Source organism: Bacteroides helcogenes P 36-108, from assembly GCF_000186225.1.
Taxonomy (GTDB): Bacteria; Bacteroidota; Bacteroidia; order Bacteroidales; family Bacteroidaceae; genus Bacteroides; species Bacteroides helcogenes.
In genome coordinates this window covers 2422199-2537541 of the sequence record NC_014933.1, presented here as the reverse complement: position 1 = coordinate 2537541, position 115343 = coordinate 2422199, and the positions used below count along the sequence as shown (strand labels likewise).

General features: G+C 46.8%; 99 protein-coding genes, 2 tRNA genes, 3 rRNA genes, 4 pseudogenes and 1 riboswitch (2 of these 109 running past the window's edge). Of the genes and pseudogenes, 45 read left to right on the top strand and 63 right to left on the bottom strand.

Annotated elements, in window-relative coordinates:
- The 5 genes from BACHE_RS10300 to BACHE_RS10280 form a co-directional block, all read left to right on the top strand.
- Positions 1–1011, top strand: partial view of an LL-diaminopimelate aminotransferase gene (locus tag BACHE_RS10300; protein ID WP_013547638.1) — the 3' portion only. It extends 225 nt beyond the left edge of the window; 1011 of the gene's 1236 nt are visible here — the last part of the coding sequence; the start codon falls outside the window, past its left edge; its stop codon occupies positions 1009–1011.
- Between the two features lie 33 nt (positions 1012–1044).
- A complete protein-coding gene (locus tag BACHE_RS10295) occupies positions 1045–1770 on the top strand; it encodes a TorF family putative porin (RefSeq protein ID WP_013547637.1) in 726 nt (241 codons plus the stop codon).
- A 42-nt stretch (positions 1771–1812) separates the two neighbouring features.
- Complete coding sequence (locus BACHE_RS10290) at positions 1813–2169, top strand: P-II family nitrogen regulator (RefSeq protein WP_013547636.1); 357 nt, start codon at positions 1813–1815, stop codon at positions 2167–2169.
- 24 nt (positions 2170–2193) lie between these two features.
- Positions 2194–3615 (top strand): ammonium transporter, encoded by a 1422-nt coding sequence (locus tag BACHE_RS10285; RefSeq protein ID WP_013547635.1) that lies wholly within the window; start codon positions 2194–2196, stop codon positions 3613–3615.
- Between the two features lie 107 nt (positions 3616–3722).
- Positions 3723–5912: a glutamine synthetase III family protein gene (locus tag BACHE_RS10280; protein WP_013547634.1), complete on the top strand. Its 2190-nt coding sequence runs from the start codon at positions 3723–3725 to the stop codon at positions 5910–5912.
- 129 nt (positions 5913–6041) lie between these two features.
- Here the strand turns inward: BACHE_RS10280 and BACHE_RS10275 are convergent, their stop codons facing one another.
- From BACHE_RS10275 to BACHE_RS10265, 3 genes are all read right to left on the bottom strand, one after another.
- Positions 6042–6578 (bottom strand): hypothetical protein, encoded by a 537-nt coding sequence (locus BACHE_RS10275; protein WP_148229836.1) that lies wholly within the window; start codon positions 6576–6578, stop codon positions 6042–6044.
- Positions 6579–6688: 110 nt separating this feature from the next.
- Positions 6689–7312, bottom strand: coding sequence for a flavodoxin family protein (locus tag BACHE_RS10270; protein WP_013547632.1), 624 nt, complete (start codon positions 7310–7312; stop codon positions 6689–6691).
- Positions 7313–7368: 56 nt separating this feature from the next.
- Entirely contained in the window at positions 7369–8565 is a 1197-nt protein-coding gene (locus BACHE_RS10265) for an MFS transporter (RefSeq protein ID WP_013547631.1), read from the bottom strand.
- A 111-nt stretch (positions 8566–8676) separates the two neighbouring features.
- Here BACHE_RS10265 and BACHE_RS10260 point away from each other — a divergent pair, with 111 nt between their 5' ends.
- Positions 8677–9978 carry a S28 family serine protease gene (locus tag BACHE_RS10260; RefSeq protein ID WP_013547630.1) on the top strand — a complete coding sequence of 434 codons (1302 nt, stop codon included), beginning with the start codon at positions 8677–8679 and terminating at the stop codon, positions 9976–9978.
- A 4-nt stretch (positions 9979–9982) separates the two neighbouring features.
- Here BACHE_RS10260 and BACHE_RS10255 read toward each other — a convergent pair whose 3' ends face one another.
- A complete protein-coding gene (locus tag BACHE_RS10255) occupies positions 9983–10594 on the bottom strand; it encodes an HdeD family acid-resistance protein (RefSeq protein ID WP_013547629.1) in 612 nt (203 codons plus the stop codon).
- A 373-nt stretch (positions 10595–10967) separates the two neighbouring features.
- Here BACHE_RS10255 and trpB point away from each other — a divergent pair, with 373 nt between their 5' ends.
- The 19 genes from trpB (at position 10968) to BACHE_RS10160 (ending at position 33339) form a co-directional block, all read left to right on the top strand.
- Positions 10968–12149: a tryptophan synthase subunit beta gene (trpB, locus tag BACHE_RS10250; protein ID WP_013547628.1), complete on the top strand. Its 1182-nt coding sequence runs from the start codon at positions 10968–10970 to the stop codon at positions 12147–12149.
- Between the two features lie 16 nt (positions 12150–12165).
- The gene (locus tag BACHE_RS10245; protein WP_013547627.1) at positions 12166–13566 is read left to right on the top strand and encodes an anthranilate synthase component I family protein; all 1401 of its coding nucleotides are present in this window, start codon (positions 12166–12168) and stop codon (positions 13564–13566) included.
- Between the two features lie 58 nt (positions 13567–13624).
- Positions 13625–14191, top strand: coding sequence for an anthranilate synthase component II (locus tag BACHE_RS10240; RefSeq protein WP_041579800.1), 567 nt, complete (start codon positions 13625–13627; stop codon positions 14189–14191).
- A 168-nt stretch (positions 14192–14359) separates the two neighbouring features.
- Entirely contained in the window at positions 14360–15355 is a 996-nt protein-coding gene (gene trpD, locus BACHE_RS10235) for an anthranilate phosphoribosyltransferase (protein ID WP_013547625.1), read from the top strand.
- A 52-nt stretch (positions 15356–15407) separates the two neighbouring features.
- Positions 15408–16250: an indole-3-glycerol phosphate synthase TrpC gene (trpC, locus tag BACHE_RS10230; RefSeq protein WP_013547624.1), complete on the top strand. Its 843-nt coding sequence runs from the start codon at positions 15408–15410 to the stop codon at positions 16248–16250.
- Positions 16247–16888, top strand: coding sequence for a phosphoribosylanthranilate isomerase (locus BACHE_RS10225; protein WP_013547623.1), 642 nt, complete (start codon positions 16247–16249; stop codon positions 16886–16888). Before trpC ends, BACHE_RS10225 begins: the two co-directional genes overlap by 4 nt.
- Positions 16875–17651 carry a tryptophan synthase subunit alpha gene (gene trpA, locus BACHE_RS10220; RefSeq protein ID WP_013547622.1) on the top strand — a complete coding sequence of 259 codons (777 nt, stop codon included), beginning with the start codon at positions 16875–16877 and terminating at the stop codon, positions 17649–17651. The genes BACHE_RS10225 and trpA overlap by 14 nt, the downstream gene beginning before the upstream one ends.
- A 269-nt stretch (positions 17652–17920) precedes the next feature.
- The gene (locus tag BACHE_RS10215; protein WP_013547620.1) at positions 17921–18961 is read left to right on the top strand and encodes an asparaginase; all 1041 of its coding nucleotides are present in this window, start codon (positions 17921–17923) and stop codon (positions 18959–18961) included.
- 201 nt (positions 18962–19162) lie between these two features.
- Complete coding sequence (locus BACHE_RS10210) at positions 19163–21781, top strand: LruC domain-containing protein (RefSeq protein ID WP_041579336.1); 2619 nt, start codon at positions 19163–19165, stop codon at positions 21779–21781.
- A 194-nt stretch (positions 21782–21975) separates the two neighbouring features.
- A complete protein-coding gene (locus tag BACHE_RS10205) occupies positions 21976–22335 on the top strand; it encodes a response regulator (RefSeq protein WP_013547618.1) in 360 nt (119 codons plus the stop codon).
- A gap of 20 nt (positions 22336–22355) precedes the next feature.
- Positions 22356–23522 (top strand): sugar transferase, encoded by a 1167-nt coding sequence (locus BACHE_RS10200; RefSeq protein ID WP_013547617.1) that lies wholly within the window; start codon positions 22356–22358, stop codon positions 23520–23522.
- Positions 23523–23558: 36 nt separating this feature from the next.
- On the top strand, positions 23559–24398 hold the full coding sequence (locus BACHE_RS10195; protein ID WP_013547616.1) for a TolC family protein: 840 nt from the start codon (positions 23559–23561) through the stop codon (positions 24396–24398).
- A gap of 7 nt (positions 24399–24405) precedes the next feature.
- Positions 24406–26565, top strand: a complete 2160-nt coding sequence (locus tag BACHE_RS10190) for a GumC domain-containing protein (protein WP_013547615.1) — start codon at positions 24406–24408, stop codon at positions 26563–26565.
- Entirely contained in the window at positions 26562–28040 is a 1479-nt protein-coding gene (locus BACHE_RS10185) for an O-antigen ligase family protein (protein ID WP_013547614.1), read from the top strand. The genes BACHE_RS10190 and BACHE_RS10185 overlap by 4 nt, the downstream gene beginning before the upstream one ends.
- On the top strand, positions 28037–29227 hold the full coding sequence (locus BACHE_RS10180) for a glycosyltransferase family 2 protein (RefSeq protein WP_013547613.1): 1191 nt from the start codon (positions 28037–28039) through the stop codon (positions 29225–29227). Before BACHE_RS10185 ends, BACHE_RS10180 begins: the two co-directional genes overlap by 4 nt.
- Positions 29228–29239: 12 nt before the next feature.
- Positions 29240–30367, top strand: a complete 1128-nt coding sequence (locus tag BACHE_RS10175) for a glycosyltransferase family 4 protein (RefSeq protein WP_013547612.1) — start codon at positions 29240–29242, stop codon at positions 30365–30367.
- A 10-nt stretch (positions 30368–30377) separates the two neighbouring features.
- Positions 30378–31499 carry a glycosyltransferase family protein gene (locus BACHE_RS10170; RefSeq protein WP_013547611.1) on the top strand — a complete coding sequence of 374 codons (1122 nt, stop codon included), beginning with the start codon at positions 30378–30380 and terminating at the stop codon, positions 31497–31499.
- A gap of 11 nt (positions 31500–31510) precedes the next feature.
- Positions 31511–32428, top strand: a complete 918-nt coding sequence (locus BACHE_RS10165; RefSeq protein WP_013547610.1) for a glycosyltransferase family 2 protein — start codon at positions 31511–31513, stop codon at positions 32426–32428.
- A gap of 8 nt (positions 32429–32436) precedes the next feature.
- On the top strand, positions 32437–33339 hold the full coding sequence (locus tag BACHE_RS10160; protein ID WP_013547609.1) for a glycosyltransferase family 2 protein: 903 nt from the start codon (positions 32437–32439) through the stop codon (positions 33337–33339).
- Here the strand turns inward: BACHE_RS10160 and BACHE_RS17045 are convergent.
- From BACHE_RS17045 to BACHE_RS10120, 8 genes and pseudogenes are all read right to left on the bottom strand, one after another.
- Positions 33317–33514, bottom strand: a pseudogene (locus tag BACHE_RS17045) (PD-(D/E)XK nuclease domain-containing protein); the annotation flags it as partial. The gene BACHE_RS10160 and the pseudogene BACHE_RS17045 sit on opposite strands and share 23 nt — an antisense overlap.
- A 152-nt stretch (positions 33515–33666) precedes the next feature.
- Entirely contained in the window at positions 33667–35196 is a 1530-nt protein-coding gene (locus BACHE_RS10155) for a lipopolysaccharide biosynthesis protein (protein ID WP_013547608.1), read from the bottom strand.
- Between the two features lie 143 nt (positions 35197–35339).
- Positions 35340–36242 carry a glycosyltransferase family 2 protein gene (locus BACHE_RS10150; RefSeq protein WP_013547607.1) on the bottom strand — a complete coding sequence of 301 codons (903 nt, stop codon included), beginning with the start codon at positions 36240–36242 and terminating at the stop codon, positions 35340–35342.
- A 31-nt stretch (positions 36243–36273) separates the two neighbouring features.
- Positions 36274–36492, bottom strand: coding sequence for a hypothetical protein (locus tag BACHE_RS10145; RefSeq protein ID WP_187289268.1), 219 nt, complete (start codon positions 36490–36492; stop codon positions 36274–36276).
- Between the two features lie 1087 nt (positions 36493–37579).
- Entirely contained in the window at positions 37580–38623 is a 1044-nt protein-coding gene (locus BACHE_RS10135; protein WP_013547604.1) for a glycosyltransferase family 2 protein, read from the bottom strand.
- A gap of 11 nt (positions 38624–38634) precedes the next feature.
- On the bottom strand, positions 38635–39804 hold the full coding sequence (locus tag BACHE_RS10130; protein WP_013547603.1) for a glycosyltransferase family 2 protein: 1170 nt from the start codon (positions 39802–39804) through the stop codon (positions 38635–38637).
- Between the two features lie 552 nt (positions 39805–40356).
- Positions 40357–41025, bottom strand: coding sequence for a bifunctional 4-hydroxy-2-oxoglutarate aldolase/2-dehydro-3-deoxy-phosphogluconate aldolase (locus BACHE_RS10125; protein ID WP_013547601.1), 669 nt, complete (start codon positions 41023–41025; stop codon positions 40357–40359).
- A 143-nt stretch (positions 41026–41168) separates the two neighbouring features.
- Positions 41169–42194 carry a sugar kinase gene (locus BACHE_RS10120; RefSeq protein ID WP_013547600.1) on the bottom strand — a complete coding sequence of 342 codons (1026 nt, stop codon included), beginning with the start codon at positions 42192–42194 and terminating at the stop codon, positions 41169–41171.
- A 253-nt stretch (positions 42195–42447) separates the two neighbouring features.
- Between BACHE_RS10120 and BACHE_RS10115 the strand changes: the two genes are divergently transcribed.
- The 4 genes from BACHE_RS10115 to BACHE_RS10100 all read left to right on the top strand — a co-directional run bounded on the left by BACHE_RS10115 (position 42448) and on the right by BACHE_RS10100 (position 46916).
- Positions 42448–43506, top strand: coding sequence for a LacI family DNA-binding transcriptional regulator (locus BACHE_RS10115; protein ID WP_041579798.1), 1059 nt, complete (start codon positions 42448–42450; stop codon positions 43504–43506).
- A 132-nt stretch (positions 43507–43638) separates the two neighbouring features.
- Positions 43639–44991 carry a Na+/H+ antiporter NhaC family protein gene (locus BACHE_RS10110; protein ID WP_041579797.1) on the top strand — a complete coding sequence of 451 codons (1353 nt, stop codon included), beginning with the start codon at positions 43639–43641 and terminating at the stop codon, positions 44989–44991.
- A gap of 143 nt (positions 44992–45134) precedes the next feature.
- Positions 45135–45692, top strand: coding sequence for a 30S ribosomal protein S16 (locus tag BACHE_RS10105; RefSeq protein ID WP_013547597.1), 558 nt, complete (start codon positions 45135–45137; stop codon positions 45690–45692).
- A gap of 123 nt (positions 45693–45815) precedes the next feature.
- Positions 45816–46916: a TlpA disulfide reductase family protein gene (locus BACHE_RS10100; protein ID WP_013547596.1), complete on the top strand. Its 1101-nt coding sequence runs from the start codon at positions 45816–45818 to the stop codon at positions 46914–46916.
- Positions 46917–47048: 132 nt separating this feature from the next.
- Here BACHE_RS10100 and BACHE_RS10095 read toward each other — a convergent pair whose 3' ends face one another.
- The gene (locus tag BACHE_RS10095; RefSeq protein WP_013547595.1) at positions 47049–48014 is read right to left on the bottom strand and encodes a uroporphyrinogen decarboxylase/cobalamine-independent methonine synthase family protein; all 966 of its coding nucleotides are present in this window, start codon (positions 48012–48014) and stop codon (positions 47049–47051) included.
- Between the two features lie 62 nt (positions 48015–48076).
- Positions 48077–48293: riboswitch (cobalamin riboswitch) on the bottom strand.
- A 288-nt stretch (positions 48294–48581) separates the two neighbouring features.
- On the opposite strand from BACHE_RS10095, the gene BACHE_RS10090 reads away from it, so the two are divergent.
- A complete protein-coding gene (locus BACHE_RS10090; RefSeq protein WP_013547594.1) occupies positions 48582–50789 on the top strand; it encodes an anaerobic ribonucleoside triphosphate reductase in 2208 nt (735 codons plus the stop codon).
- A gap of 5 nt (positions 50790–50794) precedes the next feature.
- On the top strand, positions 50795–51295 hold the full coding sequence (gene nrdG / locus BACHE_RS10085) for an anaerobic ribonucleoside-triphosphate reductase activating protein (protein ID WP_013547593.1): 501 nt from the start codon (positions 50795–50797) through the stop codon (positions 51293–51295).
- A 31-nt stretch (positions 51296–51326) separates the two neighbouring features.
- Here nrdG and BACHE_RS10080 read toward each other — a convergent pair whose 3' ends face one another.
- Positions 51327–52670, bottom strand: coding sequence for a threonine/serine exporter family protein (locus BACHE_RS10080; RefSeq protein WP_013547592.1), 1344 nt, complete (start codon positions 52668–52670; stop codon positions 51327–51329).
- Between the two features lie 128 nt (positions 52671–52798).
- Between BACHE_RS10080 and BACHE_RS10075 the strand changes: the two genes are divergently transcribed.
- Genes BACHE_RS10075 through BACHE_RS10065 form a run of 3 tightly spaced genes read left to right on the top strand, consistent with a single transcriptional unit; the run spans position 52799 to position 54878 of the window.
- Complete coding sequence (locus BACHE_RS10075) at positions 52799–53566, top strand: threonine/serine exporter family protein (protein WP_013547591.1); 768 nt, start codon at positions 52799–52801, stop codon at positions 53564–53566.
- A gap of 19 nt (positions 53567–53585) precedes the next feature.
- Positions 53586–54110: a threonine/serine exporter family protein gene (locus tag BACHE_RS10070; RefSeq protein ID WP_013547590.1), complete on the top strand. Its 525-nt coding sequence runs from the start codon at positions 53586–53588 to the stop codon at positions 54108–54110.
- A 45-nt stretch (positions 54111–54155) separates the two neighbouring features.
- A complete protein-coding gene (locus BACHE_RS10065; protein ID WP_013547589.1) occupies positions 54156–54878 on the top strand; it encodes a DUF6064 family protein in 723 nt (240 codons plus the stop codon).
- Between the two features lie 204 nt (positions 54879–55082).
- Here the strand turns inward: BACHE_RS10065 and gpmA are convergent, their stop codons facing one another.
- Positions 55083–55829, bottom strand: coding sequence for a 2,3-diphosphoglycerate-dependent phosphoglycerate mutase (gpmA, locus tag BACHE_RS10060; protein ID WP_013547588.1), 747 nt, complete (start codon positions 55827–55829; stop codon positions 55083–55085).
- Positions 55830–55869: 40 nt separating this feature from the next.
- Positions 55870–56166 carry a hypothetical protein gene (locus tag BACHE_RS10055; RefSeq protein ID WP_013547587.1) on the bottom strand — a complete coding sequence of 99 codons (297 nt, stop codon included), beginning with the start codon at positions 56164–56166 and terminating at the stop codon, positions 55870–55872.
- 242 nt (positions 56167–56408) lie between these two features.
- Between BACHE_RS10055 and fldA the strand changes: the two genes are divergently transcribed.
- Both fldA and BACHE_RS10045 read left to right on the top strand, forming a co-directional pair.
- Entirely contained in the window at positions 56409–56915 is a 507-nt protein-coding gene (fldA, locus tag BACHE_RS10050) for a flavodoxin FldA (RefSeq protein ID WP_013547586.1), read from the top strand.
- 29 nt (positions 56916–56944) lie between these two features.
- Complete coding sequence (locus tag BACHE_RS10045; protein WP_041579329.1) at positions 56945–57313, top strand: DUF2023 family protein; 369 nt, start codon at positions 56945–56947, stop codon at positions 57311–57313.
- Positions 57314–57453: 140 nt separating this feature from the next.
- Here the strand turns inward: BACHE_RS10045 and BACHE_RS10040 are convergent, their stop codons facing one another.
- Positions 57454–60018 (bottom strand): glycosyltransferase family 1 protein, encoded by a 2565-nt coding sequence (locus tag BACHE_RS10040; RefSeq protein WP_013547584.1) that lies wholly within the window; start codon positions 60016–60018, stop codon positions 57454–57456.
- A 30-nt stretch (positions 60019–60048) separates the two neighbouring features.
- Positions 60049–61710: a glycogen/starch synthase gene (locus BACHE_RS10035; RefSeq protein WP_013547583.1), complete on the bottom strand. Its 1662-nt coding sequence runs from the start codon at positions 61708–61710 to the stop codon at positions 60049–60051.
- 139 nt (positions 61711–61849) lie between these two features.
- On the opposite strand from BACHE_RS10035, the gene BACHE_RS17345 reads away from it, so the two are divergent.
- Positions 61850–62038 carry a hypothetical protein gene (locus BACHE_RS17345; RefSeq protein ID WP_148229835.1) on the top strand — a complete coding sequence of 63 codons (189 nt, stop codon included), beginning with the start codon at positions 61850–61852 and terminating at the stop codon, positions 62036–62038.
- Here BACHE_RS17345 and BACHE_RS10030 read toward each other — a convergent pair.
- The 13 genes from BACHE_RS10030 to BACHE_RS09965 form a co-directional block, all read right to left on the bottom strand.
- Positions 61999–62418 carry an ATPase gene (locus BACHE_RS10030; RefSeq protein ID WP_013547582.1) on the bottom strand — a complete coding sequence of 140 codons (420 nt, stop codon included), beginning with the start codon at positions 62416–62418 and terminating at the stop codon, positions 61999–62001. The genes BACHE_RS17345 and BACHE_RS10030 overlap by 40 nt on opposite strands.
- A 27-nt stretch (positions 62419–62445) precedes the next feature.
- Positions 62446–64275, bottom strand: coding sequence for a V-type ATP synthase subunit I (locus tag BACHE_RS10025; RefSeq protein WP_013547581.1), 1830 nt, complete (start codon positions 64273–64275; stop codon positions 62446–62448).
- Positions 64272–64877, bottom strand: a complete 606-nt coding sequence (locus BACHE_RS10020) for a V-type ATP synthase subunit D (RefSeq protein WP_013547580.1) — start codon at positions 64875–64877, stop codon at positions 64272–64274. Before BACHE_RS10020 ends, BACHE_RS10025 begins: the two co-directional genes overlap by 4 nt.
- Before the next feature lie 16 nt (positions 64878–64893).
- Positions 64894–66231, bottom strand: a complete 1338-nt coding sequence (locus BACHE_RS10015) for a V-type ATP synthase subunit B (protein ID WP_013547579.1) — start codon at positions 66229–66231, stop codon at positions 64894–64896.
- A gap of 7 nt (positions 66232–66238) precedes the next feature.
- The gene (locus tag BACHE_RS10010) at positions 66239–67993 is read right to left on the bottom strand and encodes a V-type ATP synthase subunit A (RefSeq protein ID WP_013547578.1); all 1755 of its coding nucleotides are present in this window, start codon (positions 67991–67993) and stop codon (positions 66239–66241) included.
- Between the two features lie 19 nt (positions 67994–68012).
- The gene (locus tag BACHE_RS10005; protein WP_013547577.1) at positions 68013–68852 is read right to left on the bottom strand and encodes a DUF2764 family protein; all 840 of its coding nucleotides are present in this window, start codon (positions 68850–68852) and stop codon (positions 68013–68015) included.
- Between the two features lie 14 nt (positions 68853–68866).
- The gene (locus tag BACHE_RS10000) at positions 68867–69457 is read right to left on the bottom strand and encodes a hypothetical protein (protein ID WP_013547576.1); all 591 of its coding nucleotides are present in this window, start codon (positions 69455–69457) and stop codon (positions 68867–68869) included.
- A gap of 330 nt (positions 69458–69787) precedes the next feature.
- Positions 69788–69898, bottom strand: a 5S ribosomal RNA gene (rrf, locus tag BACHE_RS09995).
- A gap of 86 nt (positions 69899–69984) precedes the next feature.
- Positions 69985–72864, bottom strand: a 23S ribosomal RNA gene (locus tag BACHE_RS09990).
- A 96-nt stretch (positions 72865–72960) separates the two neighbouring features.
- Positions 72961–73034, bottom strand: a tRNA-Ala gene (locus BACHE_RS09985).
- A gap of 83 nt (positions 73035–73117) precedes the next feature.
- Positions 73118–73191, bottom strand: a tRNA-Ile gene (locus BACHE_RS09980).
- A 164-nt stretch (positions 73192–73355) separates the two neighbouring features.
- Positions 73356–74878, bottom strand: a 16S ribosomal RNA gene (locus tag BACHE_RS09975).
- Together the 16S, 23S and 5S rRNA genes with 2 tRNA genes alongside form the textbook arrangement of a ribosomal RNA operon.
- A gap of 602 nt (positions 74879–75480) precedes the next feature.
- Positions 75481–76407: a glucosaminidase domain-containing protein gene (locus BACHE_RS09965; RefSeq protein ID WP_013547574.1), complete on the bottom strand. Its 927-nt coding sequence runs from the start codon at positions 76405–76407 to the stop codon at positions 75481–75483.
- Positions 76408–76509: 102 nt separating this feature from the next.
- On the opposite strand from BACHE_RS09965, the gene BACHE_RS09960 reads away from it, so the two are divergent.
- Together BACHE_RS09960 and BACHE_RS17035 are read left to right on the top strand one after the other, a co-directional pair.
- Positions 76510–76992: a cytidine deaminase gene (locus BACHE_RS09960; RefSeq protein WP_013547573.1), complete on the top strand. Its 483-nt coding sequence runs from the start codon at positions 76510–76512 to the stop codon at positions 76990–76992.
- 239 nt (positions 76993–77231) lie between these two features.
- A pseudogene (locus BACHE_RS17035) lies at positions 77232–77796 on the top strand (TonB-dependent receptor domain-containing protein); the annotation flags it as partial.
- Position 77797: 1 nt separating this feature from the next.
- Here BACHE_RS17035 and BACHE_RS09955 read toward each other — a convergent pair.
- The gene (locus tag BACHE_RS09955) at positions 77798–79249 is read right to left on the bottom strand and encodes a vWA domain-containing protein (RefSeq protein WP_041579327.1); all 1452 of its coding nucleotides are present in this window, start codon (positions 79247–79249) and stop codon (positions 77798–77800) included.
- Positions 79236–80785 (bottom strand): annotated as a pseudogene (locus BACHE_RS09950) (AAA family ATPase). The gene BACHE_RS09955 and the pseudogene BACHE_RS09950 overlap by 14 nt, the downstream one beginning before the upstream one ends.
- 552 nt (positions 80786–81337) lie before the next feature.
- On the opposite strand from BACHE_RS09950, the gene BACHE_RS09945 reads away from it, so the two are divergent.
- Entirely contained in the window at positions 81338–82660 is a 1323-nt protein-coding gene (locus tag BACHE_RS09945; protein ID WP_013547570.1) for a zinc-dependent metalloproteinase lipoprotein, read from the top strand.
- Between the two features lie 21 nt (positions 82661–82681).
- Positions 82682–84403, top strand: coding sequence for a sialidase family protein (locus tag BACHE_RS09940; RefSeq protein ID WP_148229834.1), 1722 nt, complete (start codon positions 82682–82684; stop codon positions 84401–84403).
- Between the two features lie 108 nt (positions 84404–84511).
- On the opposite strand, the gene BACHE_RS17585 is transcribed toward BACHE_RS09940, so the two are convergent.
- The 4 genes from BACHE_RS17585 to BACHE_RS17580 all read right to left on the bottom strand — a co-directional run bounded on the left by BACHE_RS17585 (position 84512) and on the right by BACHE_RS17580 (position 85785).
- A complete protein-coding gene (locus BACHE_RS17585) occupies positions 84512–84670 on the bottom strand; it encodes a hypothetical protein (protein WP_187289267.1) in 159 nt (52 codons plus the stop codon).
- Between the two features lie 102 nt (positions 84671–84772).
- Positions 84773–85339: a BRO-N domain-containing protein gene (locus BACHE_RS09935; protein ID WP_245530870.1), complete on the bottom strand. Its 567-nt coding sequence runs from the start codon at positions 85337–85339 to the stop codon at positions 84773–84775.
- A complete protein-coding gene (locus BACHE_RS17030; RefSeq protein WP_245530869.1) occupies positions 85332–85607 on the bottom strand; it encodes a hypothetical protein in 276 nt (91 codons plus the stop codon). The genes BACHE_RS09935 and BACHE_RS17030 overlap by 8 nt, the downstream gene beginning before the upstream one ends.
- 1 nt (position 85608) lies before the next feature.
- Positions 85609–85785, bottom strand: coding sequence for a hypothetical protein (locus BACHE_RS17580; RefSeq protein ID WP_187289266.1), 177 nt, complete (start codon positions 85783–85785; stop codon positions 85609–85611).
- A 458-nt stretch (positions 85786–86243) separates the two neighbouring features.
- On the opposite strand from BACHE_RS17580, the gene BACHE_RS09925 reads away from it, so the two are divergent.
- Positions 86244–86894: an HU family DNA-binding protein gene (locus BACHE_RS09925; protein WP_013547567.1), complete on the top strand. Its 651-nt coding sequence runs from the start codon at positions 86244–86246 to the stop codon at positions 86892–86894.
- A 19-nt stretch (positions 86895–86913) separates the two neighbouring features.
- Positions 86914–87723, top strand: coding sequence for an NAD(+) diphosphatase (gene nudC / locus BACHE_RS09920; RefSeq protein WP_013547566.1), 810 nt, complete (start codon positions 86914–86916; stop codon positions 87721–87723).
- 240 nt (positions 87724–87963) lie between these two features.
- Here the strand turns inward: nudC and BACHE_RS09915 are convergent, their stop codons facing one another.
- From BACHE_RS09915 to BACHE_RS09905, 3 genes are all read right to left on the bottom strand, one after another.
- Complete coding sequence (locus BACHE_RS09915; RefSeq protein WP_013547565.1) at positions 87964–89709, bottom strand: phospho-sugar mutase; 1746 nt, start codon at positions 89707–89709, stop codon at positions 87964–87966.
- 108 nt (positions 89710–89817) lie between these two features.
- On the bottom strand, positions 89818–91461 hold the full coding sequence (locus BACHE_RS09910) for a C69 family dipeptidase (protein WP_013547564.1): 1644 nt from the start codon (positions 91459–91461) through the stop codon (positions 89818–89820).
- A 64-nt stretch (positions 91462–91525) separates the two neighbouring features.
- Positions 91526–93196 (bottom strand): M23 family metallopeptidase, encoded by a 1671-nt coding sequence (locus BACHE_RS09905; RefSeq protein WP_013547563.1) that lies wholly within the window; start codon positions 93194–93196, stop codon positions 91526–91528.
- 169 nt (positions 93197–93365) lie between these two features.
- Between BACHE_RS09905 and ald the strand changes: the two genes are divergently transcribed.
- On the top strand, positions 93366–94472 hold the full coding sequence (gene ald / locus BACHE_RS09900) for an alanine dehydrogenase (RefSeq protein ID WP_013547562.1): 1107 nt from the start codon (positions 93366–93368) through the stop codon (positions 94470–94472).
- Between the two features lie 90 nt (positions 94473–94562).
- On the opposite strand, the gene BACHE_RS09895 is transcribed toward ald, so the two are convergent.
- The 8 genes from BACHE_RS09895 to BACHE_RS09860 form a co-directional block, all read right to left on the bottom strand.
- On the bottom strand, positions 94563–95519 hold the full coding sequence (locus tag BACHE_RS09895) for an NAD(P)H-dependent flavin oxidoreductase (RefSeq protein ID WP_013547561.1): 957 nt from the start codon (positions 95517–95519) through the stop codon (positions 94563–94565).
- Between the two features lie 54 nt (positions 95520–95573).
- Positions 95574–96275 carry a DUF4858 domain-containing protein gene (locus tag BACHE_RS09890; RefSeq protein ID WP_013547560.1) on the bottom strand — a complete coding sequence of 234 codons (702 nt, stop codon included), beginning with the start codon at positions 96273–96275 and terminating at the stop codon, positions 95574–95576.
- 23 nt (positions 96276–96298) lie between these two features.
- Positions 96299–96853 carry a DUF4943 family protein gene (locus tag BACHE_RS09885; RefSeq protein WP_013547559.1) on the bottom strand — a complete coding sequence of 185 codons (555 nt, stop codon included), beginning with the start codon at positions 96851–96853 and terminating at the stop codon, positions 96299–96301.
- A gap of 13 nt (positions 96854–96866) precedes the next feature.
- Positions 96867–97961, bottom strand: coding sequence for a porin family protein (locus BACHE_RS09880; RefSeq protein ID WP_013547558.1), 1095 nt, complete (start codon positions 97959–97961; stop codon positions 96867–96869).
- Positions 97945–98556, bottom strand: coding sequence for an RNA polymerase sigma factor (locus BACHE_RS09875; RefSeq protein ID WP_013547557.1), 612 nt, complete (start codon positions 98554–98556; stop codon positions 97945–97947). The genes BACHE_RS09880 and BACHE_RS09875 overlap by 17 nt, the downstream gene beginning before the upstream one ends.
- Before the next feature lie 55 nt (positions 98557–98611).
- Complete coding sequence (locus BACHE_RS09870; protein ID WP_013547556.1) at positions 98612–99325, bottom strand: hypothetical protein; 714 nt, start codon at positions 99323–99325, stop codon at positions 98612–98614.
- A 204-nt stretch (positions 99326–99529) separates the two neighbouring features.
- A complete protein-coding gene (gene nadC / locus BACHE_RS09865; RefSeq protein ID WP_013547555.1) occupies positions 99530–100378 on the bottom strand; it encodes a carboxylating nicotinate-nucleotide diphosphorylase in 849 nt (282 codons plus the stop codon).
- Complete coding sequence (locus tag BACHE_RS09860; protein ID WP_013547554.1) at positions 100371–100763, bottom strand: DUF4783 domain-containing protein; 393 nt, start codon at positions 100761–100763, stop codon at positions 100371–100373. The genes nadC and BACHE_RS09860 overlap by 8 nt, the downstream gene beginning before the upstream one ends.
- Before the next feature lie 94 nt (positions 100764–100857).
- Here BACHE_RS09860 and rlmH point away from each other — a divergent pair, with 94 nt between their 5' ends.
- A complete protein-coding gene (gene rlmH, locus BACHE_RS09855) occupies positions 100858–101331 on the top strand; it encodes a 23S rRNA (pseudouridine(1915)-N(3))-methyltransferase RlmH (RefSeq protein ID WP_041579322.1) in 474 nt (157 codons plus the stop codon).
- A 68-nt stretch (positions 101332–101399) separates the two neighbouring features.
- Here rlmH and BACHE_RS09850 read toward each other — a convergent pair whose 3' ends face one another.
- The 15 genes and pseudogenes from BACHE_RS09850 to BACHE_RS09780 all read right to left on the bottom strand — a co-directional run.
- The gene (locus BACHE_RS09850) at positions 101400–104255 is read right to left on the bottom strand and encodes a bifunctional fucokinase/fucose-1-phosphate guanylyltransferase (protein WP_013547552.1); all 2856 of its coding nucleotides are present in this window, start codon (positions 104253–104255) and stop codon (positions 101400–101402) included.
- A 116-nt stretch (positions 104256–104371) separates the two neighbouring features.
- Positions 104372–105322 carry an MraY family glycosyltransferase gene (locus BACHE_RS09845; protein ID WP_013547551.1) on the bottom strand — a complete coding sequence of 317 codons (951 nt, stop codon included), beginning with the start codon at positions 105320–105322 and terminating at the stop codon, positions 104372–104374.
- Positions 105323–105419: 97 nt separating this feature from the next.
- Complete coding sequence (locus BACHE_RS09840; RefSeq protein ID WP_013547550.1) at positions 105420–106316, bottom strand: NAD-dependent epimerase/dehydratase family protein; 897 nt, start codon at positions 106314–106316, stop codon at positions 105420–105422.
- Positions 106317–106401: 85 nt separating this feature from the next.
- On the bottom strand, positions 106402–106722 hold the full coding sequence (locus BACHE_RS09835) for a type II toxin-antitoxin system RelE/ParE family toxin (protein WP_013547549.1): 321 nt from the start codon (positions 106720–106722) through the stop codon (positions 106402–106404).
- A complete protein-coding gene (locus tag BACHE_RS09830) occupies positions 106713–106931 on the bottom strand; it encodes a hypothetical protein (protein ID WP_013547548.1) in 219 nt (72 codons plus the stop codon). Before BACHE_RS09830 ends, BACHE_RS09835 begins: the two co-directional genes overlap by 10 nt.
- Positions 106932–106982: 51 nt before the next feature.
- Positions 106983–107135, bottom strand: a pseudogene (locus BACHE_RS17340) (GDP-mannose 4,6-dehydratase); the annotation flags it as partial.
- Between the two features lie 138 nt (positions 107136–107273).
- Complete coding sequence (locus tag BACHE_RS09820; protein ID WP_245530868.1) at positions 107274–107708, bottom strand: IS66 family insertion sequence element accessory protein TnpB; 435 nt, start codon at positions 107706–107708, stop codon at positions 107274–107276.
- A gap of 367 nt (positions 107709–108075) precedes the next feature.
- The gene (locus BACHE_RS09815; RefSeq protein ID WP_013547546.1) at positions 108076–109197 is read right to left on the bottom strand and encodes a glycosyltransferase; all 1122 of its coding nucleotides are present in this window, start codon (positions 109195–109197) and stop codon (positions 108076–108078) included.
- Positions 109185–109793 (bottom strand): glycosyltransferase family 4 protein, encoded by a 609-nt coding sequence (locus BACHE_RS17575; RefSeq protein ID WP_187289265.1) that lies wholly within the window; start codon positions 109791–109793, stop codon positions 109185–109187. Before BACHE_RS17575 ends, BACHE_RS09815 begins: the two co-directional genes overlap by 13 nt.
- Before the next feature lie 479 nt (positions 109794–110272).
- A complete protein-coding gene (locus BACHE_RS09805; protein WP_148229833.1) occupies positions 110273–111433 on the bottom strand; it encodes a hypothetical protein in 1161 nt (386 codons plus the stop codon).
- Between the two features lie 17 nt (positions 111434–111450).
- Complete coding sequence (locus tag BACHE_RS09800) at positions 111451–112323, bottom strand: acyltransferase family protein (RefSeq protein WP_013547543.1); 873 nt, start codon at positions 112321–112323, stop codon at positions 111451–111453.
- Positions 112324–112470: 147 nt separating this feature from the next.
- Positions 112471–113373, bottom strand: coding sequence for an acyltransferase family protein (locus BACHE_RS09795; RefSeq protein WP_013547541.1), 903 nt, complete (start codon positions 113371–113373; stop codon positions 112471–112473).
- Positions 113374–113457: 84 nt separating this feature from the next.
- Positions 113458–114330 (bottom strand): glycosyltransferase family 2 protein, encoded by an 873-nt coding sequence (locus tag BACHE_RS09790; protein WP_049778931.1) that lies wholly within the window; start codon positions 114328–114330, stop codon positions 113458–113460.
- Positions 114331–114335: 5 nt separating this feature from the next.
- A complete protein-coding gene (locus BACHE_RS09785; protein ID WP_013547539.1) occupies positions 114336–115241 on the bottom strand; it encodes an NAD-dependent epimerase/dehydratase family protein in 906 nt (301 codons plus the stop codon).
- A gap of 3 nt (positions 115242–115244) precedes the next feature.
- Positions 115245–115343, bottom strand: partial view of a cupin domain-containing protein gene (locus BACHE_RS09780; RefSeq protein ID WP_013547538.1) — the 3' portion only. Its footprint extends 333 nt past the window's final position; only the last 99 of its 432 coding nucleotides appear in the window; its start codon lies beyond the right edge, outside the window; the stop codon is at positions 115245–115247.

Below are 115343 nucleotides of genomic sequence, written 5' to 3'. Positions count from 1 at the left end.
CAAGGCTATGATTTTTTGATAGAAGCCATCATCAAACATGACTATGCACCGCGTGGCATTCACTTCAGCCCATCGGAAATCTTCATCAGCGATGGAGCGAAGAGTGACACGGGAAACATCGGTGACATCCTCCGCCACGATAACAGCGTAGGGGTGACCGATCCCATTTATCCGGTTTACATAGACAGCAACGTGATGTGCGGACGCGCCGGAGTGCTGGAAGAAGGCAGCAAATGGAGCAACGTGACATACATGCCCTGTACTTCCGAAAACAATTTCATCCCCGAAATACCGGACAAGCGCATAGACATCATTTACCTCTGCTATCCCAACAATCCCACGGGAACGACACTGACCAAGCCCGAACTGAAGAAATGGGTGGACTATGCACTGGCCAACGACACACTCATCCTGTTTGACGCAGCATACGAAGCCTTCATCCGGGAAGAGGACGTACCCCACTCCATCTACGAAATAAAAGGAGCAAAGAAATGTGCCATCGAATTCCACAGTTTCTCCAAGACCGCCGGGTTCACAGGAGTGCGCTGCGGCTACACCGTAGTGCCGAAAGAACTTACAGCCGCTACATTGGAAGGTGAGCGCATCCCTCTGAACAAACTCTGGAACCGCCGGCAGTGCACCAAATTCAATGGTACAAGCTATATCACCCAACGGGCTGCGGAAGCCATCTACACCCCCGAAGGCCAACGGCAGGTAAAGGAAACGATAGACTACTATATGGACAACGCACGCACCATGAAGGAAGGTCTCGAAGCTGCCGGGCTGAAAGTGTATGGCGGAGTAAACGCCCCTTATATCTGGCTGAAAACTCCGGACGGCACAAGTTCATGGAAGTTCTTCGAGCAAATGTTGTATGAAGCAAACGTAGTCGCCACTCCGGGTGTGGGATTCGGCCCCAACGGAGAAGGCTACATACGGCTCACCGCATTCGGAAAGCATGAGGACTGCACGGAAGCCATGAAGCGCATCCGAAGCTGGCTGAAAAGATAAAGCGATATTTTAAAACTTAAAAAGCAAGAAGGTATGAAAACAAGAAACGCAAAATTAGGGACAATAGCCATAGCGCTGTTATCGGCAGCAATGACTTTCACTGCCAATGCACAGAACAAGATGGAAGCGTCTGTCGGAACTGGCCTTGTCAGCAACTACGTATGGCGCGGCATGGACTGCGGCGGTGTAAGCATCCAGCCCGACGCATCCGTTTCATACCGGGGGATCAAGCTGGAAGCCTGGGGGTCTGTGGGCTTAGACAAAAACGATGCCAAAGAACTTGACTTCAGTCTGAGTTACAACACGGGAGGATTCAGCGCAACCATCACCGACTATTGGTTTGATCCGGCAGAAAATAACAAGACAGGCGAAACGGTGACTCACTACTTCAAGTATGGCGCAAACCGGACAGGGCATGTGTTCGAGGCTACTTTGGGCTATGACTTCGGGCCCGTGGCAGTGGCGTGGAACACGAACTTTGCCGGAAACGATGCACGCAAGGCCGACGGTGACCGTGCCTATTCCACCTACATCGGCATCAGCGCACCTTTCAGCCTGGGCGGACTGGACTGGTCGGCAGAAGCAGGCCTTACACCGTGGGAAGGCGCATACTCTGACAAGTGCAATGTGACCAACATCAGCCTGACGGCAAGCAAGGAGATAAAGATCACAGATTCTTTCGCTTTACCCGCCTTTGCCCAAGTGACGTTCAATCCTTATGAGGACAAGGCGTACTTCACTTTCGGGCTGACTTTCTGAAAGATAGAACACACAGGTATAAACCATAAATTGTTTTAAGGTATGAAAAAGATTGAAGCTATTATCCGCAAGACCAAGTTCGAGGAGGTGAAAGACGCACTGCTCGAAGCGGACATCGAATGGTTCTCTTACTACGAAGTGAGAGGCATCGGGAAGTCCAGGCAAGCCCGCATCTACCGTGGTGTGATGTACGACACCAGCACCATCGAACGCATTCTGATCTCCATCGTGGTGCGCGACAAGAATACAGAAAAAACTGTACAAGCCATCCTCAAGTCAGCCCGGACAGGCGAGATAGGAGACGGGCGCATCTTTGTCATCCCCATCGAGGATGCCATTCGCATCCGTACTGCCGAGCGCGGCGACATTGCACTGTATAATGCCGAACAAGAAAGATAGGTACAACTAAAATAAAAAAAACTTATGGACACATATATGAAACGCAGCCTCACGAAGCTGTGTACAGCCATTGCTATATTCATAGCTTGCTGCCTCACAACAGATATTTACGCACAGATCCCCACCGCCGTGACGGACAGCGTGACGGCGGCCGACACGACACTGTCGTCAGCCGAAGGAACGGACGGAGACACCGTATCGCAACTGGTATCGGGCGTTAACACCGTATGGATGCTGCTCGCTGCCATGCTGGTATTCTTCATGCAGCCGGGCTTCGCCTTGGTAGAGGCAGGCTTCACACGCACCAAAAACACCGCCAACATACTGATGAAAAACTTCGTGGACTTCATGTTCGGCTCACTGCTCTATTGGTTCATCGGTTTCGGGCTGATGTTCGGGATAGGCGATTTTGTGGGTATGCCCCACTTCATGGACCTTGCCTTCCATGACGGCGGCGGACTGCCAAACGAAGGTTTTCTCGTATTCCAGACCGTATTCTGCGCTACGGCCGCCACCATTGTGTCCGGCGCCATGGCCGAACGCACCAAGTTCTCCATGTATCTGGTCTATACCATCTTCATCAGTGTACTGATCTATCCCATTTCCGGCCACTGGACCTGGGGAGGAGGCTGGCTGATGAACGGTGATGAAGGCTCGTTCATGATGAGCGCTTTCGGCACTACATTTCACGACTTCGCTGGCTCCACCATCGTGCACTCCGTAGGCGGCTGGATAGCACTGGTAGGCGCTGCCATCCTGGGTCCGCGCATCGGAAAGTATGGCAAGGACGGAAGTTCCAAGGCCATTCCCGGACATAACCTCACCATTGCGGCACTCGGCGTATTCATCCTTTGGTTCGGGTGGTTCGGCTTCAATCCCGGCTCACAATTGGCAGCAGCCACTACGACAGACCAGGAAGCCATCTCACACGTGTTTCTCACCACAAACCTGGCAGCCTGCGCAGGCGGATTCTTCGCCCTTTGCATCAGTTGGCTGAAGTACGGCAAGCCCTCCCTGTCACTGACCCTGAACGGCATCCTTGCCGGATTGGTAGGTATCACGGCAGGATGTGACGTTGTATCGGCAACAGGTGCAGTGATTATCGGAACCATCTGCGGCATCGTAATGATATACTCCGTAGAATTCATCGACAGGATACTGAAGATAGACGATCCCGTGGGCGCAAGTTCCGTACACGGCGTATGCGGTTGCCTCGGCACTATCCTCACGGGGCTATTCTCCACCAGTGAAGGCCTTCTCTATGGTGCAGGCTGGAGTTTCCTCGGCGCACAGATATTCGGTGCGCTGGTGGTAGGATGCTGGGCGGCAGGCATGGGCTATCTCATCTTCAAAGCGCTGGACAAAATTCATGGCTTGCGCGTTCCGAAGCGTATTGAGGAAGAAGGACTCGACATCTACGAACACGGAGAGTCGGCCTACAACTAAAACACTTATCCCGGACGGGCCTGACCGCCTTTCCGGGAACAATAAAAGAGATTTTTTTACTCTAACAATATAATTTTTATAAACCAACAATTTACACTCAAGGTATTATGTCAAAATTAAGATTCAGAGTAGTAGAGACGGCGTTCAAGAAGAAACCCGTTGAAGTGGCAGTTCCGGCGGAACGTCCGTCAGAGTACTTCGCCAAGTATGTATTCAACAAAGAAAAGATGTTCCGCTATCTGCCCAGCAAAGTATATGCCAAGCTGACCGACGTGATAGACAACGGCGCGCCGCTGGACCGCAGCATCGCCGATGAGGTAGCCGCAGGCATGAAGAAATGGGCCACAGAAATGGGCGTAACCCACTATACGCATTGGTTTCATCCTCTCACCGAAGGTACTGCCGAAAAGCATGATGCCTTTGTAGAGCACGACGGCAAAGGCGGAATGATGGAGGAATTCACAGGCAAACTGCTTGTACAGCAGGAGCCGGACGCATCCAGCTTCCCCAACGGAGGCATCCGCAACACTTTCGAAGCCAGAGGCTACTCCGCTTGGGACCCCTCGTCTCCCGCATTCATCGTGGATGACACACTCTGCATCCCCACCATCTTCATCGCATATACCGGCGAGTCACTGGACTACAAGGCTCCGTTGCTCAAAGCACTGCGGGCCGTGGACAAAGCTGCCGTGGACGTATGCCGCTACTTCAACCCCGAAGTAAAGAAGGTGGTTGCCTACCTGGGCTGGGAACAGGAATACTTCCTCGTTGACGAAGGCCTCTATGCCGCACGTCCCGACTTGCTGATGACCGGCCGCACCCTGACCGGACACGACAGTGCCAAGAACCAGCAACTCGAAGACCACTACTTCGGAGCCATCCCCCCGCGTGTAGCCGCCTTCATGAAGGAGCTCGAAATCGAAGCCCTGAAACTCGGCATCCCCGTCAAAACCCGCCACAACGAAGTAGCACCCAACCAGTTTGAACTGGCTCCCATCTTCGAGGAATGCAATCTGGCCGTGGATCACAATATGCTCATCATGTCACTGATGCGCAAGATTGCCCGTAATCACGGATTTCGCGTATTGCTGCACGAAAAGCCCTTCAAAGGCATCAACGGAAGCGGCAAGCACAACAACTGGTCGTTGGGAACCGACACTGGCGTGCTGCTCCATGCTCCCGGCAAGCTGCCTGAAGAAAACCTGCGTTTCATTACTTTCATCGTAAACACCCTGATGGCCGTTTACCGCCACAACGGACTGCTGAAAGCAAGCATCTCCAGCGCCACAAACGCTCACCGCCTGGGAGCCAATGAAGCACCTCCCGCAATCATATCTTCCTTCTTGGGCAAGCAATTAAGCCAGGTTCTGGAGCATATCGAGGAAAGCACAAAGGACGACCTCATTAGCCTCAGCGGCAAGCAGGGCATGAAGCTGGACATCCCACAGATTCCGGAACTGATGATAGACAACACCGACCGCAACCGCACCAGCCCGTTCGCCTTTACCGGTAACCGCTTCGAATTCCGCGCCGTGGGCAGCGAGGCCAACTGCGCCAGTGCCATGATTGCCTTGAACTCCGCCCTTGCCGAGCAGTTGACGGAATTCAAGCAAGACGTGGATGCACTTATTGAGAAAGGTGAACCGAAAATTTCCGCCATACTCGACGTCATCCGCCAATACATCAAGATATGCAAGCCCATCCACTTCGATGGCAACGGTTACAGCGATGAATGGAAGGCAGAAGCAGCGCGCCGTGGTCTGGATTGCGAAACCAGTGTGCCTGTCATCTTCGACAACTATCTGAAACCGGAAAGCATCGAGATGTTTGAAACCACAGGCGTAATGACACAGAAGGAGCTGGAAGCCCGCAACGAAGTGAAATGGGAGACTTATACAAAGAAAATCCAAATCGAAGCCCGCGTACTGGGCGACCTGGTGATGAACCACATCATCCCCGTGGCCACGCAGTATCAGACCGACCTGATAGACAACGTATATAAAATGAAGTCCCTCTTCCCCGCCGAAAAGGCCGAGAAGCTATCCGCCAAGAATCTGGAACTCATCGAGGAGATTGCAGACCGAACGGCTTTTGTCAAGGAGCATGTAGATGCCATGATTGAAGCCCGCAAGGTGGCCAACAAAATAGAATGTGAACGTACCAAAGCCATCGCCTACCACGACAACATCGTGCCGATGATGGAAGAAATCCGTTACCACATAGACAAGTTGGAACTCATCGTTGACAACCAGATGTGGACGTTGCCCAAGTACAGAGAACTCTTGTTCATCAGATAAGAGTAACTCTTAAATTCTAAAATCATAGATAGATAGAAATTATCTATTTCTTTTGTTGGTTGTTTTAAGTTTGCAGGGAGGCTTTGTTGAGAAACAAGGTCTCTCTATTTGTTTATCAGATATTATTTGTCAAAAGTCCAAATCTATCACGTAACAATCATCAACATAGAGAGTAGTGCCAAAGTAACTGCGTATCTCAAAAACAAAATTGTAGGCAATAGCAGGGACTTGAATTGTGTAGTCAAAGGTCTTCCACACTCCTGTCTCTTTTGGAAATGTAGATAAACCATAGCCACCACCCCGTATAATCTTTAACGTTTCACTATCATAAAAAGTGTTCAGCACATCAATGGGAATATTACTACTTGCAGTTTCACCGAAGTAACAATAAGTACGTGCATTGTTCTCTGAGCCTTCCTCCAAATAATAGCGAAAAAACAATCTCAAGCGATGCCCCGGATGGACATAAATACTCTGCCCGATAAAAGCTGTTATACCAGACTTCGGAGTACACAATTTTGCCGCATACTGACCTTCATATACAACCCCTTTCTCACGGAATACGCTCTCCTTATTATCCTTTAAAGACCAACCGTCAAGATAATACTTATTCCCTGACAGTAAAGTGGACCATCTTTCGCAATTGCCATTCTTAAGCAAATTCATTACTTGCGTAGGCTCTTCCGGCTCTTTATCAAGTACACTTTCTGTGTTGCAAGAAAAAAACAAAAGCAAACAAAGGCATAGTATTATAGCGTTTTTCATAGCAAGGCATATCACCGTATAAAGCTCGTAAATACTCTCTCCTCACTTTCCGGTATCGGCTGTCCGCCCTGCCCTATATTCTTCAAAAGCCACGCCATATTCCGGCCCAGTACACGCATGGTCTGCAAGCCTTCGGCATCCTGCGAGGCCTCGCCCGGAGTGCGGCCGTGCACACTGTTCCAGTATTGAGAAGAGACGACGGGCATGTTGCTGATAGTGAAATATTTGTTCAGACGATCGAACACCGCACTGGCTCCACCACGGCGACATACGGCAACGGCGGCGGCAGGCTTGTAGCGCAACATGCAGCCACAAGAGTAGAACACACGGTCAAGCAAGGCACAGAGCGAACCGTTGGGGCCGGCATAATAAGTGGGCGAACCCACAATCAACCCGTCTATGCCCGCTTCAAGCTTCGCGCGGACAGTATTGTACAGTTCGTCCTTGAACACACATCGACCCAGTTCCGCACACTTGCCGCAAGCTATGCAACCCTGCACGGCTTTCACACCGATAGACACGATTTCCGTTTCCACTCCCTCGGCCTCCAGTGCCGAAGCCACTTCGGACAAGGCGATATGGGTATTCCCGTGCTTCCGCAGACTACCATTAATCAATAAAACTTTTTTTTTCATAATTACGTATGCTTCCTTATTTATTATGCAAATGTACTCAGTTGCGTATTGTTCCCTTATCTCTTTTTCAAATCCGGCAAGAAGTATGTCACCAACCCCAGCAATGGCATGTAGGCGCACACATTATAGACAGTCTCTATCCCATACGTGTCGGCAAAACCACCCAAAATGGCCGAAGCAATGCCTGCCACCCCAAAGGCAAAGCCGAAAAAAAGGCCTGAAATAAGCCCTAACTTATTGGGCAACAGTTCTTGTGCATAGAGCAGAATAGATGGAAACGCGGACGAAAGCATGAATCCCACACAGAAACTGAACACCACTGTCCAGGCGAGTCCCACGTGCGGCATAAGCATACTGAACGGGGCAGTGCCAAGAATAGATACCCAAATGACAAATTTCCGTCCCTTGCGGTCGCCTACCGGTCCGCCAATCAGCGTACCCACAGCCGTAGCCACCAGAAATACGAAAAGGTAAATCTGCGAAGCCTGCACCGTGACACCGAACTTATGAATCAGATAAAATGTGTAATAGCTGCTCAGGCTTGCCATGTAGATGTATTTCGAGAAAATCAGGATCATCAGGATGCAGATGGCGAATACCGTCGGCCCAAGCGAAAGCGGACGGGGAATGTGGGGTGTGAACGTAGAGTGTTCTTCTTTCAGCGCATGCAGATACTTGCCGTACCAGCGGCAGACAGGACGCATCACCACAAATGCCAGCAGGGATATGACACCGAAAACCACAATACTATTTCTCCCGTAGGGCGCCACCAGCAATGCCACCAGCAAGGGGCCCACTGAACCTCCGAAGTTGCCTCCCACCTGAAAGAGCGACTGTGCAAGTCCGCGCCTTCCGCCACTGGCCAGCGACGTGATGCGCGAAGCTTCGGGATGGAGCACCGACGAGCCGATACCTACCAGAAAGACAGCAAGCAATATCCAATGCAACTGCGTGGCATAGGCCAGGGACATCAGCCCCACCGTAGTGAAACACATGCCGAAAGGCAGGCTCCAGGCCAGCGGACGCTTATCGAAGACAAGCCCCACAACAGGCTGGAAAACAGATGCAGCCAACTGATAGACCAGCGTGATAAGACCTATTTGTGTAAAATTCAGCGACAGGTCTTCCTTTATCATTGGATACACGGCCGTGATTACGGATTGCAGCAAATCATTCAGACAATGTGAAAGGCTCAGGGCTATAAGTATGGGAAACGCCACGCCGGTGGTGACGTGCTTCAGTTGAGGTGTCATTCTTTCTATTCCTTATAATTGGGGACAAAGATACAACATGTTTTGGATTCCTCACAAGGAGTCGCTATCTTTGTCTCTCCATTTAATTCATCACCAAAAAAGCAGAATACAATGACAAAAAATCACAAGCTCCGCACAACACTTTTCTTGGCGGCATTGTTTCTACTGTCTACCGCCCTCCATGCGCAACAGGGCAATTTGACGGAGAAGCTGAAAGAAATCCCGGCCATCACGGAAACCCGGCCGTTGGAATCCACCGAATTTTCTGAAAAGTACGTCACCTATTTCACTCAGCCGTTGGATCACCGCCATCCCGGACAAGGCAGTTTCCGCCAACGGGTCATCGTCTCCCATGTAGGTTTCGACCGTCCTACGGTAATCGTAACCGAAGGTTATGGCGCCTCCTACGCCCTCCATCCAAGGTATCGCGAGGAACTTTCGAGGCTACTGAATGCCAACATGATTTTTGTGGAACACCGTTACTTCCTTGAGTCCACCCCCGAACCCAGGGACTGGCAATATCTGACGGCTGAAAATTCTGCAGACGACCTGCATGCTGTCCGTAATGCTTTCAAAAGCATCTATCCCGGAAAATGGATTGCAACGGGCATCAGCAAGGGAGGACAAACCGCCTTGCTGTACCGCACTTTCTATCCGGACGATGTGGATATATCGGTTCCTTACGTCGCTCCGCTTTGCCATGCTGTGGAGGACGGACGCCACGAACCTTTTCTCAGAAAAGTATCTACCGCCGAAAATCGCAAAAAGATTGAAGACTTCCAGTTGGAGGTTTTGAAACGAAAAGCGACGCTTCTTCCACACTTTGAACAATATTGCCGGAAACACGAGTTGAAGTTCCACGCTCCCGTTGAAGAAATTTACGACTACTCGGTACTGGAATACTCCTTCGCTTTCTGGCAATGGGGTACTCCAGCAAGAAGCATTCCTGCCGTGACCGCCTCGGACAGCGAGCTGCTTGAGCATCTGCTCACCATCAGCAGTCCCGATTATTTCATTGCAGACAGCCCCACGACTTCATTCTTTGTGCAAGCCGCCCGCGAACTGGGATATTACGGCTATGGTGTGAAACCTTTCAAGAAATACCTCTCCATCAAGTCGAGCAAAGAATATCTGCGCCGCCTGATGCTGCCCGAAGAACTGAAAGACATGCCTTTCGACAAAACGCTAAGCAGGAAGATTACAAAATTCCTGAAAGAGAATGACCCGAAAATGATATTCATTTATGGAGAAAACGACCCTTGGACTGCGGCAGGCGTCACATGGCTGAAAGGGAAAAAGAATATCCACGTATTCATGGAACCCGGAGGCAGTCACAAGGCACGTATCAACACATTGCCGGAAAGCGACAAGAAAAAGGTTATGGAACTGATTGATGAATGGCTGAAGCAGTAAGCCATCAGTTCTCTTCCACAATCTCCACATCCTCTATATCCCCCACCGCCTTCACCGAAGCCGCTTGTGCCGAGGGACGGCGGCGGGTGAATTTGAACCAGTTCAGCAACTCCGAAGCCGCATATACCAGACTGCTGACTCCGATAATGATGAATGCCGTAGAACGCACTCCCGTAGGATTGAACAGCGCAAACAGTCCGGCAGCCAGAATCAACACCGGAACCACATAAAATCCTCCCGGTACAGGCATCCAGCGACGTGCCGCCGACAGCGAGGCTATCTGCTGCACACCTCCCATCAGCAGGATGAAACCCAGCACAAACGTCAGCAGATCGGCAAAGAAACCGGGCATGACGATAAGCCACAGCCCGAACAGCAAACTGCCCACTCCTTCGATCGGAAAACGGCGGCGGGTTTTAAGCTCCTCTTCCGCAGCAGACATTTCCCGTATATCCCGCGCAAAATAACCAATGATGCTGACAAGTGAAGGAACCAGGAAAACGACTCCTATCGTAATCACAAAATAATCACTCGCCCGGTCGGGAAACATAACCAGCACCAGACCTATCACAAGCGCACATATCGCACGCAAAAATGAATAACTTATTCCTTTCATGAATCTGTGTTTTTTTGCGAAGATACTATTTTATCCGGACAATCATGCATGGAAACGCCGAAAAAAAGTAAGATTTATTTTGGTGTTTCAAACATAGTGCTTATATTTGCCCACGTTAAAACAAAAAAAGACAATGAAAACAGCATTCATAAATACATATTGGTGGTGGCGCCCGTTACAACTCCGACAGTCGTAAGGGAGCAGTGCTCGTATGTATATATGTATAGCATATAACAGAATAAGAAAAAGAGCCCTGTCGCACCAAGCGACGGGGCTCTTTCTTATTTACCCCGAAAGGAATATTAAAAACAACAAGCCCCTCCTCCCCGCTTTCAGAGAGAGGCAAGGACGGTGGACTTAAAAAAATACAAATATGAGTTTCTTAGTTGACAAAGATGGCTATTACGGAGAATTCGGCGGAGCATACGTTCCCGAAATACTCCACAGATGTGTAGAAGAATTGCAGAACACCTATCTCGGCGTGCTGCAAAGTGAGGATTTCAAGCGTGAATACGACCAATTGCTGCGCGACTACGTAGGGCGTCCCTCACCACTCTACCTTGCACACCGCCTGTCCCAAAAATACGGCTGCAAGATTTACCTCAAACGCGAAGACCTGAACCACACCGGCGCGCACAAAATCAACAACAGCATCGGTCAGGTTCTTCTGGCGCGCCGCATGGGCAAACGCCGCATCATCGCCGAGACCGGAGCCGGACAACACGGGGTTGCCACAGCCACCGTCTGCGCCCTGATGGATATGGAGTGCATCGTTTACATGGGAAAGACCGATGTAGAACGCCAGCACGTCAATGTGGAAAAGATGAAGATGTTGGGCGCAACCGTTGTTCCCGTCACCAGCGGCAACATGACACTGAAAGACGCCACCAACGAAGCCATCCGTGACTGGTGCTGCCATCCGTCGGACACATATTATGTGATAGGTTCCACCGTAGGGCCTCATCCCTATCCCGACATGGTAGCACGTCTGCAATCCGTCATCAGCGAGGAAATCAAGAAGCAGCTTCTGGAGCATGAAGGACGCGACTGCCCCGACTACCTCATCGCCTGCGTAGGCGGGGGAAGCAATGCCGCCGGAACCATCTACCATTACATTGACGACTCGCGCGTACAGATTGTCCTTGCCGAAGCAGGCGGAAAAGGTGTGGAGACAGGCATGACCGCCGCCACCATCGCCCTCGGCAAATTGGGGATCATACACGGATCGCGCACCTACGTCATTCAGGATGAAGACGGACAGATCGAAGAACCTTATTCCATTTCCGCCGGACTGGACTATCCGGGCATAGGACCCATGCACGCCAACCTGGCCCGGCAGAAACGTGCCCTTGTTCTTTCCATCAATGACGACGAGGCCGTACGTGCTGCCTACGAACTGACGAAACTCGAAGGCATCATCCCCGCCCTGGAAAGCGCCCACGCACTCGGCGCACTGGAGAAAATGAAATTCAAGCCCGAAGACGTGGTCGTACTCACCGTGTCGGGACGGGGAGACAAGGATATAGAAACCTATTTAAGCCATGACGGCAAATGATAATACAATGGAAACAATGAAACAATACCATTACCAAACCGTGAGTCGCACCATCCTCGGTGACCTCCACACACCTGTCAGCACCTACTTGAAAGTACGTGACATCTTTCCACAAAGCGCCCTCATGGAGAGCTCCGACTATCACGGCAGCGAAAACAACCGTTCCTTCATAGGCCTCTGTCCGGTGGCAAGCGTCAGCATCGACCACGGCACAGCCATCTTCCGCCTGCCCGACGGAACCCGTGAGGAACGTCCCGTGACAGGAGAATATCGTGTGGAAAACGCTCTGGACAATTTCCTGAACCGCTTCCGCGTGGAGGGCGAATACAGCGATTACTGCGGGCTCTACGGCTACACCTCCTTCAATGCGGTACGCTACTTCGAGAATATCCCCGTTAAGGACAGCCACGAGACTACCAACGACGCACCGGACATGCTCTACATATTGTACAAATATCTCATCGTCTTCAACGACTTCAAGAACGAGATGATGCTTCTTGAGATGCTGGCCCCCGGCGAAACCAGCGGACTGGACACCGTGCAGAAGGCCATCCACAACCGCAACTATACCACATACGATTTTCGCGCCACGGGTTCTACCACCTCTCCACTCACCGATGAAGAGCACAAAGCAAACATCCGCCGCGGCATAGCGCACTGCCTGCGCGGCGACGTTTTCCAAATCGTCCTCTCCCGCCGTTTCGAGCAGCGCTTCACGGGCGACGACTTCAAGTTGTACCGCGCCCTGCGCAGCATCAATCCGTCTCCCTACCTATTCTATTTTGACTTCGGAGGTTTCCGCATCTTCGGTTCCTCGCCCGAAACACACTGCCGCATCGAAGGCCGACATGCCTATATCGACCCCATAGCCGGAACCACCAGACGCACCGGAAACGCCGAACAGGACGCCGTCAATGCCCGATACCTGCACGATGACCCCAAGGAGAACGCCGAGCACGTCATGCTGGTGGATCTTGCCCGCAACGACCTCTCACGCAATTGCCGGGACGTGAAAGTGGACTTCTACAAAGATATGCAGTATTACAGCCATGTGATCCACCTCGTCAGCCGGGTCAGCGGCACGCTGAACGAAGGCGCCGATCCGGTAAAGACCTTCATCGACACCTTTCCGGCCGGAACCCTGAGTGGCGCACCGAAAGTACGCGCCATGCAGCTCATCAGCGAACTCGAACCGCACAACCGGGGCGCATACGGCGGATGCATCGGCTTCATCGGACTGAACGGCTCGCTGAACCAAGCTATCACCATCCGCACGTTCGTCAGCCGCAACGGTGTGCTGTGGTTCCAGGCAGGCGGCGGCATCGTGGCCAAGAGCAACGACGAATACGAACTGCAAGAAGTGAACAACAAACTCGGCGCACTGAAGAAGGCGATTGTGATGGCCGAGAAAATGTAGCCCGAAATACGAAAAAATATAATCCGAAACATAAATCCTGTAAACCATAAACGAAATGTTGAAAACAGTCATTATAGACAATTACGACTCCTTCACCTACAACCTCTCTCATCTGGTGAAGGAACTCGGCGCGGCGGTCGATGTACTGCGCAACGACCGGTTCAGCCTGGAAGAACTGGAACAATACGATAAAATCATCCTCTCTCCCGGTCCGGGCATCCCCGAAGAAGCGGGACTACTGCTGGACGTCATCCGCACATATGCCCCAAGGAAACCTATACTCGGCGTCTGCCTGGGCGAGCAAGCCATCGGACAGGCATTCGGCGGAAAGCTCGTCAATCTGAGCGAGGTATTCCACGGTGTACAGACGGAAATCAATATCTGCACTCCGCCCGACTACATCTTCCGAGGGCTTCCTCCAAAGATTCCCGTGGGACGCTACCACTCCTGGGTGGTGGATACGGCAGGCTTGCCTCCGGAACTGCTTGTGACGGCCATCAGCCCAGAAGGGCAAATCATGGCGCTGAGGCACAGGGAGCACGACGTGCAAGGCATCCAGTTCCACCCGGAATCCGTACTGACTCCGGACGGAAAAACCATCCTGAAAAACTGGCTCTCCGAATAAGGCACTTCAGTGCACCAGACGCCACACTTCGGCCTACACAACACCACACTTCGCACCCTGCAAAGTGAGGCATTACAGCCGCTGAAGTGTGGCAACGCATAGTCACTGAAGTAAGGCAACGGAAACGTCCCGGACATCGTAAATATCAATGAATCGTAAAACAGAAAGATGAAAGCTATATTATCCAGACTCTTCAACCACGAAGAACTTACATCGGAGGAAACCAAGCAAATCCTCCTCAACATCACCCAAGAGATGTATCCCGAAGCACAGATAGCCGCCCTGCTCACGGCCTTCCAGATGCGTGGCATCACCGTCGATGAACTGATCGGCTTCCACGAGGCGCTGATGGAAACCCGCATTCCGATAGACTTCGCCCCCTACCGCCCCATAGACATCGTGGGTACGGGTGGTGACGGCAAGAACACGTTCAACATCTCTACCTGCGCCTGCTTCGTAGTGGCCGGAGCCGGCTACAAAGTTGCCAAGCACGGCAACTACGGGGCCACCTCCGTCAGCGGCGCCAGCAATGTCATCGAGCAGCACGGCGTGCGCTTCACCAACAACGCCGACACTCTGAAACGCTCGATGGAGGAATGCAACATCGCCTACCTGCATGCCCAACTGTTCAACCCGGCCATGAAGTTTGTGGGCCCCGTCCGCAAGGCATTGGGCGTGCGCACCCTGTTCAACCTGCTGGGGCCGCTGGTGAATCCCTGCAAACCGGCCTTCCAGTTGCTCGGCGTGGCCGACCTCTCGCAAATGCGCCTTTATACCAACGTGTTCTACAAACTCGGCATCGACTTTGCCGTGGTCAATAGCCTCGACAGCTATGACGAGATCTCACTGACCGACGAATTCAAAGTTATGACGCGCAATTACGAACGCATCTACCGCCCGCAGGCGCTCGGCTTCAAGGAAGCCCGTCCCGAAGAACTGTTCGGCGGCGTATGCAAGGAAGATGCCGCCCGCATCTTCGACAATATCCTGACCAACCGCGCCACTGCCGCCCAGGCGCAATGTGTCATCGTCAACGCCGCATTCGCTATCCAGATAATGGAACCGCAAAAAGATATCGAAGAGTGCGTAGCCATTGCCCGCGAATCACTGGAAAGCGGAAAGGCGCTGGAGAAACTGAAGAAATTCGTTGAAATAAACAGTTAAGCAGATTCGAGGATTAAGCAGACTCTAAAAACAATAAAAAATAAGAGGAAGAATGAAAGATATTTTATCCGAAATAATAGAATACAAAAAAGCAGAGATAGCGCAGCAGAAGCAAGTCGTCTCCATGCAGCACTTATGTCGGCAGGCAGAGTCCGTCATGCCGGAAAATGCCACCACCCGCCGAAGCATGAAGCGATCGCTTGCCGCCTCGCCCACAGGCATCATCTCCGAGTTCAAGCGCCGGTCTCCGTCCAAAGGCTGGATCTGCGAAAACGCCCGAGCAGAAGAGATTCCTGCGGAATACGAAGCCGCCGGAGCCGCCGCCCTTTCTATACTCACGGACGAGAAATTTTTCGGCGGGTCACTCCGCGACATCCGTGCGGCGCGCCCACTGGTCAACATCCCCATCCTGCGCAAAGATTTCATCATAGACGAATACCAGCTTCTGCAAGCCCGCATCATCGGCGCCGACGCCGTGCTGCTCATCGCCGCCTGCCTTGCCCCCGAAGAGTGCGCCCGCCTCACCGCACAGGCCCATCGGATGGGATTGGAGGTGCTGCTCGAAATCCATTCGCCTGCCGAACTCTGCTATATAAATAAGGAGGTGGACATGGTGGGTGTGAACAACCGCAACCTCGGCACGTTTGTCACTGATGTGGAAAATTCATTCCGCATAGCGGAACAGCTCCGCCAAGCCGTCAAGGGAAGCGACAGCAATTCAGACGGAGGTACGGACGGACTGCCACTGCTTGTCTCCGAAAGCGGAATATCACACCCCGAAACCATTGCCGGTCTGCGCAACGCCGGCTTCCGCGGCTTCCTCGTGGGAGAAACTTTCATGAAAACCGGAAAGCCGGGAGACGCACTGAAAGAAATGATAGGGCAATTATCATGAACAATATCATCAAGGTATGCGGAATGACCAACGCTGACAACATCCGCAATGTGGAACGGCTGGGCATAGACATGATCGGCTTCATTTTCTATCCCAAATCTCCACGCTGCCTGTGCGAGATACCCGATTACCTGCCCGTACACGCCAAGCGCGTGGGAGTCTTTGTGAACGAAAGCAAGGACAACGTACTGATGTATGCCGACCGCTTCGGCCTGGACTGCGTGCAGTTGCACGGCTCCGAGTCGCCCGAATACTGCCGTTCGCTGCGCAACGACGGAATGCGTCTCATCAAGGCGTTTCCCATCTCCCATCCCAAAGACCTGCTTGCCGTTTCGGCCTACAACGGGCTGTGCGATTATTACCTTTTCGACACCAAAACACCGCAATACGGCGGTTCGGGAAGCCAGTTCGACTGGAATTTACTGAACCGCTACAACGGAACCACTCCTTTCCTGCTCAGTGGAGGCATCAATCCATACAGCGCAAAAGCCATCAGGGAGTTCCACCACTTCCGCTTTGCCGGCATAGACCTCAACAGCCGCTTTGAAACCGCACCGGGAATAAAAGACGTGGAACGCATCAGGCAATTCCTGGAAGAATACAAAAAAATAAATTATAAATCTTATGAACCGTATTAACCAACTTTTTCAGGACAGCCCCAAAAATCTGCTGTCCATCTATTTCTGCGCAGGCTGCCCCACCCTCAAAGGCACTGCCGACGTAATCCGTACCCTCGAAAAAAACGGGGTAAACATGATAGAGATCGGCATCCCGTTCAGCGACCCGATGGCCGACGGCATTGTCATCCAAAACGCCGCCACCCGCGCCCTCCGGAACGGCATGTCCCTCCGCCTCCTTTTCGAACAACTGCAAGACATCCGCCATGACGTCTGCATTCCACTTATCCTCATGGGCTACCTCAACCCCATCATGCAGTTTGGATTCGAAGCCTTCTGCCGGAAGTGCACGGAATGCGGCATCGACGGCGTCATCATTCCCGACCTCCCCTTCAAGGATTACGAGGCAAGCTATAAAGCTATTGCCCGGAAGCATGACATCCGCGTCATCATGCTCATCACTCCCGAAACCAGCGAGGCGCGCGTACGCGAGATCGACGCACATACGGACGGATTCGTCTATATGGTTTCCAGTGCTGCTACCACCGGCGCCCAGACCGATTTCGACGTCCGCAAGCAAGCCTACTTCAAAAAAATAGAAGACATGCGCCTGCGCAATCCCCGCATGGTGGGGTTCGGCATCAGCAACAGGCAGACCTTTGAAGCGGCCTGCGCCCATGCCTCCGGCGCCATCATAGGCAGCCGCTTCGTCACTCTGCTGAACGAAACCGACGGAGACGCGGAGAAGGCCATCGGAATACTGAAAGAAGATCTCAAGAAGTAGGGACAAATATCCCCGCAATGCAAATGTCCCTCAAAAACTGCTCCATGCAGGCTTTTGAGGGATATTCGCATTGATGCGGCCGCATGCCGCTTAATCACAGCACGTATATCAGCTCATCGCCGGCTTCACAGGATCCAAAAGCAGATCCATTCTCTTTATATGCAGTGTCATACTCAGTGCGCTACGCATAAACAAATCATCAATCATTGGTCTCCGGTCAGTTTTTTTCGCTATCTTTGTGCCCAAAGCCAACCCCAAATACTAAAATTATGAAAGTCGATTACCCCTCCGTACTTTTGATTTACACAGGCGGAACTATCGGAATGATAGAAAATCCGGAAACCGGTGCTCTTGAAAACTTCAACTTCGACCACCTGCTCAAGCATGTCCCCGAACTGAAGCGCTTCAACTACCGCATTTCTTCCTATCAATTCAATCCTCCCATCGACTCCTCGGACATGGAACCTTCCCTGTGGGCAAAAATCGTCAAAATCATCAATTACAACTATGACTATTTTGACGGCTTTGTCATTCTGCACGGCACGGACACAATGGCCTACACCGCCTCTGCCCTGAGTTTCATGCTCGAAAACCTTTCAAAGCCCGTCATCCTCACCGGCTCACAACTTCCCATCGGAACCTTGCGCACCGATGGCAAGGAGAATCTCATCACTGCCATCGAAATTGCCGCCGCCAAAAATTCCGACGGCACTCCGGCAGTGCCCGAAGTGTGCATCTTCTTTGAAAACGAACTGATGCGGGGCAACCGCACCACAAAGATCAATGCAGAAAACTTCAACGCTTTCCGTTCGTTCAATTATCCCGCGCTGGCAAAAGCCGGCATACACATACGCTATAACCATCCGTTCATCCGCCGCCCCGATCCATCGCGCCCCATGAAGCCGCACTACCTCTTCGACACCAACGTCGTGGTGCTCACCCTCTTTCCAGGCATTCAGGAAAGCATCATCAATTCCGTGCTACACGTTCCCGGACTGAAAGCCGTGGTTCTCCGCACATTCGGCTCAGGCAACGCTCCCCAGAAAGCGTGGTTCATCCGCCAACTGAAGGACGCTACCGACCGTGGCATCGTGATCATCAACATCACCCAGTGCCAAAGCGGAGCCGTGGAGATGGAACGTTACGAAACTGGGATGCACCTCCTCGACACAGGCGTCATCAGCGGCTACGACAGTACTCCCGAATGTGCCGTCACCAAACTCATGTTCCTGCTGGGGCACGGGCTCGGACAAAAAGAAATCCGCAGCCTCATGAATTCGGACCTTGCCGGAGAAATCACAAAAGACTGAAGTCGGCGATCGGTCTGAACAGCATTTACAAGTTTCCAAAAGAGAAAAGAGCTCATTTTTAACAATATCTCCCCATTTCAGAAACAAAAAAATCAATTATTACACATTGTATTCCAAAGAATATGCCTAATTTTGTGGCGTGAATAACTCAAAACTTGATTATTCTGGCAAACAGAACAATATTAAACGCATATTTAGATTATGAAATCATTAAATTGTTTTTCAGCGATGGTCGCCATCACATGCGCATTGGCACTGGCCGGCTGTGCGGATGATGTGTATGATCCTGAAAAGGGAATACAAACAGAACCCAAGGAAAATCCGTTGGGAAAAGACTTCACCGCCCCCGATGGCTTCAACTGGTCCATGATTAATTCCGTAAACCTTGATATTGAAGTAAAGGATGAATTCAAAGGACAGTATAATTATTTAGTGGAAGTATTCACCGCTAACCCATTGAGTGACGCCACCGCTACCCCTATCGCGGCCGGAGTGGCCAAAGGCAACGGCAACTATACAGCCAATATCAATATACCCAAAGCAACAACCCGTCTGTACATCCGCCAGACAGATCCGAAGCAACGCAAAGAAATTTACGAATATGAAGTGCCGGAGAATGGAGGGAAGTTGAATTGCAAGCTGTATTACGCCTCTGCCGATACAAGAGCAACAAGCAATCCCACCTCTGCATCCGAAGCCGCCAAAGCTGCCGGTATAACTGAAATAGAAGATAAAGCATACAAGGAAGCGGAAGTTATACCTACCATTCCAACCCAATCGGACGGCTATTTCGACCAATGGAATGAAGGAACGCTTGTCAATGGAGCAAAATTTATTATAGGGAAAGAATATACCAAAGCTTCTCCTTATACCATTCAGTTAAAAACCAACAGTGGCAAAGCTACTGTATTCGTACAAGGAACTTGGAAGCTAAACGGCTGGGCAGGTCTGTATTCAAATCTCGACATTTACGTAATGAAAGGTGGAGAAATCATTGCAGAAAACCTCACCATAGGAACAGGAAACACCCTCACTATACAAAATGAAGGCAAACTGTCATGTACAACTTTAAGTTTGGGATGTCCAACCAAAAACTTCGGAACAATTACCGTCAGCCAAAATTTGACGATGAATTTAGGGAGCAATCCTGAACTATTTAATGAAGGTGAAATCAAGGCAGGCAATGAAATCAGCATAAACGGAAGCAATGTAATCAACCATTCCACTTTAAACGCAAACGGACTCACCTTGACATCGGTCCAATTGCTGAACAAGATGAACATCAATTGCAGTGCAAAGATTTATTTAAACAATGGAAAGATATTCAACTACGGCAACATCAAACTGAACGAAAACAACGGAATGCTGACAACCAATGACAGCAAAGCAACAGTTATCGTGAACCACCAAGAAGCGGCCATCCGCGGATATCACCTGAAAGGAGGCGCAGCTATCTACAACGATGGAATTATCGAAGTATCCCAATGTACCAATTCATCAACTGATGTACTATACAATAGTTGCACGTTCATTGTTAAAGACAATTTTAAATTCAGAAATGTCATATTGAACAAAGGCTCTATCACAGCAGGCCAGGATAAAGACGGCAATTGGCAGCCAGTGCCCAAGATAGAAAGCCAGAGCGATGCAATATTCAAACTAACGGACGGTTCCATAATTGTGGCAGACGAATTCAACATATTATCAGGAAAAGTAGAATTTGAAGCCACAAATATAACCAATGCCAACAAATCCATGATCAAAGCAAAGACCATCAAGTATAATTGGCATACTTACCTGAAAGGTAACCTGATTATGGAAGGTACTCCGGACTTTTCACAGGCAGGCAACAATGACGAATGCCTTCATCCTGATAATGGCGTCATACAAACTGGTTACAATGAATCCAAATACACCATTGAAACATGTAGCGGCATCATAAATGGCGGCAACGAAGGCGGCACGCCCACAGAGCCGGAGCTTCCGGAGATCAACGAAAGCAGCGTTTACACTTTTGCATTTGAAGACAACTGGCCCACATACGGTGACTTTGACATGAATGACCTTGTACTCACAATGTCTTCCAAGAAAATAAAAGTTGATAAAAACAATAATGTGACACGCCTCAAGATGCGGATAGAATTGCGCGCAATAGGAGCATCCAAGAAACTGGGAGCTGGCATCCGCTTCCTCCAACTGCCCGCAAACTTGCAGACGGAGAAGTTCACGGTCAACGGAGACGATTCTTCCTTCGAAGAAGGACAGAAAGAAGCCACTTATATTCTTTTCAGCGATGCCCACCTTGCATTATGGGGAAATGAAGGATATAAAGAGAACGGCCCGTTCATCAACACCCTGCCCGATAAAGCCAACCTTAAATACGACACCAGAGGATTTGATGTCATTATGGAAATTCCCGCTTCCGCAGGCGTGAAGGCCGATGCGTTTACAATCAGCAATATAGACGTCTTCGCCATCACCACTCCGGCCACGGTCAAGTCACAACGTACTGAAGTGCACGTGATCGGTTTTGCGCCCACCCAACTGGCAAATACCAGATACTTTGACCAAGGTAATGACAAGTCGCTGACGAAAAAACAATATTACACCAGCGAGCACAACCTGGCATGGGGCGTAGTGATTCCCTCGGAGTTTGCATGGCCTTTAGAGTACCAGAAGATATCTTCCGTATATCCATATTTCAATAAATGGGTCACCAGCGGCGGACAGCAGAATGGAAACGAAAACGGAAAATGGTATGAACTCAATAACGGAAATGTTTTCCCGATAACGGAATTGTCACCACTCAAGGAAAATTGACGGATGCGGAGAGCAAGCAAATCTGCTCTTGCAAAAGCGTGGAAAAGCATCGAAAAAACATGCCTTTCCACGCTTTTCGCCAAATCATAGTTAAAGTTCATTAACTTGCATTTGCAATTATCACAATTATAAAGCATAGATAGAAAATAATATTTATTTTTGTTTATAGCAAACAACGTATATAAACATAAACAATGAAAACAATACTATTTGTAGATGACAAGCCTGCCATAGGTAAAGTACTTTCCGTTTATTTGGGAAAGGAGAACGACTTAGTGTATGTGGAAGACCCCATCAAGGCCATAGAATGGCTGAATGAAGGGAACGAACCTGCCCTCATTATTTCGGATATACGTATGCCCAGAATGACGGGCATTGAATTCCTGCATTACCTGAAGAACAATGCACTTTTCGAGCACATCCCGATCGTCATGCTTTCAAGTGAGGAAAGCACCACGGAAAGGATAAACCTGCTCAACGCCGGCGCCGAAGACTATATCTTAAAGCCTTTCAATCCCATGGAATTGAAAGCCCGCATCAAAAAATACCTCTAAACAACCAAACATAAAAGGATATGTTATATTATATTTACATAGGAAACAACCATATCATCATCGACCATTTGGGCAAAATCACAAGCGGCATATTCATGGCCGTTTCTTCCTACAACAAGGCTGCAAAAGTCATTGACGGCATCCGTGAACGGTATAATACAACCATCCTCTACGAGCAAACCGACATTCAAAAAGACTGTGAAACCATATCCTTGCTGCACAAGCGTTTTCCGCGCGTATATATAATCCTTATCACCGAATCACTTCAGGAGCAGGATCGTAAATGCTATTTGCAGGCCGGAGTCAACAACACACTGTCTCCCCTGGCCAACGAAAACGCCATCCAAAAAATGACACAATACCTCAAAACGCGCAAAGAAAGCAAACTGCAAGAGTTCTGCCAGTCCCATCGCCGGCAGCTCAATACTTTCCGGCTGCCTTTGTGGAAGCGCACTTTCGATGTACTCTTTGCAGCGGCGGTACTCATCGTGCTGTCACCGCTACTCATTGCCACGGCCATAGCCATCCGTGTGGAAAGCAAGGGAAGGGTAATCTACAAGTCCGAACGCGTGGGAAGCAACTACCAGATATTCGACTTTCTCAAATTCCGTTCCATGTACGCCAATGCCGACAAGCGGCTGAAAGAGCTGAACGTCCTCAACCAATACAGAATGGAAGAAGAAATTACAGACGAAGAACCGGACATCCGCTTCGAGGACCTCGAAGGCACTCCGGAGGAAGAAGCCACTCTGCTGATTTCGGATGATTTCGTGATTTCCGAAGAAGAATTCCAGAAAAAGAAATCGCAAGAAAAAAAAAATACATTTATCAAGATAGAGAACGACCCCCGTGTCACTCGCGTAGGACGCTTTATCCGCAAATACAGCATAGACGAACTGCCCCAGCTCATCAACGTGCTGAAAGGTGACATGAGCATTGTGGGCAACCGCCCCCTTCCCCTTTACGAAGCGGAACTGCTGACCAGCGACGCCTACATCGAACGGTTCATGGCGCCGGCTGGACTCACCGGATTGTGGCAGGTGGAAAAGCGCGGCGGAGCCGGAAAAATGTCCGCCGAAGAGCGAAAGCAACTGGACATCAAGTATGCCAAGGAATTTTCATTATGGATGGACATGAAGATTCTCATCAAAACGGTAACGGCTTTCGTGCAAAAAGAGAACGTATAGCCAGAGTTTAAAATCAAAAGCAAAAAAGCATCCGGAATGACAACAAACCATACATACTTCTTACCATTTCTCTGCGCAGCGGCATTTCTCCTGCTCCTGCCGCCTCATCCTGCCTACGCCCAGAAAGAGACGACGCGCGAGGAACGGATCAAGATTCTGGAAACATTAAAGGAAAGCGATACCGCACTCGAAAAAACTATTTCCGGACAAAGCTCACAAACCATACAAAGCTATACAGAGGGCTTTGAACTGCCTCCCCTCTCTGTATTCATAGACGCAGTGACAGAAAACGCCACCGTGAAACGCGCGCAAAGCCAAGTGGAACAGGTAAAAAACCAATACCGCATAGAAAAGCGGAACTGGTGGAATTACATCCGCTTGAACGGAAATTACTCGTACGGACGTTACAACGTATTGAATGACAACAGCGACACGTTCAATGACTGGTATCAATCGACCACGGCAAGCAGCCGCCACACCTTCAATGTAGGCGCCAGTTTCAGCGTCGGGCTCGGCGACCTGATCAACCGTCCTCTCAGGCTGAAGAATTACCGTTACAGCATAGAGCAACTGCAACATACGCAGGAGGAAGTGATGGAAGAACGGAAACTCAGGGTACTGGAGGCGTATAATAATGTGACGGCCCAGTTGGCCACCATCAAGGCCAAGGCAGAAAATGCGGCCCTGTACAATGCTCAGATGAAGATTTCGGAGAACAACTTCATACAGGGAAAGATTGACATCATATCTTTGTCATTGGAGCGCGCACGGCGTTCGGGTGCAGTGACGTCTTACGCCGAAGCAAGGGTTTCCCTGCACAATGCGATCATTCTGCTTGAAATGCTGACAAATGTAAAAATAATAAAAGGGAAATAGACTCATCATGGATATAATACAGTTCATAGCGCAATTCTTCTATCGCATCCGTTACTGGCTGCTATGGGGCGGCTTTATTGTCACGGCACTGGTGGCCTACTTCACCCAGTTTCTGCCATTCAGCTATACTGTAAACAGCAATATCTATGCGGGTGTCACCAATGTCGTCAATATTGACGGAAGCAAAGTAGAGAATATCAGCAGCATTTTCGACAATCTCATCAATATATCCAAATCCAAAAACACATTGGAGAAAGTCTCGCTCCGCCTGCTTGCCACCAGCTTGGTTTACGGGCAAGAATGGCAAGACAACATGTACATTCAGGCAAAGCATTACCGCCAACTGCTGCAAACCACTCCCAAAGAAGTGCTGGCGCTGGTGGACCGTTCGTCATTGGACAAAACCATCGAAAAGCTGCAAAAATACCGCAAGGAGAACCCTTCCAATTTCATCTATGCCATGTATAGCCGTCCGGTGGCCTTTTACAGCTTCAGCGCCCTCGACCAGATAGTGGTAAAGCGTCTGGGAGTCAGCGACCTGATCAGCTTCACCTATACCAGCGCCGATCCCGGCATCACACAAAACACCATCAAAATTCTGGAGGATGAACTGATTAAAGCTTACGAAATTCTCCGTTTCAGCGCTACCAACAATGTGATAGCCTATTTTGAGGAACAGGTAAGACTCGCCAAAAAAAATCTGAACAACGAGGAAGACGACTTAATGTTCTATAACGTCGAGAAGCAGGTCATCAATTATGATGAGCAGACCAAATCACTGGCAGGTACAAAATATGGGGTGGATGACCGGGAAGAGCTTGCGAAACGCACCTATGAATCTGCCATATCACTCCGCAAAATGCTGGAAAGCAAGATGGACATCCGCGCCAAGATCATACGCGAGAACACGAACCTGCTGAAAGAGCTGGAAAAGATCACGAACCTAAATCAAAGCATACTTGAACAGGAGATATTCTCTACCGGCACGGAGCTCCAAAACAATGAAGTGCTGCAGAAGGACAAAACGGATTTGCGCAATTCAGAAAAAAAAATCAGCCATATCTCCGATAACCTCAATGAATATAACTTCACCAAAGAGGGAGTGGGAATCGAAAACATGATAACGGAATGGCTGGCCGCATGCGTCAATGAAGCCAAAGCCAAGGCCGAATTGAAAGTCCTGCAGGAACGCCGGGATGAGATCGTGAACCAATATCAGGAATTTTCGCCCGTAGGCACTCAGGTAAAACGCAAGGAACGTGCCATCGGAATAGCCGAAGACACCTACCGCGAGCAGCTCCGAGGACTGTCCGAAGCGCGCCTGCGCCTGCAGAACATCAAGATGACCACCGCCAATCTGCAGATCATCGCCCCGCCCGAATATCCCCTGACCGACAACGGGCGCAAGCGCATGATCTACGTCATAGCCGCCATGATAGGCAGCTTGATATTCATCACCTTCTACTTCCTGGTGATCGAGCTGATAGACCGCACCCTGCGTGATGCCGAACGGAGCCGGCGACTCAGCGGACTGCCCGTCATCGCCGCATTCAACGGCATCAGCAACCTCAAGTTCAGGGGCTTCCTGAAAGCCTGCAACCGCCGCGCAGCAGCCTACTCCTGCCGCCAGCTCAATAAATATCTGGCAACCGGACGGCCCACCGTCATCAATCTGCTCAGCATGGAAGACCGTGAAGGCAAGTCCTTCCTTGCCAAATACTTTGCCGATCATTGGGCCTCCGAAGGGCTCCGCACGCGCATCGTGAAATACGGCGTTGATTTTGAAACAAACGACAAGCAATACGTCCGTGCACAGCAGCTATCCGATTTCTGGCAACTGAACTCGGCCGAACAGATACCCGACATCATTCTTGTGGAATATCCGTCAGTGAGCAGCGCCAGCCTGCCTTTGCCCGCATTGAAACAAGCGGATTTCAATTTACTCATCGCCAACGCCTGCCGTCTGTGGGGCAAAAGTGACGACGCCAACTTGAAGTCCATGAAAGAAATACTGGGTGATGCCCCGATGGCACTCTACTTGAACAATGCCGACCGCGAAGTGGTGGAGGCCTTCACCGGCGACTTACCTCCACGGACACCCATGCACAGTTTCGTCAGCCGACTGTCACAGTTGGGACTGACTGCTAAAAAAGCCGCCGTAAAATGAGCATAAGGCGAAGTTACATATCATCTCCCGTCCTGACTTTCGGCATACTCTGCACCGGACTGGGCTGCATCGTTTCGGCCACCTTGAGCCAAAACCTGGCAATGGTAGGGCTGGTAGCGATTCTGCCTGTGCTCTTGTGTATATTCATCATCCACCTCCGCAAGCCGGAACGTTTCATATTCCTGCTTTTCATATTCAACTACTTCTTCACTCCGCTGGCCCGTTACAGCCGTCAAGACGGTCTCAGCGTACTGTCGGACATCCTTTGGTGGAGCATCATGCTCGCCATTGTCATCCAGACGGCACTTCACTACCGCTTTCCATGGAAACAGTCGCTTAACATCCTCACCATAGGCGGCGCCATACTGGCCGTATATTGCCTGCTCGAAGCGGCCAATCCTACGGCATCCATAGAAGCCTGGATCTATTCCAGAGGATTCATATACAACACGTTTCTGGTGTCTCTGATCACGGTACTGCTGGCTACGTCCTATCGACAGGTCAACCGGCTGGTGCTGCTGTTCTCCATACTCACCCTGGCAGCCATATTGAAAGGCCTTTACCAGAAGATCGCCGGCTTCGATTCCATCGAATACGGCTATATGATGGAAAGCGGCATGTACAAGACCCATCTCCTTCCCCAAATCACCCGCTATTTTTCAATATTCACCGATGCGGGCAACTACGGATCCAACATGGGATTTGCCTGTACGGTATTCGGCATAGTCGCCCTGTCCTGCAAGAAGTTCGGCCTGAAAGTCTATTATCTCTGTATCTCTGCGCTTTCACTGTACTCCATGTTCATCACCGGAACCAGAGGAGCCATAGTAGTGCCCCTGGGAGGCCTGCTGCTGTTCGCGCTCATCAGCAAGAACATCAGGCTGATGAGTGTAGCCGCCATAGCGGGATGCTTCATCTATGTATTCTTCGCCTTTACATACATAGGAGAGAGCAATACAATGATAAGCCGCATGCGCACGGCCTTCCGTCCCAGCAAAGACGCCTCCTACCTGGTGAGGAAGCAGAACCAGCAAAAGCTGGCCGAGTATCTGAGGTCCAAGCCTTTCGGCGAAGGGCTCGGGCTGGGTGGAGTGGAAGCCCGAAAATTCGGTAACAGGCTCACCACCTCCATTCCCAACGACTCCACCTACGTAAAGATATGGACTGAAACCGGCATAGTGGGCATCACGCTGTATCTGCTGATATATGCCGGCAGCCTTCTGTGGGGATGCTATTACATCATGTTCAAGGTGAGGAACCCCGAATTCCGCCATCTGCTCACGGCGCTTGCCTGCGGCATATTCGGCATGATGATCAGCGCCTACGGCAACGCATTCTTTACCCAGTTCCCCACCGGCGCCATGATGATAATGTTTCTGGGCATCCTGATGAACGGAAAATACATAGACGAACGCCTTACAATGGAAAAACAACAAGCATTATTAACCGCAACCAAAGAAAAAACAACGATATGATACCAGATATTTTTTCAATATTCAGTATGGACTGGTGGATGGATGAAAACAACAACGCACTGCAGATGACCGATTCCATCCTGTTCCTGTTACTGGCCATTCCGGTCGCTTACATATTCATCTGCGCCCTGTTTTCACTCGGGAAGTACAAGAATCCCTACCCTGAGGCATCCGTGCAGCACCGTTTCCTCGTGCTTTTCACCGTGCTCCGCAATGGGAAAGAGGTGATCGAATCCATCAACCAGTTTCTGGACACCCAGCAATATCCGCGCGAAAAGTATGATATTGCCGTGGCAGCCACGCAACTGTCCGAAGAAGATCTTGTCATCCTGCTGCAAATGCCCGTCAACATCGTGGTTCCCGATAAGGAATACTGCACCAAGGTATATGCCATCCAGCAAGTCATGGAGCGCTATGCACCCGACGAATACGACATGATTATCATCTTCAATTCCGACAACCGCATCGTGCCCAATGCCCTCAACCTATTCAACAATGCCTACTATTCGGGCTGCGACTCCATACAGGCCCACCGTATGACCGAGAACCTCAACACCAGCATCGCCGTGCTCAGCGCCACCAGCGAGGAGATCAACAACAACCTCTTCCGCATGGCGCACACCCGCATGGGATTTTCTTCGGCCCTCATCGGCTCGGCCATGGCATTCGATTTCTCCATGTTCCACGAACTTGCTCCCGGACTGAAGGGGCACGACCTGAGCAAAACCATGGAAGTGGCTCTGCTGGAACAAAACATCTACACAGAATACCTTGAAGAAGTGGTGTGTTTCAGTAAAAAGGAAGACAGCGCCGATGGCTACCAGACCCAGCGCATGGGGTGGCTGCGGGCGCAGTACACCAGTACCTTCCTTGCCTTGAGATACCTCCCCCTCGTGCTGCTGAAAGGTGAATGGGACTATGCGCTCAAGCTTTTCCAATGGCTGCTTCCTTCCCGCTTCTTACTTATCGCGCTGATTCTGCTGTTCACAATAGCAGTCACCCTGTTGGACTGGACTTTAGCTCCCAAATGGTACATACTGCTTGCCATTCTTATCCTCTCATTCCTCATGGCACTGCCCGAAGGAGAAGTAAGCCGACGCCTCCGCAAAGCAATCTGGTCGCTTCCCGTCCTTATATTTACAGCTATATTCAGCCACATAAAACGTTTTTTACCTAAAAAGAAATAAGGGATATATACCATGAAAATAGCCATAGAAGCCCAACGGATATTTCGTACCAACAAGCACGGCATGGATTTCGTAGCACTGGAAACCATCCGCGAATTGCAGAAACGGAATGACGGCAATGAATATTACATTATCGTCGCTCCGGGCGAAGACCGTTGCCTGGAGGAATCCGCCAACCTCTCCATCATAGAAGTGGCGTGTCCCACCTACCCGCTTTGGGAGCAAATAGCCCTGCCATGGGCTGTGAGGCGCTTAGGAGTAGATTTGCTGCACTGCACGTCCAACACGGCTCCGCTATGGTGTCCGGTTCCTTTGGTACTGACACTTCACGACATTATCTATCTGGAGCCCCGGCAACATCGCAGTCCCTCTCTTTATCAGGAAATGGGCTGGTACTATCGCCGTCTGACCGTTCCCCGGATTCTGAAAAAATGCCGGAAAATCATTACAGTCTCCTACTTTGAATGTAACCGCATACGCAAAGCTCTCAACATCCCCACAAATCGCATCATGACTATCTACAATGGTTACAACAAGCATTTCTACCCTATGGAAAGCATAGATATGCAAATTGTCAACCGTTATATCCCTCAGAAAGACTTTTTATTCTTTCTGGGCAACACCGACCCCAAAAAGAATGCGGCAAGGGTGTTGAAAGCCTACAGCCTTTATCTGGAAAAATCATCCGTCAAACGTCCCTTACTTATCGCAGACCTCAAAGAGACCTATATAGACAGTCTGTTGCAACAGGAGGGAATCAGTGAGAATCTGAAACAGCACCTTTATTATCCGGGCTACATCAGCAATGCCGATCTTGCCACATTGTATAATGCCGCATTCGCTTTCCTCTACCCCTCGCTGCGCGAAAGTTTCGGTATTCCTTTGGTGGAAGCGATGGCTTGCGGCACTCCGGTTATCACAGGAAACACTTCTTCCATGCCAGAAGTAGGCGGTCCGGACATACTTGCCACAGACCCATACAAGCCGGAAGAAATAGCCGATGCAGTGCTGCGTCTTGAAAACGAAGCCACGCTCTACCAAAAGCAACGAGAGTATGGGCTGTTACGTGCCCAACAATTTTCATGGGAAAAGACAGCCGACGAACTGATTAAAGTATATCAATCTCTTGCCTATAAATAACAACTGCACTATGAAAACCCTTTTCCTCGTCTTTTACGGATTTCAAGAGTACAATGGTATCAGTAAGAAAATCAGATACCAGGTAGATGCTCTCAAGCAATGTGGAATGGACGTCCGCACCTGCCACTATGAGGTTACAGGCAGCGGAGACAGGCAGTGGATGATCGACGGGAAAGTACTGGTCGATTTAGGAAAAGGCATAACCGCCAAACTGAAAAAACGACTGTCGTTCGCCCCTATCGTGCGGTATGTCCGGGAAGAAAAGATACAATGTGTATATATCCGTTCTTATCACAACACCAACCCTTTCACCATCCATTTCGTGAAAGCGCTGAAGAAGCAAGGCGTTAAGATACTGTTGGAGATACCCACTTATCCTTACGACCAGGAATACTCTTCCGGCAAGGAAAAAGTGCAGCTCTATACAGACAAGCTATTCCGCCATGCGTTCTGCAAGTATGTCAATTCCATTGTCACATTCTCCAATGATGAGAAAATATTCGGCTGCCCCACCATCCGCATATCCAACGGAATAGATTTTGCCCACATTCCTCTACGCTCTCCCCTGCATGACACGAGTAAGGAACTCCACCTGATAGGAGTCGCCGAAATTCACTTCTGGCATGGTTTCGACCGTCTCTTGAAAGGATTGGGAGAATACTACACCGGTAATCCCGAATACAAAGTCTATTTTCATCTGATAGGAAAAATGAGCGGGAAACGGGAAGAGGAAGAAATTGAAGCACCTATCCGCCAATATCATTTGCAGCCATACGTCACCCTGTACGGGGCCAAGCATGGTGAGGAATTAGATACCCTTTTCAATCAGGCAGACTTTGCGGTGGGCAGTCTGGCACGTCATCGCAGCGGCATATACAACATCAAGACACTGAAAAACCGGGAATATGCGGCGAGAGGCTTTAGCTTCGTCTATTCCGAAACGGATGATGACTTTGACCGCATGCCCTATGTACTAAAGGTTCCTGCAGATGAAAGCCCTATAAATATCTGCCAACTGATAGATTTCTATAAGCATCAAGCCATATCCCCGCAAGAAATCAGAAACTCTATCCGACACTTGTCGTGGAAAGAGCAAATGAAAAAAGTATATGAATATGTAATCAAAGCTTAAAATAAGATACTATGCCTAAAGTCTCTGTCATTATTCCAATATATAATACAGCCGCTTATCTACGTGAGACGTTGGACAGCATCTGTAATCAGACATTAAAAGAGCTGGAAATTATTCTTATCAACGACGGTTCCACGGACGAAAGCCAAAGCATTATCGAAGAATATGCGGAACGCGATACAAGAATCAAATGGTACGTACAGCCCAATCAAGGATTGTCTGTTGCACGTAATCAGGGATTGCTGCATGCCACCGGCAAATACATCTATTTCATGGACAGTGACGATATATTAGATATACAAGCGCTTCAACATTGTTACATCTTGTGCGAAAAGAAAGGATTGGATTTCGTATTCTTCGATGCAGAACCATTAGTGGAATCATCAGACAGCCAAAATATTCCACACTATGGTAGAAAAGGAAAAATAGATGAATTCATACATCCGGGAATCGAGATGTTAGAATATGAGCTTAACAACCGACTGTATCTCACTTCTGTTTGTCTATGTTTGGTTAACCGCTTGTTTCTGGAGAAATGCTTCACTTGTTTTCATCCCGGCATTATTCATGAAGACCACACTTTTGCTATGAGAATTTATTTAAATTCCCAAAAAGTATGTTATGTTCCCGAAGCCTTCTTCAAACGAAGAATACGTTCCAACTCCATCATGACCAATCACTTCGGCATGCGCAACATTGAAGGATACACCACCGTATGTACCCAAATACGTACTCTCGGAGAGCAACATCTCGAATGGAAGGCTATTATTGACAAATACCTGTCATATACCCTGAACGACGTGATCTGGGCGAGCCACCGGATGACTTTCCTCGAAAAAGTGGAAACAGTTTGTCGCTTCAGACGCCTGCGTCTGGGAAAATATGTCTGTTTCAGAAACTGGGCCGTATTCTGGCTGAAGAAAAAATAAAAAAGACCATGACAGCACTCATCTCCATCATCACCATCAACCACAACGGGCTGCATGACACCTGCGAAATGATTGACTCCTTTCGCAAGTATGAAACCTATCCCCACTATGAAATCATTGTTGTGGACAACGGTTCTCACTTGCCCGAAGCCGAAGAAATACGTCATAAATATCCATGTATCAAGGTAGTGCAGAACATCAACAACGGCTTTGCAGGCGGCAACAATGCCGGATTGAAAGCGGCCGAAGGAGCCTACCTGTTCTTCATCAACAACGACACCGTCATCAAAGAACCGATACTGGACACATTGGTACAACGCATAGAGGCCGATCCGCAACGAAACGGCGGAGTATCGCCCATGCTGAAGTTCGCCGCTCAGCCAGACACACTGCAATATGCAGGTTTCACCCCCCTCAGCCCCGTCACGTTGCGCAATGAGTCTATCGGGTTCATGCAAAAAGACGCTCCTTGTTTCCATGTGGCTTGCGAGACAGCCTCACTGCATGGCGCCGCCATGATGGTGAGCCGTAAAGCCCTGCAAGATGCGGGTCCCATGACCGAAGTTTACTTCCTGTTTTACGAAGAACTGGACTGGTCCGTACAAATAAAGAAAGCAGGCTACCGCCTATGGTACGAACCTGCCGCCGTGGTCTATCACAAAGAAAGCATGACGGCTCGAAAAGGCACGCCGCTGCGGGAGTTCTACCTGTCGCGCGCACGGATGCTGTTTGCGCGCAGAAACCTGTCTGGAACGGGGAAGCTGCTCTCCTGCCTCTACATCCTGACTCTGGCTGCACCTAAAAAGGCGCTGACCTACCTGCTGCACGGAGAAGCCGCATTGGCAAAGGCTGCGATAAGCGGCACGTGGAGTGGCATCTGCATGCGCCTCATCCCACAATCCAGCGTTTGATATTCCGTATCTGCGCACTGAAGTTCCCCCCTATCCTGAACAGCTTCCGGCTGTCGGTGGTAAAGGGCAGGGCATACCACTTTTCGTTGATTTGTTGCAGTGCCTCTTCCGCCGTACCGTTCAGCTTGAATACGATGAAGAGCACATTCTGATAGTGCAGTTCCTTATCGGTGATGCAGCAGAGAGCGACGTACTCGTTCTACATCAAAAGGTCTTCCACATCGAAAACCGCATCAAAGCCGTGAAACAAGTGATAAAAAACGGGAAAAGTAGTGAATGAAGCAAGAGGATGCAACCCCGAACAAGGGAAGCGTCCTCTTCTTTTTTTTATTTACGCCGGAAACGTCCCACCAACGAGCGCATCCCCTGCGAACAGCAATAGAAGCTTCCACCCGATATCAGCAGAAAGACGAGCGAAGATGCCAAGGCATATACAATCCACATGCCATATCCCCCGGAAGGTTCTGACAGCGGAAGAAAATAGAGAATAACGTCCGCCAGCCCCCATGAAAGAACAGCAAGCAGCAAATAACAAAGAATATTCTTCCAATACAACCTCACCGGCATTTTGAATCCTTCTTTATAAAGAAGATAAGGTTTCCATATACTGATAATGGTTATTGAACTGGCCATATCGCCCAGCAGCACACCGGGAAGCCCCCATAAATATCCTCCCAGCAAAGCCACCACCACCGTTATGACCAGCGTGGCTACCGGGGCCCATGTATCGTGAAACAGTCCATAACCAAAAATAAACTGGTCGTTCGTGCCTCTGAACTGGCTGATGAAGAAATTGGTGAGAATAACAATCAATACGGAATGCGGCAGTATATACTCCTCTCCCAACCATACCGTAATGAATGGATCCATCAGATGATACAGCGCAAAAGTCAAGAATGAAGCTATCAAAAACCGCAATGAACTCAACTCCCAAAACACCTGCTGTATGCGCTTCATGTCTCCCTCAGCTATCAGATTGCCCACGCCTGCCCCGGTGCTTCCCAGAAAATTATCCACAAACTGATTCAGCTTGGTGAGCAGCAGCATATAGTTGCCATAATAGGCCACCAGCTTCAGCGAGGTAAAAGCATAGACCAGAAAGGGCAGCAGTTGCGACCTGCCCATCCCGGCCAGCTTGTGCACAAACATCTGGCGCGCCTTATGCACGATAATCTTGTTCTCCGGATACTTCTGCTTACCCTCCGCCACACTGCACTTCAGCCACGGATATACCTGATTAATCTTCCAATTCAATATGAATGAATACAGAATGCCAAATGACAATTCAACAGTTATCCACAGATAAAAGCTGCCCACATAGCACACAAGCGCTATCTGCAGGAAAACTTTCACGATATTCGCCGTCTGGAAGTAAACGGTAACCACATAGTTGCGCTGGTCGGCCCCCAGCAAGGTCTGGCGGTAATTGATAAAATAGCTGATGAGAGCGGAAGCCAAGAACGCGAAATAAGCGAAATAGATAACTCCGAGGTGAATGCTGACATCCGCGAATATATATGGCAAAAAACAAGCGAGAAGTAATCCAGCACCTAAAATAAGCAGCCCTACATTGCGGTAGAGATAGCCCAGCACTGAGATTATTTCCTTTATCTTATCTTGATCCTTGTCGAAAATAGGTTTGTAGAGCACATAGCCGATGGATGCCCCTATACCCAGTTCGGCAAGGTTCAGGAAGCCTAACAAGTTCTGCATCGTGCCCGTCAAGCCCACAAAGTCCGCCCCTAACTTCTCAAGAAATATCTTGCGGGAGAAGAAAGAGATGAACAGCGTGATGAGGTAGAAGAGCACATTGACACGCGCGTTGAGGTAGCTTTTATGAAGACGGGACTCGGACATGGGCGGCAGTTTCTTACAGATTGTTCTCTATTCAAAATTAAGCACTGCAAAGATAAGCTTTTCTGAAGATTTCAGCTATCTTCACAGTGAATTAAAATGGACAAAAATTGCGGCATCACCATTCCTCTTCATTAAAGGTCTCGCTATTTTACATTTGCAAAACAAAAGAATTTCCGAAACTTACACTTCAGCAAATCCAGCAAGGTCTTGCTGATGTTTTCCAAACGTTCACGGCGGAGATAGATAGCCATTGCACGCCTGTATCCCCTGCGTCCGAAATGCTTACGGCAATCCATTACACGGCGATAGCTGTACACCGTCTTGTCCGCCCGCCCGATATTCTTCAGAAAGCGGTTCAATCGGCAAGCAACCTCCACACGGGCAAGAAGGCTTTCTAACTTCACAGCATACTGCAAGGAATCACCGCGAACAGTAGCACAATAAACAGACTTGGAACATGCCGCCACCTTGCGGGCATGATAATCTACCTTTGCAGAAAACATGGCATCATTAGCAGCTATTGTCTCATCGAAACAAATGCGGTGATCGCGTACCAGCCTTGCAGACACCATCTTTGCCCACGGCACGTCGTTGCGGAACTTCAGTATCTCCAAGTCCATATCTTCCGCAATCTTGTCATAGTTCAACTGGCGAGGCGGAAGCGGTTCTAAAGTATCAGAACCGGCACTCTCCGCCCGGAACGTAATCAAGTCATAATCCGTATCACGATAAGCATCCAACACATTCATGAAATCCGGTAAGAAGTAATCATCGGCATCAGCAAAGAGCAACCACTTGCCCTTTGCACGAGCAAGTCCGCAGTTGCGGGCGTAGCCTGCGCCCTTGCCCTCCTTAGTAAAGAGGAGCTCCACTCCTGCCCTGTCTTGACCAGGAAAGTTTGAGAAGTCCACCACTTCCGGAGAACTGTCATCATCCACTACTATAATCTGTATGTCCTCTCTTTGAGGAATAGAATCCAAACACCGCTGCAACAACTGCGGGATGTTCTTATGGGGGATGATTATTGAATAATTAATTGTATTCATTTACTTGAATGCCTTAAAAGATTTGTTACATTCATACTTCATCCGATATTATTGGAATGCCATATTTTGCACGATACTGATTATAGACCTGCCCCAAGTTAATTTCATCAATCTCTGTGGTGGTAAATCTCTCTTTGGTATCTTCACATTGATAATATAGAGATACATACTGAAATTTCTCTTTACGAAAAATCAATTCCGACTTTTCTTGTTGCAAGGTGACCTTGCCTCCGGTAAATGGACTTTTCATTATTCTCCTCCTCTTAATGCGGAAAATTTTCAGCTTCTGATGAAACAGCCTGAGGAATGCCCCTACTTCTTCTTTCATTATCATTAATCTGGTTTTCTTTTCACAAAGTTAACAACTCTTCTGGATAAAAGCATAAAATTCAACGTTAAAGTCATGGCTCTTTCATAAAAAAATAGTGAAGCTCTCAAAATTAGTTCTATTTTATAGCAGAAATAGCTACATCTACACATAGCGATTGGAAATACCGTGGCAACTCCATGAAAGGAGCCTTGAAAGCTCCTCCAATCATGTCCCCATTCATAATCTTGGCACTTTCTATGTGATAAAATCGCCACATGTACAGGAATGTCGTTTTCCCGATTCATCCTTTCATATCTGCTTGGATAAGGCTGTACATGGGTGATTACATATGATAGTACATTGACACAGCCCCCTTTCAGTCCCCCTTTCATGTAAGCTGATTTTGATACAAAGCAGAAAAGCCATGAAACGATGAACGAAGAACCGGTATCTATAGTTACAACGTGCCGGATGTACAGATGAAACGTGAGGGATATGTAGATGCAATGTGTTGGAGATAGAGACCCCTCACGTTGGAACTATATATCCCTCGTGTTGGACACATAGTTTCCTCGTGCCGAACATATAGATGCAAGGGCGGCTAATGTTTAGGTTTACACCCGCCAAGTTTAGGTTTAGCGAGCTAAACCTAAACTTTATTAAGCTGAACTGACCACACGGTCTTTCATTTAAAGAAAAATTGAACACATAATAGTCCCTACCCAATTATTCAGAACTGGATATCATTTATTTGCAGTGAATATCAGATATTTATATTTGTCTTGAAAGCCGTGTTTATCTTATTTTCATAAGAAAGAGCCGTGATTATGAAGCATAAAAATGAAAGTGAAATGGGCGAATATTCAAATTTGTAAACTATATCTGCAATTACCACAACTATAATATTGACTTCTATTTTGGGGGAAGTGGAACAGAAGTGGATTATTTATGTAGGAGGTGTAACTGCCTTCCGGTATGTGCAGCATCGTATTCATTTACTTAAATGCCTTTAGTGTGAATAAAATAGTCATGGATGCGGTGCATGCAAGAATGATGTTATATTCATCCTGATCAAAAAGACGATATAACAGTCATACAGGCCATAGAGACGGGCCTTCAACAGCATCTTCCCTATCTTGTCAAGCTTATAGACCGGATGATAATGGCTGCACATCATTCTATAATTATCATTTATAAGCAGACGCAAATGTGAAATCCGTGTTTTGCGGGGGACGTCATATCTTTGACAATAATCGGTCTTCAAAGACCAATCAAAGCCCATCATCATAGACCGTATCATGCCTTCACGCCCTTGTGCCGGAAATTGCCAGCGCTCTTGCATCTCAATAAACAATGCCCGGTATAACCGGAAACCGGCATATACAGAATCAAACGGGCGAATGGTATGGGAGATTGAATCGAGATGCCTGATATATGCATACTCCTGCCTGTCGCCTAAAAGCAAATAATCACAATGAAAAAGATACCGATACATGAAAAGCAGATCTTCCAGACAATGGATTCGAGTATCAAACCTCAAATGATTATTCCTGATAACATCCACTTTGTATAGTTTGGAGGCTGAATATCCCCATTCTGCCAAATTGCATTCACAGATGGCACGTCCGAAATCTTTCTCTTCATAAAGCCGGTTCGGAAGCGATTTTACCTGCATATCAGCGCCTCTGGCATCAAAACAACGAAAGCCCTGAACGATCAGACCACTTCCGCCATTCATCGGCAGCGCCTCATACAAATACCGCAAATAATCGGGATAAGCCCAGTCGTCCGCATCAATAAAAGCCAGATACCTGCCCGTCATAGCCTCCATCCCCACATTCCTTGCTGCACTCACTCCCTTGTTCTCTTGGTGAAACACCCGTATCCGCCTGTCTTTCCGTGCATATTCATCACAGATTTCCCCGCAGCGATCAGGACTGCCATCATCTATCAACAACAGTTCAAAATCGGTAAATGTCTGCGACAAAATACTATCTATGCATTTAGCGAGGTATTGCCTGGCATTATAGACAGGAACAATAACTGATATTTCAGGAGCATTCTTTTCCATAAGTATAATCTTTAATCTACCCCATGTGCCGTATGAATGAATTTTTTGTTGGCTTCTCCCAATCGGAATAGATTGAAGAACATCAGCACGAAGGAAGAAGGAACCAAGCACAAGGCCTTGAACAAACGCCACTTCCAGAAATAACGGGGAACAGCAAGAGCAAGGGCCAGCAGCAACAGGATGAAAATGCACCACCACTTATATGCCGACGGAGAGGCACACAAGGAATATACAAGAGAAATTATAAACGTGAATCCCAATAACAGCACACGCGAAAAAGAGGCCTGCTGATAAAGCTTGTCGCAGAAATCCCATTTTCGGGCACAGAGGGCGGGAAGAAGATGATGCATGAATTCGCCCAGACTGTAATATTGGGCGGACAACCAACGGCGGCGTTGCTGATAAAAGCTATGCGCTTTCTGTATCTTCTCATCCTTTACACAGGTGTCGGGCAAATAGTGGAAACGTACCCCCTGGTAAAGAAGCTTCATCTCAAGCACACGGTCGAAGCCTCCCACCGAAGTGTTGCTCATCATCGCAGCACGAAACAGGGGGTACTCGAAGGCCATGCCCGAACCGATCAGAGCGGCCGACATGCCCAGATTGGCATGTCCCAAACGAAATATGGAATTATTGATTTCCTCGCTGACGGCGTCCAGATAAGCCATGTCCGTATTCAGGTTCTTGGCTATGCGGTGGGACTGCACCACTTGAACGCCGGAAACGGCAAAGGCATTGTTCACTTCGGACAGATAGGAAGGGCCGATGATGTTATCCGCATCTATTATCAATGCCACGTCATAGTCGTCCTCATCCAGATACTCAAGAGCCGCCTTCAAGGATTTGGTATTCGTACTTTTCTCGAAATCGACCTGAAGCAATTTAACGGAAAGCCCGGACAAGGCTGAATTTGTCTCGGGCAGCATGTGGTCGGAGATAATCACGACATCATACTTGTCACTCGGATAGTCCTGCGCCAGACAGGAATGTACGGTGGCCATAATAACCGCATCTTCACGATAGGCGGCAATAAGCACTGCAAAACGTTTATAATCGTCGGCCGGTAAGGGCACAGAAGGTTTACGGCACAACGAAGCTAAACTATACACCAGCAAATACACTACATTTACGGCGAACAGGATGTATAGAATCCAGTCAAATATAATTAATATCTGTTCCACGGCTCATTCGATTTAATCCTCCTGTAAGTCAGAAAATCCGATCTCAGGAATATTCGATACAAAGATACAAAAAAGAAGAAGAATCCGGATAAAAGATACGGAAAACAGAAGCAGGGACATAAAAAAACGAGCAAGCTCTCACGAACCCCTCGCCACTCATAAGAAAAGCCATAAAGGCTTTTCTTTTTTTACATCACATCTAATTGTTATCCAAAAATCAATCTTTCTTTTTACCTCTGAAAAAACTTCAATAACCTTATTCGAAAAACATTAATCTTAATTTTACCTTTACCTAATTACCTATTTTTAAATCCAAATCTTTTAGCCTATGAAAAAACTAAATTTCAATCTTTTTACCTAACAACTAATATCTATACTGAAAAACTCTATTTTTATTATGTAAACATTAGCTGTTTCCCAACAGCACTACAAAGGTAGGATGTTTTTTTGTGTTCGCAAACATGAAAAGCTTTTTCCATATGTTTTATAACATAGTTTTAGAGAGGAAGCATGAAATTTACACTTGTAAACACAAAAACAAAATGAATCATCCTATCCTCTTGCTTCCGCAATATAAGCCAAGGCTTCCTTGCATTTTTCAGTAACGTAAGTCCAGTCTTCGGCGGAAACCTTATCTTTGGGAAATAGCTTGGAACCCATGCCCACACAGAACACGCCTGCTCCGATCCATGAAGTCAGATTCTCCCGAGTGGGCTCTACACCGCCCGTAACCATCAATTTAGACCAGGGCATCGGGGCCAATAGCCCTTTCACGAGTTTAGCGCCCAATACGTCGCCGGGGAAAATCTTACAGAGGTCGCAACCGGCTTCCTGCGCAAAGCCCACTTCCGAAACGCTTCCGCATCCCGGAGTATAGGCCACCAGGCGACGGTTGCAGATCTTGGCTATCTCAGGATTGAACAAAGGACCCACAACAAAATCGGCTCCCAACTGCAAGTACAAGGCAGCCGTGGCAGGATCAACGACAGAACCTACGCCCACAGCTATTTCCGGGCATTCTTTCGCCGCAAATTTCACAACTTCCGCAAATACTTCATGGGCAAAGTCGCCCCGGTTGGTAAACTCGAATGCGCGCACACCGCCTTCATAGCAGGCTTTCACTACTTTCTTTGCCACTTCTGCATCCTTATGGTAGAATACTGGAACCATGCCGGTAGAACCAATCTTGTTCAATACGGCTATCTTATCAAATTTTGCCATTGCATTAATCAATAATTTAATGTATAACTCTAATCTATAATTCACAGTGAAGTTAAGGGAGTTAAAAGGAGTTATCGCTCGCTTCACTCCTTAACTTCTTACAACTTAACTCCTGAGTATGAACAATGAATGCTCAAGAATTATTAGCGTTGCACGCGACCGCTTGCGTCACCTCCCGCCAATGCTTCTACCTCTTCGGCGGAAACGAGGTTGAAGTCACCGTTGACGGTATGCTTCAATGCAGATGCAGCCACCGCAAATTCGAGGGCGGCTCCCTGGTCAGTCTTGGTGAGCAGGCCGTGGATGATGCCTCCGGAGAAAGAGTCGCCGCCACCCACACGGTCAATGATAGGATTGATGTCGTAACGCTTCGATTCGTAAAATTCCTCTCCATTATAAATCATTGCCTTCCAGCCGTTGTGGGTTGCGGAGAACGATTCTCGTAAGGTGGAGACGACATATTTGAAACCGAATTCCCTGGCCATAGCCTTGAAGATGCCCTTGTAGCCTTCAGCATCCGTCTTGCCGCCTTCCACATCTGCCTCAGGCTTGAAGCCGAGGCAGAGTTCCGCATCTTCTTCGTTGCCGATGCAGACGTCCACGAACTGCATTAACGGTTTCATAATGGACTGGGCCTTTTCTTTCGTCCAGAGTTTCTTGCGGAAATTAAGGTCAACAGATACCGTGACACCGTGGCGCTTGGCAGCTTCACAGGCCAGGCGGGTCAGTTCGGCAGCCTTGTCGGAGATGGCGGGAGTGATGCCCGACCAGTGAAACCAGTGCGCACCTTCCATAATGGCGTCAAAATCAAAATCCGAAGGGTCGGCCTCTGCAACGGCAGAATGTGCACGGTCGTAAATAACCTTGCTCGGGCGCATGGAAGCGCCGGTTTCAAGATAGTAAATGCCCACGCGGTCACCTCCACGAGCTATGAAATCCGTCTTTACACCATACTTGCACAGTGCGTTTACTGCCGACTGTCCGATTTCGTGCTTCGGCAATTTGGTTACAAAATAAGCATCATGCCCGTAGTTGGCACAACTGACAGCGACGTTGGCTTCACCGCCACCATATACCACATTAAAAGAATCGGACTGCACAAAACGGGTGTTTCCCGGAGTGGACAGCCTCAGCATGATTTCACCCAATGTAACTACTTTCTTTCCCATAATCTTTTATCTTTTTATTTAATATATGATTGGTCTATTTCCTTTCAATTTGTCATTTAAAGCAAAAAACAACATTAAACAACTGATAACATGAAGTATAAACTGTAAAAAAGTGCATCCTTCGCAGCCTCCGTGTGCGGGCACAAAGATACAACAATTTTTGAAATACAAGAAATTATCATATATTTGTATCGAAAATACCAATATTATTATTGTGTGCGAGCACAAGGTTGTTCAAATAGCAGATCAACAGATGGCAGAAAGAATAAGAATAAAAGACATCGCCAAGATGGCAGATGTGTCAGTAGGTACTGTGGACCGTGTGATTCATGGGCGAAGCGGTGTTTCCGAATCCAGCAGGAAACGGGTGGAAGAGATTCTGAAGCAGTTGGACTATCAGCCCAACATGTACGCCAGCGCGCTGGCCTCCAATAAGAAATACACATTTGCCTGCCTGCTGCCCCAACATGAGAAAGGAGAATACTGGACAGAGGTGGAGGCAGGCATAAACGAGGCCGTGACGACTTACTCCGATTTCAATGTTGCCGTGTGGATTTCCTATTATGACCCCTACGATTACCGTTCGTTCGCCGAAGCTTCCCAAAGCATTCTGGCACTGAAACCTGACGGGGTAATGTTTGCACCCACCGTCCCGCAATACACCAAGTTGTTTACGGACGGACTGACAGAGCATGACATACCTTATATATATATAGACTCGGACATCAAGGAGGAGCCCGCCCTCTCCTTCTTCGGGCAGAACTCGCACCAAAGCGGATATTTTGCCGCCCGCATGCTGATGCTGATTGCCGGCGAAGATGCCCTTGAAATCGTTATTTTCCGCAAGATAAACGAAGGGATCGTGGGATCGAACCAGCAGGAACGGCGCGAGATAGGCTTCCGTGAATATATGCAGAAGCACCATCCCGCATGCCGCATCTGGGATCTGGACCTGCATGCCAAGCGCGACAGTGAGGATTCGCAGATGCTGGACGAGTTCTTCACGAAGCATCCGGCCGTGAAAAACGGCATCACTTTCAACTCGAAAGCATATATCATCGGGGAATATTTGCTGAAGAAGCAAAAAAAGGACTTCAACCTCATGGGCTATGATTTGCTGCAACGCAACGTAGAGTGCCTGAAAAGAGGCAGCATATTCTTTCTCATCGCACAGCAGCCTGCGCTGCAAGGCTTCGATGGCATAAAGACCCTGTGCGAGCATCTTATCCTGAAAAAAGAGGTGACAAGAGAGAACTTCATGCCGATTGACCTGCTGACAAAGGAAAATATTGAGTTTTATTACAATAAATGATATAGCGGGTGGCACAAGCGCATTGACCGAAGAGCAAGAAACTCAAAAAGCGGAGGGGTGATGCGGTGTGTGTCAAAACAAGCTTACCAGTTTCTTTTAGGCACGGATTACATTACTAAATATAATAACAAAATGCCACTGACAACAAATACAACCCAAAAGCCCGAAGGCGGCTGGTGGACACTCAGCCCACTGATGGTTTTCCTCTGCCTCTATCTGGCAACTTCCCTCCTGGCGAACGACTTTTATAAAATGCCCATCACCGTGGCATTCCTGCTGTCCTCCTGCTACGCCATCGCCATCACACGGGGGTTGAAGCTGGAGCAGCGCGTCTATCAGTTCTCAGTAGGCGCCAGCAACAAGAATATCATGCTCATGGTATGGATCTTCATCCTTGCCGGAGCATTCGCGCAAAGCGCCAAACAAATGGGCGCCATCGACGCCACCGTGAACCTCACCCTGCACATCCTGCCGGACAACCTGCTGCTGGCAGGCATATTCATTGCCGCATGCTTCATCTCATTGTCCATAGGCACGAGCGTGGGCACTATCGTTGCCCTGACCCCCGTAGCCGTAGGGCTGGCCGAAAAGACGGGAACAGACCTTCCCTATATGGTAGCCATCGTGGTGGGCGGCTCTTTCTTCGGCGATAATCTCTCGTTCATTTCGGACACGACAATCGCCTCGACCAAAACGCAGAATTGCGTAATGAGGGACAAGTTCAGAGCGAACTTCATGATTGTGATTCCGGCCGCGCTCATCGTGCTGTGCTTTTACATCTTCCGGGGCTTATCCGTATCGGCCCCTGCACAGGTGCAGGAGATAGAATGGATTAAAGTGATCCCCTACCTCATCGTGCTGGGCACAGCCGTGGCAGGAGTCAACGTAATGCTGGTCCTACTGCTGGGCATCGTATCTACCGGCATCATAGGAATCTGCACGGCAACCGGCCTTACCGGCATAGGCGCGACTCCCACAGAGGGTGTAGCTGCAAGCACCTCATTCTTCGACTGGTTCGGAGCCATGGGCACAGGCATCACGGGGATGGGAGAGCTCATCATCATCACCCTGCTGGCGGGCGGCATGCTGGAAACCATCCGCTACAACGGAGGCATAGACTTCATCATCTCCCGCCTCACCCGCCACGTCAAAGGCAAGCGGGGGGCGGAATTCAGCATAGCCGCCCTCGTCAGCATCGCCAACCTCTGCACTGCCAACAATACAATAGCCATCATCACCACCGGACCGATCGCCAAAGACATCGCCCTGCGTTTCCACCTTGACCGCAGAAAGACGGCGAGCATACTGGACACCTTTTCGTGCCTCGTGCAAGGGCTGATACCCTACGGAGCGCAAATGCTGATCGCCGCCGGACTGGCCGGCATCTCCCCACTCAGCATCATAGGCAATCTGTACTACCCGTTCTGCATGGGAGCGTGCGCGATACTGGCCATCCTGGTGAGATATCCAAAGAGGTACTCGTGAACGCGAAGATTCCTGAATTGCATGACAAAAGAAAATAAATCGCAATCCATAAATCATAATCCGAAAATATTTCCTACCTTTGCGCCCGCTATTACGAGTTAGTAGCAATATTCAAATCATTAACTAAAAACATTTAATTTAAAATGGCAACAAAAATCAGATTGCAAAGAAATGGACGTAAGAACTACGCTTTCTACTCCATCGTTATTGCAGACGTAAGAGCACCACGTGATGGTAAATTTATTGAGAAGATTGGAACTTTCAACCCCAACACCAATCCTGCCACAGTAGATTTGAAGTTCGACCGCGCGCTTGACTGGGTATTGAAAGGTGCACAACCGACGGACACCGTTCGTACCATCCTCTCCCGCGAAGGCGTTTACATGAAGAAGCACCTTTTGGGTGGCGTAACCAAAGGCGCATTCGGCGAAGCAGAAGCAGAAGCCAAGTTTGAGGCATGGAAGAACAACAAGCAAAACGGCCTGGCTGCCCTGAAAGCCAAAGACGAAGAAGCCAAGAAAGCTGAAACCAAAGCACGTCTGGAAGCCGAAAAGAAAATAAACGAAGAAAAGGCCAAAGTATTGGCTGAAAAGAAAGCCGCTGAAGAAGCCGCCAAAGCCGCTGCCGAAGCACCTGCCGAAGCACCTGCAACCGAAGCCGCAGAAACTCCGGCCGAAGAAGCTGCCGCCGAACAACAGTAAGCACAGCATTATCATTAAAATTGGGATTAAAACTATAAAATCCTCTCCACTTCATACGGAGAGGATTTTTTATTTATTATCTTTGCTGCTCATACAATTATTCACCTTAAAAAGAAGCAAGCAATGAGAAAAGTTGTTTATCTACTCGCCGCTGCCGCCATATTTGCGGCCTGTAACGGCGGAAACAAGGGCTACACCGTAACCGGAACCGTAGAAGGAGCCGCCGATGGAGACACCGTGTATCTGGAAACCGTCGAAGGACGCCAATTCGTCAAATTAGACTCAGCCATCATCAAAGACGGCAAATTCACCTTCAAAGGTGCGCAAGACACCACAGCCAACCGCTATATCTCTTATAAAGCAGCCGGCAAGGACGGCATGGCAATCGATTTCTTCCTCGAAAACGGAAAAATCAGTATCAACCTGAGCCCCGGAGAAAACGACTCGGCCACCGGCACGCCCAACAATGACGCATATCAGGAAATCAGAACCAAAATCGGCGGGCTGAACCGCCAAATGATGGACATATACAACTCCATGTCCGACTCCACCCTAACCGACGAGCAGCGTGAGGCCAAAGGCAAGGAAATGGAAACCTTGCAGGAGAAAATGATAGAAACCACCAAAGAGGGAATCAAAAAAAATATCACAAACCCGGTGGGTATCCAACTGCTGAAGCAGAATTTCTATTACATGGAAATAGCTGACCTCGAACCTCTGATGCCGCAGATTCCGGCAGCTTACAGCAACGACGAGACAATCATCAAAATAAAAGAAAACGTAGAAAAAATGAAAGCCACTGCTGTGGGACAGAAATTTACAGACTTCGAGATGCAGACTCCGGAGGGAAAAACGGTGAAAATGTCCGATTATGTAGGCAAAGGCAAAGTAGTGCTTATAGACTTCTGGGCAAGCTGGTGCGGCCCCTGCCGCCGCGAAATGCCCAATCTGGTAGAGGCTTACAAAAAATACAAGAACAAGAATTTTGAAATAGTCGGTGTTTCTTTAGACCAAAGCGGTGACTCTTGGAAGGAAGCCATCAAGAAACTGAACATCACTTGGCCGCAAATGTCCGACCTGAAATACTGGAATTGCGAAGGCGCCAAGTTGTATGCCGTAAGCAGCATTCCTCACACTGTACTGATTGACGGTGACGGAATTATCCTTGCACGCGGTCTGCACGGTGACGAGCTGCAACAGAAATTAGCCGAAGTGATCAAATAACGATCCACACACACTGCATCACAACGAATGCCACACTTCAACAAGGCCAATGACGCATGTCATTCTTTGTGAAGTGTGGCATTCTGCATATCAAAGTGTGGCATATTTCACTGACAACAGAATATCTTCCGGTCAGCAAAATATACGCCGCGCCATCATCATCCCCAGCCGCACGGTTTCCCACTGTTCTTCCTCATCGGCATCCGAGGGGGAAAGAAGCGCATTGGCATCGGGCAGGCACAGAGTGAAACGTTTCAGAGGAATATAATTCAAGACATTCTCCGTCTTGGCCTGAAGCTCGTCCAACTCGTCTTCATGGGGATAACGGGAAAGCACAAAACCGAACACCGCCTCCTTCTCATGTAGGAACCATAACAAGCGGTTGCGGTCGCAAGAGCCGCAATCGTAGTTCAGGAAATAGGCGTCGGCGCCATGCAACTGCACCAGCATCTCCGTAGGAGCATGGAAAGCCACATACATTCCGCCGGGACGCTCGCGCAAGACGCGGTTGTTGAGACGAATCGTTTCTTCCATAACCACGGAATGCACACCGTCAAACTGGATATAGCGGCAACCGGCATCATAAAGTCTGTCCAGCAGTATCTTATAACAGGCGGTGATGTCATCGGACAGGAGGCGGATGTCCGGATAGGCGGCCTCCAAGCAACTCCGTTCCACACGCTGAAGTATCTGCGTCATCACTTCTGCCGGCGAGGGTATATGCTGCTTGACCGTCACGTCCTCACCCGCCACGGAAACGAGGAAAGCAAACTCCTCAAATACGGGATGCCGTTGCAATCCGATCCGGGCGGTAATCTCCAGGGCAGATCCTGCTGTGAGGGGCCGTCCATCCTTTGAATGTATCCCTTCCCAGCTTTCCAGAAAGTCACGGCTCCGGAAACCGCCATCGGAAACAACTTGCATGCCTCCCGACTTCAGCCGTTCCACAAGGTTGCGTACTTCTGCATCTTCAACCGCCTGCAAGGTTTGCAGGCTTATCCGCCCGTTGCGATATTGCTCACGGGCATCTTTCAGCGCGCGAGGCGCACAAAAAGCTCCGGCAATATCCAATCTGAACGGAGGAAATACTTTTGCCATATCTATCCTTTCTTTTGATTATATTAAGATCAATAATCTTTGCCCTAACCCCACGAGTGACAAAGAAGCGCAATCGAACGGCAGGTCTTCTGACTCAGTTTCCATTCCGAACGCCTTCCCAACCTCTTTCGCTTCCGAATTTGATCAGTGGCAACAGGTATCCAACGGAATGTTTGACGTAAAACTTCACAGCAGCGGGACTGTTCGGGAGTTGCACCCGATTCCCTTTTAATTGCTAAGGAAGAAAGCCTTATGCAAACCGGTTCGATGCAAATATAGCTAAAGAATTCGAAAACAGGCAATCTGCCTCAAATATTTATCTTCATTTTGCATTTCAGAATCAAGGGTGCTCTTTGTACTCCGCCAATATACAATAATGAGCAACTATGAAAAGCTATCTTCAAGCAAAGTTTCCCACTTTTCAACATATACATACTGTACGTCAATACATTAACACTTTTTAAACCCACAAAAGTTTTCCAAAAAGAAAAACATATCAAGAAGATACGTAACTTTGTTGGCATAACCAAGTCAAACAAAACAGTTCTACATTTAGATACAACGATTATGATACAAACGGTAATTAAACGTGACGGCCGCATTGTCGGCTTCAATGAAGAGAAAATAGTCACAGCCATCCGGAAAGCCATGCTGCACACGGACAAAGGTGAAGACTTGCAGTTGATTCATCAGATTACAGACCACATTTCCTTCAAGGGAAATTCACAAATGACGGTGGAGGCCATTCAGGACATGGTGGAAGTGGAACTGATGAAAAGCAGCCGCAAAGACGTGGCGCAAAAGTACATAGCCTACCGCAACCAGCGCAGCATTGCGCGCAAGGCAAAAACCCGTGACATGTTTCTGGAAATCATCAACATCAAATCCAATGACATCACCAGAGAAAATGCCAACATGAATGCCGACACTCCCGCCGGCATGATGATGAAGTTTGCCAGCGAAACGACCAAGCCGTTTGTTGACGATTACCTGCTGAGCGACGAAGTGCTGGAAGCCGTCAGCCAGAATTATCTGCACATCCATGACAAGGATTACTATCCCACCAAAAGCCTGACGTGCGTGCAGCATCCATTGGACCATATCCTGAAAAACGGCTTTTCGGCCGGGCACGGTGAGTCACGCCCCGCCAAGCGCATAGAAACCGCCAGCATCCTGGGATGCATCTCCCTGGAGACGGCGCAAAACGAAATGCACGGCGGACAAGCCATCCCCGCATTCGACTTCTACCTTGCCCCATACGTGCGCAACAGCTATATCGAGGAAATCAAAAACCTGGAAGAACTGAACGGGAAAGATTACTCGCATCTGTATCACAAGGAACTGACGGACTATCTGCCACAAGCGCTGGAGGACTTGTCCGGCGAGGATCGCATCGTGCAGCATGCCATCAACAAAACCGCAGCCAGAGTGCATCAGTCGATGGAAGCGTTCATACACAACATGAACACCATCCACTCGCGTGGAGGCAACCAGGTAGTGTTCAGCTCCATCAATTACGGAACGGACACTTCGGCAGAAGGACGCTGCATCATCCGCGAATTGCTGAAAAGCACCTATCAGGGTGTGGGCAATGGTGAAACGGCCATTTTCCCCATCCAGATATGGAAAAAGAAACGGGGAGCCAGCTATCTGCCCGAAGATCGCAACTACGACCTTTACCAATTGGCATGCAAGGTCACCGCACGCCGGTTCTTCCCCAACTTTCTAAACCTCGACGCTACATTCAACCAAAGCAAGGAATGGAAGGCCGACGACCCGAAACGCTACGAACACGAAGTGGCGACCATGGGATGCCGCACACGTGTCTTTGAGAACCGCTTCGGGCCTCAAACTTCCATCGGACGCGGAAACATTTCTTTCTCAACCATCAATATCGTCCGGCTGGGCATCGAGTGCATGGGCATAGACGACAAGGCGCAACGCACGGCACGCTTCTTTGCCAAGCTGGATGCCATGCTCGAAATCACCGCACGCCAGTTGCACGAACGTATGGAATTCCAGAAAACGGCATTTGCCAAACAGTTCCCGTTGCTGATGTCGGCCTTGTGGCTGGGCTGCGAAAAGCTGAAACCCAATGACACGATAGCCTCCGTCATCAATCAAGGCACATTGGGCATCGGCTTCATCGGACTGGCAGAATGCCTCGTCGCACTTCTCGGAAAACACCACGGAGAATCGGAAGAAGCCCAGGAATTAGGAGTGAAAATCGTAACTTACATGCGCGACCGCGCCAACCAGTTCTCCGAACAGTACCAGCACAATTACAGCATACTTGCCACCCCCGCCGAAGGATTATCGGGCAAGTTCACCCGTATTGACCGTAAAAAATTCGGGATGCTGCCGGGCATCACAGACCGTGAATATTACACCAACTCCAACCATGTGCCCGTATATTACAAGTGCAGCGCCCGCCACAAAGCGGAGGTGGAAGCTCCTTACCACGACCTCACACGCGGCGGCCACATCTTCTATGTGGAGATTGACGGCGATGCCACCCACAATCCGGAAGTCATCATGCGTGTAGTAGATATGATGGACCAATACAACATAGGTTACGGCTCCGTAAACCACAACCGCAACCGATGCCTGGAATGCGGCTACGAGAACTCGACTCCGAACCTGGAAGTTTGTCCAAAATGCGGAAGCAGGCACATTGACAAGCTACAGCGCATCACCGGCTATCTGGTGGGCACAACCGACCGCTGGAACAGCGCAAAGCTGGCTGAGCTGAATGACAGGGTGATCCACAATTAAAAGCCATGCTTTCTATTCTCGACATATTGGAAGATACCACAGTGGACGGTCCGGGATTCCGGACCGCCATTTATGCCGCCGGATGCCCCAACGCATGCCCCGGCTGCCACAATCCCGAATCCTGGGACATCAACCGGGGAAGATGGATGAAAACGGACGAAATTCTGGAAAAGGTTCTTGCCGACGATTTTGCCGACGTCACATTCAGCGGGGGTGACCCGATGTTTCAGCCGGAAGGTTTCACCGAACTGGCACAAGCCATCAAGCAGCGAAGCCGGAAAAACATCTGGTGCTATACCGGATATACTTTTGAAAAGCTCCTGTGCAATCCACGCCAGGCCAAGCTCCTGGAATACATAGATGTACTGGTGGACGGAAAATTCAACGAAAACCTGCGTGATGAAAGCCTATACTTCCGGGGAAGCAGCAACCAACGGCTGATTGACGTACAAGCATCATTAAAGGCCAACCGGACAATAGCGTACGACTACAATCCTAAAATGTGAGCACCGCCCATAAGCGGTGCTCACATTTTTATCACCATTCTATAAACTTGCCTCTTTCCCTGCGCTTCTTCAACTCTTCCTGCAAGAAGCGCTGCCTGTCTTTGGCAATGTATCGGCGGGCAAAAATATTGGGTACTGCCACTCCCAGAGCTATGCTGAGAATGATCAGTGAAGCCGTAATGCCGTTGGACACCACATTGGTCACCTCTCCCACCACTCCGTGCATATTGATCAGCCCCAACAGAGCGCGATACATCAGCACTCCGGGAATCATAGGAATGACGGACGGGATGGTCAGCACATGGTTGGGGACATGGAACCAATGAACGGCTTTCACCGCAATCAGGCTCACCATCATGCTGCCGACGAACGAACCGATCACAGGACCGCATCCCAATTCAAAATTGACAAAGTTGCGCGTGCAAACCGCAATGATGCCGCCCACCGCAACCACCCACAGCAGGCGGCGCTGGATATTGAATATCATGGAAAAGCCCATCGCTGCAATGGCAGCCGCAATGGCATATACATAATAAGGGTCATGAGGAATCATGCTCAGTTCGCTGAATTTCTTGTAAATCACCATATCTTCCACCGCCAGCAGACGCATGGCAATCACGATACCGAAGGCCATTGCGCAAACCATCAGTACCGTATTGACGGCTCGTATGATGCCTACCTGAATATAATTATCCATCATGTCATCCACGAAATTAATCAAAGGCACTCCCGGCACAATAAACAGCGCACATGCCAGCAAAGGGCTATACGGAGTTGACGAAAGCCCCGTAAAAGAAAACAAATAAGCTATGCATGTCGAAACCAAAGCCGCAATGGCGATACTCATATAGTGATTGATCCCGAATTCTATGCAACGGGCACGGACGCGGAAGCCTGCAAAAGCCGCGACGGAAGCAAACAAAAACGCCATCCAGTCGCTGCCGAACAGCTTGCAGAAGCCACCGCAGGCAAATCCCGCCCCCACGGCAACCAGGTAAGGAATATAGTTTCTTTTTCTGTTCCTGATTTTTTCCAGTTCTTCTTCATACCGGTCAAGAGAGTAATCGTTCTCAATCGCTCTCCAGGAAAGTTTGCTGATTTCGGAGATGGCAGTCATGTTGATGCCGTGCTTTTCGCATTTCTGGAATTTGGAATACGAGTGCGAACCGTCGCTCAGGTTCGCCGCCAGCATCGTATAGCTGACGTCGATGTGGAGTTTCTCTTCCGGCAATCCCAAATAAGCGGCGACACGGTTCATATTACGCACCACACGATTCGTATCCGCCGCGCTCTCAACCAACAGTTGCCCTGTGCGAAGCAATAAATCAAGCTTCCTAAGCAGGGAAGTTTCTTGTTCACTTAATGTTTCGTTCATTAATTTTCGGATATTAAAAAATGATGTTTTTGACTCTTAGAAGTGCAAAGATAGGCAAAATGTGGAAAATGGTTTCATTAATTCGGCGGAAACCTCTACCTTTACACCCGCTTTTCAGGAGAATTAATATGAACTCATCTAAAGAATTAAAAGAAATCGCACGGTTTCTTCAAGAATATGCCAACCGCCTGATGGGATCGGGCGTACATACTTCGCGGGTGATACGGAATACGCGGAGGATAGGCCATTCATTGAATGTCGATGCCAAAATAAGCCTCTTTCAGAAGACACTTGTAATCAGCGTTTGCGACATCGAGAGCCAGGAAGTGTACAATGAAGTTTCAATCATCCCTTCTTTTCCTATCAGTTTTGAATTGAATTCGGAATTAAGCGCACTCAGTTGGGAAGCCTATGACAACCGTCTTCCTCTCGATGCTCTGTGGGATAAGTACGGACAGATCATTTCACGCCCCAAGATGGACCCACTCTGCACCCTTCTCCTCGTGGGATTCGCCAATGCGTCATTCTGCGCACTGTTCGGAGGTGACTGGACGGCAAGAGGCATCGTATTCTCCGCCACCCTCATAGGTTTTTATCTGAAGCAAGTCATGCAGAAGAAGCATATCAACCATTACATCGTTTTCGTGGTGTCGGCTTTTGTCGCATCTCTGGTAGCATCTTCGGCATTGACACTGGAAACCACGGCAGAGATTGCCATCGCCACCAGCGTGCTCTATCTGGTTCCCGGCGTTCCGCTGCTGAACGGGGTGATCGACATCGTTGAAGGACATGCGCTGACGGGATGCAGCCGGCTCATCCATGCGCTGCTGCTGGTGCTGTGCATTGCAGTAGGCCTCTCGTGCACATTAATGCTGATCAGAAACAGTTTGCTCTAACATTCAATTTCAAAAACAAATGATACTACTGGATATTCTTTTGGACGGGGCATTTGCAGCCATCGCAGCCATCGGCTTCGGAGCCATATCCGACCCGCCCCTGAGGGCTTTTTCATCCATAGCGGCGCTTGCCGCCATAGGCCATGCACTCCGCTTCTGCCTGATGAGTTACCTGGGAATCGATATTGCCACAGCCTCCCTGTTTGCATCCTTTTCCATCGGGATGGGCAGCCTGCTGTTGGGAAGGCTCATATACTGCCCCATGACGGTACTTTACATCCCCGCCCTGCTTCCCATGATTCCCGGCATGTATGCCTATAAGATAGTATTTTCGCTGATCATGTTCATGCAGAACATGAAAGTGCCCGGACTTCAGGAGAAGTATCTGATAGAGATGTTTACCAACAGCATTGTGACATGCAGTGTCATCTTCATGCTGGCGGTAGGGGCTACCATACCGTTGTTCCTTTTCCAGAAACGAGCCTTCTCCATGACAAGACACGGCGGAACGGAACGGCAACAAAAATATTACGCAACGAAATAACCGGATAACACATCAACGATATTTATAAAAAAGACTAAAGAGCTAATGGAAATATTTTGGAATACTATTGCGCAATACAACGAAGGAACCTTGTGGGCACAACTTGCCATTACCGTGGCAGGTATCATACTGACCGCATTGCTTTATCAGAAACCTACGCCATGGGTAAAACGCTCCATGAAAATCTATATGATATTCTTGAACGGATGGGTATCCGTCGTTTATTATATGATGTATTGCGGCACACGAAGTTACAATTACATCCTTGCCATCTTTTGGGGAGTAATTGCCGTGATATGGCTGTGGGACCTGTTTGCCGACTATACTCCGTTCGAGCGCAATCCCAAATATAAAATGCTGGTAGGCATACTCTACTCCATGCCTTTCCTCTACCCTCTCCTATCATGGGCGCGAGGAATGGAATTCCCCATGATGACTACTACCGTGATGCCCTGCTCGGTAGCCGTGTTCACCATCGGACTGCTGCTTGCTTTCTCGCGCAAGGTCAATCTGCTCGTCATCCTCTTCCTGTGTCATTGGGCACTGATCGCCTTCTCCAAGGTTTATGTCTATAAGATTCCGGAGGATTTCTTGCTGGCAAGCGCCACCGTGCCCGCCATCTACTTGTTTTTCAAGAATTACTTCGACCAAAACTTGCATAAGGAAACCAAGCCGAGCGCACGGTTCATGAATTGGTTTCTGATCATCATCTGCATCATCATCGGTATATTGCTCAGCATCACTCTGCTACAAGAATTTGCAAGATAAGAACAAAGAATATGATCACACTGCAAATCTCCGGTAGCGAAATCTGTATTCAAACCTTGCGAACAGATGTTCAAGCCGTGCGGACATATATTCAAGCAGCGCGAATATATATTCGCGCGCTGCGAACAGAGTTTACTGCATAAATGAAGAACTTATCTCCTTACAAGACAGAGGTTTTCAATAGGAGTAAAGGAAGTTTTCCTTTTACTTCTTTTTTCCTTGGTTGGCCACCGCTTCCATCAGCTTCCTGATTTCTTCCGGATCTCCCAGGAAATAATCACCGGTCAGATTCAGCGCGTCATCAAACTCAAAAACATAAGGCACTGCCGTTGGAAGGTTCAGATGCACGATCTCATCATCCGGAATATGCTTCAAGTGCTTGATAATGCCCCGCAGGCTATTGCCATGCGCCACTACCAACAATTCACCGGCCGTACTCAGGCTCGGGAAAATGACACATTTCCAATATGGCATAATGCGCTCAATGGTATCTTTCAATGATTCGGTCCGGGGCAGCTCCGCATCGGGCACTGCCTGATAGCGGTCTTCAAAGCGGGGATTACGCGAATCATCCTCAGCCAATGCATGAGGGGCGATATCGTAGCTTCTGCGCCACACCAGCACCTGCTCGTCACCATATTTGGCGGCGGTTTCGGCCTTGTTGAGACCTTGCAACTCACCGTAATGCTTTTCGTTCAGCCGCCAGGATTTCTCTACGGGAATCCAGTCCTGATCCAAACGGTCAAGTACGCAATCCAATGTCTTCACGGCACGTTTCAAGTAGGATGTATAAGCCCTCTTGAAGTGAAATCCTTTTTCTTTCAGCAACTCACCGACCCTTACGGCCTCGGCAACGCCTTTCTCGGTTAAATCGACATCGGTCCAACCCGTAAAACGGTTTTCCCTGTTCCATGCACTCTCACCGTGGCGCAGCAAAACAATTCTTTTCATATCTCATTATCTCCTTTCTGTTTTCAATAGAAACACTTACTTACCTCTGCTTGTTCACGTAGTAACGAACCAGGCACACCAACAATACCAACAGGGATACCCATGCCATGCTGATAACAGGCAGATAGCGGTTATACACATACTCGCCATCACGGGGTATATGATTAAAAACACATAAAATGCACCGGCAAGCCGCGTCACGGGCATCGTGCGACAGCGCTGAAAAAACAAGAATAGAGACTGTAACCAACAATACGATCAAAGCTCCCCATATCAGCCATTTGCCAAAGGGTGTGACAGAAGTATTCCGAGGAACAGAATGTACAATCTTAACCATAGTCCGCCTTTTTATTATCATGATACAAAGTTCCCTTATTCTTGACAAATTAACAATACCTACTTTTCATCAAAAAGGATTTCATTATCCCCATTAATAGGTAGCCAAAACGTTGCTGCCCCCTCAAACCGGTTAGCTTCAAATAGGGAGTGAAGCGGTGACAAAAGCCCTACAAATAGGTATTTCACCAACGCTTGTAATGCCTTTACTTTGCAGTAAACAATTTAATCTTTTTAAAAGCAATGAAGAAAACAGGTGTTTTTTATGGTTCCAGCACCGGAACCTGTGAAGAATTGGCTCAGCAGATAGCCGACAAGATGGGTGTTTCCCAATCCGACGTATATAGCGCCGATAAGTTGAACGCCGATCTGGTAAAAGAATACGATTTACTTATTTTAGGTACTTCCACATGGGGAGACGGTGAATTGCAGGATGACTGGTATGATGGAATAAAAGTTTTGAAAAACGCTGATCTTTCCTCCAAATTCATAGCACTGTTCGGCTGCGGTGATTCCGAGTCTTATTGCGACACCTTCTGTGACGGCATCGGAATACTTTATGAAGATCTGAAAGACAGCGGTTGTGCCTTTATCGGCAATAAAGTCAGCACGGACGATTATTCCTTTTCTTCATCGATTGCCGTCGTTAACGGTGCTTTTGTAGGACTTGCCCTGGACGAAGTGAACGAAAGCAATAAAACCGCCGGCCGTATTGAGGCTTGGACCGAAGAACTTAAAAGCAAAATCTAAAGAATAACCCGTTTTTTTTGCATGTGTTTATGATAATATCATCCCCCGACATCCGGCCCGCAGACCTGAAAGTGTTTCTCAACCATGTTTATGAGTTCAAAAAAGGAGTGCGTCAAATGGTTCTCTATACTGTAAACCGAAAATATGAGGAGTTCGCCATAGCTCGTTTGAAAAGTCAGAAGATAGAGTACCTTATACAGCCTGTTGACAATCATAAGATAAATCTGTTCTTCGGAAGGCCTGAATGCATTCATGCCATCCGGTGTATGGTGACACGTCCTCTGAATCAGTTGACTCCCGAAGAAGACTTTATTCTCGGCGCCATGTTGGGGTATGATATTTGCGCCCAGTGCGAACGTTATTGCGCACGAAAGAACAAGAGTGTTACAAGTGCGTAATATTTGAGCGTTTCTTTAAAAAAGAACAGACCGTCTGCTTACCCGAAGCAGGCGGTCTGTTTGCATCAAACGGATGATGCGTTTACCCCGTACGGATAATGTGTTTCGATGAAACGCATCATCCGTTTTTATGGTGCGACTTACACAAACCAACGAACATAACAGAAGTCCTGGCGATGAGGAAGATCTGCATTCTTCGGAAACATGCGGTAAGACACCTTGAAGCTGCCCGCATTTTCCAGTTTATGCTTTGCCTGGAAAGTGTAGAGATCACCATCCTTCTTCACCACATTGAAAGGCTCTACCGAATAGATGTGCTGCTTACCGTCATGGGCAGTATAAGTGGTTACCAATTCCAAGCCGATGGCATCGCTCAAACCTTTCTCATCGACCACAAAAGTAATGGTGTATTCTTTGCCGCTTTCGATAGAACCGGTTGCCACTTCTTCACTCTTGTCACTTGACACCACTTCGATGCTGTCCCACTTAGAAGCGACTTCCTCTTTCCATGCCGCTATTTCCTTAGCTTTAGCGTAGCCGGCGGCGGCCAACATGTGGAAACGCTTCGCTTCCTTGTTGTAGAACTTATTATAATAATCATCCAACTGGCGCTTCATCGTATAGTGAGGCGCAATCTGGGCGATGGAATTCTTGACGGTTCTTACCCAGCCTTCAGAATAGCCTTTCTTGTTGCGTGCATAATACAACGGCAGAATCTCTTGCTCAAGGATGCTGTAAATAGTAGCCGCATCCAACTGGTCTTGATGTTCCTGATTCTGATAAGTACGCTTTTCGGTCAATGCCCATCCCGCACCTTCACGGTAACCTTCCAGCCACCAGCCATCGAGTACGGAGAAGTTCAATACCCCGTTCATCAGCGCTTTTTCACCCGATGTGCCGGATGCCTCAAGCGGACGCGTCGGAGTATTCAGCCAGATATCCACACCTGACACCAGACGGCGGGCCAACTGCATGTCGTAGTTCTCCAAGAAGATAATCTTACCTAAGAACTCAGGACGACGGGAAATTTCGATGATTCTCTTGATCAATCCCTGCCCTGCACCATCATGCGGGTGAGCTTTTCCGGTAAACACGAACTGTACCGGATAATCGGGGTTATTGACGATCTTAGCCAGACGCTCCAAGTCGGTGAACAGCAAGTGCGCACGCTTGTAAGTGGCAAAACGGCGTCCGAAACCGATCATCAGCGCATTGGGATTAACCTTATCCAACAAAGAAACGATGCGTGAAGGGTCACCCTGATTCTTCAGCCAGGTTTCACGGTATTGCTTGCGAACATAGTCGATCAGTTTATTCTTCATAGCCATACGGGTCTTCCAGATTTCCTCATCGGACACGTTATAGATAGCTTCCCAAATCTTGGGATTGGACTGGTCGTACCAGAAATTCTCATCAAAATTAGCCGCATAGAGCTGTTTCCATTCCGTAGCGCTCCACGTCGGGAAGTGTACGCCATTGGTTACGTAGCCCACATGGTTTTCTTCGGGGAAATAGCCCTTCCAGATAGAGGAAAACATTTCCTGGGAAACTTTTCCATGCAGCCAGCTCACACCGTTCACTTCCTGAGAAGTGTTGCAAGCGAATACGGACATGCAGAAGCGTTCGCCCTTATCACCGGGATTGTTGCGGCCGAGATCCATCAGATCGTCCCATGCAATTCCCATTTTTGAGGGATAGCCCCCCATATACTTGCCGAAAAGACCTTCGTCGAAATAGTCGTGGCCGGCAGGAACCGGAGTGTGCACGGTATAAAGTGAAGAAGCACGTACCAGCTCTATGGCCTGGTTGTAAGTCAAACCTTCAGCCACATAATCACAAAGACGTTGCACGTTAATCAAAGCGGCATGTCCTTCGTTGCAATGATAGACATCTTTCTTAATACCCAGCTTCTTCAATGTAAGAATACCGCCGATGCCAAGCAGGATTTCCTGCTTCAGACGGTTCTCCCAATCGCCTCCATACAGCAGGTGAGTGATGGGGCGGTCAAACTCGCTGTTCATTTCATTGTCCGTATCAAGCAGATAAAGCGATACACGACCTACGTTCACTCTCCAAACCAATGCATGTACAAAGTAGTCCAAATAAGGAACATCCACCACTACCTGGTTTCCGTTCTCATCCAATACACGGTCGATAGGCAACTGCCCGAAATTCTGAGCCTCGTAATTGGCTATCTGCTGTCCGTCCATAGACAAAGTCTGAGTGAAATATCCGTAACGATACAGGAAACCGACCGCACACAAGTCAACGTTGCTGTCGGAGGCCTCTTTCAGATAGTCACCAGCAAGTACGCCCAGACCGCCGGAATATATTTTGAGCACATGGGTCAGCCCGTATTCCATACTGAAATATGCAACGGACGGACGATTGCTGTCAGGATTTACATTCATGTATGTGCGGAACTTTGAATACACAGCTTCCATTCTGCGCAAGATGACTTTGTCCTTTGCGAGTGCTTCGAGCTTCGCATAACTCATACGTTCCAGCAGAAGTACAGGATTCTGTCCGACTTCTTTCCAGAGAGCAGGATCAAGGTCTCTGAACAGTTCGGTGGCTTCATAATTCCATGCCCACCAGATGTTACGTGCCAGTTCGGATAATTTCTCCAGTTCGGCTGGAATATGAGATTTCACATTCACATCTTTCCAGTTAGGAGTATTCACATTACTAACTTTAATCTTCATTGTATGATAACTTGATTGATTAATAATTCGTTAACCTAATTGACGCTTCCCGGCATTACGCAGAGCAATGTCGTAAGCTTCATAATAATATTGTATAAAGTGTTTCCACAAAGCCTGTTCGGCAACCATGCCGGCACGTTTGCGGATTTCTTTTATTTCCGCATCGGTCTTGGTGGAGAACAGGGCTATCGTGTCTTTAATTCCATCCGCCACTTCAGAATAATTATAATCCGAACGATGCAGCACCTCCACACCGTCATCAATGCCGTGCTGGTTTTTCAGGCTGTTCACCCAAAGACCGAAACCAGCAAGATCGGTTGTGATGGTCGGCACGCGGAAAGCCACGCTTTCCAGTGGAGTATATCCCCACGGCTCGTAATAGGAGGGATAGACGCTGAGATCTTGTCCCAGGATTACGTCATAATAATGTTTATTGAGGATACCATCCTTTCCATCCAGATAGCAAGGCACAAAAATAACTTTCACCATGTCGTCGGAGCTATTGTCCATACCGAGATACTTCAACATATCCAGCACTTGATCATGTGTCATGTTGTGCAGCCAGTGAGTGATGAACGGCACTTCCAGAGGGGTATCAAACCTCTCCTTGCTCTTGAGGCGTTGCTGCAAATCTTCACGCGGCTCTCCCACCCATCCGGGCACGTTGACAAACGCCAATACCTTCTTCTTCAGGTTCCTGTCCCGGTTCAAGCGGTTCAGAGATTCCAGAAACACATTGATTCCTTTGTTCTTGAATTCATAGCGCCCGCTTGTACCGATGATCAGCGTATCGTCATCCATCTCTTCACCCAGCAAGGAGTTTGCCACACGCAGCAACAAGGAGCGCGCACGTTTACGCTTGCCTGCAAAAGTAGAGCCTTTCGGTACAAAATCATCTTCAAAGCCGTTCATCAATATGACATCGGCGGGCTTGTCAAGCAGTTCCCTGCATTCATTGTTCGTTATTTCGCTTACGGTAGTGAAGCAATCCGCATAATGGGCTGTCTGTTTCTCAATGGAGTGTTTGGACTCCATATTCAATTCCTGTGCCATCTGATCACCGTTGTAAGCAAAAAGATAGTCATACAGAGGTTTATTGTTACCTGCGATGGAACGGCCGATGGAGGTGGCATGCGTGGTGAAGACAGTAGCGATTTCGGGAACAGCCGTCTGAAGGTACAAGGCGGCCATGCCCGTCATCCATTCATGCGCCTGGAATATGACCTTATCCGTTTCCGTCAGATTATAGCGGTAGAAACTTTCCACGACCTTTCCGGTGGCATAGGCAAACATGGACGCTTCGTCATAGTCGCCATACGCATGCAGAGAATCCACCTGGTAGCGGTTCCACATTTCCGTATAAATTTCATCTTTTTCTTTGAAGAACGGTTGGAAATCAACCAATATGACAATGGGTTCACCCGGAATATTCCAACGGCCAACCCGGACAGAAAGGCTCTCTTTTTCACCGGCATGCTTCTTCCATGCCGCACAAAGATTATCAGACTCGATGAACAACGGGTTTTCTTTTCCTTGCCAGAAATCCGGCCCAATAAAAAACAGCCTGTCGTGAAACTTTGCTTGCAATGTATTTGCCCTGGTGGACAAAACCGTATAAATACCGCCTACTTTATTACACACTTCCCAGCTTGCTTCAAATATGTAATCAGGGGTAAGTAGTTCTTTAACCATATTATGTTACAATCTCTTTATCTTTATGGCTGCAAAAGTACACATTATTCTTTGAAAAATAGCCTTTTAATCGAAAAAACTGATTAAAGATGCATAAACAATCGTTTGCATAATAAAGCTTGTCTTCTGGAAACTGCGTGTGAGCAAGCATATCCGTCTCCCGATGCCGCAACTCGGCAAAGAGAATGCCGCAGCTCAGCAAAGCAAATGCCACACCTCACGGTCGGTGAAGTGTGGCATTGAAGACGTTAAAGTGCGGCACTTGCCTGCCCCACCATCCGTCCGGATTTATACCATCAATGCCGCAACCAGCGCCAAGATAGCGTAGAATTCGGGAAGAGCAGCATAAATCATCGTATTAGTCTGCACATCATGTCCTTGAGAGATGCCGACAATACCATTGGCACAAATCTGCCCCTGGCGTATGGCGGAAAAAAGGCAGACCAGGCCTACACCAAGACCGATGCCCAGCATCAAAGGGCCGTCAGTGGCAAAGTCTCTGCCCATAGACATAAGAAAAGCCACAAAACCATAAAGTCCCTGTGTGGCCGGAAGAGCCGACAGAATCATATAACTCGCAGATTTGGAAGGATCTTTCTTCAATGCCCCTTCAGCCGCGCTACCTGCAATTGTTGTACCAAAACAACTACCAATTCCTGCAAGGGCCAGCATCAGGCCCAGACCGAGATAACCTAAAATTTCATTCATAATGTTTCTGATTTTATTTGTTTTTGATTATTTATTTTTTACCACAGTAAACGGTTTATAGGCTTCACCCTTGCCATTGTAACCTGAATTTTTAAAATACTCCACGAACGTCAGACGAAGCGGATGCACGAAGGCACTCAAACAGGACATGGCAATGTTGAGCGAATGTCCGAATATCAATATCAGCCCGCAAAACAACCAACCAAGAACAGGGCCGGCCGAATCGTTCACCATGAAAGCAAGCTGGTTGAACACGCCTCCCAACATTCCTCCTGCCAATCCAAGGGCATAGAGGCGGATGTAGGACAATATGTCGCCCATCAATCCGGTGGCCATATTATAAGTATCCCATACACCTGCACCGATATTGATAAGCACATTCCGATGAATGTTGTTCAGCAGATAGATGCCGATGGCTGAGACCCCTCCGATCACAATGAAAGCCCATGTTGAAACATCTTCCGAGATAACCTTGAAGAAGGAAAGGCCTCCGGTACAGATAAATCCTACTACCAACAGCAACCATCCCCATGCGCTGAGAGATTCCTTGAAGCCGAAACGCACCGTCTGTCCCACAGCTTTCACCGTCATGGCAAGGCATATATGCACCGCACCGATAATCAGTGCAAGCAACATCTGCTTGTCATAGGTCGTCTCGCCAATCTTGCCTACGATCATGAACTGCTTCATGCCCTCAGGCAATTCCAGATCGAAAAGACTGACACCGAAAAATGTACCCAGCACTGCACCGAAAACAGCCGTGAAAATACCCAGTGTAATCACCAGATTCATCATGCCCCGCAGCGATTCCGACATTCTCTTCTTCAAAAAGAATCCCAGAGCAATCAGCACCAATCCATAACCCGCATCGCCCATACAGAAGGCAAAGAAAAGCGAGAAGAACGGCGCAAGGATAGGGGTCGGATCGAACTCGGCATAATCGGGCATACCATACATCTTGGTTAGCACCTCATACATACGGGTAAAAGCGTTGTTCTTCAGCTTAATAGGGGCATTGTCCTCACGAGTGGCATTTCTCATCTCATAATAGATTCCGCCCGCTTCGAGTAATGTTCTCACCTCAGCCTCGCTGTCTTCGGGAACCCAACCTTCCAGAACCACCACCGAACCTTCGGCCAGCGATTCGCTGTTCAGTTTCACCTTCAGCAAATCAATATCACCCTGAAGTTGCAGATCGGCTTCCTCCAAAGTGCGATAATTGCTCTTGCAGAATTCCTTCAATTCCAAAACAGCCTTCGAGAGCGCCTCTTCCGTATCCGCCTTCCTGCGGTTCAGCTCGGACAAGCCCATAGAGGGCAACCGAAGCGGCTCCACATCCGGTCCGGAGGATTGCGGGGTGACGGTCACAAAGTAAAGATGTCCGCCGTTCTCTTTCACAATAAGGGCGTTGCAGTCTTCATTCCACGCCTCGTCATAATCCTTCTCCGGACATGTATAGAACCGTACATACCAACCGGAACTTTCTAACCGGCGAATGCCGTTCCAATCAAAATCTCCCCAGATTTCCATCTGAGAAATATCCTTGTCAATAGCCGGAAGCTGCTGGTTGAAGTCCTGTATCCGCATCTGCAAATCTTCATATTCTTTCACCAGAGCATCGGCAGACACCTCTTTATGAACCACTTCTTGCGGCTGCTTGTCGGCAAGGAGATACATGTTCCGGAGCATATTCCTGTAAAGCGTACGCTTCTGCATGAACTGCTGCAAACTGTCATCCATTTCTCCCGACTGCCTTTCCACAATATGTACCACACCCAGTTCGCGGATTTGTCCGAGGAATGCTTCATACTCCTTGTGATATACAAGGAATGTGAGTTTCTTCATTTTCGTAATCATGCATCTGCCTCCTTCCTTTTTTCCTGATGAGACTTCATTATCTTCTGCGATGACTTGGAGAGGTTCTCCTCATCCTCCATAAACCGCTTGATTTTGCGCAAAGCATCCTGATAGCCAGGAATCTGCACTTTCTCAAAAAGATTCACCTTCTGAGTGGTCTTCTTGCGAGCATGTTCCAGCAAGTTCAGCTTGGCAACAGTAAACTCCCGTTCAATAGCTGTGTGCGCCAGCTCCTTGAGCAGATGCAAGCCGTCGGCATACCATTTGGGAGCATTGAAAAGGCTGTAAGAGCGTATTTCGAAATCTACGTTCTCGAGCAACGGCACACGAACGCCGGCAATCTTCTTCACGCCGAGATGTACATCGCTGACCTTTATCAATGAAGCATCGAACTCATTCCAAAGGGCGAACATGGCTTCGTAAGCTTGGATTTCCCTCTCCAGCCTCTCCTCCAGTGCAGCGGCATCGCTCTTGCAGCGCTTCACTTCCATACGCAGGGCACTCTCCTTGTTCTTGATGATGGGGAGCGTACGTACACGTATCTTCAGTTGTTTCTCCAACTGCTGAAGGGAGGTCTTGTTATATTGAAACTTAATAGCCACTTTTTTCAGTTATTTATTATAGTGATTGGTTATTCGCTTCAGGCCAGTATTGGTCCACAAGCTCTTTCTTGATATTCACTTCTTCCGGACGGAAATATTTTCCGAACAAGCTCCATGCCACATCGAGCATTTCCGTGGTATCAAGATTGACGTCGATGGCCAACAACCGGTTGGAGTAATCCTTTGCAAAGGCAAGGGTTCGTTCGTCATAGTTCGTAAGATCGAAACCATTCTCAAGTTTGGTTCGGGCATTGGCAGCGTCGGCATACAGACGTACGGCGGCATTCATCACCTGCGGATGATCCTTACGTGTCTTCTTGCCCGTCACAAGCTGTTTCAGGCGGGACAACGAACGGAACGGGTCAACAATAACTTTACCGATATCGCTGTCACGACGGAGGAATAACTGCCCTTCTGTGATATAACCCGTATTATCAGGCACGGCGTGCGTAATGTCTCCACCGGACAGTGTAGTCACCGCGATAATCGTAATGGAACCACCGCTTGGGAACTGCACCGCCTTCTCGTATATCTTCGCCAGATCCGAATAAATGGAGCCCGGCATGGAATCCTTCGAAGGAATCTGGTCCATACGGTTAGATACAATCGCCAGCGCATCGGCGTATGAAGACATGTCTGTCAATAATACAAGCACTTTCTCATTCTTCTCCACAGCAAAATATTCTGCGGCAGTCAATGACATGTCAGGAATCAACAGACGCTCCACAGGCGGGTTCTCGGTCGTATTCATAAAGCTGACGATACGATCAAGCGCTCCGGCGTTGGAAAACACATTCTTAAAGTACAAATAGTCATCATTCGTCATACCCATACCACCAAGGATGATCTTGTCGGTCTCAGCACGCAATGCCACATTTGCCATCACCTGGTTGAACGGTTGATCAGGATCAGCGAAGAACGGAATCTTCTGCCCTGACACCAATGTATTGTTCAGGTCGATACCTGCGATACCGGTCGCAATCAGCTCCGAAGGCTGCTTACGACGCACCGGATTCACAGACGGGCCGCCAATTTCCACTTCCTGCCCTTCAATCTCCGGACCTCCGTCGATGGGATCACCGAAAGCATTGAAGAAGCGTCCCGAAAGCTGCTCACTCACTTTGATTGTAGGAGCCTTGCCCAAAAACACCACTTCGGCATTGGTAGGAATGCCTTCAGTGCCCTCAAACACCTGCAGAGTCACATCGTCACCAGTAATCTTCACCACCTGCGCAAGCTTTCCGTTTACGGTTGCCAGCTCATCGTACCCCACCCCGGCCGCTTTCAGCGAACACGTGGCTTTCGTAATCTGAGTTATCTTGGTATATATCTTTTGAAATGCTTTTGTTGCCATTTTATTATTATGCTTTACGTTCTTCAATCAATTCCTGCAACTGCTTGCAGAACTTATCATATTCTTCGGATTTGAACTTCGAATAGTTCATCTGTTTGCAGACATTGATCATCTTCTTAAAATAATCCATCACTTCATTGAAGTTATCAAATTCAAACTCTGTATGACAGATGCCGATCACCATATTCAGAATCGCCTCCTGACGTTCCATCGGAGTCACTGCATCAATCTCGTCGAAAGCATCCTGCTGCAGAATCACGAAGTCGATCAATTCGGATTTCCAGAAAGTAACGTGATACTCCACAGGCACACCGTCGTCACCCAGGATATTTATCTGTTCGGCTATTTCCTTGCCCCGTTGCAATCGGTTTTTTATTTCATTTACCTTGCCTATCCATTCACCGTTGATATGCCGGGTGATGTATTCCTCAAATTCGGGATACTCGATATATTTGGAATAAGAGTCGATCGGATTGACAGCAGGATAACGTTTCTTATCCGCACGGTCTTGTTCAAGGGCGTAAAAGCAGCGGGCCACCTTCTTTGTGTTTTCAGTCACCGGTTCCTTCAGGTTACCGCCGGCAGGAGATACCGTACCGATGAAGGTTATGGAACCGGTTGCGCCATTATTCAGCTTCACATATCCGGCACGGCCATAGAAATTGGAAATAATGGAAGACAAATCCATCGGAAACGCATCAGGCCCAGGCAATTCTTCCAGACGGTTGGACATCTCACGCAAAGCTTGTGCCCAACGAGAAGTGGAGTCAGCCATCAGCAGCACCTTCAGCCCCATGCTGCGGTAATATTCCGCAATCGTCATCGCTGTGTAAACAGATGCTTCACGAGCAGCAACCGGCATGTTCGAAGTGTTGGCAATGATAATGGTACGCTCCATCAACTTACGCCCCGTATGAGGGTCAACCAGCTCAGGAAATTCCGTAAAGATTTCCACAACCTCATTAGCGCGTTCACCACAGGCGGCGATAATTACGATGTCAGCTTCCGCCTGCTTGGAAATGGCATGCTGAAGCACAGTCTTTCCCGTACCGAACGGGCCCGGAATAAAACCTGTACCACCTTCCACAATGGGATTCACCGTATCAATCACACGTACGCCTGTTTCCAGCAATTTAAACGGACGCGGTTTTTCCTTATAGTTCGTCATGGCGCGTTTCACCGGCCATTTCTGAATCATATTCACACGCACATCGTTACCTTCCCCGTCAGTCAGCACAGCTACAACATCCTCAATGCAATAGTCGCCTTCTTCTACTATGGATTTCACGGTACACATCCCCTTCTGCTCGAAAGGAACCATGATTTTCAACGGCTGAAAGTTTTCATCCACCTGTCCCAGCCATGCTGCGGCTTCCACCCGGTCACCCACCTTGGCCAAAGGCACAAAATGCCACTTGCTTCCCTTATCCAAAGGATAAGTATATTGCCCGCGTTTCAGGAATACCCCGTCCATCTTATCAAGGTCATTCTGCAAACCATCATAATTCTTCGAAAGCATACCGGGCCCCAGAGTCACTTCAAGCATGTGCCCGGTAAACTCGGCTTCGGCCCCTACCCTCAGTCCACGGGTGCTTTCAAACACCTGCACATAGACCTGAGCGCCTACCACCTTAATCACCTCTGCCATCAATCTGTCTCCACCGGTCGAGATATAGCAAATCTCGTTCTGTGCCACAGGTCCATCAACGACGAGGGTTACCATATTGGCTATTACGCCACTAACAGTTCCTTTTGTTACCATATAATAATGTAGTTTATTTTTATCTGAATTCTGCGGGTATCTGTACTTCGTCCTTCAATGCAGCGATAATACTGCGGAACAATTGATCCCCTTTCTCCTTATCCAATGAAATCCAGCGCTCTATCATTTCCAGTTGCAACAGGAAGACAAACAGACGTTCCATAGTGAAATAATCAAAAAAAGTAGCTTCTTCCATCCAGTTCCAACGTAGTTGGTCTATCTTCTTCTCACGTTCCACCAATTCTCCCGTCTCGCTGATCTTCACCAATTGTTCAAGCATTTCCACTTCTCCCGTCAAACCGAAGTCACGTGAGCCGGAGGTGCGTAAGGCTTCACACACTTCCGTATCACCCACTATCAGCGGAGCCACATCCATCTTGAATTTTCGTGCAGTCAATGCAACCAATACGTTATTAACAGTAAGGTTAAACTCAAACCATGCAGACACAAACTTGTTCTTGCACTTCATGGCATAGGCATAGTAAAGTGCTGCCAACCGATCCTCATACGAGGAATCATCTTCGGCAGGCACACTGAAATATTCGGAAATAAAAGCAGATAGATAAGACGGAAGCACAGAGTCGGGCAACTCACCGCCATCTTTCAGTTGGATGATGTATTCCTCCAATTCTTCCGCAGAATATATTCCACGTGGATTGATGGCTGCATCCTTATTCTTCAACAGCTTCAGAACATTTGTATTGTCAAACTGAAGATAAAACAAGTCTATCAGCTTTTGATCCTCTTTTGACAAAGTGGGATATAAATCCGTTCTGAAATCAGCTACTGTGTAACTCAATTTGCTATCCTCTAAAGTGAGCTCCGGCAAACCGGCTACCAAGTAATAGTATTTACTCATATCCTGTGGGAGTTTTAAAACAACATTTCCACTAATTGCGGACGCAGGAATTCTTTGAAATAATTCATAAACTCTTCTTCACCGAAGTTCACTTTATACGAACCGTCAGCGGGTGAAACAGAGAACAATGTCTTGATGCCATTCACTTGTTCAATCTTCACACCTTTATCCAGCAAATCTTTTGCATGGACTGCAAAATATGTCTTCAAGCCTTCAGCATCCGCAGCAGAGATAACAATAGGCTCATTCACACTCCATTTGGATGCCAATGCCACAATAAAAGCATTAAGGAAGTTTTTGTCGGCAACAAATCCTTTCACATCCGCATCCACAATTTTATCTGTTATCAAAGTGGCGATTTCCGATTTCAAGGCATTCACGGCCTGACCGGCAAACAGCCTTAATTCCGATTTAGTATTTTCTGCCAACTCTCCGGCAGCTTTACGAGCAGTAGATACAATAGAATCAGCTTCCTTATGCGCATCCTCTATTATTTTTTGAGCTTCTTCCTGAGCTTTGGCGATAACCTTTTGGGCTTCTTCATTACCTTTTTCCACCCCTTCACGATAAATCTTATCGGTCAGCTCTTGAATCTTGTTTTCCATATTTACAGGAGTTATTATATAATTTGTATTACATTATTAATTACGCGATTTTTTCATTTTCCCATTAGATTCACGCCAAAATTACAAAAATACATTTGATATTAAATAGAAAGAAACGAATAAAAGTTCTCGCTTTTCTAAAAAAACAGCGTTTTATACCATTTTTGTGCCATAAAGATAACAAGAGGATAACAAATATAATAAGAAGAATCTGTGGAAATGAAAAAAGTAAGGGATGAGAAAAGACTGGCATCCTGAAAAATTCTTCTCCAGCCTTTCCATAAACAAATAAAGCCCCCGCATTCTTTCCGGAATACGGGGGCTTCTCTAAAACGGCGACTACCTACTCTCCCACTATTACGCAGTACCATCGGCGTGACCGGGCTTAACTTCTCTGTTCGGAATGGGAAGAGGTGGAACCCCGGTGCTGTAGTCACCTGAATAAGGCAGACATGATGCAAAAAGTAAAGTCATGCGTAATTAATCATTACGATACGCTGAACGTATATATCCCCCATACTGCGGAAGACAAAAAGTCAACGGGCAATTAGTAATGCTCGGCTGTGACATCGCTGCCTGTACACCTGCATCCTATCAACGTCATAGTCTTTGACGACCCTGAGAAATCTAATCTTGTGGCTGGCTTCGTACTTAGATGCTTTCAGCACTTATCCAATCCCGACTTAGATACCCGGCAATGCACCTGGCGGCACAACCGGTAAACCAGAGGTCAGTCCAACACGGTCCTCTCGTACTAGTGTCAGAGCCACGCAAATTTCATACGCCCACGATAGATAGAGACCGAACTGTCTCACGACGTTCTGAACCCAGCTCGCGTGCCACTTTAATGGGCGAACAGCCCAACCCTTGGGACCTTCTCCAGCCCCAGGATGTGACGAGCCGACATCGAGGTGCCAAACCCCTCCGTCGATATGAGCTCTTGGGAGGGATCAGCCTGTTATCCCCGGAGTACCTTTTATCCTTTGAGCGATGTCCCTTCCATACGGAAACACCGGATCACTATGCTCTAGTTTCCTACCTGATCGACTTGTCAGTCTCCCAGTCAAGCGCCCTTATGCCATTACACTCTGCCGACGGTTACCAATCGTCGTGAGGGCACCTTTAGAAGCCTCCGTTACACTTTTGGAGGCGACCACCCCAGTCAAACTACCCACCAAACAGTGTCCCCGCATCAGCGGGTTAGAACTCAAATAATCAAAGGGCCGTATTTCAACAGCGGCTCCACAAATACTGGCGTACCTGATTCAAAGCCTCCGGCCTATCCTACACATCAATCACCCAAATTCAATGTTAAGCTATAGTAAAGGTTCACGGGGTCTTTTCGTCCCATCGCGGGTAATCGGCATCTTCACCGATACTACAATTTCACTGAGCTCACGGTTGAGACAGCGTCCAGATCATTACACCATTCGTGCAGGTCGGAACTTACCCGACAAGGAATTTCGCTACCTTAGGACCGTTATAGTTACGGCCGCCGTTTACTGGGGCTTCAATTCAATGCTTCTCTTGCGATGACATCTCCTCTTAACCTTCCAGCACCGGGCAGGTGTCAGGCTATATACCTCATGTTTCCATTTCGCATAGCCCTGTGTTTTTGTTAAACAGTTGCCTGGACCTATTCTCTGCGCCTCACATTGCTGTGAGGACCCTTTATCCCGAAGTTACAGGGTCAATTTGCCTAGTTCCTTAACCGTGATTCACTCAAGCGCCTTAGTATATTCAACCCGACTACGTGTGTCCGTTTACGGTACGGGTACCAACAGGATGAAGTTTAGCGGATTTTCTCGGGAGTATGATTACATGCGCTATCGGATTGTTCGAAGAACGCTCCGTACTGTCAGGTTCGACTCTTGCACCGGATTTGCCTGGCACAATCAACATCTACACCCTTCAACCATCTATTCCGTCAGATGGCGGCATTGTCACTGCTCCGTCTCCACGTCACTCCTGAAGGTAGTACCGGAATATTAACCGGTTCTGCCATCGGCCTCGCCGTTCGGCTGAGCCTTAGGACCCGACTGACCCTGATCCGATTAGCGTTGATCAGGAAACCTTAGTCTTTCGGCGAGGGGGTTTCCCACCCCCTTTATCGTTACTTATACCTACATTTGCTTTTCCACACGCTCCAGAAGGGCTCACGCCCCGCCTTCAACGCCGAGTGGAATGCTCCCCTACCGATGATTTCTCATCCCAAAGCTTCGGTAGAACACTTATGCCCGATTATTATCCACGCCAAACTCCTCGACTAGTGAGCTGTTACGCACTCTTTAAATGAATGGCTGCTTCCAAGCCAACATCCTAGCTGTCTTAGCAATCTGACTTCGTTAGTTCAACTTAGTGTTCATTTCGGGACCTTAGCTGTTGGTCCGGATTGTTCTCCTTTAGGACATGGACCTTAGCACCCATGCCCTCACTCCTGACATAGAACTGGTACGCATTCGGAGTTTGTCAAGACTTGATAGGCGGTGAAGCCCTCGCATCTTATCAGTCGCTCTACCTCATACCAGTATAAGTCAAGGCTGCACCTAAATGCATTTCGGGGAGTACGAGCTATCTCCAAGTTTGATTAGCCTTTCACCCCCACCCTCAGGTCATCCAGAAGCTTTTCAACGCTTATTGGTTCGGTCCTCCAGATGGTGTTACCCATCCTTCAACCTGCCCAAGGGTAGATCACTTGGTTTCGCGTCTACTCCTTCCGACTATACGCCCTATTAAGACTCGCTTTCGCTTCGGATACGCGACTGAGTCGCTTAACCTCGCCGGAAAAAGTAACTCGTAGGTTCATTATGCAAAAGGCACGCCGTCACACCAAAAGGTGCTCCGACCGCTTGTAGGCGCATGGTTTCAGGAACTATTTCACTCTTCTGTTCGAAGTGCTTTTCACCTTTCCCTCACGGTACTGGTTCACTATCGGTCTCTCGGGAGTATTTAGCCTTACCGGATGGTCCCGGCAGATTCACGCAGAATTCCTCGTGCTCCGCGCTACTCAGGATACCACTAAGGTTCGGTCGGCTTCGTGTACCGGGTTGTCACCGTCTATGACTGAACTTTCCAGATCATTCCACTCACCAACTTTCGTCCCACGACGTGGTCCTACAACCCCATACATGCCGTAACATGTATGGTTTGGGCTGTTCCCCGTTCGCTCGCCACTACTGGGGGAATCATTATTTATTTTCTGTTCCTGCAGGTACTAAGATGTTTCAGTTCCCTGCGTTAGCCTTCTGCTATGCAGAATGGTTAGTCTTCAACTAACCGGGTTGTCCCATTCGGAAATCTCCGGATCAAAGGTCATTTGCACCTACCCGAAGCTTATCGCAGCTTATCACGTCCTTCATCGCCTCCGAGAGCCAAGGCATCCGCCATGCGCCCTTGCTTACTTTTTGTCTTACCGATCACGTATGGTCGATATATACTTTCAGCTCTTACTTTACTTTTTTCGTTACATCATGTCAAAGATCATCTTCCAAATGAATGGAATGTGGAGAATAACGGATTCGAACCGTTGACCCCCTGCGTGCAAAGCAGGTGCTCTAGCCAGCTGAGCTAATCCCCCGTTTTTTAGTTGAAAGTGGAAAGTGGAAAGATGAAAGTTACAATAACCATCAACTTCGAACTGTCAACTTCTAACTCTTTACGTAGTCCCAGGCAGAGTTGAACTGCCGACCTCTACATTATCAGTGTAGCGCTCTAACCAACTGAGCTATAGGACTGTCGAGTTCAACCTCGCCTTACGGCTCGGCTTCTTCTTTCTCATTATATCATATATAAACAAGTACGCGTAGTACGAAGAGGTTCTGATGTCAGTATCACTGAAAGAACCAACTTTTAATAGTGTCAATCATTGAAGATTGGCGTAACGTGAGCGTCGCTCCAGAAAGGAGGTGTTCCAGCCGCACCTTCCGGTACGGCTACCTTGTTACGACTTAGCCCCAATCACCAGTTTTACCCTAGGGCGCTCCTTGCGGTTACGCACTTCAGGTACCCCCGGCTTTCATGGCTTGACGGGCGGTGTGTACAAGGCCCGGGAACGTATTCACCGCGCCGTGGCTGATGCGCGATTACTAGCGAATCCAGCTTCGTGGAGTCGGGTTGCAGACTCCAGTCCGAACTGAGAGAGGTTTTTGGGATTAGCATCACATCGCTGTGTAGCTGCCTTCTGTACCCCCCATTGTAACACGTGTGTAGCCCCGGACGTAAGGGCCGTGCTGATTTGACGTCATCCCAACCTTCCTCACATCTTACGACGGCAGTCTCCATAGAGTCCCCAGCATTGCCTGATGGTAACTATAGATAAGGGTTGCGCTCGTTATGGCACTTAAGCCGACACCTCACGGCACGAGCTGACGACAACCATGCAGCACCTTCACTAATGCCTTGCGGCTATGACGTTTCCGCCATATTCATTAGCAATTCAAGCCCGGGTAAGGTTCCTCGCGTATCATCGAATTAAACCACATGTTCCTCCGCTTGTGCGGGCCCCCGTCAATTCCTTTGAGTTTCACCGTTGCCGGCGTACTCCCCAGGTGGAATACTTAACGCTTTCGCTTGGCCGCTGACTGTGTATCGCCAACAGCGAGTATTCATCGTTTACTGTGCGGACTACCAGGGTATCTAATCCTGTTTGATACCCGCACTTTCGAGCATGAACGTCAGTTACAGTCCAGCAGGCTGCCTTCGCAATCGGAGTTCTTCGTGATATCTAAGCATTTCACCGCTACACCACGAATTCCGCCTGCCTATACTGCACTCAAGAGCCCCAGTATCAACTGCAATTTTACGGTTGAGCCGCAAACTTTCACAACTGACTTAAGACCCCGTCTGCGCTCCCTTTAAACCCAATAAATCCGGATAACGCTCGGATCCTCCGTATTACCGCGGCTGCTGGCACGGAGTTAGCCGATCCTTATTCATAAGGTACATGCAAAAGGCCACACGTGGCCCGTTTTATTCCCTTATAAAAGAAGTTTACAACCCATAGGGCAGTCATCCTTCACGCTACTTGGCTGGTTCAGGCTCCCGCCCATTGACCAATATTCCTCACTGCTGCCTCCCGTAGGAGTTTGGACCGTGTCTCAGTTCCAATGTGGGGGACCTTCCTCTCAGAACCCCTATCCATCGATGCCTTGGTGGGCCGTTACCCCGCCAACAAGCTAATGGAACGCATCCCCATCTTCCACCGAAATTCTTTAACTGAAAAGGATGACCTCTTTCAGTGCCATCGGCATTAATCTTTCTTTCGAAAGGCTATTCCCGAGTGGAAGGCAGGTTGGATACGTGTTACTCACCCGTGCGCCGGTCGCCATCTGTCATATTGCTATGACAATGCTGCCCCTCGACTTGCATGTGTTAAGCCTGTAGCTAGCGTTCATCCTGAGCCAGGATCAAACTCTTCATTGTAAAAGTATTGTCAATCGGCATTGCTGCCGGTCTTTGCTCTGTTCAGGACGCTCGGTTTATTAAAAGTTTATCTTTACCTATATATTATAAGTATTGACGGTTCTTTCATTATACCCAAGACACTCGTCTTTATAAAAAAAGTCAAGTGCCTTGCTCTTGTACTACTTGTATTGTTTATGTAAATCTGTTCAAAGATCGCTTGTTTCAAATCGGCTTTCTTTAGGAAAGCGGATGCAAAGGTAAGAACTTTTAAGTATATGCTCCAAATATTTCTGAAGTTTTTTTCTTTTTTTCTTTCTCCTCGTCGTCTCTCTTTGCGAAAGGGAGGGGAAAGGGAAAAAGGGCCTGCCCTCATGATCCGTCTCTCTCAGAATGTCAATCTCAAGGCTCCCCGTCTCTTGGAAAGCGGGTGCAAAAGTAGAGATTTTACAAACACGAAACAAATATATCCAAACCTTTTTCTGAAGTTTTTTTCAATAAAATACCTAACAGGCTGATTGACAAAGGAAGAGGGAAAACATCGTTTTATGCCGATGGAGAAGGAAGATTAAAAAAGAAGAAGGGGACACATTATATATATAATATGCAAAAGAAAAGAGAAGCTATCTCAATCTTAATCTATCTCCTATTTCCGGAACATATTCTGCATCTTTGCGGTTCATCTTATAAAGATTCTTTAAACGAATACCGTATTTCTGTGAAATAGTATGCATGGAATCACCGTCTTTTACAATATATACAGTGTAAGGTTCGGCTGCTTTCTTACGTTTTCCTTTCAGATAAATAATATCACCGACTTCCAAAGTATAATCTTTCTGGAGATCATTATATTTCACAAGTTTTTTCCAGCTTATATCAAATTCCTCACCTAAAAGTCTGAATGTATCTCCATCGCGAGCTATCACATAGGCTATATCATTAGCTATATATACCTGATGCGGATTGGCAAGCCACGGTTTTTTCTTTAATTCCTTCTCCCAATTACGAACCTCACGATTACTCATACCACGTGAATCATATTTATAAAGTTCATAGTCTTCTATAATCGTGATCAGGCGATTGGCATACGAAGGATCTGTGGCATATCCGGCTTTCTTCAAGCCGCGCGCCCAACCTTTATAATCAGTGATTTTCAAATCAAACAAAAAAGCATAGCGAGCTCCCCGCCTCAAGAAGACAGAGTGATCTTCATACGAATCTTCAGGATTGCGATATGCACGGAAGCACTCGTTACGAGCATCATCATCATGCCTGACAGTACGTCCACGCCAATTGCCGCCACATTTAATACCAAAATGATTATTACTTTTACGAGCCAATTCGCTATACCCTGCCCCACTCTCCAAAAGTCCCTGAGACAAAGTGATGCTGGCCGGTATTTTATGTCGCTGCATCTGCGCCACGGCAAGTGGAGCATACTGCTTGATATATTCATTATAACGAAAATTTCTACGTTGTGCCTGCATTGCGGCCACGGAAACAAAAAAGAATAATATAATAAGAACCAGTAGTCTGAGAATACGTTTCATGCTTCAAAATGTTGAGTTCGATACAAAAGTCCGCAAAAGAATTGAAAAAACCAATCTCTTTTCTACCTTTGTAACATTAATTACAATATAAACCACCTTCTTATGAAAGAACTGAATATCCAAATCGCATTGAAAATATACGAATACGAAGAATTGAGTGTCTCTGACCGCGAACTGGTAAATGCCGCACGTGAAGCGACCGGACGCAGTTACGCCCCGTATTCTCATTTCTCGGTAGGTGCTGCCGCACGATTGGCCAATGGTATTATCGTGACCGGAACAAATCAGGAAAATGCCGCTTATCCTTCCGGACTCTGCGCCGAACGCACTACGCTATTTTATGCCAATTCACAATATCCAGAACAAGCTGTGGAGATACTGGCCATTGCCGCACGCAATGAGCGAGGTGTTTTTCTGGACGCTCCCATCCCTCCTTGCGGCGCCTGCCGACAGGTGATGCTCGAAACGGAAAAACGCTTCAATCATCCCATGCGGATATTGCTGTACGGTACAAAAGGAATTTATGAGCTGAAAAATGTGGGAGGATTGCTGCCACTGTCATTCGATGCTTCGGCTATGGAATAGTCTTTTCAATTTATTTTATACAGCCCTCTTTTCTTTTGTCAGGAAATGCCCAAACAGGACAACGCCCGTAAAATTGGTATAAATATCTGTAATCTATCCCGTCTTCAATGAAACCTGCCTATTTTTGCGGCCATATCCGGCTTTTCATTTTTTAATTATCAATTGCAAGGATTCTTCCTTTTTGCGTAACTCTAATAAAGGGGTGCTGTCATCAATATCGTCACCCGCAAAATGCAAGAGGACGGAATAAAGACAGGCATGCAGAGTGGGTTCCGCAGGGAGGGCTCGCCTTACATCTGCCTGAAAAGATAGAAATGAAAACGATGGTGAGCAAAGGATTCCGAAACCCTACTATCCGCGAAATGTACATGTTCCCTCCACAGATCCCGCACCCGGAAAAATATCAATTCCGGAAAAATTAAGAACTGGGGTATTGAAACCAATATCAACTACCGCATCAATCAGAACTGGCAGGTGAATGCCAACTATAGCTGGCTGCACATGGAAAATCCGGTCCTTGCTTCTCCCGAACATAAACTCTATGGCAGTGTAGATTTCACACAAGGGCACTGGAGCTTGTCCACAGGAATGCAATATGTAAAAGATCTCCATACCTCAGTGACCAAAGGCTAAGAAAAACAAGAAAGTTTCGTTCTCTGGAACCTGCGTGCCAACTATCGCCTGTGCAGTTTCTCCGAAATCTTCGCCAAAGGTGAACACCTATTGGCGCAACGCTATGAAATCAATGCCGGCTTTCCCATGCCTAAGGCCAGTTTCACGGGTGGGGTGAATATCAACTTGTAACTTACAAAGTCCGGGAGGGAGTATAGCCAATCCGATAAATACGATCAAAGAAAGGAGTCCACTCATTTTCAGCTATCCCAATCTGCAAACCATAGAAGCGGGAACCTTCCTCCCGGCATTCCTGAATCTTATCCATAAGAGCAGATGAAGACTGAGGTATCTTAAAATCACTGATCCACAAAACGTCTGCATTCATATATTTCCTGCTCGATTTGAGCAAACGGAATGTAGCTTCCAGCATTTTCGTGGCATCCGTATCTCCACAAGCGGTTTTTGAGAAAAATTCAAGCAGCCTCGCCCGTTCCTTACGGACATCAATCGGCTGGATAGATACAGAAAATGCTATCAGAAAACAGTCCCGTTGCTGTCTGTCCGCTATTTCCAATAATTTAATCAGCAGAGAATGGGCTATCTTTTCAGGTTTCCCCTCCATGCTTCCCGAAGTATCCAGACAAACAATCATCGGTCCTTTCTGCCTGGCAGGTTTGGCTTCAAGCCGTTGGGCCGGTTGCATGATTTCGGACTTATAGCGGAATGTCTGAAGTTTGCGGGTAAGGAACTTATAAACAAACAAGTCCGTCAGTTCGTCATCGGCACAGTGAACCAGTTCAATGGGCAGCAACGCATTCAAGTTATTCCCCACTGTGATACCCAGAATGTCACATTTGGAAGAGTGTTCCAGTTTATAGACATTCCCTTCCGTCACATACATCTGCTCTGCGCCCTCATCGTCGGCAATGCGTCCCATACACTGGGTCACCTTCACTATTTCCGGATAAGCCTTTTGAATATGGACTATTTTCCGTATTCGTTCAAAGTCTATGGAGTTCCACATCCCACACATCATTCCCCATGTCTGAAAAAATTCATCCTTTTCTATCCGGTTCCGGCGAAGATATTCCGGGATTTCTTTCAGATTAGAACGTAACCTCCGTTCAAGAGCATCTTTACGGAATTCTATTTCTCTTTCTTTCCGATCCTGCATCTTCAATCGAAAAGCTCCTTTCCAATCATCCACCATCTTCTCCCAGATTTCATTATCCGCATATTTCCCCTCATTGCCAAACTGCCCCTGATAAAAACGCTGATCGAAGCCATAGTCTTGATATTTATCGGCAATATACTGCACCAATGCCTGCCAACCGTCTTTCCGTTTCGTCATCGACCATTCGAGAACAAGCTTCATCCCATTCTGTTCCGACTGATTCTTCTGCAAATTATACTTTTCCTTTTCCAGATTCAATTGGACAAACTGTATCATGGTGTCATAAAAGACACGGGCACAGATGTCATCGTTCAAAACTTGTATTCTCACCGCAGTATCATTCATTACAGAAAGCAGATAAGCATACAAAGGTTCAGAATCCACCGCAGCACACTCTCCGGTCTTGACAAACCTATCCAGTACCTGCACGTAGAAAGCAGCGTCATACCGGCCTTCACTCATCGCCATATCTCAATTTCCGCACATCCACACGTGCCCAAGCTATTTCCTTACGGATGGCTGCCACATATTGCGCCACAGTTTTCCTGTCATCTTCACCGGCAAAGATATTCTCAAACAAGTCTTTCACTTGTTTGTCTATATTTCCGGCAATGTTTTCCAACTCCGTTTCATAATCCCGATCAGTTACAGACAGATTTCCAAACAGCAATTGCTGTTCTTCTCCCCGCTTCAAGCGCCTCATAGGAAAACGTACACCGTTAATATAAAGATGTTTATCATCCCGATAAAGTGTGACACGCTCGGCGCTGTCCTCCTTCATCTGACCGATATCGGAGAAAGCACGAATGATTGTCCGTTTGGAATCCGACGGATCAGCATACATCACTCCCATGGCAGGAGCATTTCGGGCATCATATTCTTTCATATTCCTATAATCCACAATAAAAATGTAAGTATTGCCTGTTCCATGATTCTCCACCTGATAATAAAAATGATCAGTTATCAGCAAATCATCATCCCGATGATCCCCCCCGCACGTGCTTTATCAAGTGCTTCGCGTACCCTGCTTACCCTCAGGTCGGACTTCAGAGAGGATGTAACAGAGGCTATTTCCTTCACGTAAAGCACAAATAAAGCTTGAATAACAATCTGCCGGATCTCATTACGTTCATCCGGCTCATTCCACAAACAATGATAAACTGGCAACAAATCTGTGATACATACCTCGTTACGCCCATGTACAAAAGCAGAAGCTTTCAGTAAACGGACAATATTCTTCCAACGGCGGTCACTGACATATACATCCCTATAAACCTCAGAATCCTGCACCCTAATCCTCTTCAATGCCACACGAACTGCTGTAATACACGACAGAATTTCAAAAGGGACCGAAATCTCTCTTATTTGTTTTTGCCATTCTACATATTCTTCATTCGAAATCTGCCACTCACCGACTTGCCTTCCATTTTCTGTGTCATCATCCAAAAGCATCTTATAAAATGCTTCTTCCTCCTTCACACAAGTACAGACAACACGAATAAGAAAGCGATCCCACAATGCCTCCAATCCCTCTCCCTGTGCAGGCAATTCATTACTTGCCGCTATCAGCAATTTCAAAGGCAACTTTAACTCCCTATCTCCATTACGAAACAGTTTTTCGTTGATAACCGTCAGCAATGTATTCTGTATAGCCGGTCCGGCTTTCCATATTTCATCCAGAAAAACAACATCTGCCGTAGGCAAATAACCATCAGTTGCCCGTTCATACTTATCGGAATCCTTGAGCCGACTGATACTTACCGGGCCAAAAATCTCATCGGGGGTGGAAAAACGGGACATCAGGTATTCAAATGCCCTTGCATTGACAAAAGCTTCCTTCAACCGACGTGCCACCATAGATTTGGCAACTCCCGGAGGCCCCAACAGCAAAACACTCTCACCCGCCAAGGCTGCCAGCAGAGACAATCCTATCTCAGTTTCCTTCTCATAGACTCCACGATTCATTTCAGCCAACACAAGCTGTATGCGTTTCTTTATTTCCATTCCATTACTGCTTTCTTAAAACATTTATCAAAACAGGAAGCACAAAGATAAGCATTATATCGGCTTTGTGACTCATCTACGAAATATTATTACACATATCTAACGCTTTTGCACAGTTTTAATCTATTCTCAATTCATGCATCTTATAAATATCATTGATACGACATGCAAATTATTTTATTTTCGTATCTTTGAACCATATAGAATTTTGAAACGTACTAAAAAAACAAAAAAAATGACATTAGGTTGTTTACTTTGGCTTATTCTTATATTCGTACTATGCTGTGGAGCTTCCGGCTGTTTGGGCTTTGTGCTCATTATTATCACAGTTGGTATTTTAATTACTGTCTGGCTCGGACTAAAAGGAAAATTGAACGATTAAAAATACAGAATTATGGCATTAGAAGAATCAAACAGATGTCTTTCCGGTTCAAGAACAAGCAAAAAATAGAAATAAAACCTGTTCTTTTCTCTATTGCCGGAAATTTCATATTTACGGCTCAACAAACATTTTCTTTACAAAGCATATTAAAATAAATAATATATAAAACAATGAACCTAAAAATCTTATTTTTGGTCGTCATGACAAGCATTATCTTACACGGCTGCAAAGATGACAATGAAATCGATTATCTGGAGTTGTCTCAATCTTCATTCAGCAATGTAAGCAATGAAGGAGAGACACTGAGAATCAATGTTACGAGCGACATGGAATGGCAAGTGTCCCAAAACGTCCACTGGTGCACCGTCACCCCAAGTACAGGCTCCGGCAATCAGACATTAGTCATACAAATAGGTGTCAATACAGACAACAAAGAAAGAAACGCCACGATAACGGTAACACCGACAACAAGTAGCGGAACAAGCAAGAAGATAGAAATTACCCAAGCTGCTGGAAATATTGCAATAGAGCAGTATCACTACGAAGTACCCGTAATCTTTCATGTGTTCTACAAAGACAAGTCCGATCCTCTCCAATATGTCAGCCAAAGTCGTCTGACACATATACTGGATGTAGTGAACAATCTTTACCAAAACAGCAAGATGCAGAGTGTAGATATGAACCTGACATTCACGCTTGCCACCACCGACCCGAACGGAAAGACAATGCTGCAGCCGGGAGTGGAATACATTTCATGGCCTGAAAACTATCCGATAGACTGCGAGACATTCATGAATGACGAGACAGGAAAACATGTGAAATATTTGTGGGAACCGAACTCCTACATCAATATTATGGTCTATAACTTTACGGAAGACCCCACCTCCGATATCACAATTTTAGGCATCTCCTATCTTCCTTATACACAAAAAGGGGGAAACAGTCTGGCAGGACTCCAAGAGATAAGCCAGGCATATCTGGAGCTAAAAAACCTGAAATATCCTCACTGCGTATCTATCAACAGCCTATTCATCAATGAAGAAAGTACGGAAACAACATATTCCAATGCCGATATCACCACTACATTGGCTCATGAATTAGGGCATTATCTCGGACTTTACCACGCATTCTCCGAAAATGAACACAGCACATACGACGGCTGCATCGATTCCGACTATTGCGAAGATACACCTACTTATAATAAAGTAAAATACGATGCAGATTACATGTATATCGCAATGAACGAACCGGAAAATTTCACATTCAGCTATCTGGCAATGCGTACCAACTGCCTGACCGACGAGACATTTGTATCGCACAATATCATGGACTACGCAATCTCTTGGGGCGATCAGTTCACTCCCGACCAATGCAAACGCATCCGCCACGTATTGAATTACAGCCCGCTGATACCGGGACCCAAGAAAGAGACGGCTGCCACACGTACAGCTCCCGAAGGGCTTGTGGACTTACCTATCCGTACAATCAAATAAGTCATTGCTTATAACAACACCATGTCAACAACCATTCATGTCGCTAAGCGTTGCCATTCTTTTTTCAAAGTTCGCAGACGCTCTCTCACCCATCTAAGTATATGCTTAATGCTGTTAGGCAGCAATTGTTCCATTCAGGCTCACAAGGTCGATAGTCTGGCTCCGCGAGTGGTGGGGATTCCTCCAAGCGACGCTTATATCGGACTGTCGATTTTGCCTAATGGCGAGGTGCGTCATTACAATTATGGCGAACAGGCCGAGGCCGGTTCTTTCTACCTAAGCAGTAAAGATGGCGGGCATACTTGGAAAAAAATCAATATATCTAAAGACATCCCATATGCTGACGTTCAAAGTCCGCTAAGCGGCGAGTTTGTACGTATGATTGGCGTGGGAGGAATGGGCACATACGTTGTACGAACCAATGGCGGACTCAATGGCGGCAGAACCATAACAAAGATTTCAGATACTCTCGCTATCATGTGTAAGCCTCCTGTTTTCTTAAAGAAAAGCGGTCGTGTAGTGGTAGGTGCTCATTATGGCCTTCAGGCTCATCTGCCCAAAGTATGCTTCACCTACGTTTCGACAGACGACGGCAAAACGTGGCAACGTTCATCGTATGTGTCAACGCCCGACCACACGGGTGGAGGCATTCATCAAGGTAAGCGATGGAATCATGGTGCTGCCGAACCGTCAATTATAGAACTCAACGATGGACGTCTGTGGATGCTCATACGCACATCTCAAGACTGCTACTATCAATCGTTTTCTAATGATGGTGGTTTGACATGGCAAGAGGCCACACCTTCGCCTTTCTATGGCACTATCACTATGCCCACCCTTGCCCGACTGAGCGATGGCTGTTTACTCTTCGTAGGTTCTATGTCAACACCTTTGCCCGAAGTAGGCAATACCAATGGTGTGTGGGAAGATGTTTTTACTAACCGTACCGTTATTCACACGGCTATTTCCGATGACGATGGCAAAACGTGGCAGGGCTTTCGCGAACTTTATCTTGATGACAGAAGAAATGCTGCCGACTTTGCTTCGCAAGCCGGAATGGACAAGGGATTACACCAAAGTCAGGTGGTGGAAGTCGCGCCGGGCAAACTACTTTTCTCTGTTGGCCAGCATCACCTTCATCGCAAACTGCTCTTAATGGACAAGCAATGGCTCTATGCTAAAGACCGCAAGTGGACACCTTCGGACAGTCTGGATAAGTGGAGCACGTTCAGCTATCTTAAAGGCATTAAAGGGCACTGCGGATACAACCGTCTGCCCGGATGCACACTTACGCATGAGGGTATAGAAATTAAAAGACTGACAAATGATAATGTTCTCTCACCTCAAGCGGGTGGCGTATGGAACTTCCCTGCTCTTAGAAAGGGAAAACTGAAAATATCTGTTCGTCTTAAAAGGGGGAACGACAATGGTAAACTGATACTTAATGACAGATGGTTCAATCCTTCCGATTCAACAGCCGCACTTTTTGCTCCTTATTATGTAACTCTCAACCGCAAAACACTAAAAATTAGCGATGATGCTTTCCACATCATTGAAATAAAATGGAATATTGACTGCAAAGACAAAAAAGCAAAAGTTTTTGTCGATGGTAAGCTACGTCAGCGCCTCCATCTAAACAACGACTCTGCCCACGGCCTATTCTACCTCCACCTCCTTAGCTCCACATCACCAACTGACACCGGATTTGTGGTGGGAAGCGTTGAAGCTAATGAAACAGAATAGAACAGACACTCTGCGCTTGTCGAAATGCCCGTTCGTGCCCAGCGAAGCAGCGAAGTGTTATTTCAATCCCTTACGTCCTTATGTTATACAGAAAAAAAGTTTCACTCGTCAGAGACTCTGCTTGGGCCATGTCTTCACTATCTCCACCGCCTGAAGGCTGAGATTGATGATGCGGAGCAAGAGATTGAAGATGTATTTCTCATCGTTATGTTCCGCAGCCCAGTTGTTGGGATTGTTGGTGATGCCACTGGCAGGGTCTATTTTCACTTAGCGGTTTTGTCTCCTTTGGTAACAAAGCGCATCTTCTCTACTCGATAGCTGATTTCCTCATAAGCGCAATAGTGAATGTGGGGAAGCATCTTCTTGAGGTTATATCTTATAGTCTGAAGGAGCCAGTCCAAACGTTGCCTTAGAAATTTCAGCCGTAAGAATGGCATAATCACTCTTCTCCGTAATTCCCCTTTCTTTCCACTCATCCGTCAAATTCTGACGAATGGCAATTCCTCTCAAACGTTTGTCAATCCAATCCTTCGGATAACCTTTCTGCTCATAAAGTTCTTTCATTCGCTCTTGGGCCAATTCCGGATTTTCAATTTCCTGCACACGCTCATAGCCCACCTGCGCCAACCAAAGTTTGAAAGGCTCAGCCTTAGCAGAAGGGACAGATTGAATGATACGAAATAGTCCTTTTATATTTGCTGCTTGAATCTTTCTTCTCTTACCGTCTTCTGCCGTCATTTGAACTGGGGTACAAATTGTACCCCAGTTCAAATTTAACGCTTCATCTCTTGAACGCATCTTCTTTATATATTGCTTTGGATCAGCACTATCAGTTAGTGCTTCCACTACATCTACAACGGAAAAGTACCATTGCTGCTCTTTTTCGTCCCATGCAGAACGGATTTTTTTATCTCGAAACAATTTAATGTTACTCATTTGTTTTATATTTTATTTTAATAACGTTACCTAATCTATCTACTTTAACAGGAATACAAATATTCTTTATCATTTCACCATCCCACGATTTTTCAGCTTTATTATTAGCCCCCAATACTTTAGCGGGAATAATAGCATTTGATATACTTTGAGGTATAAAAAAGCATTGATTACCAGAAGATGAAACCATTTTATAAATCCTCCCCCTATCTAACGGTTCATTTATCCTACCAAATTCCCGTTCTTCTTCAGTTGGCAGATATACCAAATCATTGGGAGATAGCCAAACACATATCAAAATCCCCTAATATAGCGGCATCCATCGGAATAATTCTGCTCCCTGCCATTTCTATCCAAATCCGTTCGACTTGTTCATTAATTACAGAATTTATTACAGCCCACCCTATACTATTGGTTCCCAAATCTAATCCAAGTATCGTTTTCATAGTACCATATTTTGAATTTTTTTCTCAAAGATATTTTTTTTATTGATATAAGCATTGTTTTTCCATATTTATTTCTACATTTGCCAAACTAAAATGAAGCAAATCACAATAAGGATTATTCCGTTGTGAAAACATTAGGTTCCCTCGTCCTTCAACGGGGGATTTTCTTTTTATAACTTCTATCTACAAATTCACCATAAACTAAAAAATACCTCCCAAAACACTACCTTCCGTACCACTATATTTTATATCTTTGCTTACTAAGAACTAATCGTCCCATGTCTGTTTTCTTTTCGTCCAACAGTTGTCGGACGATTGTTATACAGTTGTCGGACGATAATGCAACAGACATGGGACGATTAGTTTTTAGTAAGTAAAATATTAGTTCACTTAGCGACAGAAATTAATCGCCGAAACGGAGAAGATAGTTTCTCGCAACAAACAAAAGCAAGTATCTTATGAGCGCCTATTACGACCTTTATGAAACGCCTTCGCCCGACGGAAAAGAAGACAAGAAATCACTTCATGCACGTATCTGCCCCAAGAGGACTTATACCCGGAAAGAATTTGTGGAGCATGTAGCCATGTTCCAACACCTGCCCAAGAACATGATAGGAGCCGCATTGGATGCCTGCATCGACGATCTGTGCGACTTGCTGGCCGACGGAAACATCGTGGAACTGGGAGAACTCGGATTCTTCAGCACTTCCCTGAAGTGTCTGCGGGAAACCGACGACGAGAAAAAGAAAATCCGTTCCGAATCCGTCCGGTTCCAAAACGTACACCTGCGCATCAGCAGCACCTTTCGCAGAAACATCAAAAGTGCCATGACGCTGGAACGCACACACTCCGCCACAAAGAAGCCGAAGAATGGGAAAGCCACCACGGAAGAGATGAGAAAGGAAAAGCTAACACTGTTCCTCCAACAGAACGTGTGCATCAACAAGAATGAGTACATCCGGCTGAGCGGGCTGACGAGACATGCCGCCATAGACGAGCTGAACAAATTCATCGTGCAAGGATTCTTGCGCCGACGCGGAATGGGAAAATCAACGGTCTATGTCCGGCAAGAGGAGATGCCCGCACAAGAGAACACGATTCATTCATAAACAAATAGACAAAAAGGAAATGGAAGATTCTACAGAAATCAAGCCCGCCACGCAGTGGTTCGTCTTCTTCAAAGACCAATTGCTGCTAAGAAAGGGATATACAGAAAAAGGAGAGATAAAATACAGTGTGCCCGTCGGCACAGAGCCGCCGCTGAAACCGGAGGCAGAAAGAGAGATACACGACGTGTTCCCACCGGGCGGCAAGCAAGTACGCGCATTTGCCGTCAAAAAACCGATAATGGAAACGGACGAGTGGATAATGATAGGATTGCGGGCTTCGTATGAATATATCACTACGGACGAGTACCGTTCGGCAGGAAAAGCGTTCCAGATACTCTACTGGGACGAGCACAGCCGCTTTTGCCCCGTATGCGGCACACGCATGGAGCAGCAGACACCTATCATGAAGAAATGCCCGGAATGCGGAAACGAAATGTACCCGCCTGTCAGCACCGCCATCATTGTACTGATACGGAAAGGAAAGGAAATCTTACTGGTGCATGCCCGCAACTTCCGGGGAACCTTCTATGGACTGGTGGCGGGATTCCTCGAAGCGGGCGAAACGCTGGAAGAATGCGTGGAACGGGAAGTCATGGAAGAGACGGAACTGAAGGTGAAGAACATCACTTATTTCGGCAACCAGCCCTGGCCCTATCCCAGCGGGCTGATGGTGGGTTTTATAGCCGATTACGAAAGCGGGGAAATCAAGTTGCAGGACGACGAACTAAGTGCGGGTGCATTCTATTCCAAAGAAAACCTGCCTGAAATTCCACGCAAGCTGAGCATTGCCCGGAGACTGATTGACTGGTGGCTGGAGAACAACAATTAAAGAGTTAAGTTTCAGTAGAGGAAGATAAAGAAAACTTAGTAGGGACGGAAAAGTTCTTTTTTACGATTAACCTTTTTCACAATCATTTCTTACAGTATTCTGTGATATGTTGCGTCTAATCTACAACCAGGGCTCAACAATGAACAGAAAGGACAAGCTACATGGACTTTTTAGATATGAAATAAGGTGCAAGCGGCCTCCTGCCGCTTGCACCTTATTTACATTAAGAATCAAATCTTCTTAAATGCCGAGTGACTTGCGTACTGCTTCCACTTTTTCCTCTGCATCAGCATTGGCTCCGGCATAGCATTTGGGGCATCCCATTTCGCCTTTCACTTCCATATAGAACTTTATCTTCGGCTCCGTGCCCGAAGGGCGGACAGAGATTTTAGTACCGTCTTCGGTGAAGTATTGCAAAACGTTGGATGGTTCCGGCATATCCAAATCGCTTGTCTTACCTGTGGCAACATCAGTCTGCTTCAGAGTCTTGTAGTCTTTAATCAGAGTGACTTTAGAACCTCCTATCTCTTTCGGAGGATCGGCGCGGAAATTATCCATCATTGCCTTGATTTCTTCCGCACCACTCTTGCCGGGTTTCACTACATTTACAGTTGTCTCTTTGGAGAAACCATATTCCACATAAATATCCATCAGAACCTCATACAAGGTCTTACCCTGATCCTTTGCCCAAGCACAAATCTCAGCCAGCAAAGAACATGCGGATACGGCATCTTTGTCACGCACAAAGTCTTCTGCCAGGAAGCCGTAGCTTTCTTCACCGCCGCCGATATATTGCTGCTTGCCTTCACTCAACCTGATTTCACGGGCAATCCATTTGAAACCGGTGTAGCAATCACGCATCTCTATTTTGTTCTTGTCTGCAACGGCTTTTATCAGTTCAGTCGTTACGATAGTCTTCACTATAAAATCATCAGGTTTCATCTTGCCCATCGCAATACGGTTCTTGATGATATAGTACAAGAAAATCAGGCAAGTCTGATTACCGTTGATAAGTACCCATTCACCTTTGTCGTCTTTACAAGCCATCCCCACACGGTCAGCATCCGGATCACTTGCCATCACGATGTCGGCGTCAATCTTCTTAGCCAATGCAATGGCCATAGAAAGCGCTTCGGCGTTTTCCGGGTTCGGAGAAACCACTGTCGGGAAGTTTCCGTCCTTCACCATCTGTTCGGGCACGCAATTGATGTTCTCAAATCCCCACTCTTTCAGCGAATCGGGAATAAGCACTCTGCCCGCACCATGAAGCGGAGTATAGACAATACTGAGATTCTTTTGACGTCTGATGACTTCCGGATCGATAGATATGGAATGAACCTTATCCAGATAAATATCATCAACTTCCTTGCCGATAATTTGGATAAGCTCTTTATTGCCATTAAATTTAATATCGCTGACGGTCACTTTATTTACTTCGTCAATAATAGCCGTATCATGTGGAGCGAGCACCTGAGCGCCGTCATCCCAATAAGCCTTGTAACCGTTGTATTCTCGCGGATTATGGCTGGCGGTAATGTTAATTCCACTTTGGCAACCAAAGTGGCGGATGGCAAACGATACTTCGGGAGTAGGGCGCAAGTCATCAAAAAGATATACTTTAATGCCGTTTGCCGAGAAAATATCAGCAGAAATCCGGGCAAACTTATCACTGTTATTACGGCAGTCGTGACCTACTACTACGGAAATCTGTCCTTTGCCTGCAAAACATTTATTCAGATAGTTGGACAGTCCTTGTGTGGCAGCACCCACCGTATATATATTCATGCGGTTAGTTCCGGCTCCCATTATGCCACGCAAACCGCCCGTTCCAAATTCCAGATCCTTATAAAAGCTGTCTATCAGTTCTGTTTTATCGGGGTTTTCCAACATCCGTTTCACCTCTGCCTGAGTTTCGGCATCATAAGCCGGGGTAAGCCATTTTTCAGCTTTCTCAGTGACCTGCTTAATCAATTCCTTATTTTCCATAAGACCATATTTTGTTTAAAGATTAATATAAACGTCTTTGCCAAGACACAAATGTAGGATAATAAGTTTGAATATCCTAAAATAGCCGGCACAATCTGTGCAAGAGGCTTATTCAGGTATTCTGTATCTATTTCCCGTTTGCTTGACGTATTCTTCAAGAAATTCCTTGGGATATCCCGGACGGATGACTCCGGCAGGCTGGCCGATGGCATTACGCTCGAACTTCCCCTCCTTCATACGCTTGACAACACCATCATTATACTTCACGATAAGGAATTCGCCAAGGCGCTTCCAAGTATCAAAAGTGCTTTGTGCCGTCATGTTTGTATAATTTGTAAGGAAGGCTTTTGCTTTAGCGGGGTCTTTCTCCAATAGTTTTGCGGCAGTAGCCTCAATGCCTTCCTGCGCTTCGTTGAAGGCTGTCTCCAACTCTGTCTGAGTGGCACGAACATCATTAATCATAAGGTCATAGCGGGGATAAACCATATTGGCCACCCAGTTGAAAATCCAGAAAGCGGAGTTCCAGGAAAAAGTAATGTAATCGGCGCCGTCCACCCGGGTGTAGCATGCGGGGATTTTATCCGTACAACAATATACAGGAGTAAACACCGTCATGTTGGCATCATCCGTACCGAACCACAATACACCACCAACGGCATCGGGTAGTTCAGAACGCATTTGGGCAACGAATACGAATCCTGTTTGCTGGGTAGAAATAGGACGTTCATTGAAATATTCCTGATCACCTACCTTGAAAGAAAGAGGAGAAAGACGGTACGGAGTATGGAACGGTCCGGCTCCGAAATCCTTGCTGATATCAAGGGGAGTTCCTTCGTAATGGTCGCGCATGGCGTTCTTGACATCCTGAACGGAGATTTTACGATTCGGTTTCAAGAAAAGCGGCATCGGAGTATCTGTCTCACCCAATATATAAGGCAAAAACTCATTGCCACGGTCGGTAAACATATTAAAATAGCTCCATACACGAGCCTCACAATAACGACGGGCGCCAAAATCAAGCGGAGCGTATGCACCGGCAAAACTGAAATCTTTGTTTACCCCCTCGAAATAACCTTTCTCACGCGCAAAAGAGATAACATCAGAAGAATACATACAATTTTCCTTGTCATTCATATTAAATTGATGGATGCGGCTTTGATTGGCATGGGCAGAAATGCAGTCATCAGGCACACGGACAGCCACCCAGACAGCTCCACGCACACCGGGTCCTTTACCGATCATCTCCATAATCCATATCTCATTAGGATCGGCGATGGTAAAAGACTCGCCACCGCTGTAATATCCATATTCCTGTACCAGCTCCGTCATTACTTTAATGGCTTCACGGGCAGTACGCGAACGCTGCAACCCTAAATAAATCAGACTTCCATAATCAATGATACCGGTTGTATCAACCAACTCGGGACGTCCGCCGAAAGTCGTTTCGCCGATGGTAAGCTGAAATTCGTTCATATTACCGATGACGTTGTAAGTCTGGCGCGCCTGCTCTATACGGCCGAGATACTTGCCGGTGTCCCACTCATGGATATCAATCAGTGTACCTTTCTTGTGCAGGCCGGCGGGATAGTGGTACAGCTCACCGAACAGACCATAAGAGTCGGCAGAGTAAGAAACGATTGTAGAACCGTCTGTCGAGGCATTTTTGCCTACAATAAGATTGGTACAAGCCAGGGCATTTACCACAGATGCAACCGCCAATAAGACGAAAAGAGTCAGCCTTTTGTTTTTCATACTTCAGTCATTTTTAATTATTGATTCTATTTTCATATATGTTTGTCTCCCCTAATCAGTGCCGCTACCACAGAAACTCCCATCGTTCCGTCGTCCGGTTGCCGCACCCGTCCGTCACAGTCATCTCTACAAGATGTTTCCCACCTTTCTTCACACGGTTCGGGTTCAGTTCGCAAACGATATTCCCACTGATGGAATTCAGTTTGCCAAACAAGGCGTATTTCCCGTCAATCGTACCACGATAGCTACTGATACCTGTTTCCCGGTCTTTTGCTTTAAACACGACACGTCCGCTACTCCCCCACCGGGCCTTGTTCACCGGAAAGATTTCGGGAGGAATGGTATCTACGGCAACCGTATAAGTAGCCAAGTCACGAATACGGACCTTCATGGAGCCGTCTTCATACTTTCCACCAACGCTGTACTTTCCACCACGGGCGGTGACACCCGCCACATAATATTTCGTCATATCTTCCACCGGACGACATCGCAGGCCTATACTCATTTCGCAGGCTCCATGCATGGGGATACGTGTATCGTTAAGTTGATAGGTAAAAGCAATATCCCCGCTATCAGCCCGCACGGCATAGTTAAGCCAGACATTGTCATAAAGCATCCCCTTAGGAACTACCAATTCCAGTCCAGGCTCCTGGAGGAAATTCACTTTATCCCACTTGAATGCATACTTTTCACGGTGCTCCACCGGCGAGATATCCGTTTTTTCCCCTTGTATGGTAAAGCGAACTTTGGATGTATTGCCCAATGCATCACTCAAGGTATAGACAAACTGATAGGGTCGTTCTTCATTGATCTCCACCACCCCCCGGTTACCATTGGATGCAGTCAACATACGCAAATGGTTGCCCGGCTCTATGAAAGACTTCATGTATTGCCCATACGTCCACGAATTAATATAGAGGTTTTCATCGTACGCATAGCGGTCTATCACGCTACGGAACACCTCTTTGCCGTCCACCTCCAAGATAACGGTTTTCACACCATATTTATTGGGCACTCCATCCATATAGTCATACGCACGGATACCCGTTCCTACCATCCCCCATGCCGTAATGGCTTTCACCGGTCTGGCAGGGAATGTCTGACAGGCTTGCCTGCCTTCCACAACTCCCTTTCCCGGTTGCGGAAACAGTATGATTCCCTCAGCACGCGGAGCCGTGTTATCCTTCACCTTATCCGTAAAAAAAGGCAAAGGGTCCACATAATCTCCTGTCTTTGTTTCAATTACATCCAAATGCAGATGAGGGCCGAAAGAATATCCCGTATTGCCGCTTAGGGCAATGACCTGCCCCACCTTCACAGGATACTCGTCCGGTTTAGGAACAATCTCTACTTCCCAACTCTCCTTTTCATACTGAAGTTTCTCCACTCGTTCGGCCACCTTACCCACAAAGGCGCTGAGGTGGCGGCAAATGGTGGAATAACCGTTGTCATAAACCACATCGAGCACATAGCCGGAACCATGAGTCACACGAATACGTGAAATATACCCATTGGCCAGAGCACGCACCGGTTTGCCGATGACGCCGCCGGTCTTGAAGTCAAGTCCGCCATGAAAGTGATTGGCGCGTATCTCTCCGAAATTACCGGCAAAAGTCATGGGAAAATCAAAGGGGGGAGCAAAAGAAACCTTGCCGGTACTGGAAGTCTCTTGCGCATATCCATTCTGCACACTGCCTACAAAAAATAGAAAAGGAAGAAATATAGAATACTTCATGTCTTACAAAATCAATGTCACTTTTTAATAGGTGCAAAGATAATGTAAAATTCGAACTTTTTGTCACCACACAGCCTGTTTTCTGCTGTTAAACACCCCTCTACCAATGACACCGAAACCGATAAATCACTATCTTGCGCCATGTTTAACCCTTAAAACTCATAAGGTTATGATTATCGGAGTACCTAAAGAAATCAAGAACAACGAGAATCGTGTAGGAATGACCCCTGCCGGAGTAGCCGAACTGGTGAAACGCGGTCATACCGTGTATGTGCAAGCCTCGGCAGGTGCAAACAGCGGATTCTCTGACGATGACTACATCGCCGCAGGTGCAAAGACCTTACCGACCATTGAAGACACGTATGCCGCCGCCGGCATGATTGTCAAGGTGAAGGAGCCCATCGCACCGGAGTACAAACTGATTAAAAAGGGACAAGTGGTATTTACCTACTTCCACTTTGCAGCCGATAAATTATTGACCGAAGCCATGATTGAAAGCGGAGCTGTCTGCATCGCCTACGAAACCGTAGAGAAAGAGGATCATTCACTTCCGTTGCTCACGCCCATGAGCGAAGTAGCCGGACGCATGGCCACCCAGGTAGGAGCGCGCTTCCTTGAAAAACCTCAAGGCGGGAAAGGAAAACTGATGGGAGGCGTTACCGGTGTACGTCCCGCACGCGTATTGGTGCTGGGTGGCGGTATAGTAGGCACAAACGCCGCACAAATAGCCGCCGGAATGGGCGCCGAGGTTTTAATCGCCGATATAAGCCTTCCCCGCCTGCGCTACCTTAGCGAAGTATTGCCCAAGAATGTGAAAACTCTCTATTCTTCCATCCACAACATCAAGACGGAACTGCCGAATATAGACCTTGTAATCGGCTCCGTTCTTATTCCGGGAGATAAGACACCGCATCTCATCACACGGGATATGCTGAAGATTATGAAACCCGGCAGTGTACTCGTAGATGTCGCTATAGACCAGGGAGGCTGTTTCGAAACTTCCCGTCCCACTACCCACAGTGAGCCCACTTATGTGATAGATGACATCGTACACTACGCAGTGGCAAACATCCCCGGAGCTGTACCTTTCACCTCTACCATGGCACTGACAAATGCTACACTGCCGTACACCGTGTCCCTGGCATGCAAAGGATGGCAGAGAGCTTGCAAAGACGATCCTGCCCTGGCATCGGGACTGAATATAGTGGAAGGAAAAGTAACGTATGAAGCCATAGCAGACGTATTCGGGCTGAAATATGATCCGATAAAACTGTAAAGTGCAACAAACGACAGTGCCGAATGATTTGCCGGCTATTTTGTAAGAATATGCTGACAGATCATTCGGCACTGTTTTCTTTATACCCTGCTACCAATTATCTCCGCAAACAGAGAATCTTTCGCGTGCTCTTCCGTATTCTTCAACTAACTCCTGCATCACCGCCGATACTGATTGTATCCCTTTTCCGCAAAGCAGAGCAGAGACTTGCCCTATCTCCAGCTCTCCCTGTTCAATGTCGCCTTCAAAAATCCCCAGTTTGGCCCGCCCACGTCCTAAAAGCACGCGTAGTTCCTCCTCATTCGCACCGGTAGCCTCAGCCGCTTCCACAGCATCGCGAAAACCGTTGCGCACAAGACGTACAGGAGATACCTTTTTCAATAACAGCCGAGTATCGCCTTCTTCCAGATGCAAACAATAATCCTTGAATGCATTACTGGCGGAACTCTCTGCCGTCAGTGCGAAACGTGTGCCGACTTGCACCCCTTCTGCTCCCAATGCATGGACGGCAAGCATTGCCTCGCCGGTAGCAATACCTCCGGCAGCAATCAATGGCAACGCAGTGACGGCCCGTACAGCAGGCACAAGGCACAAAGTAGTGGTTTCTTCCCTTCCATTATGCCCTCCGGCTTCAAATCCCTCGGCAACTACGGCATCAACCCCCGCTTCTTCCGCCTTCCCGGCAAAATGTGAAGAAGAGACGACATGTGCCACAATTATGCCACGATCGTGCAGCCAGCCCGTCCACTTCTTGGGACTGCCTGCGGAAGTAAATACAATCTTCACACCTTCGTCCGCCACTATCTGCATTATTTCTTCTATCTGCGGATACATCAAAGGAATATTTACACCAAATGCATGATGAGTAGCCTCACGACATTTGCGAATATGCTCACGAAGCGTATCAGGATGCATGGAACCTGCTCCCAACAAGCCCAGACCACCCGCATTACTTACCGCGGAAGCAAGCCTCCAACCACTGCACCATACCATCCCGCCTTGAATAATCGGATATCTTATTCCGAAAAGAGAAGTTACCCTATTCATCGTCTTTTAATTTTAAAGGATTACTTATGAAAACAAAGGAGGAAGAAATAAAGTTCATTCACTTATCAACTTCACCGGTTGCTTTATTAAGACAGTGGTCGAGTCGCCATACAACTTCAAGACTTCCAATGTGCGGGCACGGCGTTTACGCCCTTTAAAGTTCCAAAACTCACGGGTAAAAGGAACCATTAAGTCCAAACCGCCGATTCCAACACCCCCGCCGGCTCCAACACCATCAGCTCCCTGCCAGCCGCCTACAGCCATATTGTTGGCACGTTCCGTCACCCGATAGCGCAAACCGGTAGCCTCAATCTGTTCCAATGTTTCACGCGAACCCGCATCCGAAGGTTTTTTCGCCCAATTGGTGGGAATGGTAAGTGTTTTAAGTTTATAGAACTCATCGCCACGCCAGGTATTCTCGTCTATTTTAATCTTTTTCTGATAAACGGGATCCCAATTATACTTGGTATTGGCCGTATAAGGACGCAATGACAACCTGATCAGCTTCTTGGGCTCTCCCGGCAGTGATGCCGGCAAAGTGGTATCGAAATCCATCCAAGGCTTATCAACCGACATTTCCGGAACTCCCCGAATACTCTTCTCCAACTCTTTCAAAGCATTCCGGTTCAGCTTTACCTCCCCATCCCCTTTTAGCAGTTGCTGCAGTTTCAACGAGTCCTGCGACGTCCAGTTTTGGGCGCAAAGAGGAAAGGCTACTGCAAAGAGCAGCCCTAATATAGATATAGATATCCTCACCTGATCGTCTGATTACTTGATTCTTACCACCACATGTACCCACTTCCGCAAAGCGGCTCATCGTAACAAGGGTCAATAGTCCACATGGTACGCGGATATTTCCTTCCCTCCCACCAACGACGGTAACGAGTGGCAGCATCGAGCACTTCCTCATCCGAAAGGAAATATATCCCCTCATAATTTTCGGCATCCGTATGTACCATTTTACACCCCATCGAAGCATTGTGTCCGAGACGAATCGTTTCCACAGTCCATAAAATACATTCTCCCAAACGAAGCTTTCCACCGGCCGAATAAGAAACCGTAGCCAAAGGAAAAGAAGAAATAACCGTCAGGTCCTCGGCGTACTTCAGCAACGCTTCAATGTCTCCGGTTGAAAACTTCGGTACATTGCTCTGGCCGTCCGGACTTTGAGTAGAATATTTGCCGGCCTTTAATTGCTTCACAAACAGTTCCACGTCCGGATGATTGTAATCCAATGCCTCTTTTGTACAAGACATTACAGAAAGTGTAAAGAACACGAGCAACAAAATGCGCCCGAATATATATAATCTATCAGATATAGCCTTCATTTTCATATCGTATTTCAGATTAATAGGTCATACGTACTCCACATAATAGGTTCAAATTGACAGGACGTTCTGTACGCAATGATTTTGTCGGTGAATCCGTATCGAAATGATGCGAGACGGACGGCTCTGCAAACAGGGCAAAACGATCATTCACTTTATAACGAGCCCCTATTCCCGCCATCACAGAAAGCTGTACCGGCTCTGCCTTAAAGCTGTTGTCAGAAGCTCCCGCAATGCATTTCTCGATAGCCCCCCCCAATGTAGCGTAAAAATTGACTTTAGGAGAACTTGCGAACGTTGCATTCAGTTTAACGGGAATTGCCAAGGTATGTAAAGTGCGATCGGCGGGCAAGCAATTGTACTGCAAACCGGCTTCCAAACCCAAATAGCTGTTCAAGCGATGCTCGGCCGAAATTGCGGCAGTAAACGGCATGTCCCCCCCCCTCTTGGGCAAAGAAGAACCGAAAGCGATTTTTACTGCCCAATTACGGGGCCTCACCATGTTTCCCACTTTAGGAGCTACCTGCTTATCATCAACAGAAATCGGAGAATCTATATCCGAATTTGCATTTGTGCCGTCGGTACTCGTCTGACGAACATTCCGGACAGAATTACGATAGTCATAGAAACCGCTTTCCTGCTGCCGGTCATTTCCGTAAACTCTTTCCGTGATTGTGATGGATACATGAAGGGAAACTGACTCATCTTCCACTTCTTTCACCGACCCTTCCTGCACACAATCTGCCGGCTGTTTCATTCCCGGTCTATGCGCTGTGGAAGATGCCTGACGAACAGGGGGGAAGTTTTCTTGTACTACATCTCCATTCAGGTTTCCCTCAGGTGTCATGACTGCAACCTGTGTAAAGGCTTCTTTTATCTCTTCTTTCGGAGAGAAATACCAGAAAGCGGCGGAAACAGCCCCCAAAGCAAAAACGACTGATGCAGCAGCCACTACCCGGTAAAATCCCGGAGAAAGAGAAATGCACTTCCGGACTCCTGCTTCCTGCGAAAGCAAGTCCTGTTGCAATGTTTCCCAAAAGCCTTCCCGCACCGTCATCTCTGCATCAGACAGACGACTACGGAACAAACTGTTTATTTCATCTTTTTCTCTCATTTTCAGTATATTCTTTAATCCTTTTTGCTAACAAACATTTGGCACGATACAACTGTGAAGTAGATGAATGTTCCTTGATATGAAGTATCCCGGCAATCTCCTTATGAGATTTCTCCTCAAAAACATACAAGTTGAACACGGTACGGCATCCATCCGGCAATTCTGCCACAAACGCCATCAACACTTCTTCAGAAAGGCGGCTGCCGGTTTCGGCGATACTTGCCTCGTCCGGCACATCCGGAAGTTGTTCTTCATTTACCACCAATTGGCTGAAACGTTTCTGTTTCCGCAAGTAGTCTATGGCCTGCGTCACCATTACTCTCGTCACCCACGTACTCAACGCACATTCTCCACGAAACGTGAAGTGAGTGAAGATTTTAATGAAACCATCGTGCAATACGTCATGAGCCGCATCTACATCGCCCGTATAGCGGTAACACACCGCCAGCATCTGCCTGGAATAAAGGGTGTACAATTCCTTGCGGGCTGAATCTTTTCCTGCCCGACAGCCCTCTATTAGTTCTATCTCATTTTCCAATGTCAGTGCTCGTTTTACGGACGCCTCTTTGCGTCGTTTGTTAGTTAGACGCAGCATTCTTGAAAATGCTGCTGAATAAACTCTAAAAAGAAGTTAAAGAATGGAATATCTTCTACTTCGTACCATATTTCTTTTCAAGAATCTGCATCACCTTATCAAGCTTTTGCTCAATACGCTTCTGGTAGTCAGGAGTGAAATATCCTTGCGGTATCTTCAAGAGGTTTCGCAACTTCCTATCCGAAAGATAGATTTCCCATGCTTCCCAACCGCCTTCATTAACCTTTTCATTCTGTTCATCGGTCAGCGACAAAAAAAATGGGAAAAAAGCATCTTCTTTCATATCATAATAGAGCTTGATAGACATTTTATATCTTTCTAATGCTTCATAAGCATCTATCAACGACAACAGAAGTTCCTTATCAGATATTTTTTGCATTAACATCGAGTTTTTAAGTATATCCAATGCATTTCGCGTATAATAGAAGCCACCAATCTGACCGATGGAAAAGCGAAATTGTTTCAATGAATCTTCCGGTATCGCCCGGCAATTCATATTATGCTTCACCAACAGAGCCGAAAGATGCTCATCTTCACTGAACCTAACCACAATCTTATCAAAGCTCTCGCGATTATTGGCTAATTCATCCTTAATCAAAAGCATAGTAGCCTTAATGTCTTTCTGTTCCGAACATCTGGTTATCAATCCACTGCCGCCAAACGTAATCAACACGCCAATCACCACAATAGAGGTTTGTCGGATGTAGTCTCCCATTCGCCAACTTTTGATAGTTGTTTTTACCTTATTCCAAACGATATTTGTCTTCATAATCTTCTTTATTTCATTCTCCTCTGAAACGCATTATCTATTACACCGAAACAGACCATCTGTTACACCCAAGTACATCATCTGTTTTTCTGGAGTAATTAGTCTACTGATTATCAACAGAAAGCCTCCCATAAATCTGCCGTTGTGCAGCATTATTTATGAGAGGCTTTCCTTATTGTTCTGCAATAATGCTTTCCGCCTTTGTCAACACGCTTTGAAGCTCATATCCAGTCCTTTTACAGAGTGAGTCAGAGCACCGACCGAGATAAAATCTACACCGCATTCGGCATAGTCGCGGAGCGTATCAAATGTGATACCGCCGGATGATTCGGTTTCATAACGACCTCCCACCATCTCAACTGCCTTCTTTGTCATCTCAGGTGTAAAGTTGTCGAACATGATACGGTCAATGCCACCCAAATCAAGTACTTGCTGCAATTCATCGAAATTGCGTACCTCGATTTCTATCTTGAGGTCTTTACCTTTTTCCCTGCAATACTCCTTGGCACGGGTAATGGCTTTATCAATACCTCCAGCAAAGTCCACATGATTGTCTTTCAGCAGGATCATGTCAAACAAACCGATGCGATGGTTTACTCCACCACCGATCTTTACAGCCATCTTTTCAAGGATACGCATTCCAGGGGTAGTCTTGCGGGTATCAAGCACGCGTGTATTCGTACCCTTCAGTTTCTCCGCATATTTATGTGTCATGGTGGCAATACCACTCATACGTTGCATAATGTTCAGCATCAACCGTTCTGTCTGCAACAAAGACTGTATCCTGCCTTCCACAATCATGGCGACATCTCCCGGTTTTACCTCAGCGCCATCATTGATAAACACTTCCACTTTCATGGCAGGATCGAAGCGGCGAAACACCTCTTTGGCTATCTCAATGCCGGCAAGGATACCGGCTTCTTTAATCAAAAGTTTAGATTTACCCATAGCCGTGGCAGGAATACACGAAAGTGTGGTATGATCCCCATCGCCTATATCCTCCGCAAAAGCCAGGTCTATCAGCCTGTCAATCAATTCTTCTTCCTTATTCATTTATCTTGTCTATTCTTATTTGATGTATGACATATTTATTTTGTACCCTTCTGAAGAAACAATTCACCCGAAAGTTTCCGTTGGCAGTAGTCAAAGTACCAATCACGAACCCTGACTCGTCACGCTTACCCTGATGATTTACATCGAAGCCACTCACCTTGTTGCCGGAGAAGAAAGCGGACATCGCATCTTCCGCCGTCAACTTGTCAGCACAGATCGATTTATTCTGAATAATCAGATCCACCTTATCACCCAGATACCTGTTAAGTTCCTGAGAGTCTCCCTTCTTGAAAGCCACAACCACTCCCACAGGAACCTCCTGAGCAAAAAGCGAGGACATCCATAAAAAGAAACCGGTCAACAATAAAACTACTCGTTTTTTCATTTCCACAAGTATTAACGATAGGCAAAGGTAAGCATTTATCGTAAAATACAATAAAAAAGTGCTAAATTTGTGCGCTAATCAAAACAGAACCAGCATGAAAACAACTCTGCTCGTCGTAGGACGAACTGTAGAACAACACTTTATTACGGCTATCAACGATTATGTACAGCGCACCAAACGGTATCTTTCATTCGAAATGGAGATCATCCCCGAACTGAAAAACACCAAAAGCCTCTCTATGGAGGTACAGAAAGAGAAAGAAGGAGAATTGATATTGAAAGCGCTCCAGCCCGGTGATGTCATTGTTCTGCTGGATGAGGGGGGAAAAGAAATGCGCTCCATAGAGTTCGCAGACTATATGAAGCGCAAGATGAATACCGTAAACAAACGGCTGGTCTTTATAATCGGTGGCCCTTACGGATTCTCTCCAAAGGTGTACGATGCGACACACGAAAAAATATCCTTGTCGCGTATGACTTTTTCCCACCAGATGGTACGCCTTATTTTTGTGGAACAGCTCTACCGGGCGATGACGATACTAACCGGGGGGCCGTATCACCACGAATAGTTGAGAGGTGAAAGTTACCATGCGGGATACAGCGCAGCAAACTCTCAACTTTCACCTTTCAACTATTTTCAGCTCCGTGACACTTGGAACCCCTTATCCGAAAGGGACATCTCCACAAACCGGGCACGCGGATTCGGAGCGTTCCGGGTCAAGATTTCACGGATACGAACCGCCGCCTGCGGATCTTTGGCCACCATATAGAGATAACCTCCACCACCAGCTCCGGGCAGCTTATATCCTAATGTATAATCTTTTATCCGATTGATAATGGCTTCTACTTCCGGAGGATTCGTTCCGCAATCCAATGCCTTATTTTGTGTCCAGGTCTTTCCGACCAATGCACCAAAATTTCCGAAGTCATTCCGCTGGATGGCTTCCGCCATATCAAGGGCATGTGCTTTCATTTCTTCCAATAATCCCAGATGTAAGGATGAATTAAGGAACATGGCTCTTACAATTTCCGCAAGAATCCCCTTTGCAATGCGCGTAATGCCCGTGTAGTACAGCAAATGGCAATCTTTGTATTCAGGATTGGTAAACAAATGTTCGGGTAACCAGCGTACTAATGGCTGCTGGGCAAATCCGGATTCTGTCTGTAAAAGTTTTATGCCCTGCAATACACCACCGTACTGATCCTGCCAGCCGCCGCCCGTGGTCAACAACTGCTCCAATGCAAGAGTGCGGCGACATATTTCATTCTTGTCCCACATCAATCCGCAGAAATCACTCAACGACCCCAAAACCGTAGAAGCCAATATGGAGCTTGTACCTAAACCAGAACCCGCAGGTATGGCCGAAAGCAAAGTAATCTCTATGCCTGTGCCGAAAGCTTCCAGTTGTTTTTGGAGTGACGGATAAGACGTATCCGAAAATGCAGGCACAAAACCGGCCAGCGCAAGTGCGGCTTTAGGAATGGAAAAAGGAGAGCCTACCCTGCCATAATCCTGAAGTTCCTCGAATGTATTCACCACTTCCATTGCCCCCATATCTATGGATCGCAACACAATGCGGTGTTCTACACAAGACTTTATATAAACCTGCAAGGGCGGTTGTCCATTCAGTTCGATGGCAATGTTCACAACATTTCCACCGGCAAACAAAGAATAAGGAGGAGTGTCCGTCCACCCGCCGGCCATGTCTATGCGTACAGGACTGCGCCCCCATACAATCTGGTCACTATATATATTCAGGTGCGGCCGGAGCTTTCGTTCATACAAAGCGGAAAGCAATCCTTCGCGCAACAAGCCGAACGCAGCCTGTTCATCAGTCTTAAATTCTTTTCCGTTCAATTTTTCAATCTGTGCCCGTAGCATCCGGTTATGTACTCGTTGCATCAACGGAGCATCGGCGGACAAAACCTCTGGTTTGCCAAGTCCGAACTTATGAAATTCATCCGCTACATCGGCCAGATCAAGCTGGTAGAATACGCTTTTTTCATGGTTGCGAGCCAGTATCTCCCAATTTCCCTTGCAGAAATTCTCACGCTGTGCATATAGCAGTCGCAAATCAGCCTGGGCAGAAATTTCATCGGCAGATAAACGGGTGCGGTTCAGCCAGATATCTTTCCCCCCCGCCAATCCGGGTTCTGAAACCATCCAGCGGAGTACTCGCCCCATTTCTGTCTTATCACTCACTGTGGGAAAAATAGCGGCAGCCTGCAAGTCATCTTTTCTCCCTGTCACATCTTCGATTGTCAGCCTGCGCTCTTTCAGCCACACACTGAACGGTTTTCCTAAAAACAACGTACTTTCTTCACGGATATCTCCCTTAAAAATATCATCGAAACCATAAGGACGCACCGCCCAACATCCATTCTTTACAGGCACTATATCTATACAGACCCCATCTGGAACAGCCAGCATCCAGTCATTTTCAGGAACACCTGTTATAATTTGTCGCACACCCAATGTCCATGACGAGGCAACATAGCTGTTCTCGATCCAAATATTATCATTCTTGGGGGTAACAGGAATATGTACCTCTGCATTCTGTATGAAAATCGCCGGATTGGGTTTTACCTTCCGATGCATAATCTGCCGTTGATCATAAACTTTATTCGGCAGGGTGACGGTAGAGGACAACAGTTCCCGGCTTGTGCCATAATGATAAAACTCTCCGGCGGGCAACGGAAGTATTGCCACGGACAATTTATTCAGTTCCTCGTCCGTAATATGCGGATGTTCTCCCAAAGCCAAGCCAAAATCGGAATATAAATCATAATATTTCAAATCAGAATATGGGATATTCTGATCCGAAGCGCCTTCTTCTTTTTGTGAACGCTTCATCAACAGTTCCACTGCCCTGTCGCTCAATAGCCAAATTCCTATATCCATCAGAAACAGATGAGTTTTGGAAAGATTCTCCAGTTCTTTCAGCGATGGTTTCTGCAACATAAAATCAAGCGCTTCGGGAGATTTCCGGTCAGAGACAAATACCCCGTGATGTGTAGCCAATACCGGATCTACCCACAATCCATAACATACCACGTCTGCATCGGGTATCTCCTGCAAAGGTTTCTCTGCACGTATATATACATCACCGCTTGCAATCAGAGTACGCAGATTTTCAGGAGCACGATCCATGATTTTCTCATAAAGCGGAAGTTGCAGCGAAAGAAGGTTCTGCCCCAGTTTCTGACCGCGCGCCCAACGAAATACGGGTATCGGTGTCAGTATCTTCCCGGAGGGTGCATAGCCCGGCAAGCGCCGGCTCTGCCCTCCGGCATGCAGCAATATGCGCTTTTCCACCGAATGTGCCGCATTTCGGTTATTATACCATTCACGTAAGAGCCAGGCAGTTCCCCCACCCGATCCCAACTTCATTCCTGCCGGGTCGGAAGTACAAAACCACTCTGTACGATCTACATTTTCCAATTCATAAAACGCCGATACCAGATTAGGCGGCAAAGACAATAATTTTTGCATATCCGATTGCTGTATTGCTTAATATTTAGCAACAAAGTAAAGCATTCTTGGGCAATTGGCACAAAAAAAACTTCAATTTATTTGAAAGATACAGGAAAGAAACAAAAAGGATAACATTATATGGATTTGTGCAGCCTAAAATATTTCTTCATAAAACAGATATAAATGAAGACAAGAAACAGAATCACTGCCGATAAATACCAATAACCATGATTCATGCAGAAGACATATCCTGCTATAACTACAGCTTGCACCGCCATATAAACAGAAGAAACCACCACATGGGGAATCTTCAACTCATTCGCCATAAGCTGATACAAATGCTTACGGTGAGGCAAACCGATATTCTCATGAAGCATCAGGCGGTGAATGATAGTCAACACACTGTCAACACCATAGACGGACAGCAGGACAATCCAACTGAAATCCCCCGTACGGATAATCAGTTTGCCTATCAGGAAAAGAAGAATAAAAGCAATACTTACAGAACCCACATCACCCGCAAAACACTTCGCTCTCTTGCGGAAGTTGAAGAAACAGAAGACCATGACGGAACAAATCACCGTATAAATGAAATCACCTTCAACAAAAGGGATGAACTCTGCGTTGATTATCGCCAAGGCAGTTAGCACAACCAAGGAATAACCGCCCGTAATGCCGTTGATCCCATCCATGAAGTTATAGGCATTGATGATACCCGTGCAGATAATCAAGGCAATGACAATCCACCACCAAGACAAAGAAAACAAACCCCACTGACAGAACATCAATCCCATGGCCGAGAAATGGAAAAGCAATCTCGTTATCTGCCGGGTGGACTTGATATCATCCACAAAGCTGATGAACGTAACCAGTGTCAGGGCAAGCATAAACAAGGGGTATTCAAAGCCACTCGTCAGAAAGTAAGCCAACGCGCCGAAATAGAAAATGATACCACCGCCACGCAAAGTGACTCTCGTATGGGAACTACGCTCGTTTGGCTTGTCTATGATATTACACTTGTCAGCCACCCTAAAATAAAAAAGTTCTGCCACGAATAGCAGAACCAAAACTATCAAATAATACATCATTCGTTTCTGTTTATCAGATAAAACCAAAACTGAATACAGGCAAACAGGAAAGAGACAATTCCTGTCACAGCCAATATGATCCCAAAATATACGCTCATTCTATCTTGAAATTCTCCAATACACTCATCGGTATCCATCCTAACTCACGTACCGCCTTCTCGTTACTGAAAGTCAAGGACTTCGTTATCTTCCTTAACTTCAGAGAATTGATCGGAGCTTTCTTCCCCAAACAATCACCTATCAAGGCCATGCATTTAGCCATCCAATATGGAATTGATACTGGCAGACTCCTATTTAGCTGCCTGCAAATAACTGTTTCAAGTTCCCGGAAAGTAGGCTGATAACTATCACACACATTATAGATACCTCCTTTTTCCACCAACAGAGGAACTAATTTTGCAATGTCCTGCACCATCAATACGCTTTTCCGTGCCCGGCTTCCGGCAATACTGAGATATCTGCCACTACAGATACCATGAATCATGGCGCCTAAATTACCCGGAGGATTGGAACCGGCAATAAGGGAAGGACGGATAATGCCCAAAATGACATTATGCTCATAGCACCATTTCTGCAAATACTCTTCCGCAAGACGCTTACTCACAGCGTATGGAGTAACCCCATCCAAAGAGTGTTCTTCCGTGATGTTCTCTCCATAATCACAGCCATATACAGCCACAGTAGAAATAAAGATGAAAGCCCGTGGTATTCCTTTCTTCTCCAATGCAGTACAAAGATTCTTTGTACCTTGCAGGTTCACATCAAAGAACACTTGCTTTTCCGCTTCCGTTTTGGGTACAGAATGCGCCTTTCCGGCTGCGTGAAGAACAACATCATACTGTTCACGCAGTTCCGGAATTGCCTTCGCTATGTTTACAGTATAGTTATCCTGCGGCAGCAAGCCAATAGTACTAACGTCGTACATCCTCTCGAAAAGAGGACACACGTTATTACCCAAGAACCCGGAGGCTCCCGTAAATAAAAGTTTCATAAAAAATGTAACAGGAAAAGATATTTAGAAAATACAAATTGGTCCTACTTAATAAAAATCTCCTATCCCAATTGCAGGATTTCTTCTATTTCGTTAGAAAACCAATAAGAAGATTTTGTAAGCGATGAGGATCTTGTCTCCCATCCCATATCATTATCACTTCAATTCTATCCTCAACTACTTGATAATAAATATGATTCTGTTTATAAAACACACATCTAATCTCCCCATACTGAGATAAATGCGACAATTCTCTGCCCAAACGGGGAGAACACCCTAATGATTCAATGAAAGATATCATCTTTACAGCAATATCATCCGCTGTTTTCTTTCCAAAGAAACCTTGCACATATTGTAGGATATCCGAGAAAGATTCAAGAGCTAAATCTGACCAAACTACTTCCATCCTAATCTTTCAGACAGCAACCCATACACTTCCTTATTGGGAATCATTCGTCCTTTTTCGCGAGCCATCTGAACATATTTTATTGCCCCCACAAGCACCTCGTCCGGCAGATAATCAACATCCTCCCTTACAGTAGAATATTCTATTGCAGGTTCGTTAACAGCTTGGCTATTCCCCTCTTGTTTTTTATATGGCTTGATCTTGCTCATTTGCTCTATTTTTTCACAAAGATACTTGGCTATATTGAAATATCCTAATAATCATTCACTTATTTGTGTCTTCAGATATAACTTCCTCACAAACCATATATCATGCTCCACCATTATCTTCACCAATTCAGAAAAACTTGTTTTCGTAGGATTCCAACCGAGCAGTGTCTTGGCTTTCATAGGATCACCTAACAATTGTCTGTTCCAGGCTCCGGTTCTTTCTCCCGGAGCCTCAAAAAGTTCTGCCGAAGCTAATACTTTATTAAATTCCTGATTGTCCATGCCCTGTCCTTATCATAAAGATACTCAAAACCAAGACATAAACAAATACATTTAGCATTATTATTTGATATCCAAAGATTTGGCAACAGGATTCTGTAACAATAAAGCCACATCTTTCCATGTTATGCTGTATACCTCCTCATCATCATCATGGCTTACCCGCATAAACCTATACCCGGGCATGAAGTACTGCTCGTAAAGACTGAAAGAACGGTTATCATAGACGAACAGACGAACTTTACGACGGCCTTTCGATATAACGATGAACACCTCATCCTTTTCCGATACCCGGTTCAATTGCCGATGGATGATGGAAAGTGCCCGGCTGTTCTTGCAATGGAAGTCGTGGAAGTTCCTCAAGTAATAAAAACGATCCATTCCCGTAGCGCTCAGCATAAGACCTCCAACTTCTTCACCTGCTTTCTCAGACCATAGTAGCTTAGGTTGCGTTACTATTATGTGAACCCCATTGCCCATACGGAGATCTATCATCATTTTTAACGGAAGGAATCCCGTTTCCTCCCTTCTTTCCTGGATTGGAGGGGTTGAATCCGCCACACAAGCCTCCAATTGGTTGACCGTTGACATGTACTTCCACGATCTGATGTCGTTTATCCTTATACCATTTATGAAAGAGGTTATAAAGAACCTCGTTTTTCTGGCAGAAATCCTGAAGGGACTCGCCCCGTGGAACTGCCTCCGCTTTGTAACGGATGAAAAGCCGTTCGAAATCCCTGCTGCTATAATTCTTATATTTGATTGATAGCGACGAAGGGCGATGTTATTTGGGAATTGGACAATACGTCATCTCTGGACGCTAACTGTAAAAACACAATATGTCAAAATTGGGTTCTTACCATTTTTATACAACATTTTTGGATGCTAATAGCTTATCATAGATTTCCAGATAAGCTCCTCCGCAAGAATTTGCGCTGAACAGTTCATTGGCACGTTCCTGCGCATGTGCCCCAAATATTCTGCTTTGTTCCGAATTATCAAACAGATAATTCATTTTTTCAGCTAAGGCATCAGCATCTCGCGGTGCGATAACAAACCCAGTCTCGTTTGTATTTACCCAACTGGTTCCTGTCCCCAGCTCAGTTGAAATCATCGCTTTCCCATAATGGCACGCTTCCAAAAGAACCACTCCAAAGCACTCGCCACGAGTAATGGAAGGCAGCACGACGAACGAACATTTCTTGAATAAATACGCAACATGCTCATTAGATTGATAGCCCAACAAATGAACATTACTGATGTTCTCATCTTTAATTCTCCGATTAAGTTCCTTAAAAAGAGGGCCACGACCTGCTATCAGGATATTCCTATCCACCTTTTTAGCTGCATCAAGCAAATAATGCAACCCTTTGTATGTACGCAGCACTCCCACGAACAAGGCAAACTGCCCATATTCATCCACTTGCCGGGCAAACTCTTCTTCAACCGGATGCTCATTAAATCTCTCGTCTGAAACCCACAACCCTATCGGATGAATTTTATCCTTACAGACATTTAAGATAGTCTCGGTCGAAGCAAGATTAGGACTGGTAGGAACAATAACATTCGCTTTTTTAAATAGCCTTTTCACAAAGGGTGCATAGCCATTCATCAGTACTCCCCGCCCTTCTATGGGCGCATGAAAAGTTATCACGATAGGCTTACTCGTTTTATGAAAAAGTGTAAGAAGTTCCGCAAAAGGATAAGGATAATGCAGATGTATAATATCTGTGTTCTCTATTATCTTTGAAAAATTCTTCATCAGACCAACACTCATAGGCATTGAAGAAAGACGGATGTCCGTCTTATAAGAAATGCACTTTATTCCATCATAGTCACAGCTTCCCGGCTTTTTTGAAAGGGATATTACTTCCACTTCATATCCATGCTTCATCGATATCAGACCAAGTTGATGAATCACTTCTTGGATACCGCCATCCGGTTCATCCGGATAGAATGTTTTAAATATATGAGTTATCTTCGCCATAACCAATCGTTCTCAAATGTTGTTGTTAGTATCCTTTCAAACTCTGTCAAATCAAACATATTGCTTGACTCGTATGACTTATAGGCCATTTCGTTATATCTATCACACGATGAAGTGATGTCCCTAATAGCCTGAGCAATAGCTGTTGGATTTTTTACGGGAACTTTTATGCCATCTATCCCCTCTCTCACTATTTCCGATTGACCACCTATATTGGTCACTATCACTGGAAGCCCTACGCTTTTGGCATCCACAGCAGCTAAGGGAAGTGCCTCTTCTATGATAGTTGGCACAACGACTATATCCACACAGTCGTATAACTGAATTATCACATCATTGCAAAAGCCCTTGAAGATGACATTGGTTGGAGCCGAGCGTTTCAAATCAGCCTCAAGAGGACCTTTTCCATAAATCAAAAAAGCAACATCCGGAAGCCTCTTAGCAGCTTCGATAAGATAAATCACCCCCTTAATCTCAATCAAGGAGCCTACGAAAGCTACTGTCCACTTCGCGTTTTTCTTCTCTCCTTTATATCCTCTGTAATTCAGGTTAGGATTATAGACTAACAATTTATTTCCTTCAGACATACTATCCATGACTCTTTTGGAAACACATAAGACAGCGCTTGCCGAGTATGTCATCCGGTTCCACAACCAAGATAACTTAGTATCTCTCTGTTGCACCAAATGGGCATGATACACAAATGGAACCTTAAGTATAAGGTGCAAAAAGAAACAATATATAGAGGTTAGTCGTGTGGTAGCATACAAACATTCGATGTGATTTTCACGAATCATCTTTTGCAAAGAATAGAGATTGGACAAGGAGTTAAAGAAACAGCTCCAAAGAGTGGACGCGCCAATCCTTTGATCTACCCCCCGAATACTTTTTAAGCAGCATACTTTCGCATGAGGGAAGTCGTTCCTCAGCTTTTGGAGGTACGTGGAATCTTTAGTAAAATCGGTAAAAAACAGCTTGTGCTTCTTCGATAAAATACCGGCAACTAATAAAGACATTTTTTGCCCACCACCGAATCCTACTAAAGAAGAATCTTCTAATAGTAATATATTAGCCATTATGAAAAGTTTAAGATTGCTTCACTCCTATTTGCCTTCCATTCCGGATGTTTAATGCAAACAGCAATAATTAAGGCTATACACATCAGAAGGAAAGGAGCCGAAGTACAACAATAATGAATATTAAGAAATACCAACAACACCAAGACAATGTTATTCAACATCGGTGAATGTGAGGCAAATATTTTTTTTAGGACAACGACATAAACTATAAAAAACAGAAAACCTATATGGGCGATAAATCTAATCCAATAGGTTTCACAAATGAAGCCATGTTGAAGGTAATCATCCACCGAGGTAAACCCTCTTCCTATAAACCAGTTATATACAGGAAAGTTGAATATTGCTTCAAAGTCCCGTTGGAGGTCACCTAACACCTGAAAATCAAGTGTACTCTCCAATGCTGCCGCTACTGAAATAGCCGCTACTGAAATTCCTACTATTACAATGGATTTTTTAATATATAGTCTGAAAACAATAATCGATAATAGAGCAATATCACAAACAATGGCAGTTTTAGCCAGGCACATTATATCAGTAGCTAAAAACAGCACATACCAGAGTAACGATTTCTTTTCTTTGGGGTGCAAAATGAATTGTAATATAATGCCAATAGAAAAAATGAAACCCGACAATTGAGGCATAATCAACAAGCCAAAAGGTCTATAGAACGGTAAGCCGAATAATATGTTACCTGAATTGTTCATGTAACCACTTTCTTCATCAAAACTCTGAGTAACCACCTTACCGGTTATAAGTCCGTCAAAATCGCCGAATGAGTGAAAATTGAGCCAATAGAACTCAAAAATACTATAGAGTATATGCAGCTTGCATATACAGAGAATAATCTGTAAAAGTCTTTTTTCATTGAATGTGGTATTAACAAACACAACTACAAAAGCCACCATTGTACAGAGACGAAAAGTTTCATTAAAGAAGAATGAGTCCGGCGAAAAATTGCCTAAAATAGAACACCATATGAGAATGAATCCTGAACACGCCAAAGCATAAAACTCTTTTTTTGAGCAATGGCTTCTGCGATTTGTAAAATAGAACAATATGGCATATAGCTCGGGCAAAAAAGAAGCCGGAATATAAAAGCCAATCATACGAGAGAATAAAAGCATGAAAGGCATTGAGTAGAAAACAATTTGTCTCATTATAGAGATTCTATGTATCAGCCTCTACTCCCCGTCAATGGTTTAGAAAGTTTCGGCATCAAAATATTAATAAGTTTATATATCACTACACAAAAAGCAAAATCCATTATAACCACACAAAAATAAGCAGAGGCATTTCCCTGAATTTGCAACGTCTCGTAGCAGAATGTGACAACTCCCTTTACAAAAGGAAGAAGAATATCATGGCAGGCAAAAATGAAGAAACTTAAAGCCCCATAGTCCTTGACACACTCTTTCCCCGCTACAAACTGACAAGCCAAAGCAAGCACTAACCACATTCCACTTACCTTAACAAACTGCAAGATATAATCCTGATAACCAATGGGGGATATACACCACAGTATGACAAACATTGAATACAAGGCAGGATAACGCCATTTCCACTTTACGGTGATATGCTGCTGCCGTAAACCCAGCCAACCTCCAATAGAAAAGAACAGCAAGGAAATAAATACACCGTGCTCCATTGGCGATACCATGCCCAGCCATGCTACGAACATGAGTCCCAGTACAGCTGCAGAAAACTTTTTGTAATGCAAAAACACATGGATAGCAGGCGATATAAGCATCAGGACGAAAAGATTTCGAACAAACCACAAGGGACCATCCCAAACAGATGTAGCCCCACCATTCATATTAGGAAATGAAACTCCAATAGTATATCCCTTAATCATATCAATGACACTCACGCTGTGATTTATGGAGAAAACAATCAAAGCAATAGTGCACCACAACAGATAGGGCATCAACAGCGAGAAGCTACGCGACTTTATTTTATTCAGATACCATTCTTTGGTAAGTACCTGACCGTTATAGAAAAACAAGAAACCGGATATTACAAAATAAAGTGGCACGCACATACTACCCATACATGTGGCAAATATACTGATTATCAATTCATTACCCCCCCCCTATAACAGCGTGAGCAATGGGAGTATTATTAGCGTGTATAAATAGAATACCAAGTATCAAAGGCAACCGGATTGCCTTTATCATGTTCGATTGTAGTTTATCCATTACTTTTTGTAGATTAAATATTTCAATAGCTTGTTATACGCCCATGCAGCACAAACCGCCAAAGGCATTGCCACAAGAGTCGACAAACAGGGATTTAATCCAATCTGTTCACACAGAGGTTCGTACACCAAGTATTCGTGAATCAGATAAATCTCTAAAGTGAGTATTCCCAGAGAATATAGAAAAGCACTCTTGTAATGCCACCCATACACCAAGAAGAGCACAAACGGAATGTAGCAAGTTCTCTTAATCTCCAAGTTACTATATTCCGGAAGCACAGTTTTGGTTAGGAGGTAGAACCCTATTATAAGAACAATCAAAATGGCAAACACTACAACCCCACTTTGTGGAACACTACTATCTTTTGCCAAATAGAGATTGATACCCAATAAAAATATAGGCAGTCTGGTTAAGGTCATTTGAGGCACAGGTTCAAAACCTATAATTCCCATATAAACATTACAAAGTATCAATGCCACAGGCATCCAATACATCGTCCGCCATTTCCTGCAAGCTTGCACATAACAAGGCAAAACAGCGTACATTGTCAAAACAGAAGGTATATACCACAAGAATCTGCCATTGTGAAACCAGCTATCCCAAAGAAGCCAGTTTTTTAAGAACGAAGCCACTGTTTCATGTTCCATTACCGCAGAAATGGCAAATACCAATCCCCACAAGATTATATACGGAGGAACTATCCTCCGTATTCTTCTCCACAGATATGCCCAGATTCCCCTCATGCCTTGCGCTCCTACAAATTTCAAATAGGAAGCCGTACAAGTATATGCACCTAAAAAGAGGAAAATATCAACACCTATATCTCCAAAATCCTGAACCTTTCCAATAACCGGCAATCTCTCAGAATGATAGAACATAATGAATATAATTGCCAATCCCATCAACTCAGCCTTATAGTGCTTTATGTTGAAGGAGAGTTTACCCCCCCCGTATTAAATAATGTTAACAACCTGATTACCGACATGTTAGATACGTTTTATAGCAGAAACTATCAATTTACAAAAAGCTTTCGCCTTTACACTAAATCTTGCTTTCTGAATAGAATCCTTAAATAATAAGCATGCTTGTGAATGTAAGCCCAAACTCTGATAAATAGAGCCTTGCTGATATTTCAAATAACATAAGGCTACAGGACGGATTATCGGAGGCATTTCTTTTATATGCTTCTCATATAAATGAGAAAGCTGAATTGTTTGTTTGACCGATGCGGACAAATTATCTCCTATCCAATAATAGCCCAAATCTTCATCTAAAAAATCTGTTTTAATGTCATTATATAATATTTTGAGCCAACAATCCACATCCTCAACCCCTACAAGCTCGGGTGTTTCAGACTGATATTCCACAGACACAAGCACCTCTTTTTTTACAGAGACAGACGAAGTACATATGGGATTTCCTAAAGTTAAGACATTGTAAAATGAATTTCCTCCTTTATGCACTTTACCCATCAGGTGCTTTGTCGCTCCTCTTGATGTAAACGTTCTAAGTTTGTGATAAATAAGCGCACAATCATTACAACAAATGTACCCGTATACTTTTTCTAATTTTTCTTTTCTCCACCAATCGTCAGAATCCAAAAAGCAAATCCATTCTCCCTGCGCTTCCCGTATCCCTTTGTTCCTTGAAGCCGCAATTATTCCATTATTATGAATCTGAAAAACATGAATACGGGCATCATTATAGCTTTCGATGATTTCAAGTGTGTTATCGTCTGAAAAGTTGTCAACAACCACAATCTCAAAGTCTTGGAATGTTTGCTCTAAAACAGAATCAATACACCGTTTTATAAAATCCGCACGGTTATAAGTAGGTATTACTACCGAGAATTTCATCATAATTCTTATTCTTTCATCATTAAACCAATACCTTCTCTTATTTCAATTTTTGCCTTCCACCCTACCAACAACAGATTTTTAGCAATCGGCGCTACCGCATACATCGTGTCCCTGTTTCTATATGGTCTCCCGCCCCAATTGATATTGCACTTCTTGCCAACTATTTCCTCCATCATAGCAGCTACTTCACGAATACTCGTTCCACGTCCTGTGCCTAAATGGAATTCCTCCCCATTCTTTTCCAGTGTGTAGAATTTTTGCCTGTGATTAACCACATAAGTAAAGAAACCGGCAATGTCGTCCACATGAATAAAATCAAGCACTTGCTCTCCTGCGGTCATATCCACCGGAATTTTACTGTCCATCGATTCACGGATATAGTCCATGATACGTTTCATGGTCATCCTGCCCCCATAAACCGAATAAGGTACAACAGTGATATAACGGAATCCAGCCAATTTGGAATAATAATCCACAAATGCCCGGAAAGCCGTTTTTGAAGCTGTATATAAGTATGCGCTTTCAAAATTTCCGGGACCCAAACGGTATTCAGCGAACGAACCGGTATTGACAAACAGCCTCATGCAACTGCATCTGGACAAAGCATCAAGTAGCAGTGTTCCAAATTCTATATTGGCAGCAATCATAGGCTTTATGATTTCAGTATCATTACGGGCGGTTGTCACCGTTGCCAAATGAATAGTAATCTCCGGATTAAATTCCACAAGCTTATCCAATTCGGTAGTACGGATATGAGTGCACTGCGGATAATCCGATACCGGATAAAGACGTTCCGCTTCTACTACATCCACATTCAATGTAAGTATTTCTATATCGGAACATTTCCGAACAAGCATGGGCATAAGATTCTGACCTACAAAACCCGTTATACCCGTCAATGCGATTTTCATTTTTTAAAAAGAATAATTAATTTCCGACAAATCTTTTCTGCTTGCTTCATCAGGGTCATGAGGTTCTGGAATAATATCCATTAAGATAGATGTTCCCTCTCC

Bases quoted from the DNA above. Each gene is read 5' to 3' on its own strand.
- BACHE_RS10295 (WP_013547637.1), top strand. From the start codon at position 1,045: ATGAAAACAAGAAACGCAAAATTAGGGACAATAGCCATAGCGCTGTTA.
- BACHE_RS10290 (WP_013547636.1), top strand. From the start codon at position 1,813: ATGAAAAAGATTGAAGCTATTATCCGCAAGACCAAGTTCGAGGAGGTG.
- BACHE_RS10285 (WP_013547635.1), top strand. From the start codon at position 2,194: ATGGACACATATATGAAACGCAGCCTCACGAAGCTGTGTACAGCCATT.
- BACHE_RS10280 (WP_013547634.1), top strand. From the start codon at position 3,723: ATGTCAAAATTAAGATTCAGAGTAGTAGAGACGGCGTTCAAGAAGAAA.
- BACHE_RS10275 (WP_148229836.1), bottom strand. From the start codon at position 6,578: ATGAATTTGCTTAAGAATGGCAATTGCGAAAGATGGTCCACTTTACTG.
- BACHE_RS10270 (WP_013547632.1), bottom strand. From the start codon at position 7,312: ATGAAAAAAAAAGTTTTATTGATTAATGGTAGTCTGCGGAAGCACGGG.
- BACHE_RS10265 (WP_013547631.1), bottom strand. From the start codon at position 8,565: ATGACACCTCAACTGAAGCACGTCACCACCGGCGTGGCGTTTCCCATA.
- BACHE_RS10260 (WP_013547630.1), top strand. From the start codon at position 8,677: ATGACAAAAAATCACAAGCTCCGCACAACACTTTTCTTGGCGGCATTG.
- BACHE_RS10255 (WP_013547629.1), bottom strand. From the start codon at position 10,594: ATGAAAGGAATAAGTTATTCATTTTTGCGTGCGATATGTGCGCTTGTG.
- trpB (WP_013547628.1), top strand. From the start codon at position 10,968: ATGAGTTTCTTAGTTGACAAAGATGGCTATTACGGAGAATTCGGCGGA.
- BACHE_RS10245 (WP_013547627.1), top strand. From the start codon at position 12,166: ATGAAACAATACCATTACCAAACCGTGAGTCGCACCATCCTCGGTGAC.
- trpD (WP_013547625.1), top strand. From the start codon at position 14,360: ATGAAAGCTATATTATCCAGACTCTTCAACCACGAAGAACTTACATCG.
- trpC (WP_013547624.1), top strand. From the start codon at position 15,408: ATGAAAGATATTTTATCCGAAATAATAGAATACAAAAAAGCAGAGATA.
- BACHE_RS10225 (WP_013547623.1), top strand. From the start codon at position 16,247: ATGAACAATATCATCAAGGTATGCGGAATGACCAACGCTGACAACATC.
- trpA (WP_013547622.1), top strand. From the start codon at position 16,875: ATGAACCGTATTAACCAACTTTTTCAGGACAGCCCCAAAAATCTGCTG.
- BACHE_RS10215 (WP_013547620.1), top strand. From the start codon at position 17,921: ATGAAAGTCGATTACCCCTCCGTACTTTTGATTTACACAGGCGGAACT.
- BACHE_RS10210 (WP_041579336.1), top strand. From the start codon at position 19,163: ATGAAATCATTAAATTGTTTTTCAGCGATGGTCGCCATCACATGCGCA.
- BACHE_RS10205 (WP_013547618.1), top strand. From the start codon at position 21,976: ATGAAAACAATACTATTTGTAGATGACAAGCCTGCCATAGGTAAAGTA.
- BACHE_RS10200 (WP_013547617.1), top strand. From the start codon at position 22,356: ATGTTATATTATATTTACATAGGAAACAACCATATCATCATCGACCAT.
- BACHE_RS10195 (WP_013547616.1), top strand. From the start codon at position 23,559: ATGACAACAAACCATACATACTTCTTACCATTTCTCTGCGCAGCGGCA.
- BACHE_RS10190 (WP_013547615.1), top strand. From the start codon at position 24,406: ATGGATATAATACAGTTCATAGCGCAATTCTTCTATCGCATCCGTTAC.
- BACHE_RS10185 (WP_013547614.1), top strand. From the start codon at position 26,562: ATGAGCATAAGGCGAAGTTACATATCATCTCCCGTCCTGACTTTCGGC.
- BACHE_RS10180 (WP_013547613.1), top strand. From the start codon at position 28,037: ATGATACCAGATATTTTTTCAATATTCAGTATGGACTGGTGGATGGAT.
- BACHE_RS10175 (WP_013547612.1), top strand. From the start codon at position 29,240: ATGAAAATAGCCATAGAAGCCCAACGGATATTTCGTACCAACAAGCAC.
- BACHE_RS10170 (WP_013547611.1), top strand. From the start codon at position 30,378: ATGAAAACCCTTTTCCTCGTCTTTTACGGATTTCAAGAGTACAATGGT.
- BACHE_RS10165 (WP_013547610.1), top strand. From the start codon at position 31,511: ATGCCTAAAGTCTCTGTCATTATTCCAATATATAATACAGCCGCTTAT.
- BACHE_RS10160 (WP_013547609.1), top strand. From the start codon at position 32,437: ATGACAGCACTCATCTCCATCATCACCATCAACCACAACGGGCTGCAT.
- BACHE_RS10155 (WP_013547608.1), bottom strand. From the start codon at position 35,196: ATGTCCGAGTCCCGTCTTCATAAAAGCTACCTCAACGCGCGTGTCAAT.
- BACHE_RS10150 (WP_013547607.1), bottom strand. From the start codon at position 36,242: ATGAATACAATTAATTATTCAATAATCATCCCCCATAAGAACATCCCG.
- BACHE_RS10145 (WP_187289268.1), bottom strand. From the start codon at position 36,492: ATGAAAAGTCCATTTACCGGAGGCAAGGTCACCTTGCAACAAGAAAAG.
- BACHE_RS10135 (WP_013547604.1), bottom strand. From the start codon at position 38,623: ATGGAAAAGAATGCTCCTGAAATATCAGTTATTGTTCCTGTCTATAAT.
- BACHE_RS10125 (WP_013547601.1), bottom strand. From the start codon at position 41,025: ATGGCAAAATTTGATAAGATAGCCGTATTGAACAAGATTGGTTCTACC.
- BACHE_RS10120 (WP_013547600.1), bottom strand. From the start codon at position 42,194: ATGGGAAAGAAAGTAGTTACATTGGGTGAAATCATGCTGAGGCTGTCC.
- BACHE_RS10115 (WP_041579798.1), top strand. From the start codon at position 42,448: ATGGCAGAAAGAATAAGAATAAAAGACATCGCCAAGATGGCAGATGTG.
- BACHE_RS10110 (WP_041579797.1), top strand. From the start codon at position 43,639: ATGCCACTGACAACAAATACAACCCAAAAGCCCGAAGGCGGCTGGTGG.
- BACHE_RS10105 (WP_013547597.1), top strand. From the start codon at position 45,135: ATGGCAACAAAAATCAGATTGCAAAGAAATGGACGTAAGAACTACGCT.
- BACHE_RS10100 (WP_013547596.1), top strand. From the start codon at position 45,816: ATGAGAAAAGTTGTTTATCTACTCGCCGCTGCCGCCATATTTGCGGCC.
- BACHE_RS10095 (WP_013547595.1), bottom strand. From the start codon at position 48,014: ATGGCAAAAGTATTTCCTCCGTTCAGATTGGATATTGCCGGAGCTTTT.
- BACHE_RS10090 (WP_013547594.1), top strand. From the start codon at position 48,582: ATGATACAAACGGTAATTAAACGTGACGGCCGCATTGTCGGCTTCAAT.
- nrdG (WP_013547593.1), top strand. From the start codon at position 50,795: ATGCTTTCTATTCTCGACATATTGGAAGATACCACAGTGGACGGTCCG.
- BACHE_RS10080 (WP_013547592.1), bottom strand. From the start codon at position 52,670: ATGAACGAAACATTAAGTGAACAAGAAACTTCCCTGCTTAGGAAGCTT.
- BACHE_RS10075 (WP_013547591.1), top strand. From the start codon at position 52,799: ATGAACTCATCTAAAGAATTAAAAGAAATCGCACGGTTTCTTCAAGAA.
- BACHE_RS10070 (WP_013547590.1), top strand. From the start codon at position 53,586: ATGATACTACTGGATATTCTTTTGGACGGGGCATTTGCAGCCATCGCA.
- BACHE_RS10065 (WP_013547589.1), top strand. From the start codon at position 54,156: ATGGAAATATTTTGGAATACTATTGCGCAATACAACGAAGGAACCTTG.
- gpmA (WP_013547588.1), bottom strand. From the start codon at position 55,829: ATGAAAAGAATTGTTTTGCTGCGCCACGGTGAGAGTGCATGGAACAGG.
- BACHE_RS10055 (WP_013547587.1), bottom strand. From the start codon at position 56,166: ATGGTTAAGATTGTACATTCTGTTCCTCGGAATACTTCTGTCACACCC.
- fldA (WP_013547586.1), top strand. From the start codon at position 56,409: ATGAAGAAAACAGGTGTTTTTTATGGTTCCAGCACCGGAACCTGTGAA.
- BACHE_RS10045 (WP_041579329.1), top strand. From the start codon at position 56,945: ATGATAATATCATCCCCCGACATCCGGCCCGCAGACCTGAAAGTGTTT.
- BACHE_RS10040 (WP_013547584.1), bottom strand. From the start codon at position 60,018: ATGAAGATTAAAGTTAGTAATGTGAATACTCCTAACTGGAAAGATGTG.
- BACHE_RS10035 (WP_013547583.1), bottom strand. From the start codon at position 61,710: ATGGTTAAAGAACTACTTACCCCTGATTACATATTTGAAGCAAGCTGG.
- BACHE_RS10030 (WP_013547582.1), bottom strand. From the start codon at position 62,418: ATGAATGAAATTTTAGGTTATCTCGGTCTGGGCCTGATGCTGGCCCTT.
- BACHE_RS10025 (WP_013547581.1), bottom strand. From the start codon at position 64,275: ATGATTACGAAAATGAAGAAACTCACATTCCTTGTATATCACAAGGAG.
- BACHE_RS10015 (WP_013547579.1), bottom strand. From the start codon at position 66,231: ATGGCAACAAAAGCATTTCAAAAGATATATACCAAGATAACTCAGATT.
- BACHE_RS10010 (WP_013547578.1), bottom strand. From the start codon at position 67,993: ATGGTAACAAAAGGAACTGTTAGTGGCGTAATAGCCAATATGGTAACC.
- BACHE_RS10005 (WP_013547577.1), bottom strand. From the start codon at position 68,852: ATGAGTAAATACTATTACTTGGTAGCCGGTTTGCCGGAGCTCACTTTA.
- BACHE_RS10000 (WP_013547576.1), bottom strand. From the start codon at position 69,457: ATGGAAAACAAGATTCAAGAGCTGACCGATAAGATTTATCGTGAAGGG.
- BACHE_RS09965 (WP_013547574.1), bottom strand. From the start codon at position 76,407: ATGAAACGTATTCTCAGACTACTGGTTCTTATTATATTATTCTTTTTT.
- BACHE_RS09960 (WP_013547573.1), top strand. From the start codon at position 76,510: ATGAAAGAACTGAATATCCAAATCGCATTGAAAATATACGAATACGAA.
- BACHE_RS09955 (WP_041579327.1), bottom strand. From the start codon at position 79,249: ATGGCGATGAGTGAAGGCCGGTATGACGCTGCTTTCTACGTGCAGGTA.
- BACHE_RS09945 (WP_013547570.1), top strand. From the start codon at position 81,338: ATGAACCTAAAAATCTTATTTTTGGTCGTCATGACAAGCATTATCTTA.
- BACHE_RS09940 (WP_148229834.1), top strand. From the start codon at position 82,682: ATGTCAACAACCATTCATGTCGCTAAGCGTTGCCATTCTTTTTTCAAA.
- BACHE_RS09935 (WP_245530870.1), bottom strand. From the start codon at position 85,339: ATGAGTAACATTAAATTGTTTCGAGATAAAAAAATCCGTTCTGCATGG.
- BACHE_RS17580 (WP_187289266.1), bottom strand. From the start codon at position 85,785: ATGAAAACGATACTTGGATTAGATTTGGGAACCAATAGTATAGGGTGG.
- BACHE_RS09925 (WP_013547567.1), top strand. From the start codon at position 86,244: ATGAGCGCCTATTACGACCTTTATGAAACGCCTTCGCCCGACGGAAAA.
- nudC (WP_013547566.1), top strand. From the start codon at position 86,914: ATGGAAGATTCTACAGAAATCAAGCCCGCCACGCAGTGGTTCGTCTTC.
- BACHE_RS09915 (WP_013547565.1), bottom strand. From the start codon at position 89,709: ATGGAAAATAAGGAATTGATTAAGCAGGTCACTGAGAAAGCTGAAAAA.
- BACHE_RS09910 (WP_013547564.1), bottom strand. From the start codon at position 91,461: ATGAAAAACAAAAGGCTGACTCTTTTCGTCTTATTGGCGGTTGCATCT.
- BACHE_RS09905 (WP_013547563.1), bottom strand. From the start codon at position 93,196: ATGAAGTATTCTATATTTCTTCCTTTTCTATTTTTTGTAGGCAGTGTG.
- ald (WP_013547562.1), top strand. From the start codon at position 93,366: ATGATTATCGGAGTACCTAAAGAAATCAAGAACAACGAGAATCGTGTA.
- BACHE_RS09895 (WP_013547561.1), bottom strand. From the start codon at position 95,519: ATGAATAGGGTAACTTCTCTTTTCGGAATAAGATATCCGATTATTCAA.
- BACHE_RS09885 (WP_013547559.1), bottom strand. From the start codon at position 96,853: ATGAAAATGAAGGCTATATCTGATAGATTATATATATTCGGGCGCATT.
- BACHE_RS09880 (WP_013547558.1), bottom strand. From the start codon at position 97,961: ATGAGAGAAAAAGATGAAATAAACAGTTTGTTCCGTAGTCGTCTGTCT.
- BACHE_RS09875 (WP_013547557.1), bottom strand. From the start codon at position 98,556: ATGCTGCGTCTAACTAACAAACGACGCAAAGAGGCGTCCGTAAAACGA.
- BACHE_RS09870 (WP_013547556.1), bottom strand. From the start codon at position 99,325: ATGAAGACAAATATCGTTTGGAATAAGGTAAAAACAACTATCAAAAGT.
- nadC (WP_013547555.1), bottom strand. From the start codon at position 100,378: ATGAATAAGGAAGAAGAATTGATTGACAGGCTGATAGACCTGGCTTTT.
- BACHE_RS09860 (WP_013547554.1), bottom strand. From the start codon at position 100,763: ATGAAAAAACGAGTAGTTTTATTGTTGACCGGTTTCTTTTTATGGATG.
- rlmH (WP_041579322.1), top strand. From the start codon at position 100,858: ATGAAAACAACTCTGCTCGTCGTAGGACGAACTGTAGAACAACACTTT.
- BACHE_RS09850 (WP_013547552.1), bottom strand. From the start codon at position 104,255: ATGCAAAAATTATTGTCTTTGCCGCCTAATCTGGTATCGGCGTTTTAT.
- BACHE_RS09845 (WP_013547551.1), bottom strand. From the start codon at position 105,322: ATGTATTATTTGATAGTTTTGGTTCTGCTATTCGTGGCAGAACTTTTT.
- BACHE_RS09840 (WP_013547550.1), bottom strand. From the start codon at position 106,316: ATGAAACTTTTATTTACGGGAGCCTCCGGGTTCTTGGGTAATAACGTG.
- BACHE_RS09835 (WP_013547549.1), bottom strand. From the start codon at position 106,722: ATGGAAGTAGTTTGGTCAGATTTAGCTCTTGAATCTTTCTCGGATATC.
- BACHE_RS09830 (WP_013547548.1), bottom strand. From the start codon at position 106,931: ATGAGCAAGATCAAGCCATATAAAAAACAAGAGGGGAATAGCCAAGCT.
- BACHE_RS09820 (WP_245530868.1), bottom strand. From the start codon at position 107,708: ATGATGATAGATCTCCGTATGGGCAATGGGGTTCACATAATAGTAACG.
- BACHE_RS09815 (WP_013547546.1), bottom strand. From the start codon at position 109,197: ATGGCGAAGATAACTCATATATTTAAAACATTCTATCCGGATGAACCG.
- BACHE_RS17575 (WP_187289265.1), bottom strand. From the start codon at position 109,793: ATGGATAGTATGTCTGAAGGAAATAAATTGTTAGTCTATAATCCTAAC.
- BACHE_RS09805 (WP_148229833.1), bottom strand. From the start codon at position 111,433: ATGAGACAAATTGTTTTCTACTCAATGCCTTTCATGCTTTTATTCTCT.
- BACHE_RS09800 (WP_013547543.1), bottom strand. From the start codon at position 112,323: ATGGGTAGTATGTGCGTGCCACTTTATTTTGTAATATCCGGTTTCTTG.
- BACHE_RS09795 (WP_013547541.1), bottom strand. From the start codon at position 113,373: ATGGGATTGGCAATTATATTCATTATGTTCTATCATTCTGAGAGATTG.
- BACHE_RS09790 (WP_049778931.1), bottom strand. From the start codon at position 114,330: ATGATGAAATTCTCGGTAGTAATACCTACTTATAACCGTGCGGATTTT.
- BACHE_RS09785 (WP_013547539.1), bottom strand. From the start codon at position 115,241: ATGAAAATCGCATTGACGGGTATAACGGGTTTTGTAGGTCAGAATCTT.